Origin of the sequence: Fulvimarina endophytica (genome assembly GCF_003403015.1) — a bacterium.
Classification (GTDB): domain Bacteria; phylum Pseudomonadota; class Alphaproteobacteria; order Rhizobiales; family Rhizobiaceae; genus Fulvimarina; species Fulvimarina endophytica.
Genome location: NZ_QURL01000004.1, coordinates 227203 through 342545, shown reverse-complemented (window position 1 = coordinate 342545; position 115343 = coordinate 227203). Strand labels below are relative to the sequence as shown.

The window sequence follows — 115343 nt, the reverse complement described above, 5'->3', positions numbered from 1 at the left end:
ACGCCTCTGGGGTCTCCTCGGGCCTGCGGGCAACGCCGAGCGGCGCGAGCGCAGGCGGTTCTCCAGACGCGCGGTCCTCGGTGGAGCCGCAGGCCTCGTCGTCGTCGCGGGAGGACTCTACCGCATGGCTCCGGACGCACGGGCGACGATCGCCACCGCGATCGCCGAGCGCCGGGTGCTGGAGCTTTCCGACGGCAGCGCCGTCGAGATGAACGCTGCCACCCGCCTTCGCCCATCCTTCTCCCCGACCCTTCGCCTCGTCCGCCTCGACGCCGGGCAGGCGACCTTTCGTGTGGCGAAGGACGCCCGGCGCCCCTTCGTCGTGGAAACGCCGCGCGGCCGGATCCAGGCCATCGGCACGATCTTCGACGTGAACCTCGGAACCCTGGCCGATACGGTGAGTGTGGTGGAAGGACGGGTGCGGGTGGAAGGCGATCCGTCGGGGCCCTTCGAACTGGCGAGCGGGCAGGGGGCGCGGATCGGCATGCCCCTCGGCATCGCCGCGCTTCTCGATGTCGAGGCCGAAACAGCATGGCGCCGGGGCCGCTTGCGGTTCGAGGAGCGCCCGCTGGGGGAGGTCGTTGCCGAACTCGGCCGCTATCGATCGGAACCGATCCTCCTTCTCGATCCCACGCTGGAACGCCTGACCGTGACCGGGAGCTTTCGCCTCGACGATCCCGAAGGCGTCCTGTCCGCCATCGAGGCGACCCTGCCGGTTCGTGTCTATCGGCTGCCCTTCGTCACCCTCATCCGCTGAGCGGGAAAAAAATCGTCGGCCGCGCTGCAAGATCGCCGGCGCCCCGTCGTCTTTCCTTCAGCGGGCGCTCGAACGGGGATCGCGCTCGCGGGGACACGAGTGACGAGGGGTATCGAACGTGGTCGCACGCAAGGAAACAATCCGCAGAGCCTGGCATGCCATGCTTCTCCTGTCGGTCGCCGGCATCGGGGCCGGCGCGCTGCCGCTCGGGTCCGCTCGGGCGCAAGGGGCCGCCGTTTCCTTCGACCTGCCGGCCCAGCCGCTCGGTCGGGCGCTGACGCAGGTCGCCGAGCAGTCGGGCCGCCGCATTCTCTTTCCCTCGGAGCTGACGGCGGGCCGGCAGAGCCCGGCCCTCAGCGGTACCTATACGCCGGCTTCGGCCCTGGATCGGCTGCTCTCGGAAACCGATCTCGAGCCCGTCTTCGCGCCGGACGGCACGATTACGATCCGCCGCCGGGAGGCAGTCGGGACGCAAGCGGACGTCGAGGGCGCTGGCGCTGGCGCCGGCAACACGGTCGCACTCTCGAACGCGAACGCGAACGCGATCGCGCTCGACGCGGTCGTGGTGACGGCATCGCGTGCGCCGCAGCAGATCTCCGAGACGGCGCGCACGGTCTATGTCGTCGAGGGCGAGACGATCCAGGCGCAGGCGCGGGCCGGCCAGTCGCTCCAGACGATCCTCGGCCAGCGCATCCCGAGCTTCGACGCGGCGAGCCGGGGCGCGCGCACCGCCTTCGGCCAGAACCTGCGCGGCCGCACGGCCCTGATCCTGATCGACGGCATCTCGCTCAACTCGGCGCGCGGTCTGTCGCGCCAGTTCGATTCGATCGATCCGTTCAACATCGAGCGCGTCGAGGTCCTGTCGGGCGCGACCGCCATCTACGGCGGCAACGCGACCGGCGGCATCATCAACATCATCACCAAGTCCGGTCGCAATGCCGAGCCGGGGCTCCATGGCGAGGTGATGGGCGGGATCGAGACCGGTTTCCAGTCGAGCCGCGACCGCGACCTCAAGGGAGGCGCGGCGGTCACCTGGAAGGACGAGACCTGGGACGCGCGCCTGTCGCTCGCCGGGCGCGACATCGGCGCCTTCTACGACGGATCCGGCAATCTGCTGATCCCGGACATCACCCAGACATCCTACGCCTACAATTCCAGCTTCGATCTCATGGGCTCGCTCGGCTACCAGATCGATCCGGTTCGCCGCCTGGAGATCACGGGGCAGATCTACGACAGCGGACAGGACAGCCCGATCGGCCTCTATTTCGGCCCCAATCTCTCGGCCCTGCGCAACCCGTCCCTGTTCGGCGTGCGGGAGGGATACGATTCCGACGTCGATCCAAGAACGAAGCGCTCGCTTCTCAACGCCAGCTATTCCGACGAGGACGTCTTCGGCCAGCAGCTCCTCGTCCAGGCCTTCTTCCGAAGCGAGGAGCTCGGCTTCCATCCCTTCCCGGGCACGGCGGGACGCTCGCTCTATTTCGGCGCCAGCCAGCAGGACACGGACTATTACGGCTTCAAGGCCGCGCTGGTCGCCGAACCGCTCGACGGATTGTCGATCACCTATGGCGTCGACGGCGACATCGACGATTTTTCCGCGACGCAATCCGTCTTCGATTCCCGGATCGCGGCTCGGACCGGGGCCCTGCGCTTCCAGACCCTCGGCGTCACCGGTCTCTACCCCGACATCAAGGTCTCGACGCTGGCGGGCTTCGCGGACGCCAAGTTCGAAGCGACCGATCGACTGACCTTCTCCGGAGGGGTGCGCTACCAGTATGTCCATACGGACGTATCCGAATTCGTCGGCGCGGCACAGCAGACTCAGATCCTCCTGGGTCTTGGTCGCACGGCCGACGCCATCCCCGGCGGCTCGGTCGACTACGGCGCGACGCTGTTCAACGCGGGTGCCACCTATGCCCTGACCGATGCGAGCCAGGTCTATGCCAACGTCTCGCAAGGGTTCGAGCTCCCCGATCCGGCCAAGTACTACGGCATCGGCGCCTACGCGCTCCGCGCCGGCCGCTACGTCTTCCTGAACGGCGTCGACGTCGCCTCGTCGGCGCTCCAGGCGGTGAAGACCAACTCGTTCGAGGCAGGCTACCGCTTCGACGACGGCTCGTGGAACCTCCAGCTCGCCGGATACGCCTCGCTGTCCGACAAGGTCGTGGAGATCGACCGCCAGACGCTGGCGATCGAGGTGCGCGACCAGGACAAGCGCGTCTACGGCTTCGAGGCCGCAGGCGGCGTCCAGCTTCCCTTCGGCTTCGACACGGGCGCGAACCTCCACCTCGTGCGGACCGAGATCGACCGGAACGGCGACTGGCTGCGCGATACGGTGGGGACCAGCAGCGTCTCCAAGCTCGGCGGCCATCTCGGCTGGACCAACGATATCCTGGGCCTGCGCCTCGACGGACAGCACACGCTCGACCTCGCGGACGATTTCGGCGGTAAGATCGAAGGCTACACGCTCTTCGACCTCACGGGCTCCTACCGCTTCGCCGAACAGGACCTGACCGTGGACTTCGGCGTGCTCAACCTCTTCGACAAGGACTACACGACCGTGTGGGGCCAGCGCGCAGCCAACCTCTACGGCGCGCTCGCGAGCGAGGCGATCTTCGACTATCGCGGTCGCGGGCGGACCTTCTCGGTCTCGCTGTCGAAGGAGTTCTGATGGCGGCGGCGGTGGACGGGGCGGCGCGCGCCGTCCCGGCGGGGCGGCTCTACGCCGTTCTCGGCGGGCTCTATCTCGCGCAAGGCGTGCCCACATATCTCCTTCTGGTCGCCTTGCCGCCGCTGATGCGCGAAGGCGGCGCGTCGCGCACGGCGATCGGGCTCTTCTCGCTCCTGATGATCCCGCTGATCCTCAAATTCGCCTGGGCGCCGCTGGTGGACCGCTTCTCGCCTCTCGCAGCGCTCGGGCACCGGCGCGGCTGGGTCGTTCCGACGCAGATCCTGGTGAGCGCGGGGATCGCCGCGATGGCCTTCGTGCAGCCGACCGATGTCGGCGCGATCTTCGCGATCGCGACCGCGATCACGCTCCTGTCCTCCACCCAGGACATCGCGACGGACGGCTACGCGGCCCGCATGCTGACGGCTGCGACGCGCCCCTTGGGCAATGCGATCCAGGCCGGCGCGGTGGCGCTCGGCGTCATCCTCGGCGGAACGCTGGCTCTGGTGCTTTTCGGCTATCTGGGCTGGCGCACGACGCTCCTTACCGTTGCCGCGCTGTCGCTCCTGCCGCTGCTGGTCACGCCTTGGATGCAGGACGACGAAACGGATGCGCCGCCGGAGCGCCGGCGGCCCTCGCTTCTCGTCTTCTTCCGTCGCCCCGACGCGTTGGTGCTCCTCGGTTTCGCCCTGACCTACCGGGCGAGCGAGGGGCTCGTGCGCGGCATGGAAGGCGCCTATCTCGTGGATGCGGGTCTTCCGGTCGCCTGGATCGGCTATCTCTCGGGCGCCGCGGCCGCGACGTCGGGCCTCGTCGGCGCGCTTACGGCGGCGCTGGCGATCCGTCGTTTCGGCCTGACGCCCACCCTGATCGGGCTGGGAGCCCTGCGGACCCTCTGTTTCCTCGCCTTCTCGCTGAACGCCGTCTCGTTGTGGCCAGGCATGGAGGTCGCCATGGCGGCTTCGGCGTTTCAGACTTTCCTGCGCTACATGGAACTCGTCGCCCTTTATTCGCTCTTCATGGGGCTTGCCTCGCGCGACCAGCCGGGAACCGACTTCACGCTCCTGACCTGCGCCGAACTCGTCGTCTACATGGCTGGCTCGGCGCTGGCCGGTTTCGTCGCCGACCGTTTCGGCTATGCCAACCTCTTCGCGGCGGCGACCGTGCTGTCCGGCCTCGGCATTGCCGTCGCCTGGATGCTGCTCATGAAGCTGCACCGGCCGAACGCCTGAAGGCCGGCCTTGGGCGCGACCGTCAAGGTCTTGGCATGTCCGGGGGTCCGTTCGGGAATGGGCTCGGTGGCTGATCCGCCCTGAGCATGAAACTCCCCTTCACGTCTTTCGTGTCCGCGGAGACGGGGCGCGCAAGCGAGGGTCCGTGGCTCATGCGGGTCATCCCGCTTGTTTCAGATCGCCTTGCATCGACGACATCAGCATGGCGACGAAGGCGGACACCCTCGTCGGCCGAAGCCGCGATGCGGGGAAGACCGCGTGAATGCCGCCGGTCGGAAGACGCCAGTTCGGCAGCACCCGGACCAGCCGCTTCTCGGCGATGTCCGTCGTCACCATGAAGTCCGGCAGGATGCCGTGCCCAAGGCCCGCCAGCACCGCGGCATGGACACCGCGGGCGGTATCGACCGACAGGAGGCTTCGCGCGTCGACCACGACCTCTTCTCCATCAGGGCCGGTGAAGCGCCAAGCGGTCGCTTGCGGCAGGACGGTGTTCACGATCAGCGGCAGGGTTGCCAATTCCTCCGGCGCCCTCGGTTCCTTCACGCGGGCAGCGAGCGAGGGGGCCGCAACGAGCAACTGCTCGAACGTGCCGAGGCGCCTGGCGTGGAGGCTGGTATCGGCGAGCCAGCCGACCCGGATCGACAGGTCGATTTCGCCCTCGAGGAGATCGGTGATCCGATCGCCGAGGCGCAGATCGGCCCGGCATTCGGGGTATCGCCGGAGGAACTCGGCAAGGATGGGCACGATGCGGAGCGCTCCATAGTCGGCTGGAGCAAGGACGCGCAGCGTGCCGTGCGGGCGGTCGTTTCCCCTTGTCGCCTCCGCCACCGCATCGCCGGCCTCGCGCAGGATGGCGGCGGCACGCCCGTGCAGGAGGCGTCCTGCCTCCGTCGGCTCGACGCGGCGTGTGGTGCGCACGAGGAGCGCCGTTCCGAGATCTTCCTCGAGGCGGGCGACCTGCTGGCTGACGACGGCCTTCGTGATGCCGAGACGCTCGGCCGCCTTCGTGAACGACTGCGTCTCGACGACGGCGGCGAAATAGACAAAGCGGCTGAGGATACGGGGTTCGACCATGCCTTATTGTCTGCTTTTGGCATACGGCTTGTAAAGTTTGTCGGCCTTCTGTCTCCTCGCATCCGGTGTCATCTCTCGTTCGACCAACGACCGAACGCCAAGGCGACGGTCATCAACGGACGGGAGCAAAGGGCCCATGCCGGCCAATTTGACGATCCACCTCGACTATTTCTTCGACCCCCTCTGCGGCTGGTGCTACGCCAGCGCACCAGCACTTTCGGGCTTGGCAAAAGCCTATCCCGACGCCCTTGCGATGCGGCCGTCCGGCCTCTTTTCCAACGGCGGAACGCAGCCGATGTCGACCATGGCGGACCATGCCTGGCGCAATGACACTCGCATCGCCGAACTCACCGGGCAGCGGTTCACCGAGGACTACCGCGACCATGTGCTGCGCGACCCGGAGGCTCTGTTCGACTCGACCCATGCCACGCGGGCGATCGTCGCGCTCGGCGCGATCGACACGAGGCTGGAGCCCGTCCTGCTGCACGCGCTCCAGACGGCTCGTTATGTCGAGGCCAGGGACACGGCGAAGCCTGACATCGTGGCCGCCGTCGCCGCGCAGGTGGCCCGCTCGCACGGCCATGGGCTGGACGAGGCGAGCCTTGCCGACCGGCTCGTGCGGGACGGCGAACTGGCGAAGCGAACCGACGGGCGCGTCCGCGAGACGCTGATGCATATGCGGGCCCTGTCGTGCTCGGGTGTGCCGCAGCTTCTCGTCAGCGTCGGCGATCATCGCGAGATGGTCCAGGGCGCCGATCTCTATGGCGGTGCCGATGCCGCCACCAAAGCCGTCGAGCGGATCGCCGCCCGCGCGAAGGCCCGCTCGAACTGAACCCGACACCACGAAAGGACACTCTCATGAAGATCGCTCTCATCGGCGCCTCCGGCAATGCCGGATCGCGCATCGCCGCCGAACTCTCCGCGCGCGGACACGCCGTCACGGCCATTGCCCGCAACGCCGACAGGATCGCCAAGCTGCCGGGGGTGACGCCGCTGGCCGTCGACATCGCCGACACGGACGCTCTCGTCTCCGCCCTTGAGGGACACGACGCCATCGTCAGCGCGGTCCATTTCACCGCTTCCAACCCCGACCAGTTGATCTCGGCGGCCAAGGCGTCGGGCGTGAAGCGCTATCTCGTGGTCGGCGGGGCCGGGAGCCTCGAGGTCTCGCCGGGCGTGAAGCTCGTCGATACGCCGCAGTTCCCGCAAGAGTACAAGGAGGAGGCGACCAAGGGCGGCGTCTTCCTCGACAAGCTGCGCGCGGAAACGGACCTCGACTGGACGTTCCTGTCGCCCTCGGCGGCCTTCGTGCCGGGCGAGCGCACGGGCCGGTTCCGTCTCGGCGGCGACGCGCTTCTGACGAACGAGGCGGGCAGCAGCATCTCGTTCGAGGACTACGCCATCGCCCTCGTCGACGAGATCGAGACCCCGAGGCATTCCCGCCAGCGGTTCACCGTCGGCTACTGACGTCCTGCCGGCGATGGCGGCGCCCTGATCCGTCACGGGCGCCGCCAGTGCCCGGCTGCACGTCTTCGCACCCGACCACGGACGGACGGATCCCCGCGCTCTAGGACGGCGCACAAGCCTCCTCGATGCCGAAGGAGCGCAGGAAGCGCTGGATCATCCGATCGATCTCCGGTTGTGGATCGTCGGGTGTCGGCATCTGATAGATGTGCTGGCGGATGCCGATATAGACGATCCCGCCATGCAGGGACCACAGATCCTCGAGAGTCGCATCCACCTCGCCCGACGACGCAACGTGGATTTCGTCGAGCATGGGTTCGAGCAGCGTCAGGCGCAGGTGGTTGAGATAGCGCTTGTTCAACTGCGCGCCGGCGAGACCCGAGAACATGAAGATCCGCATCCAGTCGTGATCGAAGATTCGGCCTCCGTAGTCACGGTAGAACTCCGACATCCGCTTGCCGATCGAGCGCGAACGGTCGCGGATGAGTGCCGGCCAATGGGGCGAGATCCGCTCCAGATAAACGCGCTCGTAGACGGCTTCGACGAGATCCTGCTTCGAGACGAAATACTTGAAGATCAGGGATTGCGTGACCCCGAGACGGCCTGCGAGTTCGCGGGTTTTGCCGTCGAGCCCGACCTCCGCGAAGAAACTGACGGCGCCGTCGACGATCTGCTGCCTGCGTTCCTGCGGTGGAAGACGTCGTCGGTCGACCTCCGGAACGGCCTCCCGGTTTGATGCTGCATCCATGTCGAAAGTCTCTCGTCCCGATCGGAGGGCCTGCCTCTTGATTGCCTATCACGGTTCGGATATCGATACCTTATTGATCGTCTGATGAACAAGATCGAGCGATCAATTGTGGTCTGGGAGGACCGTGGGAGGAGAACGCCATGAAGGCTTCCATCGGGGGCTATGCACGCGCGCGGTCCATCGAGCACGCGTTATCCCTGTTTGCCGAGGCGGACGGGGCAGGGCGCTATCTGGCCGGCGGGCAGAGCCTCGTCGCCGCGCTCAATCTCGGGGCCAGTGCCGGCGACATGCTGGTGGATATCAGCGGCATCGAGGCCCTGCGCGGCGTCCGCATCGAGGGCGACCGCCTCGTCATCGGTGCGCTCACCCGCCACAGCGAGATCGAGCGGAACGATCTCGTCGCCCGGCATGTCCCGCTCCTTGCCAAGGCCGCGCCGCTGATCGCCCATGATGCGATCCGCAATCGCGGAACGATCGGGGGCTCTCTGTCCCATGCCGATCCGGCCGCGGAATATCCCGCCTGCGCCGTCGCGCTCGACGCGATCTTCAATCTCGAGGGTCCGAACGGCCGGCGGGACGTGGCGGCGAGTGAATTCTTCAAGGGTCTTTTCGAAACCGATCGCGCCGAGGACGAGATCCTCACCGCCGTCTCGGTACCGGTCGCGCAAGCCGGTGAGAGGCACGCTATTCTCGAACTGACCCGCCGTTCCGGAGATTACGCGCTCGCGGGCCTCGCGATCGTCGTGCGCGGCGACAGGCACCGGATCGGGGCCTTCGGGCTCGGCGATCGCCCGCTCCTGTGCGAGGGCGCGATGGCAGCTCTCGATCGAGGCGATGTGGACGCTGCGGCCACCGCCATCGCCGATGATGTCGATCCGATGAGCGACATCCAGGCGAGCGCCGACTACCGCCGCCATCTCGCCGGCGTCGTCCTGCGACGCCTTGCCGCCGAACTCGGAGTGGCCCGATGACCGACACCTTCCGCAATCGCATCGATCTCGAGATGACCGTCAACGGCGAGCCGATCGAGCTGACGGTGCCGGCGGCACGTCACCTGATCGACCTGCTGCGCACCGATCTGGGCCTGACCGGTTCCCACGCCGGCTGCGAGCACGGGGTATGCGGGGCCTGCACGGTCATCGTCGATGGCGAGACGGTGCGCGGCTGCCTCACGCTAGCCGCCCAGCTCCAGGGGGCCGAGATCTGGACCGTCGAGGGGCTGACCGAAAGCGGGGCGATCGCCGATCTGCAAAAGGCCTTCGTCGAGCGCAACGCCCTCCAGTGCGGCTTCTGCACGCCCGGCATGCTCGCCTCGGCCAAGGTCCTGATCGAGCGGGACGCCGTCCCCAGCCGCGAGGGCATTCGGGAGCATATGTCGGGAAATTATTGCCGTTGCACCGGCTACGAGGCGATCGTCGATGCGATCGAGACGACGCTGCGCGGCCGGGCCGGGGGTGATGCCCGATGACCATTCGCTTCGAGGACCCGAACCGTCCCAACAGCTATATCGGCCGCACCGTCCCGCGTCCCAATGCCGGCAGGCTCGTCAAGGGCCGCGGACGCTATGTCGACGATATCCTTCTGCCGCGCATGGTGCATGTCGCCTTCGTGCGCAGCCCCTATGCCCATGCGCGGATCGCGGCGATCGAGACCTCGCAGGCGAAGTCCCTGAGCGGCGTCCTCGCCGTCTTCACCGGCAGGGATCTGGCTGAGGTCTGCACGCCCTGGGAGGGCAGGCTCGCCCATCTCGAAGGCATGAAGACGCCGCCCCAGCACCCCCTTGCCGTCGAGCGTGCCTGCTGGGTGGGCGAGCCCGTCGTCGCCGTCGTCGGCCGCACGAGAGCCGATGCGGAGGAAGGGGCGGCGATGGTCGAGATCGAGTTCGAGGCCTTGCCCGCGGTCACCGATATCCGCACGGCGCTCGACCCCGAGACACCCGTTATCCATGAGGCGTTCGGCGACAATCTCTGCTTCCGCAAGACCAATGAGAAGGGCGAGGTCGACAGGATCTTCGCCGAGGCTCACACGGTCGTGGAGGAGAGCTTCAAGACGGCCCGTCACACGGGCGTCACCCTGGAGCCGCGCGTCATCCTCGCCGACTGGAGCGAAGCCGAAGGCGAGATGACGGTGCATGTCTCCAATCAGGCGCCGCACATGCTGCAGGTCCTTCTCGCCTCACATCTCGGCATTCCCGAGAGCGGGGTCCGGGTGATCTGCGGCGATGTCGGCGGGTCGTTCGGCGTGAAGGTCCATGTCTATCCGGACGAGGTGGCGACGGCCGCGATCGCGAAGATCCTCGGACGGCCGGTGAAGTTCTCGTCGGACCGGCTGGAAGCGTTCACGAGCGACATCCATGCCCGCGACCACGAGGCGACCGGGCGCATCGCGCTCGACGAGACCGGCCGGATCCTCGCCTTCGACGTCGACGACTGGACCGGCATCGGGCCCTATTCGATCTATCCGCGCACCTCGGCGGTCGAAGGGCTCCAGGTCACGAACCTCATCGGCGGGCCCTACGAGTTCGACCATTATCGCTGCCGCACCTCGGTCGTCTTCCAGAACAAGGGCATCTGCGCGCAGTATCGCGCCGTCGGTCATCCGGTCGCCGTCGCCATCACCGAGGGCCTCGTCGACAAGGCGGCGGCACAGATGGGGCTAGACCCCGTCGAGATCCGTCGGCGCAATCTCATCAGGGACGACGCCTATCCGAGGACGACCGCGGCGGGCCTCAAGCTCGAGGCCCTGTCCCACCACAAGAGCCTCGACGCCCTCATCGAGGCGATGGACTACGAGGCGCTGCGCAGCGAGCAGGCGTCCCTCAGGGAGAAGGGCGTCCATCGCGGCATCGGCATCGCGAGTTTCATCGAACTGACCAACCCGTCCCCCTTCATGTACGGGATCGGCGGCGCGCGGATCTCGGCGCAGGACGGCTGCACCGTCCGCATGGACCCGGACGGCTCCGTCGTCGCCCTCACGGGCGTGACGGAACAGGGCCAGGGCACCGAGGCGATCACGGCTCAGATCGTCGCGGAGGCCGTCGGCGTCTCGCCGGGCATGGTCCGCATCGTGACGGGCGATACGCGCGTGACGCCCTTCGGGGGCGGGACATGGGCCTCGCGCGGCGCCGGCATCGGCGGCGAAGCCGCGCTCCAGGCCGGACGCGCGGTGCGCGGTCAGGTTCTCGCCGTCGCAGCCGCGATGCTCCAGGCGAATGCGAAGGACCTCGATATCCGGGACGGGATCGTCGTCGACGCGGGAACGGGAGCCGAGCGCATGCCGCTCGCCGAGATCGGACGCATCGTCTATTTCCGCGGCGATACGCTGCCGAAGGGGCTGCCGCGCGAGTTGATGCAGACGCGGCACTTCCTCACCTCCGACTATCCCTATGCCTTCACCAACGGCGTCCAGGCCTCCTATGTCGAGGTCGATGCCGAAACCGGCTTCGTGAAACTCCTCAAGCACTGGTGCGTGGAGGATTGCGGCCGGATCATCAATCCGCTCCTCGTCGACGAGCAGATCCGCGGCGGCATCGTCCAGGGACTGGGCGCGGCTCTCTTCGAGGAGATCTGCTACGACGAGGCCGGCCAGCTCCTCAACGGCACGATGGCGGACTACCTCGTGCCGATGTCCGGCGAGATGCCGGACATGATCATTCGACATGTGGAAACGCCGACCGCGGAAAGCGAGCTGGGGGCGAAGGGCGCGGGGGAGGCCGGCACGGCCGGTGCGCCAGCCGCCGTCATGAATGCGATCAACGATGCGATCCGCCCGCTCGGCGGCAGTGTGACCCACATGCCGTTCACGCCCGAACGGGTTCTGCGAGCGATCGGCGCGATCGGAAAGTGAACTGAAGAAAGCCGCCTCCAGCGGCGTCATCCGGGAGGAATGATATGAACAGACTGCTTTCGGCCTCGACCGTCTCGATCGCCATTCTCGGATCCTGCGTGGCGGCGCTCGCGCAGGAATCGATCACCGTGAACATCGGCTCCTCGCACCCGGAACAGAACATCTGGGTCTACGCGATGAAGAACACGTTCCAGCCGACGGTCGACGAGATCCTCGCAAGAACGGGCGAGTACCAGATCGACTGGATGGAGTCCTACGGAGGGACGCTTTACAAATACACCGATACGCGAGCGGCCGTCGAGGACGGGATCGTCGACGTCGGCATGGTGGGAACCGTCTGGGAGGGCTCGACCATGCCGCTCCAGAACGTCACCTATTTCACGCCCTTCGCGACCGGCGACCACACCATGCTGATCGAGATCTTCGACGATCTCAACGTCAACCAGCCGGACCTCGCCGCAAGCTGGCAGGACAACAACATGGTCCCCCTGTCATCGCTCATCACCGACAGCTACGACGTCTATGCGACCTTTCCGGTGAACACGATGTCGGATCTTCAGAACCGCAAGCTGAACGCTCCCGGCACATCGGCGAACTGGCTGCAGGGCACGGGCGCAACGCCCGTCGATGGCGCACTGACGACCTACTACACCAACATCCAGACCGGCGTCACGGAGGGAACGCTCTCCTTTGCATCCGGGATCCTGCCGACCCGCGTCTACGAGGTCGCGCCGGAACTGACCCGCGTCGGCATCGGCTCGATGTATTTCGGCTCGATCGCCGCCAACAGGGACTTCTACGACGGCCTGCCGGAGCCCGTGCAGGACGCATTCCGCGAGGCCGGCAAGGCGACGTCGAAAGCCCATGGCGAATACGTATCGGAACTCTCCACCAAGGCGATGGAGGAGATGCAGGCGGCGGGCCTCAAGGTGCACGACCTCGACGATGCCGAAAAGCAGAAATGGGTCGAGGGTCTTCCGGACATCGTCCAGCCCTGGCTTGACCAGACCGGGGACGCCGGAAAGGCGGTGCTCGCCGCCTATTTCGAGGCCTTGCGCGAACGCGGCGCCACCCCACTGCGCAACTGGGACGAGGGGCGCTGATCCGTCCCTGACACGAGGCCGCCCGCGCCCTCGGCCGGGCGGCGATCCTCCGCGTGACCCCGAGAAGACGATCGATGGACGAAACAGCTCTTCAGAGACCGCAGCAGGCAGAAAGCGAGGGCATTCCCGCTTTCGCCGACGCCCCGGCCGGCTTCGTGCTCGGAACGGTGGCGGCGGTTCTTTCCGCGATCGGCACCGTCTGGATCGGCTTCCTCATGATCCTGATCGTCTCGGACGTGATCGGTCGCAATTTCTTCGACGCGCCGATCACCGGCGTCGCCGAGATCGCCGGTTACTCCGTGGTCGCGATCGTCTTTCTGCAGACCGCCGCCGCCGTGATGCAGGGGCGGCTTACGCGGGCCGACTTCCTCTACCGGCGGATCGCCGGTCTCAGCAGGCCGGTTGCCGCAGCGCTGGAGAGCGCGTTCTGCGTCACCGGCGCCATCGTCTTCGCGCTCATCGCCTGGTCTTCCTCAGACAAGTTGATCACCGCCTATATGCGAGCCGAGTTCTTCGGCGTTCAGGGCGTCTTCATCGTGCCCACCTGGCCGTTCCGCGCCATCATCGTCTTCGGTTCGATCACCGCATCGCTCGCGGCGCTCTATCGCGCCTTCAACCGAACGCCACTACCGGCAGGCCAACGGAAATGACGTCACTCGAAATCGGCATGATGCTGATCGGCCTTCTCGTCGGGCTCGTCCTGTTCGGCATGCATATCGCCTACGCGCTGCTCGGCGTCGCCTTTCTCGGCATCTGGCTGATCCGCGGAAACATCGATCTCTCCCTGCGAATGCTCGAACTGACCGCCTATAGCGGCATTTCGGACTATCTCTTCGCCACCATCCCGCTCTTCGTGCTGATGGGGCTGCTCGTCAGCGTCTCCAATGTCGGGCGAGACACCTTCGAGGTGGCGGAGGTGCTGCTGAGACGCGTTCTGTGCGGCCTCGGAGTTGCGACGGTTGCCGCCAACACGGTCTTTGCGGCGGTGACCGGCGTTTCGATCGCCTCGGCGGCCGTCTTCACGCGGGTTGCGGTCCCCGAGATGACGCGGCACGGATACAAGGCCTCGTTCAGCGCCGGAACCGTGGCGGGCTCCTCCGTCCTCGGCATGCTGATCCCGCCGAGCCTGCTCCTCATCGTCTACGGCATCCTGGCCGAGGTCTCGATCGGAAGCATGTTCATCGCGGGGATCGTCCCCGGCATCATGCTGGCGCTCGGTTTCGTCGCCTTGCTGATGACGCTCGCGGCCTTCGCGCCCGGCTTCGTCTATTCCGATCCGAAGTCCATGGGCGAGCGCCGGACCGCCGACATGGTGCAACTGTCCACGGCCGAGATCGGCCTGAAGCTGATCCCCATCGTGCTTCTCGTGATGCTCGTTCTCGGCGGCCTCTACACCGGCTACTTCACCCCCACCGAAGCCGGCGGCGTCGGCGCCTTCGGGGCCCTGGTGATCGCGGTCGCACGTCGCAGCCTCGATCGCCGGAAGCTGTGGCAGGTCATGAAGCAGACCGGGACGGTTTCGGTTTCGATCCTTCTTCTCCTCGTCGCTGCCAGCTTCTACTCCCGCATGCTGTCGATCGCGGGCCTGCCCAACGCGATCGAGACACTGGTCGTGGAAAGCGGCTTCGGGCATTGGGGCTTCATCCTCCTCTACGTCCTCATCGTCCTCCTGATGGGGATGATCCTCGACTCCACGTCGATCCTCCTGATCATCGTGCCGATCGCGGCTCCGATCGCCCAGAGCCTCGGCTTCGATCTCTTCCATTTCGGGATCATCACGGTCATCGCGGTCGAGATCGGCCTCCTGACGCCCCCGTTCGGGATTTCCGTCTTCACCGTCCACAACACGCTCAACGACCCCGCGACATCGGTGGAATCGATCTTTCTGGCGACCCTGCCCTTCATCCTCGTGATGCTCGTGGTTCTCGCCGTCGTCATCGCCGTGCCGTCGATCGCGACCGTCTTCCTCTAGGCTGTATCCGCGATATCGCTCTTCGCCGCGGAAAAAACGAAGCCGCTTCGCGTCAGGGCGCCTGTCTCGTCGCTCGAGGAGCATGGCGCGAAGACCGCATCCCGATCGAGCGTCGCCGGGCGCGAACGGCGCGCCGAGCGATGCCCTCGACCGCAAATCTCGACCGGCTTCCGTCGCGGGGCACAGATCGTGTTAAGGTGTTCTCTCGATTTCGGAGGAGGAGATCGGTGAATGTCGGATCGCAGCCATGTGAGCGAGATCGAAGGCGTTCTGAACGGGAGGCAAAGTTGCCGCGATCCGCTGGTCGCGGCATCCTGGTCGCGCTGCGTCAACCAGTACGGGATGGACCCGGCGCGCCGTGAGCCGGCCCATATCGTCACCGAGAGCGAGCTGAGGGTCCATCGCGACCGCATCGAGCGGCTGATCTCGACCGCCCGCTCCGGCCTCAGCACCCTCTACCGGCAGATCGCCGGTCAGAACTACGTCCTTCTTCTTTCCGATGCGGCGGGCGTATGCGTCGACTATTTCGGCGGCGAGGAGGCGCGCGAACCCTTGCGGGAGGCGGGCCTCTATCTCGGCTCCGACTGGTCGGAGGGGCTTGCCGGCACCTGCGCCGTCGGAACCTGCCTCTTCACCGGTCAGTCGGTCACCGTCCATCAGGACGATCATTTCGGCATGGAGCATACGGCGCTGTCCTGCACCGCCGCCCCGATCTACGATCATCAGGGCAAGATCGCCGCCGTTCTCGACATCTCGCTGCTCCGCTCACCGATCGCCAAGTCAAGTCAGCGCCTCGCGATGAACCTCGTCGAGGCCACCGCCCGCCGTATCGAGCTCGCCAATCTCATGGATATGAGCCGGCGCGACTGGGTGCTGCGTCTGTCGAGGTGTCCGGAATTCCTCGACGTCGATCCGGAGGCGGCGATCTCGCTCGACGGGTCGGGCCGCATCCTCGGCTATACCCATGGCGCGGAGGCGCTTCTCCGGTTCGGCGCCGATCCCGAAACCCTTGTCGGGCGCCACCTCGACACCCTGACCGATATCGGCATGGACGATCTGCCCGACCGCATGCGGGACCGTCCGCGCGAGGAGCGCATCGTCCGCCTTCCCGATGGCGGGGCGCTCTTCGTGCACGCGATCGCGCCTCAGAGCGTCGCCGCCCGCTCGCCACTCCCGAGCAGAGCGCCGGCACGGACGAGCCCGCTCGCAAGGTTCGCCGGTCCCGAACCGAAGATGGACGCGCTCATCAATCGGGCCGAGCGCGTCGCGCGCACCGATATTCCGATCCTTCTCCTCGGCGAGACCGGAACCGGCAAGAGCCGGCTTGCCCGCGCGATCCATTCGATCTCGGCCCCGAAGGGAACCTTCCGGACCCTCGAATGCGCCGGTGCCGATCGGGCGAGCCTCGACGCGGCGTTCGAACCGTGCGCCGAGCCGGTCAGCCTGTTCGTGCGTGGCCTCGAGGATCTCGTGGAGCCGATGCAACCCGTTCTCGTCACCAAGCTGCGCGCGAACCCCTCGGTTCGAACCATCACCTCCACGCGCGGCCCTCTCGAAGGCTGTATCCGTCCGGATCTCCTTCATCGTCTGCGCGGCGTGACGCTCGAGGTTCCGCCGCTTCGCGAACGCCACGATTTCGACTGGCTGGTCGAGCGGCTGCTTCGCTACCGCGCAGCCGGATCGCGGCAGCTGACCGTCGCCGCGCGCGCCGCGCTCGCCTCGCGTCCCTGGCCGGGCAATCTGCGTGAACTCGAACACGTCCTCGATACCGCGGTCGCCTTGAGCGACGGCCCGGTCATCGAAGAGATCGACCTCCCGCCGTCCGAGGACCGGTCGATGGGCCGAACGGCCGAGCCGGTCGAAGAGTTGAGCGCGCTTCTCGATGCCTGCGGCTGGAACATGGCGGAGGCCGCGCGCCGGCTCGGTGTCGATCGCTCGACCGTGAAACGCCGCGCCGAACGCATGGGGCTTCGAGCGCAAGGCAGGGAGGCATGACGATCCGGCCCTGAGCGTTGCATCCCGTTGCGCCTTGTTGCGCGCCGTTGCGCGATGCAACGCCTCTATGGCGAGATCGACGATTTTCGGTCCTTGCCCGCCGGAGATCGTTGCTGGATGGCCCTGGCCGTTCCTATCGTCCTCCCAGTCAGAACGGGAGGAATGACATGCTCGACCAGGCCGTACAGCCCGAAAGCGAAACCGCGCGCAAGGTCCGGAAGGTCCTCGGTAAATTCGAGGAGGCCCTTCGCGCCAGGGACGTCGACGCCGCGGCGTCGATGTTCCTTGCGGACAGTTACTGGCGCGACCTCGTCGCCTTTACCTGGAACATCAAGACCGTCGAGGGACCGGACGCCGTGCGCGGCATGCTCGCAGAGCAGCTTTCCGCGATCGAGCCGTCGGGCTTCGACCTCCAGGAGGGTGAGGAGCCTGCCGAAGAGGGCGGCGTCACCACCGCCTGGATCACCTTCGAAACGAAGGCGGGTCGCGGCTGGGGGCTTCTTCGCCTGAAGGACGGCAAGATCTGGACGCTTCTGACGGCGCTGCAGGAGTTGAAGGGGTTCGAGGAGGCCAAGGGCTTCGACCGACCCATGGGGGCGAGGCACGGCGCGGACAAGAACCGGTCGTCGTGGAAGGAGCAGCGCGAAGCGGAGGCCGCCGAACTCGGCCGCACGGTCCAGCCCTATGTCGTCGTCGTCGGTGGCGGACAGGGGGGCATCGCTCTCGGCGCGCGCCTTCGCCAGCTCGGCGTTCCGGCGCTCGTTCTCGACAGGCATGAGCGTCCGGGCGACCAGTGGCGCAACCGCTACAAGTCGCTCTGCCTGCACGATCCCGTCTGGTACGACCATCTCCCCTACATCAAGTTCCCGGAGAACTGGCCCGTCTTCGCTCCGAAGGACAAGATCGGCGACTGGCTCGAAATGTACACCAAGGTGATGGAGCTCAACTACTGGACGAAGACGACCGTCCGGTCCGCCAGCTATGACGAGGCGGCGGGAGAATGGACCGTCGAGGTCGACCGGGATGGCGAGACGCTGACGCTGAAGCCCAAGCAGCTCGTCCTCGCCACCGGCATGAGCGGCAAGCCGAACCGGCCCAAATTCCCCGGCATGGAGGACTTCAGGGGCACGATCCAGCATTCGAGCGAACATTCCGGTCCCGACGAGTGGACCGGGAAGAAGGTCGTCGTCGTCGGCTCCAACAACTCCGCCCACGACATCTGCGCGGCCCTTTGGGAGAACGACGTGGACGTGACGATGGTCCAGCGGTCCTCGACCCACATCGTCAAGTCCGACAGCCTCATGGAGATCGGCCTCGGCGCTCTCTATTCCGAACAGGCCGTGCGGAACGGGATGACGACCGAGAAGGCGGACATGATCTTCGCCTCGCTGCCCTACCGGATCATGCACGAGTTCCAGAAGCCGATCTACGATGAGATCCGCGAACGCGATGCGGACTTCTACAAGGCCCTGGAGAAGGCAGGATTCGATCTCGATTTCGGCGACGACGACTCCGGTCTCTTCATGAAGTATCTGCGCCGGGGGTCGGGTTACTACATCGATGTCGGCGCCTCCCAGCTCATCATCGACGGCAAGGTAAAACTCGCCAAAGGCGGGGTCGAGCGCTTCGTCGAGGACGGGATCGTTCTGGGCGACGGGACGAAGCTCGAGGCCGATCTCGTCGTTCTGGCGACCGGCTACGGCTCGATGAACGGCTGGGCCGCCGATCTCATCAGTCAGGAAGTCGCGGACAAGGTGGGCAAGGTCTGGGGCCTCGGCTCCGACACGACCAAGGATCCGGGACCCTGGGAGGGCGAGCAGCGCAACATGTGGAAGCCGACCCAGCAGGAGGCCCTGTGGTTCCACGGCGGCAATCTGCACCAGTCGCGCCACTACTCCCTCTATCTCGCTCTGCAGCTGAAAGCCCGGATGGAAGGGCTCGATACGCCGGTCTACGCCCTGCAACAGCCCCACCACCTCGGCTGAGGCGCCGTAACGGCCGTCGCCGGGTCATGCGTGAAACGACGGCCGGCGGACCTGACGGGACGGACGAGGCGACGGGTTAGGTCTGCCTCGTCCGCCGGATCGCGCGTCTTGCGAAACCCGTCTCTCCGCCTCGTGACAAGGGCCCCGGAGCCCCGCACCTCGCGGGAGTTTCGTGTCGCTCCCGGCCCGATTGGCCGGATCAAGTCTCATTCAAACAGGGAGGAAAGCCATGAGCGATCAACAGAAGCGGGTGGCACTCGTGACCGGCGCCGGACGCGGGATCGGATTTGCGATCGCCCGCCGCCTTTCGGAAGACGGGTTCGCCGTCGCTCTCGTGGACATCGACGAGAAGACCGCCCGCGATGCGAGCGCCGCCATCGGATCGGCGTCGATCGGCATTCAGGCCGACGTAACGAAGCGCGACGAGGTCGTCAGGGCCATCGACACGGCCGAAAAGGAATTCGGAGGCTTCGACGTCATCGTCAACAATGCCGGTATCGCCCAGGTGCAGCCGATCCTCGACATCACCGAGGAGGAGATGGACCGGGTCCATGCGGTGAACGTCAAGGGAGTCCTCTGGGGCATTCAGGCCGCGTCCGAGAAGTTCAAGGCCCGCGGACACGGGGGCAAGATCGTCTCGGCCTGCTCGATCGCGGGCCATGAAGGGTTCGCGATGCTCGGGGCCTATTGCTCGACGAAGTTCGCCGTCCGTGCGTTGACCCAGAGCGCCGCGCGTGAGCTGGCCAAGGACGGCATCACGGTCAACGCCTACTGTCCCGGCGTCGTCGGGACGGACATGTGGAAGGAGATCGACGCCCGCTTTGCCGAACTGACCGGGGCAAAGAGCGGCGAGACGTTCGACAAGTTCGTCGACACGATCGCCCTCGGCCGATCGCAGACACCCGAGGATGTCGCCCGTCTGGTCTCGTATCTCGCAGGCCCGGACAGCGACTACATGACCGGCCAGTCCATCCTGATCGATGGCGGCATGGTCTATCGCTGAAAATCAATCAAGGGAGGACGTCTAGGATGAAGGCAGCACGCTGGCACGCCGCCAAGGATATTCGCGTCGAAGAGGTCGAGGAGCCGAGCCCCGGTCCCGGTGAGATCAAGTTGAAGGTCGCCTGGACCGGCATCTGCGGCAGCGATCTCCATGAATATCTCGCCGGCCCGATCTTCGTGCCCGTCGGCGAGAACCACCCCTTGAGCGGCGACAAGGCGCCGATCGTCATGGGGCACGAATATTGCGGCGAGGTCACCGAACTCGGAGAGGGCGTCACGGGTCTCGCCGTCGGCGACCGGGTCGCGATCGAGCCGATCTTCGCCTGCGACGAATGTCCCCCCTGCCGGGAGGGCCTCTACAATCTCTGCGAACATCTGGGCTTCGTCGGATTGTCCGGCGGTCACGGCGGGTTCGCCGCCTATTCGGTGGTTCCGGCCCGCATGGCGCACAAGATGCCGGACGATCTCTCGATCGAGCAGGGAGCCCTCGTCGAGCCCGCGGCCGTCGCCCTCCATGCCGTGCGCAGCTCGAAGCTCAAGGCCGGCGACAAGGCTGCGGTGTTCGGCGCCGGGCCGATCGGCCTTCTCACCATCGAGGCCCTGAAGGTCGCCGGCGCGTCCGAGATCTACGTGGTCGAGATGTCCGAAAAGCGCCGCGAGAAGGCGATGGAACTCGGTGCGACGCTCGCCATCGATCCGGCGAGCGAGGACGCGGTCGAAAGGATCCGCGAGGCGAGCGGCGTCGGCGTGCACGTCGCCTTCGAGGTGACCGGCGTGCCGAAGGTTCTGCCCCAGGCGATCGAGGCGACGCGCTTCGACGGGCAGACCCTCGTCGTCTCGATCTGGGAGGAGGAGGCCTCCTTCCATCCGAATGCCGTCGTTCTTCGCGAAAAGGAGATCCGGGGCACGATCGGCTACCGCAACGTCTATCCGGCGGTCCTCGAACTCATGCGGCAGGGTTATTTCCGGGCGGACCGGCTGGTGACGAAGCGCATCGGCATCGACCGGATCGTCGAGGACGGCTTCGAGGCGCTCGTGGCCGAGAAGTCCCAGATCAAGATCCTCGTCGAAGCACCGGCCTGATCGGACGAACGGCTTCCATACAACGCCTTCGGCCCCGGAACCTCGAATATCAGGTCCGGGGCCGAAGGCTTTTCTGCTTGCGCATCGGCCGCCTGAAGATCGGGTCTTAATCTCGCTCCGATCTCCGGAACAATCGGTGCGTGCTCCACGGGAACGCGGTCCGGGCGTGATGTCCGCCGGCGGGCAGAGTCCGCGGCCGGCGGCGTTCGAGGTCGCGGCGATCGTCCTCCGTCGCCGGACGAGAGAACCGATCCCTCGGGTCAGAACTCGATCGCGGTCGAGACCGTGTAGGTTCGCGGCGCGCCGGTGGCGAGGAAGCCGCGAGCCGCGCTCGCATAGTAGTTCTCGTCGAACACGTTCTCCACATTGCCGCGCACGACCACCTCCTTCTCGAAGGGGCCGACGAAGGCGTATTCGAGGCCTGCGTCGATGCGCGTCCAGTCGTCCACCTTCTGGAGGTTCGCCTGATCGTAGAAGACGCTGCCGGTATAGATCGCGCGGGCGTTCACCGAGAAGCCATCGAGCAGCCAGTCCATGTCGTATTCGGCATAGATGTTGGCCTGGGTGTCGGCGATGCCCGGCACGTCGTTTCCGTCGAAGAGGCCGCCGGCCGTCTTGTCGAGTTCGGCATTAAGGAAGGTCACGCCGCCGAGGAGGCGAAGGCTGTCGAAGACCTCGCCGAAGGCCGTCAGCTCAATGCCGCGATTGACCTGGCGACCGGAGACCGAGAAGACGTTGGTGACCGGATCGGTGAACGGACTGGGCTGTTCGATCTCGAACAGGGAGGCGGTCACGGCGAAGGTGCCGAGATCGTATTTCGCGCCCACCTCGATCTGCTCGTTCACCGATGGCGGGAAGATCTGTCCGGCATTGACCGCCCGGAAGGATGCGACCGGACCCTCCGTCAGCGCCTCGATATAGTTGCCGTAGACGGAGAACGCCTCGGTCACCTGGAAGAGTGCGGCGAAGGCCGGCGTGATCTTGTTCTGATCGTCGAAGAAGGTGACGTCGCCCTGGGTGGGTCCGGGCGTCGGGTCGAGGCTGCGCGAGCGGATGTTCTGGTAGCGGCCGCCGAAGGTGAGTTGCAGGCGGTCGTCGAAGACGGAGAGCGTGTCCGAGATCGCAAGACTGCTGGAGAGAAGATCGCCGAACAGCGGCCGCTCGCTGGCGAAGGGGTAATTCCTAAGATCGATGGTGCCGGCGAAGGGGACCGGGTTGTAGATATTGGTCCGATAGCTCGGGAACGATCTGCGTGGGAAGCCGCCCCGGTAGAGCTCGTTCAGCGCCTGGGTCGCCTGGATCGTGACCTCGTGCCCGATGCCGAACGTCTCGAAGGTCGAGCGCGCGCCCACCTCGCCGGTCTTGCCTTCGATGCGCTGGGGCTGGATGGCGAAGAAGTTCGTCGCATCGCCCCGCGCGTTCTCGATCCTGTAGGAGGAGGACAGGAAGTCCTCCTTGTAGTCGCCGATCCCGCCGGCCGCGTAGATCGTCGTGTTGTCGAAGATGTCGTATTCGAATCGCGTCGCGACCCCGACATGCTCGCTGTTGTTGAATTCGAACGAATTGGCGGTGTTGGTGCGCCCGTTCGGCGCATCGGGAATGTCGAAGCCGGGGGCTGCCTCGTTGAACAGCGAGACCGGCGCGGTCAGGTCCTGGTTGGAATAGATCACGTCCAGCGTGGCCCGGGCGCGCTCGCCGCGATAGTCGAGGCCGAGCGTGCCGACGCCGACCTCGATCGCGTTCCGGTCGAGTTCGGTATCGCCCTTGCGATAGGAGCCGTTGATCCTGATGCCGAATTCCTCGTTCGGGCCGTAGCGGCGGCCGAAGTCGAGATGGGGCCAGACGACGCTTTCCGAGGTGTAGGTGGTGGTCAGGCGCGTCAGGGGCTCGTCGCCGGCGCGCTTGGGAACGAGATTGATGGTTCCGCCGACGCGCCCGACGCCGCCGCTCAGAAGCGCGGTCGGCCCCTTGAAGATCTCGACCTGCTCGATCCCTTCCAGATAGCTGCGGCGCGGATTGGAGACGTAGAACAGCCCGTCGAAGGCGGTGTCGAGATTGGTGACCGAGAAGCCGCGGATGAGGAAGGAGTCCCGTTCGGAGAAGGCGGAGGCATCGTTGCGCACCGAGGCGTCGTTGAGGACGACCTCGCCGAGGGTCTGAGCCTGCTGGTCGCGGATGAGCTCGTTGGTAAAGCTCGAAACGCTGAAGGGCGTATCGATGAAGGGCTTGTTTCCGAGCGCGCCGAGCCGGACGCCGGTCGCAACGAGGCCGCCGGCATAGGGTGCGGGAGCGGTTCCGATCGTGCCGGTCGGTGGCGCGGCGGCGCCCGTCTGGGACCCGGCATCAGATCCGGTATTCGCGTTCGCTGCCTCGTCTGCCTCGACGACGACGGTCTCGAGAAGGATCGCCCCCGGATCCCCGGTGGCGGTCTGCGCCGATGCGGGGGCGGCGAGGAGGCCGAACACGGGCGCGGCTGTCAGGAGTAGGATACGGCGCAACCTGATCGTCGCCTTCGTCTCGGTCATCGGATTCTCTCATGGATCTGGAAATGGCGTCTGCGACCGCTTCGATTCGAGCGACGCGACAGACCAGAAAACATGATTATAAATGTCACATTATAGCAAGCCGTCCTGACGCGACGGAATGTGGGTTGTGGCCGCGATGCACGAAAGTTCGAAAGCTTCCAGAATGACCGCAGGGCAGGGGTGGAGGAGATGGAGGGGGGGGAGGTCGCAGGGCCCGCGAACCCCGTCTCTCCATCTCTCCATGAAGCGCGATCGTCGCCTGCGAACCCGAGAACTCGTTAGCGAGCCCCGGAATGCACTGGGATGCGCCGCGCGCAGGACAGGCTCGCGGATGACCGTCGATCATCCGCGTCGCTCTCGGTCGAGGACGCAGCGAACGCCTTGTCGGCAAGGCCGGCTACCGGCTCCGGTGCCTGAAGCCCGCCGCGATCATTCCACGCTGATCGAAAGAGCCGCCGGCTCCAGCGCTTCGGTCTGATCGGTGACCTGAACCTCGTAGTCGCCCGCCCGCATCGGGTAGAAGCTGAACGAGACCTTGCCCTCGCCCTCGCATTGCAGGGCCCGGAAGGACAGTCCCTGGAGATAGACCTCGATCGTGTCCACCGTCAGGACGCGCAGGTGGAGATCGCGAACGAAATCCGCCAGATCGAAGGCGAGCGAGGGATCGCCGTCCTGATCCGGACGGCATGCAAGGTTCAGCCGATAGTATTCGCCGCGCGTCAGTTCGATCGTCGCCGGGGAGAGAACGATGCCCTCCGGTGTCGCGCTGGCTTGGATGTCGACATCGCTCGGCGGGCCGCCGGTCGGTTGGGCATGGCCGGCGGAAACGAGCGCGAGATGGGCGGTGAGAGCGAGTGCGATCGGACGGACGAACGCCATTCTGTGACCTTCCGTGAAACGAGAAGACCGGGTTTTCCCGAAGCATCCGGCCGAGACGCGGATACGGCTTTCGGTTCATCCGGTACGGCATCGAGAATTAGAGACCCGGACCCGATTGTGAAATCGGATCCGGGGCGCCCGCGCGGTTCAGTTGGACGGAACCCCTTCGACATAGGTCTTCAGCCCGTCGAGCCCCGCTCTGACATAGGCCGTCATCGCCTCGACGGCGGCCTCGTCCGTCTGGCCGTCCTTGGGAAAATTGCTCGTATCGGCCCGGTAGAAACGGCCGATCCAGCGGACCGTCGTCCTTGCGTCCCCATTCGCCTCGAGCATCAGCTTGTCGTTGTAGGAACTTACGGCGAGGGCTTCGGGGTTCGGCTCGCCGAGCCGCCAGGCGACGACGCCGCGCTCCTTGCTGGCGACGTCGAGCGTCTCGGTGATCGTGCCGCCGTCGAGCGTCAGCGTGCGGCTCTTGCCGTCCTTGCCCGTCTCGGCGGCGCGGACCTTCGGATGCCATTCGGCGATCGAGCCGAAATCCGACAGGACCGTCCAGACCCTGTCCAGCGGCGCGTCGATGACGACGCTCTCGTCGGTCTTCTGCGGCGTCGGCCCGTGGGCGAATACGGGCGATGCGATCGGTACCGAGGCGATGAGAACGGCAAGGCCGGCCTTGAGGGCGAAGCGGCGGTTGAAGCTCATGATGAAAGCCTCTCTCTGCTGGTGTTGAGGGGAAGTGGCGCCGCCGGACTGCGGCGCCATGGGACGAGGCCATTCCAGGCATAGGCCGAGAACAGGCTGAGAAGCGCGAGCGCGCCGAAGATCGGCGACAGGTCGACGGTGGACGCCAGGCGATGGGCGCTCGTATGGCCCTCGATCTGTTCCTCGATCTCTGCGATGTCGCCGAGCGGCGCATAGCCGAGGCCGGCTTCGCCCCCGATCTCGCGCAGATAGTCGGCCTTGACGCTGGTCAGGTGCTCGTTCGAGGTCGAGGCGAGGTTGCCGACCGGATTGTTGCGGGGATGTTCGGTTCCCGATCGTTCCGCATCGGGCGGCACGATGCTGACGAGGGCGCCGGAGGCGATGTCGCGCAGACTGTAGAACCCGTCCGGATTGCCGCGGTCGTCATATTTCGGGATCGGAACGAGGGCGCTTCCTCCGGCTCCCAGGATCAGCCCCGCCGTGGTGTCCGGGTTGCCGGCCGAGCGCCGTCCGGCCGTCGGGACGGGCGGCGCTTCCTGACCGTCGGTGATGAAGACGAGATCGCTGTCGAAATCCTCCGCGATCGTCTGGGCGGAGGCGAGGCCTCGCACGATACGGCTGTCGCCCTCCCAGGCCATGCGCCAGTCGAGCCGGGATACGGCTTCGGTGAACGGCGCGAAGTTGCGGCAGGTCTCCACCGGTTCGATCAGCGGGAAGCTCCGGCGCTCGGTGAAGACGCCGAGCCCGACCTTCGATCCGCAGGGCAGACGCCGCACAATCTCGGTGACCATGCGCTTGGCCTCGTCGAGGCGCGAGCGGGGGGCGTCGGTCGTGCCGTAGTCGCGCGCGGTCATGCTGCGCGTCAGATCGACGACGAAGAAGAGCGTGCGAACGTCGCGGTCGCGGGCGAGCCTCGGCCCGAAGGCGGCGAGGGCGGCGAAGACGAAGGCCGCCGCCACCAGCCAGAACACCATGCCCCGGTTGCGCAGCCACCTCATGGCAGGCCTCTCGGAACGCCGGGAAGGTCGGTCCAGACGTCCCGCGGCCGCTTGCCGTCCTCTTCCGGTTCGATGGCGGTGCGGGGGAAGACCCGCACGAGGCGGCTTGCGATGTCGAAATTGTACTTGATGTCGAAGTCGTCGGGGGTCAGCCGCATCGCCCGGCGATAATCGTCCTGCGCAAGGCGGATCGTGACCGTCGCCTCGTTGATGTCGTTGGCCTCGATCTGGTCGAAGGCCGTCTCCATGCGGGCATTGGCGAGCGCGAACCAGAACGCCGCCTCGATCTCCGGTTCCCGTGAGGTCTCGAAACCCGTTCCGAGCGCTTCGGCCTGCGCGAGGTCGCCGGCTGCGAGCCGGCGGTAGGCGGCCGCAAGAAGGAGCCTGGGGGGTGCGTCGGCGCCGATCTCGACCTCCTCGTCCGCTGCCATCGAGCGAATGGCGCGATTGGCCTCCCATGCGTTGAGGAGATGGACGGTCTCGTAGGCCGCGAACGCGAAGAGGAGGACGAAGGCCACGGATAGGCAAAGCGTCACGAGCCGGTCCTTCAGGCGAACCGGAATGGACGAAATGCCGAACCGCGACGAATGGCGGGGATCGGCGCCTCTGGTGGATCGTACCCGGCTCACGCGCCGCTCCTCCTTAAGGGCGGAAGCGTTCGGGCCCTCTCGACGAACGGCGTCTCGAAACTCTTGGCGAGCACCAGAAGGGCGAGCGCGATCGCCGCGCCGAGATAGGCGTAGCGCTCGAGGTCGAGGCGCGGCACCTCCTCCTCGTAGGCGAGGGGACGGGCTTCGAGCCGATCGATTTCCGCGATCGCCTCGCGCACGGCGTCCGGGCTGTCGGCCTCGAAGGCGCGATAGGGGACGCCCAGCGTCTGGAGAAAGAGGTGGAGATGGCGCTCGGGACGCGTCTGCGGGGTATCGTGCTCGCCCGAAGCCGGCACGTCGAAGATGCCCTTGGCGCCGTCCGTGCGCAGGAAGAGCCAGTAGAGATTGACCGGCCGGCGGCCGATCGTGTCGCGCAACTGCGCCTGAACCTCCCGGCTGATGACGCCGGCGCCGTCCGAGACGAGAAGGATGGCGCGCGAGGCGGCGGCGGTCTCCGAGCCGAACGCGCCGGCCGCAAGCGCCAGTCCCCGGCCGACATTGGTCTGGGCAAGGCCCGGAAAATCCATGGTGGCGATGGCGCTCTTGACGATCTCGTGCCGGTCGGTGAGCGGGACGGCCTGAAGGGGCGCGGTGGAGAACATGGCCACCCCGACCCTGTCATGGGCTCGCCGTTCGATGAAGTCCGTGAGGAGGCGCCGCGCCGCATTCGCCTTCGATTCCTCCGCCCCGTCCGGACGCCGGTTCGCGAAGGTGCTCTCCATCGACGACGAGCGATCGATGAGGATCATCAGATGCGCGCCGCGTCCTTCGCGAAAGACCACCTGATCGGTTCGGTGAAGGCCCGCGAGCGCCAGAATGAGGCAGGCGAGTGCCAGCAGTCCGAGGATCGGCAGAGCGATCGAGAGGAGCCGCGAGGGACGATCGGGCACCGCTGCCGCGATGTTCGGATGCGGCGAGCGCCTGAGGACCGATACGACCAGCGGCAGGAGCGCGAAGGGCAGCGCCAGGAGCAGAACGGGATGGTCGAAGGCGAGCGCCGGCATCGCTCAGGCGTTCCGCTCGACGAGCGCGAGATCGCGCCCGAGTTTGCGCAGATCGTCCGGCGCGAGGAGATGGCGTGCGCCCGCCTCGTCTTCGGCGAAGAAGAGACGCCGCGAGGCCCCGTAGAAGCGGTGGAGATCTTCGCCCAGCACGCGGAAATCGGGTCTCCTCACCAGTTCCCGGTCGAGATCCTCCGAAAGGAGACGGTGGCCGAAGCTCTCGTCGAGCCCGCGATGAAGGAGGACGAGCGCGGTCCGGTAGCCTTCGCCGGTTTCCAGATCGAGTTTTGCGATGCGGCGCTTCGCACCGGCGAGGGGCCTGGCCTTGCGGTGTGAGGCCGGACCCCATCCGCGATGCCAGCCGACGCCGAGCGCGAGCAGCGCGAGCCCGCCCCAGGCGGCCGCCGTCAGCAGCTGGTCGCGCCTGGTATCGATGACGGTCAGGGGCTTGTCGCGGCGCATGGCATCGGGGGAGGATTTCTCCAGGATCGGCCGCAAGGGGGCAAGCACGACCGAAAAGCCGCTGAACTCCGCATCGCGGCGCTCCTGGTCGCCCGAAGCCTCGGAGCGCAGCTGCACGGACAGCGACGGGATGGCGATCTCGCGCGGCTCGAGCGGCACGTAGAAGCTCTGATAGACGATCGTGATGTCGTAGTTTCGCGTTCCGCCTGCGTCCTCGCTCCGGGTCTCGATCGAGCGGATCTCGGTGAAATTGTCGATCGGTCCGGCTTGCGGCAGCGATCCGGGATCGATCTCGAGACGATCGGGCATCTCGATCCGGCCCTGCCAGGTGAAGGTATCGCCGAGGAACCAGCCGACACGGCGCGGGGTCTGCGAACTCGTTCCTATCTCCGCGTCCTGCGCGGCTGCGCCGTCCGGTACGCCGAGGGCCAGAAGGCCGGCAAGAACGAGGGGAAGGGGCCGGACCTCAGTCATGCCGCGACCGTTCCGGAGAGAAGATCCTCGCTCAGGCTCCGCAGATCGATCTGGCCCGTGACCTGGAGTGGCTGGCAGCCGGTCTGAACGAACAGACGGAAGAGAGCCTGCCGCCTCGCCGTTCGCTCGCGCCTCCACGTCGCAAGAAGCAATGGACGCAGAAAGATCAGTCCGCGCCCCGCACCTTCGAGGTCGTCGAGATGGACGAGCCCGAACCGGCGGTTCGGCATCTCGGCGTCCGGATCTGCGACGACCAGCGGGCGCACGTCATGAAGGGCCAGCGCGTCGAGGAGCGTTCCGATCTCGCCCAGGGGTGCTGCGAAATCGGAGACGACGAAGACGAGGGACGGGGAGGCGGGCAGAGAGGCCGCGCATTTCGCAAGGCCCTCGAGGCCCGCGCCGGACGGCTGCACGGCGGCGAGGGACGTCGCGACTTCGAGCGGTGCCGAAGCCCGCCTCGTCGGCTGAAGTTCGAAGACCGGGGCGGCGTCACCGCACGCCGCGACGATACCGACCTTGTCGCCTGCACGGCGAACCGCCTCGGCGAGCCCGGCCGCGAGTGCGACCGCCACGGCATGGCGCGAGACCGTTCCCTCGAACCCCATGGAACCGGAGAGGTCGACGAGGATCCAGACCGTTCCGTTCGAAGGTTGCGCGAAACGCCGGATGCGGATCTCCTCGAACGGATCGGTGATCGAGGCCTTGAGGTCGATCCGCCGGGCGTCGTTGTCGCCGGCGAGCAAGGACAATCCCTGGAACCGTCCGAACGGGCCGGGACTGCGGCTCGCGTGATTGCCGGGGCGCGGCGAGGAGACCCGGTGACGCATGGCATAGACGAGATGCGAAAAGGCTTCGAGATCGAGTTCCGTGGGGATTGCCGGACGGGCCGCATAGGTCATGGGCAAGCGTCCTTCAGACCGGAACCGGAACCGCGTCGAACAGCGCGGCGTGCAGTTTCGGCGCGATCTGGTCGCGGCGCATCTCGTAGATCGGCGAGAAGAAGATGCGATGGCCCATGACCGGAGCGAAGATCGCGCGGATATCGTCCGGAACGAGGCTGTCGCGCCCTTCGAGCCAGGCGCGTGCCCGGGCCGCGCGAACGAGAGCCGAGATCCCGCGCGGGCTCGCGCCGCCGACGATGAGGCGGGAGATGTCGACGTCCTCGATGGCGATGCCGGCCCGCGCCGGATCGCTGAGGGCGTCCCACAGGCCGAGGAGATAGGTCTCGATCGCCGGGCTCACCCGCACGCCCGTCTGGATCGCCGCCGCCACCCCGTTCAGCCGGTCATAGGGCAGCACGGCCTCGTCGATCCTATCGATGAGGCGGTCGGCGTCATGGAAGACGGGATCGAAGGCAAGCCTGCGCCGGACGTCCGGATCGGCGGGCGTCTCGATGCGGATCTCCATCATGAACCGGTCGCGGGCGGCGGCGGGGAGCTCGAAGGTCTCGTCGCGCTCCACCTTGTTGCGGTCGGCGAAGACCTGAAGATGGGGAAAGCGGAGCTCCTTGCGGAACGCGCTGACGCTGCGTTCGGCCATCATGCGCAGGAGCAGGGAATGGACCTGGGGCCGGGCCCGGTTGATCTCGTTGAAGAAGAAGACGGCGAGATCCTCGCCATGGGCGATCGCGGGACCCGGATCGATCCTCGGCCGACCGTCCTCGGCGATATAGGCCGAATAGAGCATGTCGTTGGGCATCAGGTCGATCGTGCCCTCGATCCGCTCATAGGGCCCGCCGAGCGCCCGTGCGACCGTGCGCAGAAGCGTCGTCTTGCCGACGCCGACATCGCCCTCGAGAAGAACGTGACCGCGGCAGAGCGCGGCGATGGTGAGGAGCCTGATCGCATCGGCCTGTCCGAGGACGACCTCGCCGATCCTTCGTTCGAAGGCCAGGGCGCGGCTGCGCCAGTCCTTGAGATCACTATCGAGACGATCGAGCACGACGCAAAACCTTCAGGGGATGCCTTGGTCGCGGTGCCGACGAACGGGCGTCGGGCGCCGGACCATCATCCTGCCGGACCACCGGCGAGCCCGCCCGTCCGCCTTTGGGAGGTCACCAAACGGGTGGACGAACCGGTCGCCCGACAGGAAGGGTGAGGCCGGCGGCAAAGCCTCGACGAGGTCTCGCCGCCGACCGATCTGGTAAGCGCGATGCTACTGGTTGCCGCTCGTCGCCTCGGAGCCGCCCGAGGAGGGGATCTCCGAAACGTCGAAGACGAATTCACCGGTCTCCTGGAAGTGCTTCACGCGCATGGCGTTGCGCTCTTCCATGCCCTTGATGGATTCCTGCTGCTTGTTCAGTTCCATGGGGTCGTGCTGGGGGTCGTATTCCGAACCCTCGACCTTCTCCGGATAGCCGGGCTTGGGCTCCCAGCAATTGCCCGGCGCCCGGCAATTGGTGCCGTCATAGGCGAGCGACGGGACGGTTGCGAACGGTGCGGCGACGAGTGCCAGACCGGCGATGATCAACGTCTTCTTCATGGATTGCCTCCTCCTCCTCAGGGTCTTCTGGTCTTCGCAAGGGGGACTGCGCCCCCATGCCGATGCGGCGCCGATGGGCCGGGTGAGGGATGGACCTCCACGCGACCGGTTCCGTCCCGGCGCCGGCGATGTCAGCGGATCAACCGGCGTGCGCCTTCGGATCGAATGGCTTGAAGGTCTCGCGCTGCTCCGGCGTCAGCCATTTCGCCTTCTTCGGATCGCCCTGGTAGAGATGGCGGATCCAGGCGACGACCTTCAGCATCTCGTCGAGATTGAGATTGCTGTATTGCGGTCCCATCATGCCGGATGCGCCGCCATAGATCGTCTCGAAGAGGCCCTTGTCGGTCTCGTTCTTCGTATAGGTCCAGTAGTCGTCGTTGAGCCCCGGTCCGAGCTTGCCCTCGGCATAATGGCCGTGACAGCCCGAGCAGGCCGTCAGGTAGAGGCTCTCGCCTTCGGGGAAGATCGCCTCGTCGCCGGTGTAGATGTTCTCGCCGGTGTCGAGGAAATGCTTGACCGCCTCGGTATCCTTGCCCTCATCGGGGGCGTAGGACAGATCGAGCGGTGTTCCCTCGACCGTATGGTAGAACTGGATCGCTCCGACCGCCGACACCGTCGGAACGATGACGGCCGATACGATCAACGCAACTTTCAAGAAACGCATCACCACAGTCTCCGGATTCAGTTCCTGGCCGATTCACCGGCGCCGTCGTCGCCGGTGGTCTCGGCGTTCGAGGCGTGGTCTTCGGCCTTCTTGTCGTTGTCAGAAGCGTCTGCGAGCGGCAGGGACGGAATACCTTCCTCCGCGATCACGGCCGCGATCTCCTCCCGCGACGCCGCCAGCGCCTCGTTGATCTCCTTCATCAGCTCGTCGTCGCCCCGCCGCGTGGCGATCGACTGGGAATATTGAAGGTCGACCGTCTGCCCGTTCTGGAGTTCGAGATCGTTCTCGATCAGGGACAGGCGCAGCTTGCCGTCGCTCTGCTTGACGTAGCGGGCGACCTCCGGGGCGAAGGCGATGGCGAGATCGGCATTGCCGGCGCGCACCTCCTGCACCAGACGGTCGGCCGGCACGTCGAGATACTGGTTGCGCCGCGACTTGAAGTCGATGAGCGAGTAGAGGTAAGCGAGGTTGTCCTCGTATTTGCCGCTGTATTTGAGCATGGTCCCGGCCGGCGAATAGAGCCGCGTCGCGAACCGGGAGAGGCCGTCGCCGCCCGCATCCTGCCAGCGGGTGCCCGAAAAATCGTCCGAGGCCTCGCTGACGAAGGCATAGGCCGACCGGTAATAGGGCTCGCTCGTCAGCAGCCGGTCGTCGCCGGAATCGACGCCCATCAGGACGTCGCAGGTCTTCTTGTCGAGACCGTCGCGCACGAGGTAGATCGCCGGGCGGTCCACCCATTGATAGTCCAGTTCGCGCCCCATGGCCTTGGCGAGGATGGCGGCGATCCTGTTCTCGAATCCGTCCTCGTCGGCCGTGGAGAAGGGGGCCTCCTTGGTCGAGGCGCAGACCTTGAGCGTGCCGCTTTCGGACGTCTCGCTGGGTCCCGTGGCGGTCGCGGGCATCGGGGCGGGTGCGACGATGTTCGGCTTGGGGGTCTCGGCCGAGCTCAGCCCGGTGGAGGCGAGAAGCGCCAGGACCGGAATGATGGAGAAACGCGTGTTCATGGCTTTGAAAACCGACAATTCGGGTTGATACGACGAGGGGCAGGCGGGAGCGCGGCCGCTTGAAGCCGCGCTCCTTTCGATCGCGGATCAGCCGCGGTTTGCCTCGCTGCCGGATGCCGGCTTGAGGTTCGCGTCGCGCTCGCCCTTCTGGGCGCTCGTCGGCTCGTACTCGCCGGTGTTGACGTCGTCGGTGTAGACGCTCTCGCCATCCAGCGAGAAGACCATCACGCCGCCGCCCATCTGGGTGTAGTTGGCAAGCTCGGAGAACGCGCCGACCGCGCCGAGACCGGCCGTCGGATCGTTGAGGTCGAAGACCAGGCCCACGCCCGGCCAGCCGCCGACACCGTAATAGATCGCCACATACTGGCGGCCGTCATGCTCGTAGGTCATCGGATGTCCGATGGCGCCGGAGGGAAGCTTGAACTTCCAGAGGAGTTCGCCGGTGTCGGAATCGCGCGCCTTGATGAAGCCGTCGAGCGTTCCGTAGAACATCACCCCGCCGGCCGTCGCGAGCGTTCCGCCCCAGGCCGCGAAGCGCTCCATGACTTCCCATTTGAAGTCGCCGGAGATGGCGTCGTAGGCCTTGACCTGACCGAGGCCAAGATTGGCCTGCCGGTCGCCCTTCGGGCCCGGATACATGTTCAGCGTCGCACCGACGAAGAACTGACCCGCCCGATAGGGGAGCATGAAGGGCTCCCAGTCCATGCAGATGTGGTTGATGCCCATGAAGAAGGACTGGCGCTCGGGATCGTAGGAGTCGTGACCCTGGTTGTGATAGCCCATCGCCGAGGGGCAGATGTCGCGGCCCACATGGTCCATGCGGGTGCCGAATTCCGGATCGCGGATCGGAATGCCCGTCTCCAGGTCGACCTGCGTCACCCAGTTGACCGTATCGTCGATCTTGTCGGCCGAGACGAGGTCGCCATTGGTGCGGTCGAGGGTGTAGACGATGCCGTTGCGGTCCGGATGGGTCAGAAGCTTGCGCATCTTGCCCTCCTTGTCCTCCTGCTCGGAGAGCATCATCACGTTGACGCCCGCATAGTCCCATTCGTCGTGCGGGGTCTTCTGATAGGCGAACTTCGCCATGCCGTCGTCCGGGTCGCGGCCCCAGATCGCCATGGTCCACTTGTTGTCGCCCGGCCGCATGGTCTCGTTCCAGGGCGCCGGATTGCCCGAGCCGTAATAGAAGAGATCCTCGCCCGGATCATAGGCATACCAGCCCCAGTTGGTGCCGCCGCCGATCTTCCAGGCATCGCCTTCCCAGGTCTCGATGCCGAGATTCTTCTGCCCGTAATGGGGGTTCGGTGCGTTGAAGTTCTCCGCGAGGCGAATGTCCTCGTCCGGCCCCGTCGCATAGGCGCGCCACTGCTGCTCGCCGGTCTTCACGTTGTAGGACGTGACATAGCCGCGAACGCCGAGTTCGGCGCCGGACGAGCCGACGAGCACGTTGTCCTTGATGACGTAGGGCGCGATGGTGAGCGTCGAGCCGACCTTGATGTCGGAATTCTCCATCTCCCAGCGCGTCTCGCCGGTCTTGGCGTCGATCGCCACGATCTTGCCGTCGAGCTGGGTGCGGAAGATCAGCGGCCCGACCTCGTCGTCGCCCGGCCAGTAGGCGAGGCCCCGATTGACGACGTCGCAGCAGGCAACGGCGCGTGCGGTCGGGTCCTGCTTGGGCTTGTTCTGCCAGACGATCTTGCCCGGATCGTCGAGGTTGAGCGCGAAGGTCGTGTTGGGGAAGGGCGAGTGGATGTACATCATCCCGTCGACGACGAGCGGCGTGCCCTCGTGGCCGTGCAGGACGCCGGTGGAGAAGGACCATGCCGGCTTCAGGTCGGCGACGGTGTCCTTGTTGATCTCGGTCGACTTCGAATAGTTGTTGGCATCGTAGTTGCGACCGGTCATGACCCAGTTCTGCGGGTCGTTGGCCAGTTCGACCAGCTTGTCGTTCGCAAGGGAAGCCGACGGTGCCGCCATGACGATCGCCGCCGCCAGCGATAGCGCAGACGCAGAGTAGAAGAATCGTTTCATATTTCCTCCCAGTCCAGCCGCAGATCCGCCACGCGAATGCGAGCGACGAGCGACGGTCGATTTCGATGAATTCGGCGCCGGTCTCCGGGCCGCGCCAGCGATCCTCCCAGATCGCAGAGGAAAGGTTTGCACCGTGCCGGGCCGCTGTCATTAGGAGTTGCTGGCCAAAAGTCCGGGAAGAAGTTCCCGTTATTTTCTCGACTTTTTCAATTGCTTAGTCCGACGGCCGGCGATATTTAACGAGACGTGGGCCCCAACTGAACAGGATCGTCGCGCCGCTGCGTGACACGGGTGTGAGCGATGGCTTCGGTGATCGGAGACAGGCCGCTTTAGCGCCCGATATCCGGCAGGATCATCGCGATTTGTTCCGTGGGAGGCGTGAGGATGACGAGGTCGTTGGGTTATCGGTCAACGACAACCGTTTGGGGCAGGGCAGCGCTCCTCGCCCTGCCGCTCGGCTTCATGCTGGCGGCCTGCGACGACCCGCCCGTCGTCGATCGTGCCGAGGCTCCCGCCCCGCGCGAGCCGAGCGAGGAGGGCCCTCGCTGGCAGACGGTCAAGGACACGACACCCACACCGCTCTTCCTCGCCCGCGCGGCCCGCCACGATGCAAGGCTCGGAGAGGATGACCCGGAGGTCGCCCGTTACGACAGGCTCCTGCGCGAAGCCGAGCGCCTTTACACCGATTCGCCGCGCATGATCTCCAATCGCCTGATCCAGGGCAGCGACTATCTGGCCGGGCAGGGCAGGCCGATCGGGCCGGACGAACTCCTGCTGGGACTCGAAGCCTTCGCCGGCGAGCGGCGCCGCTCCTTTGCCGACGACATGCACCATTACCTGAACCTGCGCGATCGCGGGGCCGGGCACGAGGACGCCATCGCGAGCCTCGAAAAGGCGAGCGGACCGCAATGACGCTGGCCACGACCACGCCCATGGCGAAGCTCTCCGATCGCAAGCGCGTCGGCACGCTGAAACACCGGATCGCCATCGGCCTCGCGCTGGTCAGCCTCGTCGCATGGGCAGCGCTCGCCATCGTCATGATCGTCAATGCGAGGATCGCGACCTCGCGGGAGGTCGAGGCGTCGTTCTTCATCGCCGAACGCTATGCCCGCGGACAGGCCTCGATCATCGAACGCTCCGACGACCCGCGCGCGGCCCTTGCGCGTCTCTATGGCCAGCTGAAGGAGATCCGGCACGTCTCGGCGTCGATGGCGTTCAGCGACGGCTCGCCGGTTCCGGTCGCCTCCGATCCCGGCGACGACGAGATGCGGCACGAGGAGGACGAGGCGGAAGCGCCCGCCTTCTTCGCCAACCTCATCCAGTCGTCCGAATTCCATACCCAGATCCCCGTCGTCGACGGGACCCGCACCCTGGCGGTCATCACCCTTCACTCCAATGCCGAGGACGAGATCGCGGAGGTCTGGGAAGACTTCCGCTTCATCCTTCCCATGGCGATGATCTACGGGCTTCTCCTGTCGGCCGTGGCGCTGGTGCTGGTCAATACGGTGTTCAGGCGGCTCGACGAGACGTCCCGGGCCCTGTCGCGGCTGAGGGCGGGCGAGACCGGAACCCGCCTGCCGGAGGCGGGCTTTGCCGAATTCGCCCCGGTCGCTGCCGGTTTCAACGAGCTCGCATCCTCCCTCGCGGCCGAGAAGCGGTCCAACCACGAACTGGCGAACCGGTTGCTGACGGCCCATGACGAAGAGCGCCGCAGGCTTGCTTCCGACCTTCACGACGAGGTCGGCCCGAACCTCTTCTCCGTCCGGGCCAATCTCTCCTACCTGAAGCGCAGGCTCGGCGAGCGCGACGCGAAGACCGTCGACGCCCTCCACGAACCGCTCGAGACGCTGGAGGGCAGCGTCACCGACGTGCAGCTCCTGATGCGCCAGATCCTGTCGCGGATGAAGCCGGTGATGATCGGCGACGTGCCTCTGGCGAGCGCCATCGAGACCCTCGCCTTCGACTATCGGCGCGTGACGCCCCATCCGCTGGTCGAAGTCGATTTCGCGACGGCGGACATGACCTTCGGCGAGACGGTCGATCTCACCGTCCACCGCTTCGTCAGCGAGGCGATCCTCAACGCGCTCCGCCACGGCGGCGCCAAATCCATCGACGTCCGCGCCTCGATGAGCCCGATGAACGAGTTCGGACGACGGCAGCTCGAAGTGACGATCCGCGACGACGGGCGCGGTCTGACGGCCCAGAGCCGCCAGGGGATCGGCCTCAGCAGCGTGCGCGAACGCGTCCACACGCTCGGCGGCACCTTGAGCGGGCCGCAAAGCATGGATGGACGGACCTGCGTCTCGATCGCCCTTCACGGGCTCGAGGCGAAGGTCGCGAAAATGGCGAGGCCCCCCGCGGGAGCGGTCCAAACACGGAAACTGGCATGACGACGGCCCTCATCATCGACGACCACCCCATCGTCCTGCAGGGGTTCATTCGCAGCGTCGAGGCGATCGGTGCCTGCAAGGCGGTCGGCTCGAGCAGTCTTGCCGACGGGTTTCGGCGCTATCGGCAGATCAAGCCCGACATCATCGTCCTCGACCTCTCCTTCCGCGACAACGCCTTTGCCGGTCTGTCGCTGCTTCGCCGGCTCCGCCGGATCGATGCGACGACGCCGATCCTCGTCTTCAGCATGCACGACGATCCAACGGTCGTGAAACAGGTGCTCGTCGCCGGCGCGAACGGCTATGTCCAGAAGGACATCGCGCCGGAAATGATCGGGGAGGCGTTCACGAAAGTGCTTTCCGGCGCCCCCTTCCTGACGCCGGAACTCGCGACCCGCGTCGCCCTCCTGAACCAGCGCCAGGAAAATCCGATCCTCGAAAGCCTCAGCTCGCGCGAGATGGAGATCCTGGCGCTGATCAGCCGCGGCTCGTCCTATACCGAGATCGCCGACCAGCTGGGCATCAGCTACAAGACGGTCGCCAACACCGCCTCGAACCTCAAGGCGAAGCTCTCGGCCCGCAGCCTGCCGGAACTCGTCATCAAGTCCATCCGCCTGCTGCAGTGATCGCACGGGCGAACGCCGGATCCGGGTGACAGGCCTTATCGACCGGGCGGGATGCCGACCCGCTCCTCCTCGGACGACAGCCCTCGATCCGGCACGGACACTCAGTCGAAGATGTCCGGGATGACGGCCTGTTCGGCATCCTTCCAGCGACGCACGATCTTGGCGACCTCGTCGATCTCGTCGTCATCCAGATGCCGGGCGCCATCCTTGCCGATGCGGCAGAGATTGAAGGGCTGGCCGACGCTCGAGGAGGTGAGGTCGAGCGCCTGAAGCACCCTCAGCACCGCCGCGCAGCCGAAGCGCAGCGAGCGCTCCCGAAGATGGAAATGGGACAGCAGCGCATTGGCCTGCTGCGCCATCGGCGCGCCGCTTCCGATCGCGTGAAAGCCGATATCATCGTAGTGGCCGATCATGCCGGAGGGCGTGATCTCGATGATCCAGGGCTTGTCGTCCCGCCATCCGGCGGCCATCACGTAGGCGGCCGGCGTTCCGCCGCCCTCCTCGCCCGGCACGTCCTTGATGAAGGTGTCGTAGTGGTGTCGCAGGATCGGCAGGACCTGTTCCTGCAGCGCGCGGCCGATATCGGAGGCCTCGAGAATGGCGGCACTGTTCTCGTCGAAGCTGCGCTGCACGTCGTGCAGAACCGAGCGCGCGCCGCTTCCGCCCCAGGCGGCCGAGGCGCCCAGCGGGTGAAGCTTGTCGGCCGGATAGGTCATGTCCCGCCCCTTGTCCGTGATCTGCGAGTCGGAGCCGAGAACGACCCCGTCGCGGCAGACGGTTGCGAGTACGACGGTCATGAAACGGTCCTTCTGATGCGCATTCTCGGGTCCTCCCAGTGGCCCTTCGTCTCCTGCGCATATGGAAGAGCGCTCCCCATTGCACAGTTCACGGGGCTTTTCGCCTGCGGACGGACCCTCGGATGGCGAGGAGCGGATGGCGAAGCCATGTGCGCGATCGGGGCCGAACATCCGGCAGGCGGCCGGAGCGATGATGCGATAGGCCACATGGCCCTTCTCGCGGCGTCCGGTCTACCCTGGGCTCGCCGGTCCTCGACCCGCCTCGCACGACACCTGCCCATGGATGGAAGCGCCCATGAGACCGAAGCCCGATCCCATCCGACCCGGCCAGGAGAGCGTCTGGTCGTTTCCCCGCCCCGCCATCGCCGAGCCGACCACGGCCCATATCGTCATCGAGCATGGCGGCCGGCGGATCGTCGATAGCCGCCGGACGGTTCGCACGCTGGAGACCAGCCATCCGCCGAGCTACTACATCCCGCCGGACGATATCGAACCGGGCGTCCTCCGGCGCGCGGAGGGAAGCTCCTTCTGCGAATGGAAGGGCGCGGCCGTCTACTGGGACGTGGTGATAGGCGAGACGGTGATCGAGAGGGTGGGCTGGAGCTATCCCTCGCCGACCCGGTCCTTCGCCTGCCTGAAGGACCATGTCGCCTTCTATGCGCGGCCCTTCGACGGCTGCTTCGTCGACGGGCAGAGGGTGACGCCCCAGGACGGTCCCTTCTATGGCGGCTGGATCACCGATGGTTTCGCAGGTCCGTTCAAGGGCGGGCCGGGGAGCCTCGGCTGGTAGGAAGACCTTCGCTGCGGCGGACCGTCGGAAGGGGCACTCGCCGCCCCGTCGAAGACCCTTTCGAGGGGTAAGAACTCGTCCGATCGGCAAGTCAGGCAGACGGCTTTCCTCCGAGCCATGGGGACAGGCTTCCGCGACTTGCCTCGCGCGTGTTGAATATGATTTATGCGGTTATATTAAAACGGCGCGCCAGCCGACCATCCTCCTCGTTCGTCGAACGGTCCATCGCCCGAGCGGTCCTGTCCTGCGGTCCATTCCCGTCCTCGAATGCGCCCGGTGCGGACCGCGTCCGCCCTGCGGCGGGGACCGTGCCCGGTCGTTGACGCTATGCCCGACGGGCTCGATGCGGACGCCTCGCCTCGCCTCGGGGCGGGAAGAGGGCAGGTCGGGCGGCTGCGCGCCCTCCCATCTCGGGGAAGAGAACGACCATGCTCCAGCGCTTCTTCGCCTATTACGGGCACTACAAGACGCTCTTCCTTCTCGATTTCGGCTGCGCCGTTCTCGCCGGCATCCTGGAACTCGGCTTCCCGATCGCGGTGAAGGTCTTCGTCGACGATCTCCTGCCGGGCGGCGACTGGCCGATGATCGGGCTCGCCACGATCGGGCTGATCCTGATCTATTGCCTGAACACGGGGCTGATGGCGGTGGTGACCTATTGGGGCCACATGCTCGGCATCAACATCGAGACCGAGATGCGCCGCAAGGCCTTCGACCATCTCCAGAAGCTCTCCTTCCGCTATTTCGACAACGTCAAGACCGGCCATCTGGTCGGCCGGCTCACCAAGGATCTGGAGGAGATCGGCGAGATCGCCCACCACGGGCCGGAGGACCTGTTCATCGCCGTGATGACCTTTGTCGGCGCCTTTGTGCTGATGCTGTTCATCCATGTGGAACTCGCGCTGATCACCGGCCTCGTCGTGCCCGTGGGTGCCTGGCTCACCAGCCGCTACGGCGCCCGCATGACGGCGACCTGGCGCGCGATCTACGCCTCGGTCGGCGATTTCAACGCCCGCATCGAGGAGAATGTGGGCGGCATCCGCGTGGTGCAGGCCTTCGGCAACGAGCACCACGAGAAGGCGCTGTTCTCCCACAGCAACGCCCAATACCGTCAGCGCAAGCTCGACGCCTATCGCATCATGTCCTGGTCCCAGTCGCTCAACTACTTCTCCATGCGCATGACCCAGGTCATCGTGATGGTGGCCGGCACCTATTACGTGATCTCGGGCGATCTCTCGAATGGCGGCTTCGTCGGCTTCCTGCTCCTCGTCGGCGTGTTCTTCCGCCCGGTCGAGAAGATCGCGGCGGTGATCGAGACCTATCCCAAGGGGATCGCGGGCTTCCGGCGCTATTGCGAATTTCTCGACACCGAGCCCGAGATCGAGGATCGACCGGGCGCGGTGGCTGTCTCTTCCGTCGATGGCGCGGTCGCCTTCGAGGATGTGAGCTTTGCCTATGGCGACGGCCGCCCGGTGCTCGACCGGGTGAGCTTTGCCGCAAGGCCCGGCGAGACGATCGCCTTCGTCGGCCCCTCGGGCGCCGGCAAGACGACGATCTGCGCCCTTCTCCCGCGCTTTTACGAGGCGAGCGGCGGCGCGATCCGGATCGATGGCCGGGATGTGCGCGACATGACGCTGTCGAGCCTGCGCAACCATGTGGGCGTGGTCCAGCAGGACGTGTTCCTGTTCGGCGGCACCGTGCGCGAGAACATCGCCTATGGCCGGCTGGGCGCGAGCGAGGAGGAGATCGTCTCGGCGGTGCGCAGGGCCTCCCTCGAGGCGACCGTCGAGGCCTTGCCCTTCGGTCTCGACACCATCGTCGGCGAACGCGGCGTGAAGCTCTCGGGCGGCCAGAAGCAGCGGCTCTCGATCGCCCGCATGTTCCTCAAGGACCCCGCGATCCTGATCCTCGACGAGGCGACGTCGGCGCTCGACACCGAGACGGAACGCGCGATCCAGGCTTCCCTCGCCGAACTGTCGAGGGGCCGCACGACGCTCGTCATCGCCCATCGCCTGTCGACGATCCGCCATGCCGACCGGATCTTCTTCGTCGCGGGCGGACGTATCGCCGAGGGCGGGACCCACGAGGCGCTGATGGCGAGCGGCGGTGCCTATGCCCGTCTCGTCGATGCCCAGTCGGGCAACGACCGGGGCCTTGCCGTCTCGCCGGCAAACCGGGTGAACCCGGCCGGCACACCCGTCAGCGGCGTTGCCGGCTGATCATCACGACGAGATAGGGCCCGCCCAGAAGCGCCGCGAAGAGGCCCGTCGGCAGCTGATAGGGAAAGGCGAGGCTGCGCGCGGCCGTATCGGTCACGATCATCAGGAGCGCTCCGATGAGGGGGGCTGCGAGCAGCTGATCGGCCGGCCGGCGAAAGCCCGCGACGCGGGCGAGATGCGGGGCCATCAGTCCGACGAAGGAGAGCGGGCCGACGGCAAGGGTCGCGGCGGCGGTGAGAACCGCGGCAAGGGTGATGAGCGCGCTGCCGGCCCTCTCCGGCGACAGGCCGAGCCCGCGCGCGGTGGGCGTGCCGAGGGCGAGCAGCGACAGCCAGCGATGGGCGAGCAGCGCGAGCGGCAGGAGCACCAAGAGGATCGCGGCCTCGGCGAGCGCGAGGCCCGGGCCGACGCGGGCGGTCGAGCCGCTCATCCAGTCGAGAAGCCGGGACGCCTCCGGCCCGCCGCGCGCCATCACGAGGGTGACCCCGGCGCCCGCGAGGGAGGCGACCGCGATGCCACCGAGGAGAAGGCGTTCGGGGCCGAGGCCTGCCGCCCGCGCGAAGACGAGGATCGCGGCGAGGGACAGGAGGCTTCCGGCAAAGGTCGCCGCGAAAGCCGGCCCGGTTCCGGCGAAGGGGGCAAAGAGGAGGAGGACGGCGAGCCCGAGCCCTGCGCCCGAGGAGATGCCGAGAACCTCCGGGCTTGCCACCGGATTGCCCGTCAGCCGCTGAAGAAGGGTTCCGGCCAGCGCCAGCATGGCCCCGGCGCTCGCGCCTGCCAGAAGGCGCGGCCAGCGAAGCGGCGAGAGCGCCTCGATCGCGGCCAGATCGAGGAGAATGCCGTCCATCGCCGGCTTCAGGACCAGAGACAGCACGAAGGCGGCGGGGATCGCCGCAAGGAGAAGGGCGAGAGCCAGTCGCCGGTGAGCGATGTCGCGCACGGGAACCGAGAGGGCCGGGCCTGCCCGGTGGGCGAGACGCGGCAGGAGCCATAGAAGCAGCGGCCCGCCGAGAAGAGCCGTTACCGCCCCGGTCGCAAGGCTCGTCGTGGTGAGCGTTTCGAACAGCAGCACGGCGGCATCGGTCGCAAACAGGAGAACCGCGCCCATCAGCGGGGCCGCGAGAAGCTGCGCGTTCACCGTGCGCGCCCCCGAAAGGCGTGCGAGATTGGCCGCCATCAGACCGATGAAACCGATGATGCCAACGGCGGCGGTGACGGTGGCCGCAAGGCCGGTCGCGATGGCGATCACCGAAAGACGGACGAGCCCGACGCCGGCCCCGAGGCCCCGCGCGCTCTCGTCGGAGAGGCCGAGCAGCGTCAGGGGCCGCGATAGGAGAAGTGCTGCGAGGATCGCGGCGATCAGCGCGCCGAAGAGAAGACTGCTGTCCCGCCAGCCCGATTGGGAAATCGTGCCGCCGCCCCAGAGATGCAGCGAGAGCATGTAGTCGCCGCCATAGAGGATCAGCGTCGCCGAGAGCGCGCCGCAGACGAGGCTGACGACGAGGCCGCAGAGGACCGTCGTGACCGGATCGTATTCGCGCAGGCGCGCCAGCGCGAGGACGACGAGGAGCGCGCCGGAGCCGCCCAGAAAGGCGACGAGAAAGCGGCCCTCGGCGAGAAGGGCGGGGAAGAAGAGCGTTGCCGCGCCGAGGGCGAGTTGGGCGCCCGAGCCGATGCCGAGGGTGGACGCGTCGGCAGCCGGATTGCGCAGCACCCGCTGGAGCAGCGCACCGGACAGGCCGAGGGCCGCGCCCGCCAGAAGCGCGAAGGCGCCGCGCGGCAGAAGGCCGTAGGCGAGGAAGCTCTCGGAAAATCGGGGTGAGAGATCGCCGAGGCGCAGGACCGAGGCCGTGGCGAAGACGGCGAGCGCGACGGCGAAGAGCCCGGCCCAGCAAAGAAGTGCCGGGTTCGCGCGTCGAAAGAGAGCGATGCGGCTGGTGGGTGCGACGGACCGGCTCACGAGCGGACGGACCTTCGGATGGTCGCGCCTTCGGGGTTTTGCCGTTCGCCGAGGAGCGCGGCGGTTACGAAGCGCGACAGGCGGCGGGCCGAGGCGAGCGCGCCGAAGGCGTTGACCGGCGGCAACACGGCCATGCGACCGGCCGCGACTTGGGGCAGGGCCTGCCAGAGCGCTCCGGTTTCGATCGCGCGGCCCGCATCGGGCGGAACAGGGCCGACGACGAGGAGGAAGGCCTCTGGAAACTCGGCGAGGACCTCCATCCCCACCGGCGCGGTCGCGCTATAGCGCGTGCCGCCCTCCCAGGTATTCGGAAGTCCGAGGCGCTGGAGCACGTCGCCGAACAGGGAATCGCTGCCATAGACCCGGACATGATGGGCATCGCCCAGATCGACCAGAAGCACGTCGCGGAAAGGCCCTGCCCGAAGCCGGTCCCGGCATGCGCCGAGCAGGGCGCCCGTCTCCTCGATCTGGCGGTCCGCGCGGGCGCGAACCGCGAACCGGTCGCCGAGATCGCGGGTCATCGCCTCGATATTGGACAGAGGCGGCTCGCCGGCGAGAAACAGGTCGTAGGTCACGAAGGGAGCGATCGCCTCGATCTGCGGTGCAGCCCAGGCGCTGAAATTGCTGCCGAAGACGATGGCCGGATCGGCGAGTGCGAGGCGTTCGAAGCTCAGGGAGCCGCGAAGGCCGAGATCGGCGACGGCGGACGGCACGGGAGGCTCGACCGCCAGGCGCCGGTAGAGGACGAGTTCCGGCGCGGCAAGCGGTTCGAGCCCGAGGATCAGCGCGGTTTCGAGAAGCGCCCAGTCGACCACGGCAAAACCGCGTCCGGCTTCGCCAGCGCCCCTTTTGCGCTGCAAGCCGATCGCGGCCGCAGCGAAGGCGCCTGGGCCTAGAAGGGCTGCGCCACCGAGACCCGCGAGACCCGCGAGGGCCGCGCGCCGCGTCGGGCCGAGGGGAGGGCCGCCGGTCAAGCGACGTAGCCGATCGGCGCGCCGGTTTCGGGCTGGCGCAGGATGCCCATGGGAATGCCGTAGATCGCCTGGAGGGTCTCGGATTGCATGATCGCATCGGCCGGCCCGTCGGCGACGATCCGGCCGCCGCGAAGCGCCACCAGCCGGTCGCAAATGCGGGCCGCCATGTTGATGTCGTGGAGGACGATGATCACCGACAGGCCAAGTTCGTGCGACAGCCGGCGCACGAGATGCAGCATTGCGGCCTGATGGGCGACGTCGAGCGCCGAGGTCGGCTCGTCGAGAACGAGGCAGCGCGCTTCCTGCGCGATCAGCATCGCGAGCCAGACGCGCTGGCGCTCGCCGCCGGACAGATGGTCGACGGGCCGGTTCGCAAAATCGCCCGTCTCGGTGAGCGCGATCGCCCGGTCGATGGCGGCCCTGTCCGCCGGGCCCGGCCTGCCGAGGGCTCCGTGCCAGGGATAGCGCCCGAGCCCGACGAGTTCGCGCGTGGTCATGCCGTCGGTCGTGGGCGGGGTCTGGGGCAGATAGGCGAGGCGGCGGGCGAGATCGCGGCCCTTGAACTCCGCGATCTTGCATCCGTCGAACAGGATGCGGCCCGTATCGGGCAGGGCCTGGCGGGCGATGAAGCGCACCATGGTCGACTTGCCCGAGCCGTTCGGTCCGATCAGGCCCGTCACGTCGCCGGTGCGCAGCCGCAGCTGCGGAACGTCGAGGACGACGCGGCCGTCCACCCGATGGTGCAGCGCCTCGATCGCGAAAAGATCAGCCGGCGGAGGGGACCCCGCCGGCTTCTTCCGAGGTGACATGGAGGTCCCTTAGAAGTTGAAATGAGCCTTCAGGAGACCGCGGCGGCCTTCGCCGTAGTAGCAGGCGGTGGTCTCCTGGCAGCTCGAGACATAGTCCTCGTCGAAGAGATTGTTGACGTTGAGGGAAACGCCCCAATCCTCCTTCTCGTAGGCGATGCGGGCATCGACGAGCGTGACGTCCGGCACCTCGAACTCATTGAGATTGTCGGCATAGCTCTTGCCGACATAACGCACGCCGCCGCCCAGCTCGACGCCTTCGAGCATGCCGCTCTCGACCCGGTAGTTGAGGAAGGCGGAGGCGAAGGTCTCGGGCACGACGAAGGGCCGGTTTCCGACGAAGAGCGGATTGGCGTCCTTCTCGATCTCGATGTCGTAGGTGGTGAAGTTGGCGACGAGATCGAGACCGTCGGCAAGGCCGACCCGGGCATCGAGTTCGATGCCTTGGGAGTTCACCTGCCCGCGCGCCTCGTTGATGAAGGCGCCGCCGACGAAGCGGCTCTGGAGCGTGTTGCGGCGGGTGAGATCGAAGACCGCCGCGGTGAAGACCGCATCCAGGCCCGTCGGCGCCCACTTGACGCCGGCTTCGTACTGTTCGCCGTCCTGCGCCCCGACCGGATTGCCGAGCGTGTTCGTGCCGATCTGCGGCTCGAAGAAGCTCGACGCGCTGATATAGGGAACGAGACCGTCGGCGATCTCGTAGCCGAGGGCCGCCCGTCCGCTGAACGCGTCCTCGTGATTGTCGTAGTCGTTGCCGAAGGAGGTGCGGTCGTCGCGATCGGTCCAGAGGGAATCGTAGCGTCCGTTCAACGTCAGGATGGCTCTGCCGAACCGGATCTGGTCCTGCGCATAGAGCCCGAGGCTGTTGAGGTCCACGGTCTCGTCGAGATAGGGCGCGAAGAGGGCCGGCAGCGGTTTGCCATAGACCGGATTGATCGGATCGAGATCGGGAATGGTCGCGAAGTTCGAGGCCTGTACCTGATCGACGCCGTAATAGCGGTATTCGGCGCCGACCAGGAGACGATGATCGAAAACGCCGGTGCCGAAGGTCAGGATCGCCTGATTGTCGAGGGTGACGAGATCGGCCTCGGTGTCGTGGCCGAAGGCGCCGCGGCTGAGGACGCGATCGGTCTGGTCCAGATCGAAGGGATAGATCTGGTATTCCTCGCGCTGGATATTGGCGTAGCGGCCGTTGGAGCGCAGGGTCAGGACGTCGTTGACGTCGTGTTCGATCTCGTAGCCGAGAAGGGTCTGGTTGGCCTTGAGGTCGTCGGGGCCGGGCTCGGAGACGAAGAGATCGTTGGGGACCCGGCCATAGGGCGCGTCGACCACGGTTCCGGCATAGGGCAGGAAGCCGTTGGTGTGCTTGGAATCGTCGCGCTGGTAGATGGCGTAGAGATCGGCCCGCGTATCCTCGCCCTCGTAATGCAGCTGCGGCATGATCACGCCGCGGAACTGGTCGGCGTAATCGACGTCGTCGTCACCGCCCAGGACACGGCCCGTCAGACGATAGCTCCAGGGCGAGGCGAGGGAGAACCGGTCGCCGAGGTCGAAGCCGACATAGCCCTTGGGCTCGTCGGTGATCCCGGTCTCCATATAGCGGATGCGCTCGCCATCGGCGCGCTTGGAGGACAGGTTGACGATGCCGCCGGCGCTGGCCGCGCCGTAGAGCGCCGATCCGGGCCCGTTCAGAACCTCGACCCTGTCGAGGATGAAGGGATCGATGATGATCGAGGCGAAGGCGTACTGGAAGAGCGGGAGACCGTCGAGGAAGAAGCCGGTCTGGGTGGTCTGGAAGCCGCGGATGAAGCCCCAGTCCGTGTCGGAGTCGGCGCCGAAGGGGGAGGCGAACACGCCCGGCGAATAGCGCAGGGCCTCGTCGACCTGAAGGACGCCGAGATCGTCGAGTTCCTCGCGGCCAGTGACCGTGACGACCTGCGGGATCTCCTTGATGGGCGTCGCGAGCTTGGAGCCGGCGGTCGCGTTCTCGGCGACATAGCCGTCCACGGGGCCGGGATTGGCGACGCCACGCGCGCTGGTTTCACCCGCCGGGGAGACCGGCCCGGAGGAGGCGGGGGCGGACTGCGCGTCGGCCTCGACCACCACCTGATCGAGCTGGATCGTCCCTTGCGCGAACGCCGCGCCTGCGGAGAACGCGGCGGAGAAGGCGGCGAGCGCCGCGGTGGTCAGATGAAGATGCCGACGCAGGCGGACAATGCCGGTGCTCGAAGGATCGCCCGGGAGGGAAGGCAGCATGAAGAACTCGTGAACTGGATGGAGAAGATCACGTTTTCATTAGGCGCTTTTTTCTGATACCGGGAGTCCGGTTATCCCCATGCCCTGCAGCGAGGCCTGCGCTGTTGCCGCTTTGTCGCAAGTCTCGACCGATTCCAAACTGGCGCGGCTTCCAGCCTCGGCGCGGGCGCCCGTCTTTGCCCGACAAGACGAAAGCGCCGCGCGTCCAGTTGGACGCACGGCGCTTCGGGGTCATCGGTCTTCCTGCCTGACCAGGGCTTTCACCTCATGCACCATCCTCAGGCGCAATGACCTGCAGCGTGGGCTTCTCCCTGCCCGATGCGAGGATCAGGCGCGAAAAATTGCGGACTGGAGCAATCCGAATATCCGAATGCGGATCAGAAGTCCTCCCAGTCGTCCGCGCCGCGTTCGGGGGCGAACGCCGCGCCGCCGGTGCCAACCGTGCGAAGCTGGGTCGTGGTCCTCTCGGAGCGAACGGGCTTGCGGGCGGCCTCCCTGGTGGCCGATCCGTTCTGCGCTTCGGTGCGGAATTGGGACATGGTCCTGGCGAGCTCGTCGGTTTCGGTCGAAAGCGTGAGGCTCGCGGCCGTCGCCTGTTCCACCATGGCGGCGTTCTGCTGGGTCACCTTGTCCATCTGGTCCGCTGCTTGGGAGACCTCGCGTAGGCTGATGGCCTGCTGGCCGGCGGAGGCGGCGATGGTCGAAATGAGCTCGGCCATGGTCGTGACCTCGGCGACGATGCCCTCCAGAGACTTGCCCGAGGCGGTGACGAGTTCCACGCCGGACCCGACCTGTTCGCGCGAGACGGAGAGCAGCATCTTGATCTCCTTGGCCGCGTCCGCCGAACGCTGGGCCAGCCCGCGCACCTCCTGCGCCACGACCGCGAAACCGCGCCCGGCTTCGCCCGCCCGCGCCGCTTCCACGCCGGCATTGAGGGCGAGGAGGTTGGTCTGGAAGGCGATCTCGTCGATCACGGAAATGATCAGGTTGATCTTCTGCGACGACTCCTCGATCTGGCCCATCGCGATGACCGCCCTGCCGACGACGTCGCCGCCCGTCACCGCCCGTTCGCGAGCCACCATCGCGACCTTCTGGGCCTTGCCGGCATCGTTGGCGGTGTTGTTGACGGCGGTGGTTACCTCGTTGAGGGCCGCGACGGTCTCCTCGATGCTGGCCGCCTGCTGTTCGGTGCGGCGCGAGAGATCGTCGGAGGCCGTGTTGATCTCGCTCAGTCCGTTGCGGATGGACGAAATCGACGTGACCACATGGCCGATCGCGTTTTCGAGGGCGGCGACACTGTCGTTGAACTTGGAGCGGATCGGCTCGAACTCCTCGGCCACCCGGTCCTGCATGCGCACCGTCAGGTCACCCTCGGACAAGCGGTCGAAGCCGACCTCGACCGTGGCGACGAAGGTGCGCAGATCCTCGGCCTTGGCGTTGTCGAGCGCTGCCTGGCGTTCCTTGGCGAGGCTCTCGCTGGCCCGCGCCTTCGCGTTTTCCTCGACGAGCCGGATCCGTTCCACGGACGCGGCCTTGAACACTTCGAGGGCCCTCGCCATGGAGCCGATCTCGTCCTTGCGATCGGTCTCCTCGATCGGGGTGTCGAGCTGCCCGCCGGCGAGCTTCGACATCGCGGTCTCGACGCGGCCGAGCGACTTGACGATCGACCGTCCGATCAGACTTGCGATCGCAGCGATCAGAACGAGCGCGAAGAGCGAGATGCCGAGCTGCAAATAGGTGGCGAATGTCGAGTTCCGGCTCGCCTCCTCCGCTCTCGTGTCGAGGCGTACGAACGCGGCCTCGACCAGATGATCGAGGTTCTCGCTGATCTCGCCCGCTTCGGAATCGATGACGTCGTCGATCGCCCCGAAAGCGCTCGCATCGGCCCGCGTGCGCACGAGCCGGGGCAGTGTTTCGAGAAGGGCGCTCTCCAGCTTCGCCAGCTTGGCTTCGAGGCCGTCGGCGAGCTCGGACCTGTCGAGGCGGGTGGCGAGCTGCTCGATGGACGGAACGAGCGAGACGGAGACCTGAATGCCGTGGCTCATGATCTCGGTGCGTTCCTGCGAAACCTGACCGTTCTCCCTGTCGACGATCTCGTCCATGGCCGCGAGCGTCGCCTCCAGGAGGCGGATCCGCATCTGGGTCGCCTGTTGAACGAGCTCCTGCATCTGGTTCGCCAGTTCGACGGCCCGGTTGATCTTGTTCCCCTGAACGAAGGATACGATGCCGACCGCGAGGAAGGCTGCGACCGTCAGTCCGATCAGGAGGCGCATCCGGCCCCGGATGGACAGTCGATTGATCGTCGGCATGAGTAACATCCTATCCTTTAATCAGTCAGACTTGCATTTTAGGGCTGACCGGTGCTGAATCGTCATCGGGAATATCTTGGTCTCATCTGCGGAATGCGGTGATGAGATCATGTCTTTGGTTGAATCAATATTGAACATTTCCATTGACGGAGGCTTAAGGAAGAGTTGCCCGCCGTCACGAAGCCGCGAATGAATCGTCCTCGATCACGGCGGCATCCCGTGCGGCCGGCCCGCACCCATCTTTCGGATACAATCCTCTGCCTGGAGATCGGGTGCTGAGACACGGAAACGGCCACGATCCCGCCTTGCCCGATCCTGTCGAGACGGATCGCGTCACATCCCGCTCCGGATGCCAGTCGGCGAACGCCGATCCGGGACATGAAAGAGCCCCGGATCCGGTTGCGAAACCGGGTCCGGGGCTTGGTCCGCCAGAGATTTCGGGTCATCCGAGAGCCGGGGTCATCCTCCGGTCTTCAAGGTGCGCCCGGGACTTCCCGGCGCGAGCCGGGTCGCCGTTCCTGAAGATCAGAACTCCGTCCACTCGTCGGTCAGGGTATTCAGGGCCGCGTTGCCCTGTGCGACCGGCTTCATCTGGAGGACCGGACGGGCGACGGCCGATGCGGGTGCGGAGGGCCGCCCGCCTTCGGCGCTGCGCTTCGCCGGGCGCGCCTCGCGATGGATCGAGCCCGCCTTCGTAGCCGTCTTGAACTCGGCGATGAGGCCGGAGAGGTCGTCCATCTCGTTGGCGAGGGTCTGCGCGGCCGCGGTCGACTGCTCCACCATCGCCGCGTTCTGCTGCGTCACCTTGTCCATCTGGTCGGCTGCCGTCGACACCTCGCGCAAGGACACGGCCTGGCTCTGGGTCCGGCTCGCGATCTCGGTGACGACGCGGCTCACATCGCCGATCTCCGAGATGATCTGCGTCAGGCTCTGCCCGGACGCCCCGACCAGTTCCACGCCCGCCTCGACCTGCTCGCTGGAGACTTGGATCAGCTCCTTGATCTCCTTGGCCGCCGTCGCCGAGCGCTGGGCGAGGCCCCGCACTTCCTGCGCGACCACCGCAAAGCCCCGGCCGGTCTCGCCGGCCCGCGCCGCCTCGACGCCGGCGTTCAGCGCAAGGAGGTTGGTCTGGAAGGCGATCTCGTCGATCACGGAGATGATGCTGCCGATCTTGCGCGAGGACTGCTCGATGATCTGCATCGCCTCGACCGCGCGCCGCACGATGTCGCCGCCCTTCTCCGCGTTGTGAAGGGCGCTGTGAGCGCTCGACTGGGCCTCGATGGAATTCTGCGCCGTCGCATCGATCGCCCGCGTCACTTCGCTGAGGGCCGCCACCGTCTCCTCGAGGCTGGCCGCCTGCTGCTCGGTGCGCTGGGCCAGATCGTTGGATGCGGTGTTGATCTCGAAGAGACCGTTGTGGATCGAGCCGATCGATCCGACGACGGAGCCGATCGTGCGCTCGAGTCTCGAGACGCTGGCGTTGAACAGATCGCACAGCTCGGCATAGTCCGCATTGGCCCGCGCATCGAGGCGGGCGGTCAGATCGCCGGCCGACAGGCGTTCGAAGCTCGGCTGGACGGCGGCGATGAAGGCCTGCCTCGCGGCGGTCGTCGCGGCATGCTCGGCCTCGCGCCGCGATGCCTCGGCATTCGTGCGCTCGCTGACGAGACGGCCTTCCAGCTTGACCTTTTCGAGGCCGGCCTTGCGGAAGTTCTCCAGCGCGCTCGCCATGTCGCCGAGTTCGTCGGCCTGTCCGACGGCCGGGACCGTGACCGCATGATTGCCGCCGCCGATCTCCTTCATGGCCGCCGTCATCTTGACGAGGGGCGAAGCGACGGAGCGCGACAGAAGCCAGCCCATCGCGGCCGCGACCGTGAAGGACAGGAACGCGCCGAGGCCGAGCGCCAGATAGGCCGTCGTGAACGAGGTCTCCGTGGCGGCCCGGCGGACTGCGAGCAGCGCCTCTTCCTCTGCGGAAATATCGCCGATGATGTCGTTGACGCCGGCGACATGCTTGGCGGCCGTGCCGTTGGCGGTGATCGCGGTCGCCCTGTCGCGCTGCGAGGGATCGGACGCGAACCGGTATTGCGGATCGGCGACCTCGGCGACATAGGTCGCGCCGGCGGCCTTCAGCCGGGCCACGCGTTCCTGCTGCTGGGGATTGTCCGAGGTCAGCGTCCCGATCCGTTCCACCGCCCTGTCGAAATTGGCAAGCCCGGCCTTGAAATCGTCGTAGTAGTCTTCGTTCGGGGAAAGGATGTATCCGCGCATGGCGGCCACTTCCTGCATCATCCCTTGCCGTGCGTTCTGCGCAGCGGCGAGAACTTCCGTGGTGTGCTGATCCCAGGATGCGGCATTCCGGATATCGGAGATGGCATAGAGAACCACGCCGGTCATGGCAGCCACCGCGACCAATATGGGCGCGAATGCGATTACGAGTTTGCGGTTTACGCGAATATTGCTGAACAACGCCATCTTCTTGCGCCCTAGGGTGATACCTGCGCCCGTCGCGCATGGTCGCCGAAATGGTATCCGACATCTTTCACCAAAGTATAAATTCCAACTGTCCTCGTCAGTTACGCGACAGCTTCCCGAAACAAGAGGGCGCTCGGCGCGCGCTACCAAGGCGTGTATGACCTCGCGTTTTCCGTTTCCTCGATGCCGATCCATGCAGTTTATGCTTCCGGGTTTGCCGGACGCTTCAGCGACTAGACGGTCTTCTATGGAGCGCAAACAGGTCCGAAGGGCGGCCTCAGGAGCGCTCCAGCCGGTGCATCAGCCTCTGGAGGGCGGGGCGTACACGCAGGAAGAGGAGGTAGCATCGTTCGAGCAAAGCCGATGCGAAGGGGCCCCGAAACGCAAGTCCCAGGGGGCGCAGGACGGGAATGGCGCGCCAGACGGCCGCGAAGGCCGCGCCGCCGTGGAGAAGCTTGCCATCCTCGCATGCGTGGAAGCGCGCCAGCAACTGCGAGCGGTCGAGCGGGCAGCCTTCCGCGCCGGCTTCGTCGGCATCGACGAACCGGATCGCGTCTCGCCGGTCGAGCCGGCGAAGCATCGCGATTTCCCTTCGACACAAGGGGCAGGATCCGTCGTACCAGACTGTGAGTTCGCTCATCGACCGAAGATGGGCAGCGGCGCGGGAAAATCGCGCCCTCTCACATGCGGCAGATCGCGACAGGCGGCGCACAACATCATGGTCATCCGGGCGTCGGTCCCGGCAGGGATCTGGTGCGGTCAGCCGGTTCGCAGGCGGTCAGGCCTCAGTAGCCGGCCGCGCGGTCGACGGGGCCGGGGATCTCGCCTCGATTGAAATAGGTTCGAAGATTGCGGGCGGCGATCGCGCTTGCACTTCTCATATCCGTCGGTGCGGCGACATGCGGCATGACGGTGACCGCGCGATGGGTCCAGAAGGGATGATCGGGCGGGAGCGGTTCCTCGTCGAAGACGTCGAGGACAGCATGTGCGACGCGCCCGCTGTCGAGCGCGGAAAGAAGAGCACCCGTCTCGATGATCGGCCCGCGCCCGACATTGATCAGCGACGTGCCTTCCGCAAGGGAGCCCAGCATTCGCGCGTCGAGGAGCCCGGATGTCTGCGAGGTCAGGGGCAGGACCACGACGACGATCCCGGCCGCCCCGATGACGGCTTCGAGCGAGGCGTCGCCCGCGAATGTTTCTACGCCGTCGATCCGCCTCGGCGTGCGCGACCATCCGACCACCCGGAACCCCGCAGCGGAAAGGGCAAGGGCGCTCAGGCGACCGAGTTCGCCGAGTCCGAGGACCGCGACGGTTCTCTCCCCGGCAGAGGGCTGATCGAGCGGGCGCCAGATCCCGGCCCGCTGCTGCTCGAGATAGTCCGGCATGCGCCTGTGCAGATAGAAGACGTGGCCGAGAACCGCCTCGGCCATGGCCTCGGCGAGAACCGGATCGACCAGTCGCACGATGCCGATCTCGGCCGGCAGCGCGGTCAGGAGACGCTCGACGCCGGCCCAGAGGCTCTGGACCCATTTGAGGGCCGGGAAGCGGGCGAGATCGGCCGGATCGGGATTGGCGACGATCGCGACTTCGACGCTCGCCGCCTCGGCCGCCGACAGCGAACGCGGATCGCAGATGCGGTGTTCGGGAAGGGCGGACTGCAACGCGGTGCGCCAGGCCTCGCTCTCGGCGCCGTCCATGGTCGCAACGAGAGGAACGATGCTCATGCGGCCCACACGGCGTCTTCGTTCGCAAATCCCTTCAGCTCGATGGGATTGCCGGCGGGGTCGCGGAAGAACATCGTCCACTGCTCGCCGGGCTGCCCTTCGAACCGGACGGTCGGCGCGATCACGAAGTCGAGCCCGTCCGCCGTCAGCCTGTCTGCCACCTCGCGCCACAGGTCGAGCGGAAGAACCGCCCCCAGATGCGGCATCGGAACCATATGGTCGCCGACCTTGCCGGTCTCGGCCGTCGAGAAAGGAGTGCCCAGATGAAGCGAGATCTGATGGCCGAAGAAGTCGAAATCGATCCAGGTCTCGGTGCTGCGCCCTCGCCGGCAACCGAGGAGGTCGCCATAAAAGCGCGCGGCGGCGTCGAGATCGTCCACGTGATAGGCAAGGTGAAAGAGGGGTTTGAACATCGGATCGGTCTTTCTTCTGCATGTATCGGGGATCGCGAGCCGCCATGGGGGGGGCGGCCGCCCGGAGATGGAGACGGGCAGCGATGCACCGGCTTCGAGCGTTCAGAGCCCGAGTTCGGTGAGGCCGGGATGATCGGCCGGGCGAGGGCCGGCGTCCCAATGGAACTTCCGCTCGGCTTCGGCGATCGGAACGTCGTTGATCGAGGCCTCGCGCCGGCGCATCAGCCCGATCTCGTCGAACTCCCACTGCTCGTTTCCGTGGGCGCGGAACCACTGGCCGCCCGCATCGTGATATTCGTACTGAAACCGCACGGCGATGCGGTTCTCGTGGAAGGCCCAGACCTCCTTGATCAGGCGGTAGTCGAGTTCGCGCTCCCATTTTCGGGTGAGGAACCCGACGATCGCCTCGCGGCCCGAGAAGAATTCCGATCGGTTGCGCCATCGGCTGTCGGTCGTATAGGCCATCGAAACCGCCTTCGGATCGCGCCGGTTCCAGGCGTCCTCCGCCTTGCGCGCCTTCTCGGCGGCAGTCTGTGCGGTGAAGGGCGGAAAGGGCGGGCGCTCTTCGCTCATGGATCGATCCTGCTGGCTTGCGACCGGTGCAGCCTACACGCCGCACCGGTCCTCGTCTCGCTTCTTCAGCGCGGATGGGCGCCGGAGGCCTGCGCGCCGTCGCGCGGCTCGTGATATTTATAGGGCAGGAACTTGCCGTTCATCGTGATGACGACCCGGTCGCCGGCGGGATCCTCCTTGCGGTCCATCGAGAGGACGAAATCGATCGCCGACATGATGCCGTCGCCGAACTCCTCGTGCAGCGTCTCCTTGAGCGCCGGTCCGAAGACGAGCATCGCCTCGTAGAAGCGGTAGAGCGTCGGGTCCTGCGGCGGCATCTGGGTCTCTTCGGCCCGCATCGGGATCTCCGAGAGCATCTTCGTTTCCGATGCCGAAAGACCGAACAGGGCGGCGGCCTTTTCCGCCTGCGGCTTGGGCAGGGGCATGTTGCCGAGAAGCGCCGTGGTGATGAAGATCTGGCTGTAGCCGCCGATCTCCTCCGCGATGGCCTTCCAGCTCAGATCCTTCTCGCGCTTCACGTCGAGGATCTTCTCGGTGAGTTCGGCTCGTTTCATGTCGTCTTCCTTCATTGGCCTGTGTGCCCCGCACTGCGCGCGGGATCGGGTTTTCGGGCGGGCGACCGGACGGCGCAGCCGAGCCGGCGGCCTGCCCGAGAGGCGTTTCGAGGATGCCGCATGGCGTCCTCCTCGGTTGGCCGCCCGAAGATCGTCAGGCAAGTGCCGTGCCAAGAGGCGAAGCCGGCCGCGGCACGGACTTGCCGGAGCCGTGCCGCCCGGCGCCGGGTTGCCGAGCCGATCGCGGAGCGCTGGCGGTCTGTCCTTGGAACCTGTCCTCGCCTATCTTCTCGCGGCGAGGACGAAAGCAGAGGCAGCGGACCCATGGGAATGACGAGGATCGCCGAGGCCACCGGCCCGGTCGGGGCGGTTTCCTGAGCATGCGGATCGTCGTCATGGGCGTTGCGGGCTGCGGCAAGAGCACCGTCGCGGAGGCGCTCGCAAGGCGGATCGGAGCCGATTACGTGGACGGCGACTCGCTCCATCCGAAGGCCAATATCGACAAGATGGCCGGCGGCCATCCCTTGAGCGACTCCGATCGCGGACCCTGGCTGGAAGCGGTCGGTGCGGTTCTTCGCAAGGACGGCACCGTCGTCGCCTGCTCGGCGCTCAAGCGCGCCTATCGCGACATCATCTGCCGGAGTGCCGGTCGCAGCGACCCGGTGACGTTCCTCTATCTGAGAGGGGATCGGGAGCTCCTCAAGGCGCGGATGGAGGCGCGGACGCGGCACTTCATGCCGGTCTCCCTGCTCGACAGCCAGCTCGAAACCCTCGAAGAGCCGGGCCCCGACGAAAACGCCGTCGCGATCGATATCCACCGCACGGTCCCGGACATCGTTAAGACCTTCCTCGAAGCGATCGGACCGCTGTCCGCCCGAGATCAGAGCGCTCGCATCCAGGCGCCTGGGGCAGCTTCGGCCTAGACCGGAACGCCGTAGAAGCCGATCGGGCCGGCGAGTTCGCCTTCCTCGTATCGGAAATGGGATCGCACGAGCCGTTCGAGCGCCGTCAGCGCATCGCGGCAGCGCGCGAAGGCCTGGGGGCCCGGTTCGTTCACGACGGAGCGTGCCGCCTCGGCGAGGGCGTCGATATGCTCGTGGATGATCACGTGTTCCGCCGCGAGGCGATCGAGCACCGCGATCAGCCCCTCCGGGGCCCGGCGTCTGAGGGCCGGAAACACATGCTGTTCCTCGGCGTCGTGATGAAAGGTGAGAAGGGCGCATTCGCGTCCGCACAAGGTTCCGAAGCTGCGATAGGCCTCGGCCATGGGCAGCGTCTCCACTGCTGCCGAAAGCGCCGGCAGGTCGCGCTCTCCCGCCTCGACCTCGGCCATGGTGCGGGTCACCTTGGTCAGTTCGCGAAGATGGGAGGCATGGATATGGGCAAGCACCTCGCCATGGCGCGCCTGGACCGCGTCGAGGCCTTCATAGGTCGGGCCCTTCGGCCGCGTCCGGTCGTCGAGAAGCGTCGTCTTGGCCATCGCAGTTCGTAGTCTTCCGAAGGTTCCGGTGAGGTTTCGAGGGGTGAACGGGATTCTCCGCCTCGATGCAAGGCCCGCGAAGCGGCGCAGGCCGGATGTCGAATAGCCTAGATTGCGTGCATCTTGGCAATTATGACTAAAATATAAACAGATGGCGCTTATCCGCGCGCCGCATCTTCTCTCTTCCCTGTGCGCCGTAAGACCGCGCATGGCCGCGAATTTCCCTGAAGACGAGCCCGCGGCGGCGGCGGCTCCGCCTGGGTGAGGTCTGGCACGGCCCTTGCATCGCCCTCCTCGGATCATGGGATGAGGAGCGAGTGCCAGGTGCCATCCGCCGCAGCAGATCTCGAACTTGCCGCCGTCACCAAGGCCTATGGCGATACGGTCGCGGTCGACCGCGTCTCCCTGAAGGTTCCGGCCGGAACCTATTGCTGCCTGCTCGGACCGTCCGGCTGCGGCAAGTCCTCGACCCTGCGCATGGTGGCGGGTCACGAATTCATCTCCGACGGCGATGTGATGATCGGCAATACGATCGTCAACGATCTGCCGCCGGCGCGGCGCGGCACCGCGATGATGTTCCAGAACTACGCCCTGTTTCCCCATCTCGACGTGCGCGAGAACGTCGCCTTCGCCCTGAAGATGGCGGGCACCGCGAAGGAGGAGCGCCTGAAGCGCGCCGATGCGATGCTGGCGATGGTCGACATGAGCGCCTACGCCTCCCGCCTTCCCGCGCAGCTTTCCGGCGGGCAGCAGCAGCGCGTCGCACTGGCGAGAGCCCTCATCACCAATCCGACGGTTCTCCTTCTCGACGAGCCGCTATCGGCGCTGGACCCGTTCCTGCGCATCCGCATGCGGGCCGAACTGAAACGCTATCAGCGCGAATTCGGAATCTCCTTCGTGCATGTGACGCACAGCCAGGAGGAGGCGATGGCGCTCGCCGACATGGTGGTCGTCATGAACGACGGGCGGATCGAGCAGGTCGGGACCCCGCGCGAGGTCTTCAACGCCCCGAGGACACGCTTCGTCGCCCAGTTCATGGGTGGCCACAACGTCGTGACCGAGGGCGCGTCCGCCTATGCGGTGCGGGCTGACAAGCTCCGGCTCTCGCCGCTCGGCGATGCGGAGGCGGGCAGCAGTCCGGCGACCGTCAGCGACGTCGAATATCAGGGCATGACCATCCACGTCGCCCTCAAGCGTCCCGATGGAACCGATCTCCTCGCGACCCTTCCCGAACACGAATTCGACCGCGCGCCGGTCGCGGTCGGCGACACCGTCGGTGTCGCCTGGCACCCCCACGACCGGCACGAACTTGCGGCGTGAGCCGATCTTGATCCCTTCCACACCAGGACGAACGGAACGACCGACATGACCAGGACGACACAGTTCAGTGTATCGCGCCGCAGCCTGCTGGCCGGCGGCGCGGCGATCGCCGGCCTTGCCGCGACCGCGAAGCTCTCCGCCTTCCCGACGCCCGCCATCGCCCAGGAAAAGGTGACGCTGCGCTATCTCTCGACCGCCGTGAACCAGTCGCCGGCGATCGCGGAAAAGGCCGGCGCCGATCTCGGCATCAATATCGACTACATCGCCGTCACCACCGACGATGTGGCCAAGCGCGTGATCACCCAGCCGAACTCGTTCGACCTCGTGGACACCGAATATTTCGCGCTTCCCAAGCTCCTGCCCTCCGGCAACATCATGGGTCTCGACGCCAAGCGGATCAAACTCGCCGATCAGATCGCCTCGGTCATCCGTGAGGGCACGGTCGACGGCAAGACGGTCGGCCTCGACGGCACGGCGCCCTCCAAGGTGCTCTACCTGCCCTCCGAGCAGGCGACCGAATTCGCCGGTGAGCCGACCGAATTTTTGACCCTCATCCCGACCACCTACAACGCCGATACGCTCGGCATCCGGCCCGATCTCATCGACGGGCCGGTGGACAGCTGGGCCGCGCTCCTCGACCCGAAGTTCAAGGGCCGCGCGGCGATGCTCAACATCCCGTCCATCGGCATCATGGATGCGGCGATGGCCCTCTCGGCGCGCGGCGACCTCACCTATGGCGACAAGGGAAACATGACGCGCGAGGAGATCGACAAGACGATCGGCGCGCTGATCGAGGCGAAACGCGCCGGCCAGTTCCGCGCCTTCTGGACCGATTTCAACGAAAGCGTGAACCTGATGGCCTCGGGCGAGGTCGTCATCCAGTCCATGTGGTCGCCGGCGGTCACGGCGGTGCGCACCCAGGGCATCGACTGCAAGTACCAGCCGCTGAAGGAAGGCTACCGCGCCTGGGCCTCGGGCTTCGGCCTGCCGGTCGCGATCAACGATCGCGAGAAGGACGCGGCCTACGAGTTCATCAACTGGTTCCTGTCGGGCTGGGCCGGCGCGCATCTGGCCAAGCAGGGCTATTACACCGCCGTCCTCGAGACCACCAAGGAGGCGATGGAGCCCTATGAATGGGCCTACTGGTTCGAGGGCAAGCCGGCGGAACAGGACATCCTCGCACCGGACGGCAAGCTCCTCGAAAAGGCAGGGGCGACCCGCGACGGCGGCTCCTACGACGAACGCATGGGCAGGGTCGCCTGCTGGAACGCGGTCATGGACGAGAACATCTACATGATCCGCAAGTGGAACGAGTTCATCGCGGCCTGATCCCCTTGAGCTCCACCCACGAGATCGAAACCAAGGCGATCCCGGCTTCGGCCGGGGTCCCCGTCGCGGCCCGCAGCGGCGCGAGGGTGCGGCGCGTGCGCACGAGCTGGACGCCCTGGTGGACCGCCTATCTCCAGGCGGCGCCGATGGCGCTCGTCTTTCTTCTGTTCTTCATCCTGCCGCTGGTCGCGACCGTCGTCGTCTCGTTCTGGAACTACACCGAATATTCCATCGAGCCGGCCTTCGTTGCGACCAACTACGCGGATGTCTTCTACGGCTGCTTCTCTGGCGGCTCGGCCCTCTGCACCACCTTCGCGACCTATCTCTCGACCCTGAAATTCGTCGCCATCGTCTGGGTCGCGACGCTCGCGATCGGCTTCACGGTCGCCTATTTCCTGTGCTTCCACGTGCGCACGCTGCCGATGCAGATCGCGCTCTTCATGGTCTGCACGATCCCGTTCTGGACCTCGAACGTGATCCGCATGATCTCCTGGATTCCGCTGCTCGGGCGCAACGGCCTCGTCAACGAGACCCTGCAGGGCATCGGTCTCATCGATGCGCCGCTCGAATGGCTGCTCTATTCGGACTTCGCGGTCGCCCTCGCCCTCGTCCACCTCTACACGCTCTTCATGGTGGTGCCGATCTTCAACTCGATGATGCGCATCGACAGGGCGCTGATCGAGGCGGCCTACGATGCCGGCGCGACCGGCTGGCAGACGCTGACCAACGTCGTCATACCCCTCGTGAAACCCGGCATCGTCATCGGCTCGATCTTCGTCGTCACCATCGTGACCGGCGACTATCTGACGATCGGCATCATGGGCGGCCAGCAGATCGCCTCGGTCGGCAAGGTGATCCAGTCGCAGATCAACTTCCTGCAATTCCCGATCGCGGCCGCCAATGCGATCGTCCTTCTCGCGGTCGTGCTCCTGACCATCTGGGGCATGCTGCGCCTCGTCGACATCCGCAAGGAGCTTTGAGGCGATGGCCGCAAACCCCGTCCCGCGACACGAGAGGCGCCCGCGCAGCTTCTATGCCCTCGCCCTGTTCTTCGCCCTCTTCGTCGTCTTTCTCTACGGGCCCGTCGTCACCATCCTGACGCTCTCCTTCCAGGGGCCCTCGGGCGGCCTGACCTTTCCGATGAACGGCCTCTCCCTCTACTGGTTCGAGCGGTTGTGGAGCGGCGGCGGCACGGTCGATATCGGCGCGGCCTTCCGCCGGTCTCTCGCCCTCGGCCTCACGGTCCTGGTGCTGACGGTCGTCATCTCGGTGCTGGCAGGCCTTGCCTTCCGCAAGCGCTTCAGGGGTTCGGCGGCCCTGTTCTACGTGGCCGTCGCCAGCCTCATCGTGCCCTCGATCGTCGTCTCCCTCGGAATCGCGCTCGAATTCCGCATCGTCGACGACGTCCTGAGGCCGGCGCTCGCATCGCTCGGCCTTGCCGATGCGCGCGGCAATTCCCTCGGCCTCTTCACCTCCGGCCTCGGCGCGCACCTGTCCTGGACGCTGCCCTTCGGCCTTCTCATCATGTTCGCCGTCTTCAACCGGCTGGACAAAAGCTACGAAGAGGCCGCGCGAGATCTCGGCGCCACAAGCTGGCAGAGCTTCCGCTTCGTTATCCTGCCGATGATCGCGCCCTTCCTCATCGGCATCGCGCTCTTCGGCTTCACCCTGTCCTGGGACGAGATCGCCCGGTCGAGCCAGACCATGGGCTCCACCAATACGCTGCCGCTCGAACTCGCCGCCCTGACGACGACGGTGACGACGCCCGAGATCTACGCCCTCGGCACCACAGTGACCGCGGTCTCCTTCACGGTGATCTTCGGCACGCTCGCAGCCTTCCTCGCTCTCCAGCGAAGGCGAAGGACGCGTCTCCCGAAGGCGGGCTGACGGAAGCTCGCGGTAGGATCGCCGGGCCGCACCCCTCGAGCCCGGCAGGTGGACGTCCCGGTCCACAGCATCGGGCCGAAAAGTGGGCCCGGTTTTCGGGCCATCCGAGACTCTGGGTGTCCGATCGTCAGCCGAGCGCGTTCCTGCGGCGCGTCTCGCTGGGGCTGAGGCGGAACTCGCGCTTGAAGCTGCGCGACAGGGCGGACATCGAGGAGAAACCCGTGCGCACGGCGACCTCCGACAGGGGGATGTCCGTATCGACGACCAGCCGGCGCGCGGCGTGCAGCCGGAGGCCGGCATAGAAGGCGCCGGGCCCGCGCCCGGTCAGCCGGCAGAAGGCCGTCTCGAGGCTGCGCCTCGAAAGCCCGATCCGATCCGCGATTTCCGCGATCGACAGGGGCTCGTCGATATGCGCCTCCATCAGGCGCACGGCGGCGGCAAGCGTCGGGTCGCGTCCCGCGATCCGGCCGAGCGCCACCGGCGACTGGTTGCGATCGCCGGCCTGCATGCCGTCATAGACGTAGAGCCCCGCGACCTCCAGCGACAGCGCATGGCCCTGGCGCGCGCGGATAAGGTCGAGCATGAAGTCGAGCGCCGGCGCCGCCGCCCCGGTCGTGAAGAAGCGGCCGTCGAGGACCCAGCGGTCGGATACGGTGCGCACCGCCGGAAAGGCCGCGGCGAAATCTTCCAGATCCTCCCAGTGGGTCGTCGCGGCCCGGCCGTCGAGAAGCCCGCACATGGCGAGCACCCATGGTCCCGCTTCGATGCCGCCGACTGCCGCGGCATTGCGCGCGGCGACGGTCAGGCGTCGACGAAGATCGGAACCCGCATGGGCGTGGACATTGAAGGCGGCGATCACGGCGAGGACATCGGTCTGCCTCTCCGGATCGAGCCGCCCGTCGACGGCGACCTTGAGGCCGCAGCTCGTCGCCGGATCGGCGCCGTCGGCCGAGACGACCCGCCAGACGTAATGCGGGTGCCCGGTGATGCGGTTGGCCGCCCGCATCGGATCGAGCGTTGCGGCGAGCGACATCAACGAGGCGTCCGGCAGGACGAGCAGCGTCACGTCGAGGGGGCTGTCGGAGCGCTCGAACACCGGAACCTTCGCAATACGTCAAATCATCTTCGCATGAAGTAAAGCGTGAGTTGCAGGGCTCGGTCAAACTCCCCCTCGCTGCCGGCCCGCAAACACCGTTCGGGTGCGTATCGCCAAGGCCGGGGCGCGCGAGAGGGAGGCCTTCGACGTCATGCCGCTTCGTCCCAGCCGAGACGTGTTCATCACCTGCGCCGTCACCGGCGCCGGCGATACCACCGGCCGTTCGCACAAGGTACCCGTCACCCCCGAAGCGATCGCGCGCGATGCGATCGAGGCGGCGAAGGCCGGTGCCGCGATCGCCCATATCCATGTCCGCGATCCCGAGACGGGCAAGCCCTCGCGCGATCTCGCCCTCTACCGCGAGGTGGTGGAGCGGATCGCCGCCTCCGGCACGGATGTCGTCCTGAACCTTACGGCGGGCGCCGGAGGCGACCTTGTTCTCGGCAGCCCCGATGCACCGCTCCCCGTAAGCGAGGCCGGCACGGACATGGCGAGCGCCGAGGAGCGGCTCGCCCACGTCGCCGAACTCAGCCCCGAGATCTGCACCCTCGACTGCGGCACGATGAATTTCGGCGAGGGCGACTATGTGATGACCAACACGCCGGCCATGCTGAAGGCCATGGCCGCGCGGATCAAGGCGCTGGGCGTGCGGCCGGAGATCGAGATCTTCGATACCGGTCATCTGGTTCTTGCCAAATGGCTGAAGGAGCAAGGCCTCATCGCCGATCCGGTGATGGTGCAGTTGTGCATGGGCGTTCCATGGGGCGCGCCGGACGATCTCGCCTCGCTTCTTGCGATGACCGCCAATCTTCCCGAGGACTGGACCTTCTCGGCCTTCTCGATCGGCCGCAACCAGTTGCCCTATGCAGCCCTCGCGCTTTCCGCCGGCGGCAATATCCGGGTCGGCCTCGAAGACAATCTCTGGCTCTCCAAAGGCGTTCTCGCCAGCAATCGCGATCTGGTGGAGCGGGCCGTGACGATTGCCGAAGGCATGGGCAGCCGGGTGATGACCCCGGCCGAAGTGCGCGAAAAGCTCGACCTCACACGCCGGTGGTGACCATGACCCGCGACGAGACGACGAAGATGACCCCCACCGACCGTCCCCCGATCGCCCGCGCCGCCTGTGTCGGCGGCGGCGTCATCGGCGGTGGATGGATCGCGCGCTTTCTCCTTGCCGGCATCGATGTCGACGTTCACGATCCGCACCCCGAGGCAAGGCGCATCGTCGGCGAGGTCCTGGACAATGCCCGCGCCGCCTATGGCAGGCTGACGGGCGCGCCGCTGCCGCCGGAAGGCCGGCTGACCTTCCACGACGATCTCGAAACGGCGGTGGCCGAAGCCGACTGGGTGCAGGAATCGGTGCCCGAACGCCTCGATCTGAAGCGCGCGGTTCTCGCCCGGATCGATGCGGCGGCACGCCCGCAGGCGCTGATCGGCTCCTCGACCTCCGGCCTTCTTCCGACCGATCTGCAGGAGGGGCTCGCTCATCCCGGCCGGCTCTTCGTCGCCCATCCCTATAATCCCGTCTATCTCCTGCCGCTGGTCGAGATCGTCGGCGGGCGGCAGACGGCGCCCGAGGTCGTGACGGACGCGATCGAGCGCCTCGCCGCCATCGGCATGAAGGGCGTTCACATCGCGAAGGAAATCGACGCCTTCGTGGGCGACCGGTTGCTGGAGGCCCTGTGGCGCGAGGCCCTGTGGCTGATCAAGGATGGGATCTGCGATGTCGAGACCCTCGACGACGTGATCCGCTATTCCTTCGGCCTCAGATGGGCGCAGATGGGGCTGTTCCAGACCTACCGGATCGCCGGCGGCGAGGCCGGCATGCGCCATTTCCTCGCCCAGTTCGGGCCCGCGCTGAAATGGCCCTGGACGAAGCTCACCGACGTCGTCGATCTCGACGAGGCGCTCGTCGAGACGATCGCCGCCCAGTCCGACGCCCAGAACGAGGGCCTCTCGATCCGGCGCCTCGAACAGATCCGGGACGGCAATCTCGTCGCGATCCTCCAGGCCCTGAAGACGGGCGACGAGGGGCGCGGCTGGGGGGCGGGCAAGCTGCTCTCCGAATTCGAGACGGAGCTCTGGCGCCGGGCGACCCCGAGCGGAAACGAGCCGGCGGCGCAGGCGGACGAGGGGCACGAACTCGTGGTCCCGCCGGCCTGGGCCGATTACAACGGCCACATGACCGAGCACCGCTATCTCCAGGTCTTCGGCGAGGCGAGCGACCGGCTTCTCGCACGGATCGGCGCCGGGACCGACTACGTGGCGGCGGGCGGAAGCTACTACACCGTCGAGACCCATCTCAGGCATCTCGGCGAGGCCCATGCGGGGGACACGCTCAGAGTGCGAACCCGCATCCTGTCCTCGGACGACAAGCGCCTACATCTCCTTCACGACCTCGGGCGGGCCGATGGCGAGACGATCGCCACCGGCGAGCACATGCTCCTGCATGTGGATCGCGAAAGCGGGCGCAGCGCGGGTGCGCCTGAACATATCCTGTCGAAGATCTCCGGGATCCTCGCCACGCAGGAGCCCGCACCGGAAACCGAGGCGATCGCCGGCCGCGCGATCCGTCCTGCCGGCAACGGGGCGGCCTGAACGAGGCCTACCGCGGCGACCGACACCGACACCAATACCGAAGTGACCAACCCCTAGATAAGGACAACGCATGACCAAGCTTCTCACCACGACGGCTGCGCTCTCGCTTCTCCTGGCTGGCGGCGCCTTCGCCCAGGACAAGGACTCCTGCAAGACGGTGCGCTATTCCGATCCGGGCTGGACCGACATCTCCTCCACCAACGCACTTCTGAAGACGGTGCTGGAGCCGCTCGGCTACACCTCCGATATCAAGAGCCTCTCCGTTCCCATCACCTTCCGCAGCCTCGCCTCGAACGATCTCGACATCTTCCTTGGCAACTGGATGCCGACCCAGACCGAGATCGTCGATCCGATGGTGGAAGCGGGCGAACTCGACGTTCTCAACGTCAATCTCTCGGGCAACCGCTTCACCCTCGCGGTTCCGAGCTATGTGGCCGAAGCGGGCGTCAAATCCTTCGACGACCTCGCGGCCAATGCCGACAAGTTCGACCACACGATCTACGGCATCGAGGCCGGCGCCTCGGTGAACGAGAACATGCTCCGCATGATCAAGGACGGCGCTTACGGACTGAAGGACTGGGAACTCAAGGAATCCTCGGAGCAGGGCATGCTCGCCCAGGTCGGCCGGGCCGAGAACCGCGAGGAGTGGATCGTCTTCCCGGCCTGGGAGCCGCATCCGATGAACACCGAATTCGATCTCACCTATCTGAGCGGCGGCGACGAGTATTTCGGCCCGAACTACGGCTCGGCCGAAGTGCGCACGGTCACGCGGCCGGGCTTTGCGGCCGATTGCCCGAACCTCACCAAGCTGCTCGAGAACATGGATTTCTCCGTCGATCTGGAGAACACCATGATGAACGAGATCCTGAACGAAGGGACCGCGGCCGACGATGCGGCCAGGCAGGCGATCGAGAAGCAGCCGGACCTTCTCGACGCCTGGCTCGACGGCGTGACGACGGCGAGCGGCGAGCCTGGCCTTCCGGCGGTCAAGTCCTCGCTGGGACTGTAGAGCCTTGCTGACGCATCGGGTGGCCCGAAAACCGGGCCCACTTTTCGGTCCGATGCTGGAGGCGCGAAACGCTCCGGCGGCTCGCAGCCGCGCCGAACCCGGGGCCGAAGGATCGGCCCCGGGTTTCTTACAGTCAACCGCGCGAACCGGTCTCAGGTGCCGGGGACACGTCGTGCCGCAGCCAGACGACGCCGCCCTCCAGCGTTTCGCAGGAGGAAAGGGTGAGGCAGAGGGTCTGCGCCGGACGCTCGTTTGCCTCTCCCGCATGATCGTAGATCGCATCGACGCCCTTGAGGCCGTCGATGGCGGGGGCGATCAGCGTGCTGACATGGTCGATGAGGCCCGATGCGAGAAAGGCGCCGTTGATCGTGCCGCCCCCTTCCAGAAGCAGATGGGAGACGGCGAACCGTTCGCCGATCGTCTCGAGAGCCGTTTTCAGATCATGGCCGTCGGGGCCCGCGAAGACATAGGCGACGGACTTCTCGCGGTGAGATTTCAGAACCGCGTCCGGAACGCGCGTCGACAGGACGACGACGACCTGCTCGCCGCCCAACTCGCCGCTTTCGAAGAGGAGCCGTCCCGACGGGTCGATCGCGATCGCGAGCTGGCCCCCGTTCCGTTCGACGATATGGGGCTCGCGGTCCTTCGGCTCGTCGAGAAGGTCGGGCCTCTCGCCCTCGTCCGCGATCTCCGCCATCGTCCGGCGACCGACGATCCAGCCATCGGCGTCGAAACGGCTGCCGATGGTCTCGTAAAGCCTGTCGGCGAGTTCCTTCATCGAGCCGTCCTTCGCAGCGCTCCAGCGGCTCGGATGGAGGCGGCCGTCGAGCGATGTCGACATGTGGCATGTGATCTTGGGGCGCATGGGTCCGTTCGTCTCCTGGGTCGGATGTCCTCGACTGAAGACGTCAACCTAAGGCGCGTCGCTCCGCCGATCAGTCGGCGGCGGATGAACGCAGTTTCTAGCGAGGCGCTCTCTGCGTTCTTTCGCGATGGCGAGGCGATAGACCGAGGGAATGCGGGACGCCCTGACGGAAGCGACCGGCCCGCTGGGAGCGGGCCGGCCGGGTCTCGAACCGTCTTCAGGCGGTCTTATCCGGCCTATTCGGCCGCTTCGCGTTCGATCCGCCCGTCGGGAAGGTCGGCAACCGGGCATTCCGGCGTCCCGATGGTCGTGCGGGTGATGGCTTCGACGCCCTCGCGCGCCTTCTCGGCATCGTTCACCCAGGTCCGATAGAATTCGAACGGGCATTCGGCGAGGCCCCTGTCGCCGTCGCCCGACTGGTGGACGCCGGTATAGCCCCGGTGAAGAAGCTTGAAGAGGTGGTTCTGGCTCTGGTCGTTGGCCCGCGCATCGCGGATCAGCGGGACCGAAAGCTGGGCGTACTGGATGCCCATGTCCTCCTCGCCGCATTCGCCGAGCGTGCGGCCGTCGAAGCCGATGATCGCCGAATGGCCGAAATAGCTGTAGACCCCGTCGAAGCCCGAGGCGTTGGCGACGGCCACATAGGAATTGTTCGCCCAGGCCATGGACTTGGCCATCATGATCTGCTGGTCCTTGGCCGGATACATATAGCCCTGGCAGCGCACGATGAGCTCGGCGCCCTTCATCGCGCAGTCGCGCCAGATCTCCGGATAGTTTCCGTCGTCGCAGATGATGAGGCTGATCTTCAGGCCCTTCGGTCCCTCCGAGACGAAGGTCTGGTCGCCCGGATACCAGCCCTCGATCGGGCACCAGGGGATGATCTTGCGATACTTCTGGACGATCTCGCCCCGATTGTTCATGAGGATCAGGGTGTTGTACGGGTTCTTGCGCGGATGGTCCTCATGGCGCTCGCCGGTGAGGGAGAAGACGCCCCAGGTATTGGCCTTGCGGCAGGCTGCGGCGAAGATCTCGGTCTCGGCGCCCGGAACCGTGCTCGCCGTCTCCATCATCTCCTTGGCGTCGTACATGATGCCGTGGGTCGAATATTCCGGGAAGATCACGAGATCCATGCCCGGCAGGCCCTGCTTCATGCCGACGATCATGTCGGCGATGTTCTGGGCGTTCTTCAGCACCTCCGCCTTGGTGTGGAGGCGGGGCATCTTGTAGTTGACGACCGCGACGCCGACCGCGTCCTTGCTGCTGGAAATATCGCCATGTCTCATGGGTCGATCCTTTCGAGAACGGTTGGGGAGGGCGGGCGAACACGCATCACCGTGGTCCCGCTTTCAGTTGGAGGGCGCGCGACTTCACGCGGGCGCCCGTATCAGTGACTGATCTGCCAGGGCCGCGCGGACGGGAAGCTCTTGGAGCCGTCCGGACGCTGCAGGGTCTTGCGGTTCGCCTTCCTGGGCGAGCCGCAGCACGAGCATCCCGGCCCATGGCCGAGCTGGCTAGATCGCTTGGGCTCGTGCCGGGCGGCCTCGTTGGTGGCGTTCGCCTTGCGCAGGCCCGCATCCATGCCGGCGATCGCCGGCATGGAGAGGAAGACCCGCGACGACGAGGAGCCGCATTCGGGGCAGCCGCAGGGTTCGGCTGCCACCGCCATGGAGCGGACCGTTGTGAACGGTCCGCAATTCTCGCATCTGTAGTCGTAGAAGGGCATCGCCTCGGCCTTCAGCGAAGATCGGGAGCGATCGGCATATCGACCGAGCCGTCGAGGAACTTCGTCGGTCCATCGCTGCCGGGCATGATGTCGAACTCGAAGATGTCGGTCGGCAGCCAGAGCGTCGCGCACGCATTCGGCACGTCGACGACGCCGGAAATATGGCCCTGGACCGGCGCCGTGCCGAGGATCGAATAGGCCTGGGCGCCGGAATAGCCGAACTTCTTGAGGTATTCGATGGCGTTGAGGCAGGCCTGGCGATAGGCCACATGCACGTCGAGGAAGTGCTGCTTGCCGCCCTCGTCGACCGAGATGCCTTCGAAGATCAGATAGTCGTCATATTTCGGCGCAATCGGGGAGGGGCGGAAGATCGGGTTCTTGATCCCGTATTTCTGCATGCCGCCCTTGATCAGCGAGACCTTGATGTGCAGCCATCCGGCCATCTCGATGGCACCGCAGAAGGTGATCTCGCCGTCGCCCTGGCTGAAGTGGAGATCACCCATGGAAAGGCCGGCGCCGTCCACATAGACCGGGAAATAGACCTTCGAGCCGCGTGACAGATCCTTGATGTCGCAATTGCCTCCATGTTCGCGCGGCGGCACGGTTCGCGCGCCCTCGGCGGCGGCCTTCGTCTTCTCCTCGCCCTTCAACTTGCCCATATGGGCCGACTGGGTGTTGGGGAGGGCGGCCAGCGTCGGAACGCGTGTCGGATCGGTGTCGAACAGCGCCTTTTCGCGGGTGTTCCAGGTGTCGAGCATCTTGCGGTCCGGCAGGCAGCCGATGAGGCCCGGATGGATGAGGCCGGCATAGCGCACGCCCGGCACGTGGCGGGACTTGGTGAACATGCCTTCGAAGTCCCAGATCGACTTCTGCGCGGAGGGGAAGTGCTGATCGAGGAAGCCGCCGCCGTTCTTGAGAGAAAAGAAGCCGTTGAAGCCCCACAGGCTGTCCTCGAACGCCCCGATGTCGAGAATGTCGACGACCAGCAGATCGCCGGGCTCGGCACCCTTCACGCCGATCGGGCCGGAGAGATAATGAACCTGTTCGAGTTCGACGTCCCGCACGTCCTCCGCCGAATCGTCGTTCTTGATCTGGCCGCCGGTCCAGTCATGGGTCTCGACCTTGAAGTCGTCGCCCGGATTGACCCAGCAGGCCATGGGGATGTCCGGGTGCCAGCGATTGTGCACCATCTCGTTTTCGTGGGGCGACTGGGACAGATCCACCTTGATCAGGGTGTCGGTCATGGGCGGTTTCCTCTTTTTTGCTGCTGGGGATGGATGGTTCGGCGCGGAGATCAGATCGAGAGGAATCGCGAGACCTTCGCCTCGTCGATGCCGTCGCGCGGGCTTTCGTGGACGACCTCACCCTTCTCGATGACGAGGATCCGGTCGGCCATGTCGAGGGCGAAGGAGAGGACCTGTTCGGAGACGACGATCGACAGGCCGCGCTCGTCGCGGATGCGTCGGAGCGTGCGCGCCATCTCCTTGATGATCGAGGGCTGGATGCCTTCGGTCGGCTCGTCGAGGAGAAGCACCTTCGGGTTCGATGCGAGGGCGCGGGCGATGGCGAGCTGCTGCTGCTGGCCGCCCGAAAGGTTTCCGCCCCGCCGTCCCTTCATGTCGAGGAGCACTGGGAAGAGCTCGTAGATGTCGCCGGGCACCTTGGTGCGGCCGGTGACGGTGAGCCCGGTCTCGATGTTCTCGCGCACCGTCATGGTGGAGAAGATCGCCCGGCCCTGGGGCACGTAGGCGAGGCCCTTCTCGACCCGCTGATAGGTCTCGAGCCGGCTCACATCGGTGCCGGCGACGCTGATGCTGCCGCGACTGGCGGGATGGATGCCGATGAGCGACTTCATCAGCGTCGTCTTGCCCATGCCGTTGCGGCCCATGATCGCGACGATCTCGCCGGGCGCGACCTCGAGGTTCATGTCCGGGATGATCTCGCTCTCGCCATAGGAGACGCGAAGGTTCTGAACTGACATCATGACCGCTCTTCCCTCAATGTCCGAGATAGACTTCGACGACCTTCGGGTCGTTCTTGACGTGCTCCATCGAGCCCTCCGACAGGACCTTGCCCTGGTGCAGCACGGTCACCCGGTGGGCGATGTCCTCGACGAACTTCATGTCGTGCTCGATGACGATGACCGAGCGGTCCTTGATGATGTTGTTGAGGAGTTCGGCCGTCTTGACCCGCTCGCCGACGCTCATGCCGGCCACCGGCTCGTCGAGCATCATCAGCGAGGGGTCCTGGATCAGCAGCATGCCGATCTCCAGCCACTGCTTCTGCCCGTGGCTGAGGATCGCGGAGGGCGTCTTCAGGTGATCCTTCAGGAACACGAATTCGGCGATCTCCTCGATGCGGTCGAGAACGGCCTGGTCGCGGCGGAAGCCGAGGGCGCCGAACACGGTGCGACCGCGCGGGATCGAGAGTTCGAGATTCTCGAACACCGTCAGCTCCTCGTAGATCGTCGGGTTCTGGAACTTGCGGCCGACGCCCGCATGGACGATCTCGTGTTCCTTCATCCGCGTCAGTTCCCGGTCGCGGAACCGGATCGAGCCGTGGCTCGCCTTGGTGCGTCCGCAGATCAGGTCGAGGACCGTCGTCTTGCCGGCGCCGTTCGGGCCGATGATGACCCGGATCTCGTTCTCGTCGACGTAGAAGGAGAGGTCGTCGACGGCCTTGAACCCGTCGAAGGAGACCGTGAGCGCCTCGACTTCGAGGACGAACTCCTTGGGTGCGTGTTCGGTGGCGGGGAGCGCGTTCATCGAAGGATCTCCTATTCGGCCGGCTGGGCGACGACGTCGCGGCCGCGACCGGACTGGCGGTCGAAGAGGCCCGGGATCTTCGCGAGATGCGGGCGGACATGGCGGTGGTAGAGACCGGCGAGACCGTCCGGGAAGGCCATCACGACGGCGATGAACAGGCCGCCCATGGCGAACAGCCAGAGTTCGGGGAAAGTCTCCGAGAAGGTCGACTTGGCGTAGTTGACGAGGAGCGTTCCGTAGATCGCGCCGAAGAAGGAGAGGCGCCCGCCGACGGCCGCGAAGATGACCATCTCGATCGAGGGCACGATGCCGACGAAGGTGGGCGACATGAACCCGACCTGGAGGGTGAAGAGCGCGCCGCCGATGGCCGCGATGCCGGCGGCGAAGCAGAAGACGAAGATCTTGAAGGCCGCGACGTCGTAGCCCGAGAAGCGCACCCGGTCCTCCTTGTCGCGGATCGCGATCACCAGCCGGCCGAGCTTGGAGACGTGGACCGCCCGGCACAGGAGGAGGGAGGCGAGCAGCAGGCCGGCGCAGACGAAGTAGAGGATGAACTGGGCCTCGCTCGTGCGGATGTTCCAGCCGAGAAGGGTCCTGAGATCGGTGATGCCGTTGACGCCGCCGGTATAGCCCTGCTGGCCGATGATGAGGATGGTGAGGATCGCGGCGATCGCCTGGGTGATGATGGCGAAGTAGACGCCGCCGACCCGTCTCGTGAACATCGCGAAGCCGATGACGAAGGCGAGGATCATGGGCACCGCGACGATGGCGATCAGCGTGAAGCCGAAGGAGTGGAAGGGCGCCCAGAACCAGGGAAGCTCGGTGATCTGGTTCCAGTCCATGAAGTCCGGAATGCCGGGCGTCGACTGGATCGCGGTGTTCTCGGGCGAGGAGGCCTCGAGCTTCAGGAACATCGCCATGCAGTATCCGCCGAGGCCGAAGAAGATGCCCTGGCCGAGGCTGAGGATCCCGCTATGGCCCCAGCACAGGACGAGGCCGAGGGCGACGAAGGCGTAGGTCAGATACTTGCCGACATTGTTGAGCCGGAAGGCGTCGAGCGTCAGCGGGAAGACGACGAGGATGAGGACGGCGAGGATGGCGAAGTAGAGCCAGCCCTCGCGGGTGAAGAAGGGATTTGCGAAACGAGACTTGTCGAGCGTTCCGGTGGAGGCGTGAGACGACGAACCCATGACCTTGGCTTTCCTCAGCGGCGGATTTTCAGGGTGAAGAGACCTTGCGGGCGCAGCATCAGGATGCCGACCACCGCAAGCAGCGTGAGGACCTTGGCCATCGAGCCGCTCATGAAGAATTCCATGGTCGACTGGGCCTGGGAGATGGTGAAGGCGCTTGCGATGGTGCCCAGAAGGCTGGCCGCGCCGCCGAAGACCACCACGAGGAAGGTGTCGACGATGTATTGCTGGCCGGAGGTCGGGCCGGTCGAGCCGATCATCGTGAAGGCCGATCCGGCGATGCCGGCGATGCCGCAGCCGAGGCCGAAGGTCATGCGGTCGGTCATGCGGGTGTTGATGCCGACCGCGCCCGCCATGGTGCGGTTCTGGACGACGGCGCGCACGCGCTTGCCCCAGTTGGACCGGTACATGAGCAGATAGACGACGGCGGTGATGACGAAGGTGAGGGCCATCACGAAGAGGCCGTTGATCGGCACCTCCACCACGTCGGTGACCGGCAGCGATCCGATCAGCCAGTCGGGCAGGGAGACGCCGACCTCGCGGGCGCCGAACACCGTGCGATAGGTCTGCTGGAGAACGAGCGACAGGCCCCAGGTGGCGAGCAGCGTATCGAGCGGCCGCTTGTAGAGGTGCCGGATCATCGCCCATTCGACGAGGACCCCGAGGGCGAAGGCCGCGCAGAAGGCGAGGATCATCGCCACGAAGAAGTAGTAGGGGAAGAAGGCGGGAATGGTCGCCGACACGAAGGTCGAGCACAGATAGGTGACGTAGGCCCCGAGGATCATGAACTCGCCATGGGCCATGTTGATGACGCCCATCTGGCCGAAGATGATCGCAAGACCAAGCGCCATCAGGACGAAGACGGAGAAGAGGATCAGTCCGGCGAAGCCCTGCATGGCAAGGATCGAGCCGAATTCCGAATAGGTGTAATCGCCGATCATGGCAGCCTCGCCCGGCCTTCTCGCCGGTCAATCTCGATTGAAGGGAATGGGGGATCGAACAGGTGAGCCCCGACCCATGTGTGGCGCTCGGGTCGGGGCTCGGGGAGGACGGCTTATTGATAGCCTTCCGGGAACGGATCGGGCTCCATCAGCTCGTCCGTCTCGAAGACGACCTTGTACTGGCCATCGGGCTGGGCCTGGGCGATCCGCGTCTTCGACCACAGGTGGTGGTTCTCGTGGATCCGGACATAGCCCTCCGGCGCCTCGTTCATCTCGATGCCGGCCGAGACGGAGACCACCTCGTCGATGTCGAAGGTTCCCGCCTTCTCGACGGCGGCCTTCCACAGCCAGGGGCCGAGATAGGCGGCCTGGGTCACGTCGCCGATGACGATGTCGTCGCCCCAGCGTTCCTTGAACGCCTTCACGAACTGTTCGTTGTTCTGGTTCGTGAGGCTCTGGAAATACTTCATCGAGGCATAGGCGCCCTCGATGTTCTCGCCGCCGATGCCGCGGATCTCGTCCTCGGTGACGGAGATGGTGAGGAGGAGCGGCTTCTCCTCGGTCATGTCGATGCCGGCCGCCTTCAGCTGCTTGTAGAAGGCGACGTTGGAGCCGCCGACGACGCTCGCATAGATGACGTCGGGCTTCCTCAGCTTGATCTTGTTGATGACCGAGTTGAACTGGGTATGGCCGAGCGGATAATAGTCCTCGCCCACCACTTCGCCGCCGAGCTTTTCGATGTGCTTGCGGGCGATCTTGTTGGAGGTGCGCGGCCAGATATAGTCGGAGCCGAGAAGGTAGAAGGTCTTGGCGTCCTTTTCCTTCGACACCCAGTCGATGCCGGCGAGGATCTGCTGCGTCGCCTCCTGGCCCGTATAGAAGACGTTCTTCGACTGCTCCAGGCCCTCGTAGAAGGTCGGATAGTAGAGGAGGCCGTTATACTGTTCGAAGACCGGCAGAACGGCCTTTCGGGAGGCCGAGGTCCAGCAGCCGAAGACGGCCGCGACCTTGTCCTGCACGAGCAGCTTCTTGGCCTTCTCCGCGAAGGTCGGCCAGTCGGACGCGCCGTCTTCCTGGATGACCTCGATCTGGCGTCCGAGAATGCCGCCCTGGGCGTTGATCTGCTCGATGGCGAGCTTTTCGGCCTGGACGGAGCCGGCCTCCGACAGGGCCATGGTGCCGGTGATGGAATGGAGGATGCCGACCGTCACGGTGTCGTCGGTCACGGCAAGATCGTTGCCCTTGACCTCGCTGGTCGGAAAATCCTGAGCCGGCACGGCCTGTCCGAGCGCCAGGAGGATCGGCACGGCGGCCAGTCCGGAGAGTAGCCTGCGGCGCGTCAACGCCAGAAATGTGTTCGCGGAGCGCGATTGCGTCATGGGGGACCCTCATGCCCAAGGAGTGGATCGGGTGCGGTCCGGCGTGGCTGCCGGTGAGGGAATGAGGCAAAATTCGCCGCACCGCAGCAATGGGGCGAATGACGTATGGTGAGCGGGACAAATGACCCATAGCGTTCGCGCGCAGGACGTCGGCGCGACCGGCATGGAGTCTTTTGCAAGTCAGGGTATGAGGGCGCCCGAGTTTGCGCCGTCCTGCCTGCGGAATGGGCTGTCGGACAATCCGAAGCGAGAGTAGAACGAGCGCAGTCCGCAAATCGTTCCAGGCCATGCCGTTCGGGAAGGGCCGATTCGGGGCGCGGCACGCAGAGGCCTGGAGACGAGAAGGGAGACCATGACGCAGCCCCTGCGCGTTCCACGCGTCAAGCGCACCTATTCGAGGTGGGCCGCCGACGAGACGATGGAAGACTATGCGCTGCGCTTCACGGCCTTCGGCGTGCGCCGCTTCTCGGCCGGGCGCATCGCCAATACGGCGATCGGGGCGGTGTCCTTCCTGGCCCTCGAGGCGATCGGCGGCACGATCACGCTCGCCTACGGCTTTCCCAATGCCGCGCTCGCCATCGTCACCGTCTGCACGCTAATCTTCCTCGCGGGCCTGCCGATCTGCTTCTACGCGGCACGAGCCGGCGTCGACATCGATCTTTTGTCGCGGGGCGCGGGGTTCGGCTATCTCGGCTCGACGATCACCTCGCTGATCTACGCGACCTTCACCTTCATCTTCTTCGCGATCGAGGCGGCGATCATCGCCGCCGCCCTCGAACTCGCGCTCGGCCTGCCGCTCACCCTCGGCTATATCGCGGCCTCCCTCGTGGTGATCCCGCTCGTCCTCTACGGGGTCACCTTCATCAGCCGCTTCCATGCCTGGACGCAGCCGATCTGGATCGTCCTCCAGCTCCTGCCCTTCGTCTATCTCGCCTTTCACGAGCGATCCTCGATCACGGCCTGGACGGACTATACGGGCCTTTTCGGCGCGCCGGACGGAACCCTGGGTCTCGCAGCCTTCGGCGCGGCCTCGGCCGTTCTCTTCGCCCTGATGGCGCAGATCGGCGAACAGGTCGATTTCCTGCGCTTCATGCCGGCCGCCTCGACGATCGGCCGAAAGCGCTGGTGGCTGGCCCTCGTCGGGGCCGGGCCGGGCTGGGTGTTCTTCGGCGCCGTGAAGTTTTTCGCCGGCTCCTATCTCGCCTATTACGCGTTCCGCGAGGGTGTCGACTTCTACAGCGCGGCCGACCCGGTGAAGATGTATCTCACCGTCTATGCCGACATGATCCCGAGCCCCGATCTGGCGCTGGCGCTCACCTGCATCTTCATCGTCGTCTGCCAGCTGAAGATCAACGTGACGAACGCCTATGCGGGATCGATCGCCTGGTCGAACTTCTTCAGCCGGCTCACCTACAACCATCCCGGCCGCGTCGTCTGGCTGGTCTTCAACGTGATGATCAGCCTGTTCCTCATGGAATTCGGCATGTACCGGGTCTTCGAGAGCATTCTCGGCCTCTATGCGATCCTCGCCGTCGCCTGGGTCTCGGCCCTTGTCGCCGATCTCTTGATCAACCGCCCGCTGGGTCTGGCTCCGGACCGAATCGAGTTCCGGCGCGCCCATCTCTACGACATCAATCCCGTCGGTTTCGGCGCGATGACGGCCGGAATCCTCGCCTCGGTCTCAGCCTATGCCGGCTTCTTCGGGACGGGCGCGGCGGCCCTCTATTCCTATGTCGCCGTCCTCGTCCCGCTGGTCGTCTCGCCGCTTCTCGCATGGGTGACCGGGGGCCGGTTCTACATCGCCCGCGAACCCGATGCGGCGGTGACCGGCACGGGCCAGAAGACCTGCTGCATCTGCGACTATCCCTTCGACGGCGAGGACATGGCCCATTGTCCGGTCTATGCCGGCCCGATCTGCTCGCTCTGCTGCACCCTCGACGCGCGGTGCGGGGATGCCTGCAAGCCGGGCTCCCATCTCGCCGACCAGCTGCGATCGGGGCTGCATGGCCTCGGGGGCTCGCGCCCCTTGATCGAGCGCGTGTTCCAGTCGACGCTGGTGCGCTTCTTCGCGATGATGGCCGTGGTCGGGATCGTTCTGGCCACCGTCTTCCTGTTCGTCTCGATCGACGGGCAGCTGAACGGCGGCCTGTCCGACCAGGCGGCATCCTCGCTCCTGACGAAGCTCTTCGTCATCGTCGTCATCGCCTCAGGCATCGTCGTCTGGCTCTTCGTCCTCAGCCAGGACAGCCACCGGCGCGCCGAGGAGGAAGTGCGGCGGCACACGCGGCTCCTGATGGACGAGATCGCGGCCCATCGCGAGACCGATCTCGCCCTCAAGCAGGCCCGGGAGGTGGCCGAGAAGGCCAATCTCGCCAAGAGCCGGTATGTGGTGGGCCTCAGCCACGAACTGCGCTCGCCGCTGAATTCCATCCTCGGCTATGCCCAGATCCTCGAGCGGCGCGCCGAGCCCGGAACGCCGGTCTTCACGGCCGCTTCCACCATCCGGCGCAGCGGCGATCATCTCTCCATGATGATCGAGGGCCTTCTCGACATCTCGCGGATCGAGGCCGGCAAGCTCGAGATCTTCCGCCACAAGGTCGCCCTGAAGCCCCTTCTCGACCAGATCGTCGACATGTTCGCCCTTCAGGCGCGAAGCAAGGGCCTGCAATTCCGCTTCGAAAGCCCGCCCCATCTGCCCGATTTCGTCTGGACCGACGGCAAGCGCCTTCGCCAGATCCTCATCAACCTTCTCTCCAATGCGGTGAAGTTCACGCGGGACGGCCGCGTCGCCTTCAGGCTGACCTATCGCAGCGGCATCGCGACCTTCGTCGTCGAGGACACCGGGATCGGCATCGCCGAGGCCGATCTCGAACGGGTCTTCGAGCCCTTCGAGCGGGCCGGGTCCGAAAGCGACGAGACGCGCCCGGCCGGAACCGGGCTCGGGCTTTCGATCACGCGCCTCCTCGTCGACATCATGGGCGGCGATCTCACCGTCAGAAGCGTCGAGGGCGAGGGGACGGTCTTTACCCTCAGGGTGCTTCTCTCCTCGGTTCACGAGGGCGAGGAGGTGCAGGTGTCCAAGCCCGTTCCGCGCGGCTATCGGGGCAATCGCCGATGCGTTCTCGTGGCCGACGACAACGCCTCCCATCGCCGCCTCGTGCGCGAGTTCCTGGAGCCGATCGGCTTCGAGGTGATCGAGGCGATCAATGGCCGGTCTGCGGTCTCGGCGGCGGCCATCGCCTCGATCGACATCGCCCTTCTCGACGTCTCCATGCCCGATTTCAGCGGCTGGGACGTGGCGCGGCGCATCCGCTCTGGCCCGACCGACATTCCGATCGTCATGATCTCGGCCGAGGCCGGCGCCGAGCGCAACCGGCCCGACTATCGAACGCTCTACGACGACTATCTGACGAAGCCCTTCCTCCTCACCGATCTCATCGAGCGCATCGGCAGCCATCTCAATCTGGAATGGGAGGAGGAGAGCCTTCAGGACACCTGGTTCCGCCGGGCCGCGGACTGGGACTGGCCGCCGCCGGAGCGCCTGTCCGAACTGCGCACGCTCGCCCGCGCCGACCTTCTGCGCTCCCTTGCCGGCGCCTTGCGCCAGATCCAGCACGACCTGCCGAATACCAGCGACTTCTGCGCCGCGATGCGCGATCTTGCCGAACGGGGCCGTCGCCAGACGATCATCGACATCCTGTCGTCCCGCCAGATGGAAGAGGACCATGAACGTTCGGACTGAAACCTCGATCCTCGTCGTCGACGATGCGCTGGATACGGCGAGGATGCTGGTCGACGCCATTTCCCTGACGGGCCAGTCGGCGACCACCGCGCTCTCCGGCTTCGAGGCGATCCGCTCGATCGACGAGACCGTTCCCGACCTCATCCTCCTCGACGCCATGATGCCGGGCATCGACGGCTTCGAGACCTGCGCCCGCCTGAAGGCCGATCCGCGCACCAGCGAGGTCCCCGTGATCTTCATGACCGGGTTCAACGAAACCGAACACGTCGTTCGGGCCTTTGCGGCGGGCGGCGCGGACTTCATCGCCAAGCCGATCAATCTCGACGAGCTCTTCGCCCGCATGAACGTCCATCTTAGCCAGATGCGGCGCCAGCGATCGGCCCGCATCGCGCTCGAGACGACCGGGCGGCGGATCGTCTCGATCGGCTCGAGCGGCGTCCTCAACTGGTCGACCCGCCAGGCGGCCGACCTTCTGGAGGCGGCGGGCATCGCCAGCCGCCAGGGCGAGCGGATGCCGATCTCGGTGGTCGAATGGCTGAGCCTTCGCACCGAACTTCCCCATCTCTACGACGCCGCCGGAATTCCCGTCGAATTCAGGGTCTTGGAGCGGACCGAGGATCATATCCTCGTCAGGTTGATCGACCGAACGGCAGGCACCGACGAGGAGCGGCTCGCATCGGCCTTCGGCCTCTCCTTGAGGGAAGCCGAGGTCCTGTTGTGGATCGCCCACGGCAAGTCGAACAAGGAGATCGGCGACATTCTCGACATGAGCCATCGCACGGCCAACAAGCATCTGGAGCAGATCTTCATGAAGCTCGGCGTGGAAAACCGCACCGCCGCGGCGACCACCGCGGTGCGCGTCCTTCTCGCTGAGACCTGAAGACTTGAAGCCGAGGACGCCGGGTTCAGGCGCCTTGCGACGAGCGCCTTCCGCTCAGGATCGCAAAGAGCGCGCCGCCGATCGATCCGGTGAGGGTCAGTGCCAGAAGCCCGACCGGCCCGCGCGCGGCGGCAACGAGGGTCGGCATCGGCGTAAAGAGATCCATCAACATGAACGCCGCGAAGAGACCCGCCACTCCGGCAAGGGCGTAGAGCGGGATTCGGGGCACCGGGCTCATGCGCGAGACGAGAAAGGCGACGAGAAAGGCCGGCAGAAACGCCGCGGCGACGATCGCCGCCATCACCGGGCCGAAATGGAGAATATCGGCCAATGTCGTCTCCAGGCGGATGCCGGGCGTGATCGGCGCGCCGAGGCGCACGAGTTCCGCCAGATTGAACTGGGTCTGGACGATGCTGGCCACAATGGCGCTCGCAAGAACCGCGAGCGCGAACACGATCGCGTGGGAGGCGGCGTTTCCAATCGTCATTCGTCCATGCCGTCTTAACTGATTGCCCGAACCGTCGCACCAGGCGCGACGAGGCAGATATGGAGCCGGGTTTCGAAATGTGTCGTGACGCGCACGCAAATCTGATGAGGGCGCTCGTCCTCGCATTCGCCGTGTCGTGGAGCCTCGTGACGTCCGCCTCGGCCGAGCCGTCCCGGGTGGACCCGTCGAGCTACAGGGTCGTGACCGAGGTCGAGGGCCTCGACCGGCCCTGGTCGCTCGCCTTCCTGCCCGATGGCCGGCGCCTCGTCACCGAGGCGATCGGGCGTCTGCGCATCGTGGAGGCGGACGGAACGCTTGTCGCAGAGCCGGTCGCCGGCCTGCCCCCGATCTATTCGGCGGGGCAGGGCGGGCTGATGGATGTCGCGGTGGATCCGGATTTTGCCGAGACCGGCCGCATCTTCCTCACCTTTCTCACCGGCGACGAGGACGCCAACAGCGTTCGCCTGGTGAGCGCCGTCCTTGCCGGCGGCGAATTGTCGGATCTGAAGATCCTCTTCACCGCCACGGCCAAGGCCGGCAATTCCAATCACGGAAGCCGGATCGCCTTCCTTCCGGACGAGACGCTGGTCGTCTCGATCGGCGACGGCTTCGACCGGCGCGAGGACGCGCAGGACCCTTCCAATACCCTCGGGACCGTGGTGCGCCTTGCCCGGGACGGATCGGTGCCGGCGGACAATCCCTTTGTCGGCGAACCGGGTGCCGCGCCCGAGATCTGGTCTTTCGGCCATCGCAACATGCAGGGCATCGCGTTCGATCGGGAAGGCGGCGTGCTGCTTGCGACCGAACACGGTCCGCGCGGCGGGGACGAGTTGAACCGGATCGTGGCCGGCGAGAACTACGGCTGGCCGATCGTCTCGGGCGGGCTCGACTACACCTTCGCCCGCGTCACGCCCTTCGAGACGCTGCCCGGCTTTCAGGAGCCGATCATCGAGTGGACGCCGTCGATCGCGCCCTCGGGCCTTGCGGTCTATGACGGGGCCTCGTTTCCCGAGTGGCGCGGCGCGCTGCTCGTTCCCGCCCTCGTAGAGCGGGCGGTTCGCCTCATCGAGCGGGAGGATGGACGGGTGACCGCCCAGCACCTCCTCCTCGCCGAACTCGGTGAGCGCATCCGAGACGTGCGCTCGGCGCCAGACGGCTCGATCCAGGTGCTCACCGATGGCGAGAACGGACGCCTCCTGCGCCTCCTTCCGAACTGAGCGGCGAGAGGACCGGCGAGCGGCGAACGCCTCAGCGGGCTTCGATCGAAAGTCCCGAGGCGGGATCGAAGACGGCACGCAGGCCCGAATAGTCGCGCGCGTTCGGATGGCCGAACCCGTCGGGCACGCCCTGATAGCCGGTGATGACGAAGACGCTCGCCCCCGCATTTTCGCCGGCCTTCACGCCGGCATGGGAATCTTCGAAGACGAGGCATTCGCGCGGCGGAAAGCCCAGCCGGCGCGCGGCGAGTTCGAACCCGTCCGGTGCGGGTTTGCCGGCGGTGACCTGTTCGGCCGAGACGAGGACGTCCGGGATATTCAGCCCTGCGGCCGCCATGCGGCGTTCCGCGAGCGCCTGCTGCGCCGATGTCACCACGGCCCAGCGACCGGCCGGAACGCCGGCGAGGAACTCGGCGATACCGGGCGCCGGCTCGATCCCTGCCGTATCGGCCATTTCGGCCTCGAGCACCCAGGCGATTTCGGCCTCCACATCGATGCCGTCGAGATCCTGGGCCGCGATCGTATCGGCGGCGCGCCGGCCGTGAATGGTCGGCAGGAAGCTTGCGACATCGAGCCCGTGACGCTCGGCCCAGCGGGTCCAGACCCGCTCCGTCGCCGAGATCGAGGTGAGGAGCGTGCCGTCCATGTCGAAGAGGAAGGCGGCCGATCGCGGGATGTCGAGCATACGGGTATCCATGAGGGGATGGGAGATGTCCGGGCCTTCCCGGATTCGGTGTCGCGGCCGAAGGCCGTGGCGGCAGGCAGGAACCACCGACGTCGTGGAGCCCGGAACCGTCCGGGGCCGAGCCCCGGGTGGCAGACGGCTGATCGCTTATAGGCACCCCGTCGGGACATGGATAGTGTTCGATCGATCGGGCGCCGGGCGCCGGGGCACGTCCACCGCGCCGTGCGGAACCCGGAGGGAGGCGCGGGCGCAGTCGTGCGGCAGGATGCGAAAGGGCACGATTTTCCGGACGAAATCATGGGGCCGGGTCTCGTGACCGGGCCCGGCCTCTGATATCGTCCCCGTTGCGAACGCGGCTGCAAGATCTAAGCTCAAGGCCGAAGCCCAAGGGCGACCTGTCGTCGTTGCGCGCTCATGGATCGGCGTCCGCCGAAATCCTTCGCCCGCAGGCCCCATTCCCTCCCTATCCGAACCAGACCGAAACCGAGATCATCCATGTCCCAGCCCTTCTCTCTCGCGGCCTGTGCCGAGATGCTCTGGCGCGACAAGCCGATGGCCTGGCGCGCGAGCCGTCTGAACGAGATGGGTTTCGGCGTGGGCCTCTGGAACTGGCCCGATCACGATCTGGACGCGCTGGAGAAGACCGGCGCCCGCTTCACCATCATGAACGGCTATCTCGAAGGACGCCTTGCCGACGAGGAGGGCGCCGAGATCCTTCTCGCCTCGGCCCGCAAGACCGCAAAGGTCGGAAAGCGCCTCGGCGTCGAACGCCTCAACTTGCACGGGACGGGACTTGGCGAAGGCGGCATTCCGGTCCGCCCCAGCGAGACCGTCACCGGCGAAATGTGGCTGAAGGCGAGGGAGACGCTGGACCGCATCTGCGATCTCGGCGAGGAGGAGGGCGTCGTCTTCACGCTCGAAAACCTCAACCTTCTCGACCATCCGGGCTGCCCGTTCGGCCGCACCGCGGATGTCCTCGCGCTGGTATCGGCGGTGGATCGCCCGCAATTGCGGATCAATCTCGATCTCTATCACACCCAGATCGGAGAGGGGGACCTCCTGCGCTGGTGCCGGGCCTGCCTGCCTTTCGTCGGGGAGATCCAGGTCGCGGACAATCCCGGCCGCTGCGAGCCGGGAACGGGCGAGATCAACTACAGGCGTATCGCCCTCTTACTCGCCGAGATGGGCTATCGCGGCCCGGTCGGCCTGGAGGCCTTCGCCTCGGGCGATGCGGAGGACGCGCTCGAAGCCTTCCGGACGGCCTTCACGCTCTGACGGACGACCGGCCGTGCACGATAGTTTCGATCCGGACGTCTCGATATTCGAGAGTGCCGGCGGTCAGACCGTGCCGCCGAGACTGCCTTCCAGCTCCACCATCTCCTGGCCGCCCGCCATCAGGTCCTGAAGCTCGCTCGCGGTGATCTTGTCGGCGGTCGAGGTGCCGTAGGTCTTGCCGCGGTTGAGAACGGTGAAGCGGTCGCCCACGGCCATGGCATGGCGGACATTGTGGGTGATGAAGACGACGGCGATGCCGTCCTTGCGCACCCGGTCGATGGTCGCGAGCACGCTCGCCGTCTGGCGCACGCCGAGGGCGGAGGTCGGCTCGTCGAGGATCAGCACCTTGGCGCCGAAATAGACCGCCCGCGAGATCGCCACCGTCTGGCGCTCGCCGCCCGACAGGGTTCCCACCGCCTGATCGGCCTCGCGCAGATTGATCCCCATGCGCTTCATCTCGCTCATGGTGACCTGTTCGGCCTTTTTCATGTCGAGCTGCTTGAACGGGCCCCAGCCCTTGGTCGGCTCGCGGCCCATCCAGAAATTGCGCGTCACGCTCATCAGGGGGATCATCGCGAGATCCTGATAGACCGTCGCGATGCCCGCATCCATCGCCTCTCGCGGGCTGTCGAAGACGACCTCCTTGCCCGAGACGATCATCCGGCCCTTGGTCGGCTTGTGGACGCCGGACATGGTCTTGATGAAGGTGGACTTGCCGGCGCCGTTGTCGCCGAGCAGGCAGTGGCATTCGCCGGGACGCACATCGAAGGAGACGCCCGACAGGGCGACGATGTTACCGAAGTGCTTCTCGATGTTTTCCATTCTCACGATCGCATCGGACATCTCAACGCTCCCCCGTCACGCGCTTGCGGATGATGTTGTTGAAGAGCACCGCGATCAGCAGCATTCCGCCGAGGAAGACCTGGTACCAGTCCTGATCGATCTGGGTGTAGGTGAGCCCGATCAGCACCATGCCGAAGATGATGGAGCCGAAGAAGGCGCCGATGGCCGAGCCGTAGCCGCCGGTCAGGAGACAGCCGCCGATCACGGCCGCGATGATCGCCTCGAACTCCTTCTGGAAACCGCGCCGCGCATCGGTCGAGCCGGCATCGAGAACGGTGAGGATCGCGACCAGCGCCGCGCAGCATGCGGTCAGCACGAACAGCGCCATCTTCACCCGGCGCACGGGAACGCCGGAATTCTTCGCCGAATTCGCATCGCCCCCGGCCGCGAAGATCCAGTTTCCGGCCGGCGTGCGCAGGAGCACCCAGGTCAGGATGAGGGTCAGGCCGACGAACCAGAGAATTTCGACGGGAATGCCGTCCACCTTCGGCTTGCCGTTGGAGAAGGCCTCGATCCAGCCGTTCCCGGCCATCCATTCGAAGAGGCCGGTAAAGGCCCGTCCCGAGAAGACGGGGGCGAGCCAGTCGTTCTCGACGCTCTCACGGATGCCGCGCAGCTGGGTCGATCCGTTCGTCGCCCATTTGAGGCCGACGAGGCTGAGCCCGCGCAGGATGAACAGGAAGGCGAGGGTGACGATGAAGGAGGGAAGCCCCGTTCGCAGCACGATCTCGGCATTGACGAGGCCGAAGAGGCCCGCCACCGCGAAGGTCATGGCGATGGCGAGGAGAAGTGGAAGCTGGAACACCGTCAGCGCGACGCCGAAGACGAGGCCGGTGAAGGCGACCATCGAGCCGACCGAGAGGTCGAACTCGCCGCCCACCATCAGGAGCGCCGCGCCGAGGGCGAGAATGCCCAGCTGGGCCGCCGGCGTCAGGAAGTTCAGCACGCCCGAAAGCGAGAACATCACCGGATTGGCGGTGAAGAGGAAGAACACCGTGACGGCGACGACGCCCGCGATGGCTCCGAGTTCCGGCCGTTTGAGAAGCTGCGAGACGAAGGAGCTCTCCTTGAGCCGCTCGTCCTTGTCGGCGGTTTCGACTGTCATGGGTTCCTCCCCGTTTCGGTAGCGGCGGCAGGTGGCAGATCAGGCCTTCAAGGCCCGCAGCCGGGCGCGCGGGCCCGGCGCGTGCCAGGACCGCTTCTTGCCGTGGTGTCGGCGCCGCCCGGAACGCCCCGGGCGGATCTTGCGATCGAAGGGCCGCAGCCCGTCGCGATGGCCTCAGCGAATGCCCTGCGAGGACAGTTCGATCACCTGCTGGGCGTTGTCCTGAGTCACGAAGTTCGGGCCCGAGGGCACGTCGCCGGCCGGCATCAGGCCGTAGCGGGCGTCGAGATTGAGGAAGCTGACCGGCAGATAGCCCTGGAGGAACTGCTGCTGGTCGATCGCGAAATCGGCCTTGCCGTCGGCGACCGCCTGCAGGAAGTTCGCCGAAAGGTCGAAGCTCGCGATGTTCACGTCATCGAGGCGATTGAGGGATTCCACCGCCGCAACGCTCGGCTCGCCGGCCGTCGCCGCGCCGAGCGCGAGGATCGTGTCGATCTCGCCATTGGACTGGAGCGCGGCGCGCACCTTGGCTTCCACATCGGCCGGATCGTTCGTCGTCGGCAGCACTTCGGTCGTGTTGCCGAAGCCTTCGGCAAAGCCTTCGCAGCGCTGGTCGAGCGAGACGTTGCCGACCTCCTGGTTGACGCAGATCCCGTTGGTGCCGCCGAGTTCGGCAAGGCGTTCGCCCGCCCGGCGACCCGCCTCGTACTCGCTCTGGCCCACATGCAGGAGTGCGCCGAGATCCTTCGAGACGTCCGCGCCGGCATTGAGGGTGATGACCGGGATACCGGCCGCGACCGCCCGTTCGATCGACTGGCGCAGGGCGTCCGCATCGGGCACCGATACGGCGAGGCCGTCGGGCTCCTGGTTGACGGCGGCGTCGATGAGCTGGCTCATCGCGACCATGTCGAAGGTCTCCGGCGCGCGGTAGGAGACGTTGGCGCCGGTGTTCTTGGCGGCCTGCTCCACGCCGTTCTTGACGACCGACCAGAACGGGTCGTTGGCCTGGCCGTGGGTGACGACGACGATGGTCGGCGCCTCGCCGTCCTGGGCGAGGGCGAGGCCCGTGCCGGAAGCGGCGACGGCGAAGAGGCTCGCGCCGAAGAGTGCGGACTTGACGATGGTGTTCATGAATTCCTCCCAGTTTTCGATGAAGGCGCCGCCCTTCAGCGGTGCCGGTGTTCGCGCATACTGCGCGGATGGTGCCCGCGCATTTCGCGCGGATTGTGCTCGCGCATGTCGCGCGGATGACGATGGTCCGGACCCGGCCCGAGGGCTCGAAGCGTCTGTCGCCTCTCGCGATCGCGCCGCCGGATCGGCTGCTGTCCTCCCGCCTCCTCCTTCCCTTCGCTTGCCGCGCCTCTCCGGCCGAAGGGCCTCTAGCCGCCTCAGATCTCCCGAAGCTCCACGCTGCGCCGCTCCTTCAGCGACCGGTTCGCGGCCTCGGCCAGCGCCAGAGCGTTGACGCCGTCCTCGACGCTCGCCGGAACCGGCTTGCCGTCCACCACCGCATCGACGAAGGCCGACCATTCGGTGCCGTAGGCGCGCATGTATCGCTCGAGGAAGAAGTGTAGCGGCTTGGCCGACACGGTGCCGGCGGTCGTCGACTTCGTGACGCTGTTTTCCAGGATGTTCTCGGCCTGGAGCAGGCCTTCCGAGCCCAGAAGCTCGATGCGCTGGTCGTAGCCGTAGACCGCCCGGCGCGAATTGCGGATCGTCGCGAGCTTGCCGTCGCCATAGTCGAGGATCACGACGGCCGTATCGATGTCGCCGGCCTCCCCGATCTCGGGATCGACGAGGCAGGAGCCCGAGGCCGTCACCCGCTCGGGCATGCCGAAGAGCCAGGCGCAGATGTCGAAGTCGTGGATCATCATGTCCCGGAAGAGACCACCCGAGACCTTCACATAGGCGGCCGGCGGCGGCGCCGGATCGTAGGAGGTGACGGCCAACATCTCGCCCTTGCCGATCTCGCCGGCCGAATAGGCGGCCTCGAGTGCGGCGAAGTTCGGATCGAAGCGCCGGTTGAAGCCCATCATCACCGGCTTCTTCGATCCGGACGCGACTTTCCGGACCGCGCGCGCCCGCTCGAGGTCGAGATCGATCGGCTTCTCGCAGAAGATCGCCTTGCCGGCCGCAACGCCGCGCTCGATGAGATCGGCATGGGTGTTGGTGGAGGAGGCGATCAGGATCGCCTCGATCGAGGCGTCGTCGAGGATCTCGTCCGCGCCGCGCACCGGAACGCCGTATTCGCGGCCGAGCGCCTCAGCCGCCTCGCCGACGACGTCGGTGACGGCGACGAGTTCGCTGCGCGGATCCATGCAGATCGAGGCGGCATGGACCTTGCCGATGCGTCCGGCACCGAAAATCGCGGTCTTCATGAGGGATTCCGTTTCAGTTGGTCGAGGACGACCCGCCGGCCCGAGCGCGCGGACTCGTCGATGGCGTGGATGACGGCCTCGAAGGCGAGGGCGTCGGCGAAGTTCGGATGGGCGGTGTCTTTTCCTGAGATCGCCTCCAGCATGCGGGCCGCCTCGATCGTCTTCAGGTCGTTGAAGCCGAGCTGGTGGCCGGGCGCGGGGCAGAAGGCGGCATAGGGCTGGTGGTCGGGGCCGGTGAGGATGGTGCGGAAGCCCTGCCGGCCCCTGTCGCCCTCGTTGACGTAGAGCTGAAGCTCGTTGAGCCGTTCCTGGGAAAAGGCGATCATGCCCTTCGTGCCGTGCACCTCCCAGTCGAGCTTGTTCTTGCGGCCCCAGGCGGAACGCGAGGTGCAGAGCGAGCCCTGCGCGCCGTTGGAAAAGCGCAGGATGGCCGAGGCCGTGTCCTCGTTCTCGACGGCCGCGCGGCCGTCTCCCTCGCCAAGGCGCCTCGTCTCGTGAATGATCTGCGTATCGGCGATGAGGCTTTCGATGGGACCCATCAGGGCCGTCGCCATGGAGACGAGATGGCAGCCGAGATCGCCGAGCGCCCCGAGGCCCGCATCGGCCTTTCGCGCCCGCCAGGTCCAGGCGAGATCGGGATCGGCCTGGTAGTCCTCGTCCACCCAGCCGCGAAAATGCACGGGCTTGCCGATGACGCCGGTTTCGATCAGACGGCAGGCATGCTGGAAAGCCGGATTGTGAACGTAGTTGTAGCCGACGAGAGTGACGACGCCGGCCCGTTCGGCGGCCTCGGCCATGCGCCTCGCATCCTCGAGGGTCAGCGCCAGGGGCTTTTCGCAATGGACATGCTTGCCTGCCTCGATGGCCGCGAGCGCCATCTCGCAGTGGAGCGCGTTGGGCGTGGTGATCGAGACGATATCGACGTCCGGCGATGCGACGAGATCGCGCCAGTCGTCCGTCGCGCGCTCGAAACCGAACTGGTCGGCGAAGGCGTCGGCCCGTTCGCGCGGCGTGTCGCACAGGCAGGCGAGCCTGACGGACGGCAGATTGCCGAAGACGGGCCGGGCATGGGAGTAGGCGAGCGCGTGCGCCTTCCCCATGAAGCCGGTTCCGATCAGGCCGAGCCCGACTGCCATCGACACCTCCCGTTGTTTAGAATATTTATTCCAATATGACATGCTTGATGAAGGGCCGTGATGTCAAGAGAGCAATTTTCCTCCTCGCATGACGCCGACGGCGCCGTCGCGCCCGAAAGCGTCGCCGAACTGCTCGGCCGGCTCGACCGGATCGACGAGGATCTTCCCCGGCGGCTGCGGCAATGCGCCGACTTCCTGCGCCACAACCTGCATCTGGTGGCGGTCTCGACCGTCGCCGATCTCGCTTCGGCGGCGGATGTGCCGCCATCCGCCTTCATGCGCTTCTGCCAGTCCCTGGGCTTTACCGGCTATTCGCAGATGCAGGCGCTGTTCCGGCACGAATTCTCCCAGTGGCGCCCGGAATACGGCGAGCGGCTGTCCCATTTGAGGGCCGGCGGCGATACGAGCGCCGGGGCGCTTCTCGCCGAGTTCACTGAAGCCGGTCTCAAATCCCTGATCGGTCTTCCGAACGATGTCGGGGCGGAGGGTCTGGAGGCCGCCGCACGCCGTCTCGCCGGGGCCCGCACGATCCATCTCATCGGCCTGCGCCGCTCCTACGCGGTCGTCGTCTATCTCGCCTATCTCCTCGGCAAGATGGGAATTCCCGTCATCGTCCATCATGCGGCCGGGCAGATCGAGAGCGTGCAGGCGGTCGCGCCCGATGATGCCCTCTTCGCCGTTACCTTCGCGCCCTTCACCGAGGAGACGCTGTCCTTCGCGCGTCAGGCGAGCGCGCGGGGCGTGCCTCTCGTCGCCCTCAGCGATACGACGACCTGCCCGCTCGCTCCCATGGCCGAAACCATGCTGATCGCCCGCGAAGTGGAGGTCGCGGGCTTCCGCGCGCCGACCGCCGCGATGGCGCTCGTCACCTCCCTCGGCGTCGCCATCGGCGAACAGCGCAGCAAGGCCGGTTGACAGGATCGCGGTCAGTCGCGATTATGGAATAAATATTCTAAAATGGCCGTGCGGCCGCTCGAACGAGCGCGACCCGGACAAGGCCGGCGCGTTGGGGAGGCTGCCATGGCGAAGGATCTCGATCTCATCACGATCGGTCGATCATCGGTCGACCTCTATGGCGCGCAGGTGGGCGGACGGCTGGAGGACATGCGCTCCTTCGAGAAATATGTGGGCGGCTCGCCGACCAATATGGCGACCGGCACCGCGCGGCTCGGCCTGAAATCGGCGCTGATCACCCGGGTCGGCGACGAGCATATGGGAAGGTTTCTGCGCGAGGAGCTTAAGCGCGAAGGCGTCGACACCACCGGCGTCGTCACCGATCCCGAACGCCTCACCGCCCTCGTCCTCCTCGGTATTCGCGACGAGGACCGCTTTCCCCTGATCTTCTACCGTGAGGACTGCGCCGACATGGCGCTCTGCGAGGCCGATATCGACGAAAGCTTCGTCGCCCGCGCCCGCGCGGTGGTCGCGACCGGCACCCATCTCAGCCATCCGCGCACGGAGGCTGCCGTGCTGAAGGCGCTCGAACTTGCCCGCAGGCATGGGGGCCGCACGGCGCTCGATATTGACTACCGGCCCAATCTGTGGGGCCTTGCCGGCCACGGGGCGGGCGAAGAGAGGTTCATCGCCTCGGCGGCGGTCACCGGGAAGCTGCAGTCCACCCTGCATCTCTTCGATCTGATCGTCGGCACCGAGGAGGAATTCCACATCGCCGGCGGATCGACCGACACGATCGAAGCCCTGAAGGCGGTGCGCAGGGTCTCGGGCGCGGTGCTGGTCTGCAAGCGCGGCGCGGCTGGTGCCGCGGCCTTCGAAGGGGCAATCCCGGACAGTCTCGACGAGGGCCGGACCGGCCCCGGTTTCCCGATTGAGGTGTTCAACGTTCTTGGAGCCGGCGACGGCTTCATGTCGGGGCTTCTTAAGGGCTGGCTCGACGACGAGGACTGGCCGACCGCGCTGAAATACGCCAATGCCTGCGGCGCCTTCGCCGTCTCGCGCCATGGCTGCACGCCGGCCTATCCCTCGCTCACCGAACTTGAATTCTTTCTCGAACGCGGCGTGAAGGAGACGGCGCTTCGCAAGGATCCGGCGCTCGAACAGATCCACTGGTCGACGAACCGTCGGGGCGAATGGCCGGTGATGCGGGTCTTCGCCTTCGACCACCGCATCCAGATGGAGGATCTGGAAGGCGCCGATGCCGAAAAGATCGGCCGCTTCAAGGAGCTCTGCATCGAGGCGGTCCTGAGCGTCCAGAAGGGGCGGGCGGGCTATGGTCTCCTCTGCGACGGCCGGCTGGGGCGCCGGGCGCTCCACCGCGCGGCGGGCGAGGGGCTTTGGATCGGCCGGCCCGTCGAATGGCCGGGCTCGCGGCCCCTGACGCTGGAACCGGAGATCGGGCCGGATTTCGGGGGGCTTGCCGAATGGCCCGCCGAGCACGTGGTCAAATGCCTGTGCTTCTGCCATCCGGACGACGGAGCCGAGATCTGGGCGCGTCAGGAAGAGACCGTGAAGCGCCTGTTTTCCGCCGCCCGGCGCAACCGGCTGGAATTCCTTCTGGAGGTCATTCCCTCAAAGGTCGGACCGGTGGACGACGGCACCTCGGCACGGATCATCCGCCGCTTCTACGATCTCGGCATCTATCCCGACTGGTGGAAGCTGGAGCCGATGGTGAGCGAGGCGGGATGGCGCGAGGCCTGCGCCGCGATCGAGGAAAAGGACCCGCATGTGCGCGGCATCGTGGTCCTCGGTCTCGATGCCAGCGAGGCGGCGCTGAAGGCGAGCTTCGCGAGCGCCGCGCGCTTCCCGCTCGTCAAGGGCTTTGCCGTCGGGCGCACCATCTTCGGCGATGCCGCGCGGGCCTACATGAAGGGCGAGATGACGCCGGAAGCCGCCGTCACGCAGATGACAGACCGCTTCACACGCCTCTGCGACCTTTGGGATGCGGCGCGGGCCAGCGCATCGGCCGAAAAGTCGGAATCGATTTTCGGGCAGCACGATGCGCCGAATCAATGAGTTAGAGCGTCCTTTACGCGTCCGATCGGACGCGCGGCGCTCTAAGGGAGAGACTTCGCGATGAACACGATCAGACTGACCGCCGCCCAGGCGATGGTGAAGTATTGCGCCGCCCAGCTGAACGAGGACGGCGTTCCCTATCTCGCCGGCGTCTGGGCGATCTTCGGCCACGGCAATGTCGCCGGCATCGGCGAGGCGCTCTATGCCGAGCGTGACGCGATCCGGACCTATCGCGGCCATAACGAACAGACCATGTGCCATACGGCGATCGCCTATGCCAAACAGCTGCGCCGCCGGCGCGCGATGGCGGTGACCTCCTCGATCGGCCCCGGCGCGACGAACATGGTGACGGCCGCAGCGCTCGCCCATGTGAACCGGCTGCCGCTGCTTCTCATTCCCGGCGACGTCTTCGCGGGCCGCGGTCCCGATCCGGTGCTTCAGCAGGTGGAGGATATCGGCGACGGCACGGTCTCGGTGAACGACTGCTTCCGGCCCGTCACCCGCTATTTCGACCGCATCACGCGGCCCGAACAGTTGCTGACGGCGCTTCCCCGCGCCTTCCGCACCATGACCGATCCGGCCGAATGCGGACCGGTCTGTCTCGCCTTCTGCCAGGACGTGCAGGCCGAGGCCCATGACTGGCCGGCCTCCTTCTTCGAGCCGAAGATCTGGCGCACCCGCAGGCCCCATCCCGATCCGGTCGAACTCGAACGGATCGTGGACCTCCTCAAGGGCGCGAAACAGCCGGTCATCGTCGCCGGCGGCGGCGTGCATTATGCCGGCGCGACGGACGCGCTCAAGGCCTTCGCAACGAAACACCGCATTCCCGTGGTCGAGAGCCAGGCCGGCAAGTCGGCGCTCGCCTGGGACCATGAGATGAATTTCGGGCCGGTCGGCGTCACGGGGTCCTCCTCGGCCAATGTGGTGAGCGCGGATGCCGATCTCGTCCTCGGCGTCGGCACGCGCTTCCAGGATTTCACCACCGGGTCCTGGAACCTCTTCCGCAACCCCGAACGCAGGCTCGTCAGTCTCAATGTCGCGGCCTACGACGCCATGAAGCACGGCGCCGAGCCGCTCTGCTGCGATGCGCTCGTTGGTCTAGAGGCTCTCGGGGACGCCCTCGGCGATCACCGGTTCGGCGAGCCCGATCAGGGCCTCAAGCGCGAATGGTTCGCGGCGGTCGATCCGCTGACGGCCGCGCCCGATGAGACCAACGGCAAGCCCAGCGACCAGCAGGTGATCGGGGCGGTCCAGCGATCGAGCGGGGAGGATACGGTCGTCATGTGCGCGGCCGGCACCATGCCCGGCGAACTCCACACGCTCTGGAAGGCCCCGCGCCCGGGCGCCTATCACATGGAATACGGCTTTTCCTGCATGGGTTACGAGATCGCCGGCGCGATCGGCATCAAGATGGCCGAACCCGATCGCGACGTCGTCTGCATGCTCGGCGACGGCTCCTACATGATGGCCAATTCCGAACTCGCCACCGCCGCGATGCTGGGGCTCGACCTGACGATCGTGCTGACCGACAATCGCGGCTATGGCTGCATCAACCGGCTGCAGATGAGCTGCGGCGGGGCCGAGTTCAACAATCTCCTCGAACACGCCCACCACGTGAACGCCTCGGCGATCGACTTTGCGGCCCATGCCGCCTCCATGGGGGCGAGCGCCGTCCATGTGGGCTCGATCGCGGAACTCGAAAGCGAACTTGCGAAGGCTCGAGAGACCAAGGGTCCCTCGGTCGTCGTCATCGATACCGATCCCTATCCGAGCACCGGACCCGGCGGCCACTGGTGGGATGTCGCGGTGCCGGCGGTCTCCTCGCGCAGCGAGGTCGAGGCGGCCCGCAAGGCCTACGAAGACCAGCTCAAGATCCGCGCCCTCGGCTGATCCCGTTCCCCTTTTCTCGCGGCCCGTTTCCCTTCTTTACGGAAAGACCCATCATGATCCGCTTCGGAACCAATCCCATCGCCTGGTCGAACGACGACGACTGGTCGATCGGCGACCATCTCTCCCTCGAGGACTGCCTCGAGGATTGCCGCAAGATCGGCTTCGACGGCATCGAGAAGGGCCACAAGATGCCGAACGAGGGGGCGGAGCTGAAGGCGAAGCTCGGGGAGTACGGCCTCGCTTTCGTGGGCGGCTGGCACTCTACCAACATCCTTGCGGCCGGCTCCACCATCGAGGCCGAGATCGCGGCGATGGACGTTCATCTGGACATGACGAAGGCGGCCGGCTCCGACGTCATCATCGTGTGCGAATGCTCCAACACCGTGCATGGCAACGATTCCGCGGCGGCGAACGACCGGCCGCGCATGAGCGAGGAGGAATGGCCGCGCTTCATGGATGCGATCAACGCGCTCGCGACCCACGCGGCCGGAAGGGGCGTGCGCTTCTGCTATCACCACCACACCGGAACGGTGGTGGAATCGGCCGAGGAGATCGACCGGTTCATGGCGCTTGCCGGCCCCGATACGAAGCTGCTCCTCGATACGGGCCATTGCACGGTCGGGGGCGCGGACCCGGCGGCGGTCGCGGAGAAGTACATGGACCGGGTCGGCCATATCCACTGCAAGAACGTGCGCCCCGATTTCCTGAAGCGGCTGCGGGAGGAGAACTGGTCCTTCCTCGAAGGCGTGCGGCGCGGTCTCTTCACGGTTCCGGGCGACGAGGACGGGGTGGTCGACTTCGCGCCGGTCTTGAAGACGGCGGCGAAGGCCGGCTATTCCGGCTGGATCGTCATCGAGGCCGAGCAGGATTCGTCCGTGCGCGAACCCTTCCGCTATCAGAGCCTGGGCCTCGAAACCCTGAAAGCGATCTCGAAGGAGGCGGGTCTCATCCCGTAACCCATGTTCGAAACCTCCCATCCCTCGCTGAATCCGCTCTGGCGCCGGATCCTCGTCGTCGTGGTCGCGCTCGGCTGGGCCGGTTTCGAACAGTATAACGGCAATACGGGCTGGGCGATGCTCTTTCTCGCCTTCGGGGCATGGATGGGGTGGTCGCTGCTGATCGCCTACGTCCCTGCGCCCGAGGCGGATGCGTCGAAGACCCGCGAACGCGACGGGAAGGACGAGCGATGAGCCATCTTCAGAAGAAGCCCTTCGGCACCCATGGCGAGGTGCACCGGATCACGCCGGAGAGCGCCGGCTGGCGCTATGTCGGCTTTTCCCTCCACCGCTTGCGCGCCGGCGAAACCGTGAAGGATGCGACCGGCACCAACGAGGTCATCCTCGTGATGGTGGAGGGCAAGGCCGAGATTTCCGGTGCCGGCGAGGATTTCGGCGTTCTCGGCGAGCGGATGAACGTCTTCGAGAAGACGCCGCCCCACTGCCTCTACCTGCCGCGCGCCAGCCAATGGAGCGCACGGGCCGAGACCGACTGCACCATCGCGGTCTGCTCGGCGCCGGCCTCCGAAAGCGCCGGATATCAGGCCTGCCGGATCGATCCCGCCGGCATCGAGCTCACCCAGCGCGGCAAGGGCTCGAACACCCGCTTCATCAACAACATCGCCATGGAGGGATCGCCGGTCGCCGAGCGGCTGCTGGTGACGGAGGTCTTCACGCCGGCCGGAAACTGGTCGTCCTATCCGTCCCATCGCCATGACGAGGACGATTTCCCGCGCGTCACCTATCTGGAAGAGACCTATTACCACCGGCTGAACCCGCCGACGGGCTTCGCCTTCCAGCGCGTCTATACCGATGACGGCTCCCTCGACGAGGTGATGGCGGTGAAGGACGGGGACGTCGTCTGCGTGCCGCGCGGGCACCATCCCTGCGGCGCGCCCTACGGGTTCGAGCTCTATTATCTCAACGTGATGGCCGGCCCCTTGCGCAAGTGGAAGTTCGTGGCGGCACCGGAGGTCGAATGGATCATGGAGCGGGACGCGACTTAGCTCCGATGTCATGATCAGCCGGCGGCGATCATCATCGCCGCCCGGCCGAGGAGCAGGATCGACAGGACGAGCAGCAGGCCTTCGATCACCCGCACATAGGTCTCATCCGGCAGACGCGCGGTGATCCAGCGCCCGAGGATCGTGCCGAGAATTCCGGCGAGCGCCAGAAGCAGCGTCGGTATGAGCTCGAGATCCTGAAGGACGCCGAGGCTCCAATAGCCCGGCAGCTTCGCCAGATTGCCGATCGAGAACGCGATCGCGATGGTGCCGGCGAATTCGAGCTTCGGCAGCCTCTGGGGCAGGAGATAGGCCTGCGCCGGCGGCGAGCCGGAATGGGTGATGAAGCTCGTGATGCCGGTGAGGATGCCCCAGAAGAGCCCCGGCACGATCCCCGCTTCGCTCGCGGCCTCCACATGCCGGGCAAGCCAGCGCCGGGCGCAGAACCAGGGGCCGATGAAGCCGGTGATGCAGAGAAGAACCGGCTCGGACATCAGCGGCGTCAGACCGGTCGCGATCGCCGTTCCGAGGAACATCGCAGGGATCAGGATCGCGAGATTGCGCCGCGAATAGGACCTCCGATAGAGCCAGACCGCGACCCAGTCCGTGACGAGAAACACCGGCAGGAGGATCGCCGCGGCCTCGATCGGGTCCATGAACAGGGCCGCGAACGGCACCGCGAGGGCCGCCGCCGAGGCGAGACCGCCCTTGGACAGGCCGACGACGACCGCCATGGCCAGAAGAATGCCGAGATGCTCCATGGCCGGCCCGCCCGCGCTCCCTCTTCGTTCCGATCCGCCATAGGTTCGTCCTGCCGCAGCTCGATGCGGAAACGTCGAATGACCTCTCCGAACACGTCATGGGGCAGGACGAAGGTTAACGGCGAAACGGCGGTCCCCACCTATCGCCTTTCGCCCGAAGCCCATGCCGTACGGATGGCGGGATCTGTCCCCGTCCGGCTCGGCTGTTTCACATGAAACCGGCCCCGAAGGCGGTGTTTCGCCTTCGGGGCCGGGTCCTGGTTGGCATCGTCGCTCCGCCCGGCGCCTCAGCGCATGACGGGCATGGAGAACTCCGCGCCGTCCTTGATGCCCGAGGGCCAACGGCTGGTGATCGTCTTGGTGCGCGTCCAGAACTTGATCGAGTCCGGGCCGTGCTGGTTGAGATCGCCGAACACCGAACGCTTCCAGCCGCCGAAGGAATGATAGGCCATGGGCGTCGGGATCGGCACGTTGACGCCGATCATGCCGACGGGAACCTTGGAGGCGAAGTCGCGGGCAGCGTCGCCGTCGCGGGTATAGATCGCGACGCCGTTTCCGTATTCGTGATCGGCCGGAAGCGAGAAGGCTTCCTCGTAGGACTTTGCGCGCACGACCGAGAGCACCGGGCCGAAAATCTCTTGCTTGTAGATCTCCATGTCCCGCGTGACGTTGTCGAACAGGCAGGCGCCGACGAAGAAGCCGTCCTCATAGCCCTGCATGTTGAAGCCGCGCCCGTCGACCACGAGCTTCGCGCCCTCTTCGACGCCCTTTTCCACGAGGCCGAGGATCTTGTCCTTGGCCGCCTTGGTGACCACCGGGCCGAAATCGGATTCGCTGTCGGTATAGGGTCCGATCTTCAGCGCTTCGACGCGCGGGATCAGCTTTTCGATCAGGGCGTTGGCGGTCTCCTCGCCCACGGGAACCGCGACCGAGATCGCCATGCAGCGCTCGCCGGCCGAGCCGTAGCCCGCGCCGATGAGTGCGTCGGCGGCCTGGTCGAGATCGGCATCCGGCATCACGATCATATGGTTCTTGGCGCCGCCGAAGGTCTGGGCGCGCTTGCCGTGCCGGGCGGCCTCGGCATAGACATGGGCCGCGATCGGCGTCGATCCGACGAAGGAGATGCCGGCGATGTCGGGATGCTCGAGGATGGCGTCGACGGCACCCTTGTCGCCGTTGACGACCTGCAGGATGCCCTTCGGCAGCCCGGCTTCCATCATCAGCTCCGCGAGGCGCATCGGCACCGAGGGATCGCGCTCGGACGGCTTCAGGATGAAGGCGTTGCCGCAGGCGATTGCCGGGGCGAACATCCACATCGGGATCATGGCCGGGAAGTTGAACGGCGTGATTCCGGCGCCGATGCCGAGCGGCTGGCGGATGGAATACATGTCGATGCCGGGACCGGCGCCCTCGGTGAACTCGCTCTTCTGGAGATGCGGGATGCCGATGACGAATTCGGCGACCTCGAGGCCGCGCTGGATGTCGCCCTTGGAATCCTCGACCGTCTTGCCGTGCTCGGACGACAGAAGCTCGGCGAGCTCCTGCATGTTGTCGTTGAGAAGCTGGACATATTTCATGAAGACGCGCGCCCGGCGCTGCGGGTTCGTCGCCGCCCATTCGGGCTGCGCGGCCTTGGCGGCGTCCACCGCGGCCTGGATCTCGGCCTTGCTCGCAAGGGCAAGCCGCTTGGTCGGCTGACCGGTCGAGGGGTCGAAGACCTCCGTCTCGCGTCCGCTCGTGCCGGCGACGCGCTTGCCGTCGATGAAATGGCCGATCGTGTCCATTGGGCTCTCCCTTTTGCCTGTTTCAGGTCTCGCGATCCGTTCTGGCGTACATTTCCCGACAAACCAATCCCTTGAAACGCCAAACCGTTGTGCGAAAAGTAATGTCCTTATGGGGTGCAGGGAGGCTTTCGGCGTGAACTGGGACGATGCACGGATCTTTCTCGCGGTCGCGCGCGCCGGGCAGATCCTCGGCGCGGCACGGCGGCTCGAACTCAATCACGCAACGGTCGGGCGACGGATGACGGCGCTCGAGGCCGATCTCGGGGTCAAGCTTCTGCACCGCCGGCCGAACGGCTGCGAACTGACGGCGCGGGGCCGCGTCTTCCTCGCCCATGCCGAGCGGATGGAGGCGGCCTCCCTCGATGTCGGCGCCAAGATCGGGGACGCCGATCTGGGCCTTTCGGGTACCGTCCGCATCGGGGCGCCGGACGGATTCGGGACGACTTTTCTCGCGCCGCGCCTCTGGCGGCTCACCGAGCGCCACCCGCATCTGACGATCCAGCTCGTCCCGGTCCCGCGCGCCTTCTCCATCTCCCGGCGCGAGGCCGATATCGCGATCACCGTGGAGCGGCCCGAACAGGGCCGGCTGGTCGCCGGAAAGCTCACGGACTACGCCCTCGGCTTCTATGCCGCGCGCGGTTATCTCGAGCGCAACGGCATGCCGGCAGGGCTGGACGATCTTTCGCGCCATCGTCTGGTCGGCGCGGTGGAGGATCTCCTCTATTCGCCGCGCCTGTCCTATTTCGCCGATCTTCTGGAGGAATGGCCCTCGCGCTTCGAGGTCTCCTCGGCCATCGGCCAGCTCGAGGCCGTGGCGGCGGGGGCCGGGATCGGCATTCTTCACCATTTCGCCGCGCGCGCCCGGCCCGAACTCGTGCCGGTTCTGCCGGGCGAGAGCATGCACCGCGCCTATTGGCTGGTCTTCCATGAGAGCGTGCGCGACGTATCGCGGATCGCCGCCACAGCCGAGTTCATCCGCGAGACCGTGGAGGCGGAACGCGCGCTGTTCGGGCCCGAGCGGCCCCAACGCCCGGCCGGCTCGTGATCCGGCCAGCGAGGCGTCCTCACGCCGCCTGGAACTCCTTGCGCCGAAGCGCCGCCTCCAGATACGCGTCGGCTTCCCCGGCCTCGAGCGGGGCGCAGAAGCGATCGCCCTGGGCTCTGACGCAGCCGGCTTCGATCAGCGTCTGGAGCTGGCTTTCCTCCAGAACGCCGCCGGCCGCGGTCGCGATGCCGAGTTCCCGGTTCATGGCGAGGAACGCCCGGACGATCGGATCGGCATCGCCGTCGCCCTGGCCGCAGGCGAAGAAACCGGGATCGATCTTCACCCCGTCCAGTCCGAGCCTGCGCAGATATGCGGGCGAGAAGGCGCCGACGCCGAACCCGTCGAGCATCACGCGAATGCCGAAGGCGCGCAGACTGGCGAGTGTCTCGGTCATCTCCGGATCGGCCTCGATCAACGCGGACTGGGCGATCTCGATCCCGATCCGGGATGGCCGGATGCGATACCGGGCGATCGCCCGCGTCAGATGGGCCGTCAGGGTGCCGGATCTCAGATGGGCGGGAGAGACGTCGATCCACAGGGCGATCTCGTCAGGCCAGGCGGCGGCCTGCCGGCAGACCGCATCGATGGCAAAGCCCCCGATCGCCGGCCAGAGGCCGCAGCTTTCGGCCGCGAAGGCGAAGTCGTCCGGGGACATGAGGCCATGCTGGGGATGACGCCAGCGCAGGAGCGCCTCGAATCCGCCGAGCGTTCGGCCCGGCAGATTCAGGATCGGCTGATAGTGGAGTTCGAACTGGCCGCAGGCGACAGCCTGCGCCAGTTCGTGTTCGAGAAGCTGCTTCTCGGCCTTCGCCTCCTGCATGCTCTCGCGATAGGTCTCGAACCGGTTCCGACCGCCGTTCTTGGCGGCGTAGAGCGCAAGGTCGGCCTTTCCCTCCAGACGCGGCGCATCGTCCTGCGGTGCGGCCTCGGCGATGCCGATGCTGCACGCGATATCGACGAGGTTCGCCTCGATCTGGAACCGGCGCGAGACGGCCGCGACGATATCGGCGGCAAGCGCCCCGGCCCGCTCGCCGGGCTCGGGCAGGAGGACCGCGAACTCGTCGCCCCCGAACCGGAACGCCTCCTCGCCCGATTGGAGGAGTGATCTGATGCGCGCGGAGACCTCCTTGAGAAGCGTGTCCCCGGCGCCGTGGCCGAGACTGTCGTTGACGCTCTTGAACCGGTCGAGATCGATCATCAGCATCACCGCCTGCCCCCGTGCGAGGGCGTCCTCGATCGAGCGCACGAACATCCGCCGGTTGCCGAGACCGGTCAGGGCATCGCGAAATGCGAGGCGTGCCTGCGTCACGTCCTCATAGGTGAGGATCGCGCCGCCGCGCGCCATGGGCTGGCAGAGGAGGGAGAGCACCGTCCCGCCGCCCACATCCAGCTCGGTCTCGGCCTTCGACCCGAAGGCGATCCACGTCTCGTGCTCGTGTCGCAGCCGGTCGATCCGCTCGCGGCTCCAGCCGGCTCGCCGTCCGATGACCTCGAGATAGCGCGTCAGGGACATGCCGGCCGCGATCTCGCCTTCGCCGAGGTCGAACAGCTTGTGGACCCGCTGGTTCACCAGCGTCACGGTGCCGTCGGCCGAGACCATCGCAAGGCCGTTCGACATGTTGGCGAGGGCGTCGGCGGCGGTGGCGCGGGCCTGGTCGTCGATGAAGCTCGTGGCAAAGCCCGACCCGACGATGAACAGCCCGACGATCGCGACCGAAAAGGCAAGCGCGGTGAGTGCGTCCGGGTCGGCGAAGGGACCGTCGATCGCCATCGGCGAGACTTGAAACGCGGTCATTCCCGTGAAGTGGAGCCCGGTTATGGCGATGACGAAGAGCGTGGTCGCCAGATAGGAACGCGAACCCACCGGTCTGCCGCCGAGCGCCACATGGGAGGCGGCTGCGGCGAAGACCGTCGCGATGAGAATGGATGCGAGGAGATAGGACCCGTCCCAGGTCACGGTTCCCTGAACGCGGTAGGCGAACATTCCGATATAGTGCATGACCGTGATCGACAGCCCGATCACCGCGCCCCCGACCATCGGGGCCGCACGCGCCTTGATCGCCGCGATCGCGAAGCCGATGCCCGATCCGAACATCGCGACGAGCAGCGAGACGATGGTCAGGACGGGATCGAAGCCGACGGGCAGTCCCGGTTCGTATCCGATCATGGCCACGAAGTGGGTGCACCAGATCAGGGCGCCCGAGACGAAGGCGGAGAGAACGAGCCAGGCGGCCCTTTCGCGGCGGTCGGCGGCGGCTGCGCGGCCGAAGAGCCGGACCATGGTCCAGGAGCCGAAGGTGCAGATCACCGCAGCCACGGCGACGAGCCGCAGATCGTGCTGTCCAGTGATGCAACCCAGGACCGTCATCATGTCGTCAGCCGGCAACCCGCTCCCTCTGAAGAAATCGAAGGCGATCTTGCGACTGCGATTCCCGTTCCAAATAAACGTATGTCCGTATTACTTTATGCGGTCCTAACGACGCTGGTGAATTTCTCACCTTCGGGTTGCGTCCCGGACGGGGCATGGATGCGCGGGGACGCCATCGCGCGCCTGTTTCGTGGCCATCGAGGCTCGAATGATGGCGTCCGCAGGAGCGAGGCGTTACGGAAGGCGGAGTGACCCAGAGGAAGACCAGTTTTCCGACTCCAGACGGGTCCGGAAGGGGGAGGAATACGCATGGGACATTTCGCGCTTTCGGCCAATCTCGGCTTTCTCTGGCGCGACCGGCCGCTGCCCGAAGCGATCCGGGCGGCGAGGGCTGCGGGCTTCGACGCGGTCGAATGCCACTGGCCCTATGGGGAGGAGGCCGCCGTCGTCAGATCCGCTCTTGAGGAGACGGGGCTTTCGATGCTCGGCCTCAACACCGCGAAGGGTCCGCGCGAGGGCGATTTCGGCCTTGCGGCCCAGCCGGGCCGGGAGGCGGAGGCCCGCGCGGCGATCGACGAGGCCTTCGACTACGGCGAGGCGATCGGGGCGAAGGCGGTCCATGTGATGGCCGGCTCTCTGAAGGGCCAGCCGCGGGCCGCATGCGAAGAGAGCTTCGCGCGCAATCTCGGCCATGCCTGCGACCGCGCGAAGGCGGCGGGCATGATCGCGCTGATCGAGCCGCTGAACCTTTACGACAATCCGGACTACGCCCTCGTCGGCCTCGACCGGGCGACCGCGATGATCGAGCAGGTGGGGCGGCCGGAGCTGAAGATCATGTTCGACTGCTACCATCTCCAGATCACCGGCGGGAATCTCCTGCGCCGCTTCGGGGACGTGCGCGAGATGATCGGCCACGTGCAGTTCGCGGGCGTGCCCGATCGGGGAGAGCCGGACCGGGGCGAAGTCGCCTATGACCGGCTTCTGCCAGCGATCCGCGATGCCGGCTGGACGGGGCCGTTCGGCGCCGAATACAGGCCGGCGGGACAGACGGATGCGACGCTCGGCTGGATGGCCGCGTTTCGCTGAGAGGCGGCCCGTCGGAGGCGATCAGATCACAGGACGAGCGTGAGGACGAAGATCGTCGCCATGCTGACGGTGCCCACGACGATCGTCGCCGTCGAATACAGCCTGTAGCCCTGCGCCGGCGTCATGCCGGAGAACTGGGTGACCACCCAGAAATAGCTGTCATTGGCATGGGAGATCATCGCGGAGCCGGCACCGATGGCGAGCGTCGTGAGCGCGAGTTCCGTCGGGGTTTCCAGACCCAGCGAGCCGGTGAGCGGCGCGATGATCGCGGCCGTGGTGACGATGGCGACCGTCGAGGACCCCTGGGCCGTCTTGATGGCGAAGGCGAGAAGGAAGGGGAGGAAGATCCCGAGATTGGTGAGAGCGAGGTTCTGGCCGAGATAATCGGTGACCGGCGTCTCGCGCAGGACCGCGCCGAGCGCTCCGCCCGCGCCGGTGATGAGGATGATCGGGCCGGCGACGCTCAGGGCGCGCTGGACGGCATCCTGGGTCACGGCCTGCCCGCGCGTCTGCGCCGTCACGTAGAAGGCGATGAAGACGCCGGCCAGAAGCGCGATGTTGGGATTGCCGAGAAAGGTCAGCGTCGTGGTGACGATCCCGTCTCCGAAGGGGGCCGCCTCCGTCGCCGCGATCGAATTCAGGGCGATGAGCACGATCGGCAGGGCGATCGGGAGGAAGGCCGCGAATGTGGAGGGACGGTTCGAGGACCGTGCGGCGGTCGGCTCATCCTCGGTGACGGGCTCGGATCCGGCCTCGGACCCCCCGATCGAGACCCGTTCGGGATCGATGTAATGGCGATTGCCCTGGAAGACGGCGTAGAGATAGGTCGCGACCAGCACCGGAAGCGTGACGACGATGCCGAGGACGATGACGAGGCCGATATCAGCGCCCAGTTCCTGGGCTCCCGCGATCGGGCCGGGCGTCGGCGGAACGAAGACATGGGTCGCCAGAAGTCCCATCGCGAGGGCGAGGGCATAGGTCACCATCGAGCCCTTGGCCTTTGCCGCGAGCGAACGGGCGAGGGGCGAGAGGATCACGAAACCCGAATCGCAGAAGACCGGAATGGAGACGACCGCGCCGGTGATGCTCATCGCCATGGCCGATCGCGCCTTGCCGATCAGCCTGATGATCGCCTCGGCCATCACCTGCGCACCGCCCGAGCGCTCGAGGATCATGCCGATGATGGTGCCGGCTGCGATGATGATGCCGATCCCGCCGAGGGTTCCGCCGAAGCCGGAGACGATGGCCGCGATCGTCGCATCGGCTCCGAGGCCTGCGAAGAGGCCGAAGCCGATCGCCGCGACGAGCAGAACGAGAAAGGGATGGATCTTCAGCTTCGCCGTTCCGAAGACGATGAACGCGATCGCCGCGACGAGCAGAGCGATCAAGATGATTCCGGACACGTGGGGCCTCCCGAGTATGCATGGGTCTGACGACGCCTCCCGACGCGGCCCATCCGCTCCAGCTAGGGCGGGATCAGAAAAAGTGGCCCTCGAATGTCCGCTCGCACCCTGCGCTCGCGAGAAATTCGCGCGGAATGACGTGGCAAGAATGCCAGATCGGATCCGATTCAGTCGCGAGAACCGGGCTCGTGGCGATCTCCCGTCCGTCGCTGCCCCCTCGCGGATGCTCAGGTGGTCTGGAACAGCGCGGCCCGCGCGGCGGCCCGGATCGCACGGGTGAGATCTTCGAGCAGGAAGGCAGTCGACCGGCTCACCTGCCAGTAGAGATCGGTGTCGACCGGGGTGCCGGGAACGAGCTCGACGAGCGCGCCGGAGGCGAGATGGCCGGCGACCAGCGGCTCCGGATTCAGGCCCCAGCCGATCCCGCTCAAGGAGGCCTCGACGAAGCCCGTGGTGGAGGGAAGCCGGTGGGACGGCGGCTGGAGCCTTGCGGCGAAGCGATCGTCCATCCAGCGATCCTGAAGGGCGTCTTTCCGGTTGAAGACGAGGCAGGGCGCCTTGGCGAGCGCTTCCCGGGTCACCCCGCCGGGAAAATGCGCGGCGACGAAATCCGGGCTCGCGGTCGCCCGGTAACGAAGCGCGCCGAGGGGGTGGACGTCGCATGCGGCGGCCGGTTTCGGGCTCGCCGTCACCGCCGCATCGGTCTCGCCCCGCTCCAGCCAGTCGCGCGCGTGATCCTGATCCTCGATGGCGATGTCGAGGAGCCGGTCGGGCCTGCCCGCGATCGTTGCGAGCGCGGGCATCAGCCAGGTCGCGAGGCTGTCGGAATTGACGACGATCCGCACGGTGGCGCGGCGCGGGCCGCCGCCTCCGACCGCCGCCGGATCTGTGGCGGCGAGATCGGCCTCGATGAGCCGCAGGCGCTCCATGTGCCGGCAGATGCGCCGGCCCGCCTCGGTCGCGCGACAGGGCGAGCCGCGCACGAGAACGATCGCGCCGATCCGCTCCTCCAGCGAGCGGACCCGGTGGGAGATCGCCGAAGGCGTGACGCCGAGGCGGCGTGCTGCACGCTCGAAGGAGCCTTCCTGATCGATGGCGAACACGGCCTCGAATGCGGGATAGTCGATCATTCCGCGTCTCCGCTTGTCGCCGGCCTTGGCTTCACCCCGCATGAATTCAGCTCATGCAGGGTGAAGTCTATTCGTTTTTCTTCATCTCGCATCTGGCCTAATCCGGCGCCTATCCACAAGGGCGGGCCGGAAGAGGGACCCATGATGATCGCATTCGCCTCCGGCTTCGGTGTCGGGCTCACCCTCATTCTCGCGATCGGCGCCCAGAACGCCTTCGTGCTGCGCCAGGGCATCCGGGGCGAGCATGTGGCGGCGATCTGCCTGACCTGCGCCCTTTCCGATGCGATCCTCATCACCTTCGGGGTGGCGGGCTTCCGCGTCCTCACCGATATGGCCGCATGGCTGGAGCCGGTCCTCCTCGTCGGCGGCGCGGCGTTTCTCCTCGCCTACGGCGCCCGCAGCTTCTACAGCGCGGCGACATCGTCCAGCGCCCTTTCGCCGAGCGGCGAGATCCGAACCAGCCTGCCGGCCGCCCTCGGCGTCTGCCTCGCGCTGACATGGCTGAACCCGCATGTCTATCTCGATACGGTCGTCTTCCTCGGAGCCGTCTCGACGGGCTTTCCGGGACGGGAGGCGGCCTTCGCCCTCGGCGCGATCACCGCGTCCTTCACCTTTTTCTTCGCGCTCGGCTACGGGGCGATCCTGTTGCGGCCGGTCTTTGCCCGGCCGTCGGCCTGGCGCGTGCTCGACGTCGCGATCGGACTTCTGATGTGGGCGATCGCGGCCAAGCTTCTCGCCGGCGCGATCTGAGGGCCGGGGCCGGCCGGATCGCGCGGAACCGGAGCGCTCCGATCAGCCCGGAACGTCGAAGCTCTCGCCGGCGAGGAGAGGCCGGAACCGCGCACGATCGATGCCGCGCTGGTGGAGCGCGGTGTAGAGGGCATCGCGCGGCTCGGTGATCGGCTCGTTCGTCAGCTGGAACGTCGCCCAGTGGTGGCCGATGCCATAGGCCGCGTCCAGAAGCTGGAAGCCCATGACGGCCTCCTCGGGGTCCTGGTGGTGAGGGCTCATGAACCATCGCGGATCGTAGGCGCCGATCGGCAGGATGGCGAGGCGGACGGGACCGTGGCGCGCGCGGGCGTCGCGATAGTTGCGGCCGCCGTGATAGCCCGTATCGCCCACGTGGTAGATGCGGCCCGCCGGGCCCTCGATCAGGAAGGACGACCACAGCGCCATGCGCCGATCGGTGACGCCCCGCGCCGACCAGTGATGGGCCGGCTCGCTGTGAATGCGCAAGGGGCCGGCTTCGTGGACGTCGCCCCAGTCCTGCGCGACGATCCGCATGCCCGGCGCCCGCTCGCGGATGATCGTGTCGTTGCCGAGGGGCGTGACGACCAGCGGATTGTCGCGATGGGCGAGCCGCGCCAGCGTGTCGAGATCGAGATGATCGTAATGATTGTGGCTGACGAGGACCAGATCGATCAGCGGAAGGTCCTCGAAGGCGATCCCCGGCGGGCTCACCCGGCGCGGACCCGCGAAGCTGACCGGCGAGGCGCGCTCGGAGAACACCGGATCGGTGAGGATGTTCACGCCGGAGACCTGGATCAGCATCGTCGCATGGCCGACCATCGTCACGCGCAGCGCCTCGCCGGTTACGCGCGCCGGCGCGTCGGGCGCCGTCAGGGGCGGCTGCGGCCAGCGTTCGGGCCATTCGGCGCTGTCCTCGCCAAGCTTCCATCGCAGAAGGTCGAGAAAGCCGGAAGGCTCCTCGCCGCCCGGATTGAAGAAGGTGTGGCCGTCGAAATGGTCGCTGACCGGACCCTCGTAATAGGGATTGCCGCCGAAGGCCCGGCTCGCCGTCAGACTGGCGCCGAGCGCGACGCCCGACAGACCGAGGATCTTCAAAGCACTTCGCCGGTTCATCGCCCGCATCCGTTTCGCCATCGACCCGACCCGCTTATGACAAGCCCATCGCCAAGTCGATGCGAAGCGGGGCCGCAGGACCCCTGTGGACCCCCGCAAATGCCGGGTTTGCGGCAGGCCGCGTCTTCACGTTTGCGTTTGCGTCTGTCGTGATTTGGGCTTTGGCTCAGGCTCGGGCTGACGGCGTCAGGCCGCGAGCGTTCGCTTGATCGCGTTCTCCCAGAGTGTCAGCCGGGCGCCGCGCTCGACCGCCGACATCTGGGGCTCGAACCGGCGCTCCAGCTTCCAGCGCGCGCCGAAGCCCTCCTGGCCCGGCCAGACGCCGGCCGCGTGACCTGCAAGCCAGGCCGCGCCGAGCGCCGTCGTCTCCAGGACGACCGGCCGGTCGACGGGTGCGTCGAGAAGATCGGCGAGGCGCTGCATCGTCCAGTCGGAGGCGACCATGCCGCCATCGACGCGCAGGATCGTATCGGAGGCTTCCGCGAAATCTGTTCTCATGGCGCGCAGGAGATCCGCCGTCTGGAAGCAGGTCGCCTCGAGCGCGGCGCGGGCGATCTCCTTCGGCCCCGACTTTCGCGTGAGCCCGTAGATCGCGCCGCGGGCATCGGCGTTCCACCAAGGCGCGCCGAGGCCGGTAAAGGCCGGGACCATGACCACGTCCTCATCGTCGTCGGCGCTCGCGGCCATCGGTCCGGTCTCTTCCGCGCGGTCGACGAGGCCCAGCCCGTCGCGCAGCCACTGGACGGCGGCCCCGGCGACGAAGATCGAGCCTTCGAGGGCATAGCTGGTCTTGCCCGAAAGGCGATAGGCGATCGTCGTCAGAAGCCGGCTCGTCGAGCGGACCTTCGTCTCGCCCGTGTTGAGGACGGCGAAGCAGCCGGTGCCATAGGTGGATTTGAGCATTCCGGGCGAGAAGCAGGCCTGGCCGAGGGTGGCGGCATGCTGGTCGCCCGCGATGCCCCGGATCGGGATCGCAGCCCCGAAGAGCGAGCCGTCGGTCGTGCCGAAATCGGCGTCGCAATCCTTCACCTCGGGGAGAAGGGCGGCCGGAACGTTCAGAAGCTTCAGAAGCTCCTCGTCCCATTCGTGCCGGCTGATGTCGAAGAGCTGGGTCCGGCAGGCATTGGTGGTATCGGTCGCATGGACCTTGCCGCCCGTCAGACGCCAGAGAAGAAAGGAATCGATCGTGCCGAAGGCGAGGTCGCCGTTCTCGGCCCGGGCCCGCGCGCCCTCCACATGATCGAGGATCCAGGCGATCTTGGTGCCCGAGAAATAGGGGTCGACGAGAAGGCCGGTCTTCTCGATGAGAAGCTCTTCCGCCCCGTCCTCGCGCAGGCGCCGGCAGATGTCCGAGGTCCGGCGATCCTGCCAGACGACCGCGTTGTGGATCGGCTTGCCGCTCGCCCGGTCCCAGACGACGACGGTCTCGCGCTGGTTGGTGATGCCGATCGCGGCGATGTCGGAGGCCGAGAGGGACGCGTCGGCGAGGGCGGAGCGGATCGTCTCGACGACCGAGTTCCAGATGTCCTCGGGGTCGTGCTCGACCCAGCCGGAGCGGGGGAAATGCTGGGGAAACTCCTTCTGACCGATCCCGACGATGCGAAAATGGTCGTCGAAGACGATCGCCCGGCTCGATGTCGTGCCCTGGTCGATTGCGAGAACGTAGCCCGACATGACGGTTCCTCTCGTACAGAATGAACAGACGAAGAGCCGGGCGAACCCGGCTCTTCCGATCGTTTCGAGCGATGCTCGCGGGGGTTCTGCCGCCTTACTGGGCGCTCGAACCGGAAGCCGAGGCGGGCTGGGCCTCGGTGGAGGAGCCGGCGGAGGCCGAATCCTGGCCGCTGACGGCATCGCCGCCGGTCGGCGGGGTCTGGCCGCCGTCCTGGGGCGCGGCCGCCTCCGAATCCGCCCAGCTCTTCACCAGCTCGTCATAGGACACCGTCTGGGGCTGTTCCTTCTCGTTTTCCTTCTTGGGCTGGGGTGCGAGATTGCCGTTCTCCTTGGCCTGCTCGACCCAGTACTCCATGTCGTGCTCTTCGTTCAGCACCGGGCCGTACTCGCCCTGGATGCCGGCCCGCTCGAGCCGCGCCATGATGGCTTCCTGATCGGCGCAGAGCGTGTCCATCGCCTCCTGCGGGGTCTTGGCACCGGAAGCCGCATCACCGATCGCCTGCCACCAGAGCTGGGCGAGCTTGGGATAATCCGGCACGTTGGTGCCCGTCGGGGACCACTGGACGCGCGCCGGCGACCGGTAGAACTCGATGAGACCGCCGAGCTTGGGCGCACGCTCGGTGAAGGACTTGTCGCGGATCGTGGATTCGCGGGTGAAGGTCAGGCCCTCGTGGCTCTTCTTCACGTCGACGGTCTTGGAGCCGACGAACTGGGCGTAGAGCCAGGCGGCCTTCGCCCGGTCGACCGGGGTGGAGTCCATGAGGAGCCAGGAGCCCACGTCCTGATAGCCGAGCTTCATGCCGTCGACCCAGTAGACGCCGTGGGGCGAGGGGGCCATGCGCCATTTCGGCGTGCCGTCCTCGTTCACGACCGGCAGGCCGTCCTTGACCATGTCGGCGGTGAAGGCGGTGTACCAGAAGATCTGCTGGGCGATCTCGCCCTGGGCCGGGACCGGGCCGCTCTCGGAGAAGGTCATGCCCTGGGCCGAAGCCGGCGCATGGGCCTTCATCCAGTCGAGATATTTCTGGATGGCGTAGACGGCGGCCGGGCCGTTGGTGTCGCCGCCGCGCGCGACGCAGGAGCCGGTCGGCTGGGACTTGTCGTTGACGCGGATGCCCCATTCGTCGACGGGCAGGCCGTTCGGCAGGCCCTTGTCGCCATTGCCGGCCATGGAGAGCCAGGCATCGGTGAAGCGCCAGCCGAGCGAGGGGTCCTTCTTGCCATAATCCATATGGCCGTAGACCTTCTTGCCGTCGATCTCGCGGCCGGTGAAGAACTCGGCGATATCCTCATAGGCCGACCAGTTGACCGGCACACCGAGCTCGTAGCCGTACTTCTCGCGGAAGTCGGCCTTGTTCTTCTCGTCGTTGAACCAGTCGTAGCGGAACCAGTAGAGGTTGGCGAACTGCTGGTCGGGCAGCATGTAGAGCTTGCCGTCCGGCGCGGTCGTGAATTCGGTGCCGATATAGTCGTCGATGTCGAGCATCGGATTGGTGACGTCGGCGCCTTCGCCTTCCATCCAGTCGGTCAGGTTGCGCGTCTGCTGATAGCGCCAGTGGGTGCCGATGAGATCGGAATCGTTGACATAGGCGTCGTAGATGTTCTCGCCCGACTGCATCTGCGTCTGCAGCTTCTCGACGACGTCGCCTTCGCCGATGAGGTCGTGGGTGACCTTGATGCCGGTGATCTTCTCGAAGGCCGGGGCAAGGACCTTGGATTCGTATTCATGCGTCGTGATCGTTTCGGAGACGACGCGGATATCCATGCCCTGGAAGGGCTTGGCCGCATCGATGAACCACTGCATTTCCTTTTCCTGATCGGCGCGCGACAGCGTCGACAGATCGCCGATCTCGTTGTCGAGGAACGATTTGGCCGCCTCCATGTCCGCGAAGGCGGGCGATGCGGTGATGGCGAGCGCCGCCACCGTTCCGAGTAGGATGTGCTTTTTCACGATTTCCTCCCTTGAGGCCGAGTCGTTTTGTTTGGGGTGCCGTCCCTCCGCGCCCTTCGGCCGACGCGGACACCCTTCGGTCTGGCTGGTCTAAACGGTTTTGAAGACCAGGATGAAAAAGGCCGCGCAGACGATGAGCGCGTACCAGAGCGACAGGTCGGTGAAATACAGCCAACCGAGGCAGATGAAGGCGGAGCCGAGCAGCGAGACGAACAGGCGATCGCCGCGCGTCGTCTCGAAGCGGAAGATGCCGACCCTCGGCGCGCCGCCGGGCGAGACGTATTCCCACACGCCCATCAGGGCGATCATGGAGAAGATGACGACGAAGAAGATCGCCGTCGGCCAGGTCCAGGCCATCCAGGACAGATCGATCATCGAACGCTCCGATCGGTTGGATTACGAAGGCGGTACATTCCTCACACCCTCCCCAGGGCGAAGCCCTTGGCGATGTAGTTGCGCACGAACCAGATCACGATCGCGCCGGGAATGATCGTCAGCGCGCCGGCCGCGGCAAGGACGCCCCAATCGAGACCGGAGGCCGAGACCGTGCGGGTCATGATCGCCGAGATCGGCTTGGCGTCGGTCACCGTCAGGGTGCGGGCGAGAAGCAGTTCGACCCAGGAGAACATGAAGCAGAAGAAGGCGGCGACACCGATGCCGGAGGCGATCAGCGGCGTGAAGATCTTGAAGAAGAACTTCGGGAAGGAATAGCCGTCGATATAGGCGGTCTCGTCGATCTCCTTCGGCACGCCCGACATGAAGCCTTCAAGAATCCAGACCGCCAGCGGCACGTTGAACAGGCAGTGGGCGAGGGCGACGGCGATGTGGGTGTCGATGAGGCCGAAGGCCGAATAGAGCTGGAAGAAGGGCAGGGCGAAGACCGCGGGCGGGGCCATGCGGTTGGTCAGGAGCCAGAAGAACAGGTGCTTGTCGCCGAGGAACTTGTAGCGCGAGAAGGCATAGGCGGCCGGCAGGGCGACGGCGACCGAGATCACCATGTTCATCAGCACGTAGATCAGCGAATCCACATAGCCCATGTACCAGGAGGGATCGTTGAAGATCACCTGATAGTTGCGCAGGGTCGGATCGTTCGGGATCAGCGTCGCGCCGGACAAAATCTCCTGGTTCGTCTTGAAGCTCATATTGACGAGCCAGTAGATCGGCAGGAGCAGGAAGATGATGTAGAGGATCGGGATCAGCGCCTTCGGCTTGAACCCGCCCGCCTTCTGGCGCGCCCGCGCCTTCAGGGCGTCTTCCGAACGCACGAGATCGGTGTTGGCGGAGCCTTCGTCGGCCAGGCGCACATCGGTCGCGGTCATGCGTCACCGCCTTTCTGGGGCTTCTCCACACCCACATTGGTCATGACGGTGTAGAACACGTAGGAGAGGGTGAGGATGATCAGGAAGTAGATCAGGCTCATCGCCGCCGCTTCCCCGAGATTGAACTGCCCGATCGCGAGCTTCACGAGGTCGATCGACAGGAAGGTCGTCGAATTGCCGGGGCCGCCGCCGGTGACGACGAAGGGCTCGGTGTAGATCATGAAACTGTCCATGAAGCGCAAAAGCACGGCGATGAGCAGGACGCGGCCCATCTTCGGCAGCTGGATGTAGCGGAACACCGCCCAGCGCGAGGCGCCGTCGATCTTGGCGGCCTGGTAATAGGCGTCCGGGATCGAGACGAGGCCGGCATAGCAGAGCAGCACGACGAGGCTCGTCCAGTGCCAGACATCCATCACGACGACGGTGATCCAGGCGTCGAGCGGGTTCTGCACGTAGTTGTAGTCGATGCCGAGGCCGGAGACGGTGGCGCCGAGAAGGCCGATATCGGTGCGCGCGAAGACCTGCCAGATCGTGCCGACGACGTTCCACGGAATGAGGAGCGGCAGCGCCATCAAGACGAGGCAGACCGGGACCCAGAAGCCCTTGCGGGGCATAGCCAGCGCGACGAGGATGCCGAGCGGCACCTCGATCGCGAGGATGATGCCCGAGAAGATCAGGTTGCGCACGAGCGCGCTGTGGAACCGTTCGGAGGTCAGCACCTCCTCGAACCAGGACGTGCCGGCCCAGAAGAAGGCGTTGTTTCCGAAGGTGTCCTGAAAGGCGTAGTTCACCACGGTCATCAGCGGGATGACGGCCGAGATCGCGACGAGAACGAGGACCGGGGTGACGAAGAACCAGGCCTTGTTGTTCCAGGTCTTTTCCATCAGGCAGCGCCCCCCGAGCGCGCGACGAGGCGCGAGTTTTCGTAAAGGTTGAGCGCGTTCGGATCGAAGGTGACGGCCGCGTCCCCCGGCACGGACGCGCCCTCGCGCACGATCGCCGTCACCCGTTCGCCGCCGAGCCGCGCCCGAACGATCCGCTCGGAGCCGATATCCTCGACCTTCTCGATCGTCACCGGCATCGCGCCCGGCTGGCCGCGCTCGACGACGCCGACGAATTCGGGCCGGATGCCGAGTTCGGTCTTCTCGGAGCGCCGCTCGCCCGAATGGCCGGGAAGCGCCACCCGCTCGCCCGCCACGATCGCCTCGCCGCCCTCGATGCGGCAGGGCAGGACGTTCATGCCCGGCGAGCCGATGAAGTAGCCGACGAAGGTATGCTGGGGCCGCTCAAAGAGCTCTTCGGGCGTGCCGATCTGGACCACCTCGCCGTCATACATGACGACCACCTTGTCGGCGAAGGTGAGGGCCTCGGTCTGGTCGTGGGTGACGTAGACCATGGTCATCTCGAATTCGCGGTGCAGCTGCTTCAGCTCCGAGCGCAGCTGCCATTTCATGTGCGGATCGATCACCGTCAGCGGCTCGTCGAAAAGGATCGCGTTGACGTCCGAGCGCACGAGGCCCCGGCCGAGCGAGATCTTCTGCTTCTCGTCCGCCGTCAGGCCGCGCGCCTTGCGCCCCGCCTTGTCCGCAAGGCCGATGCGCTTCAGCATGTCGGCGACGCGCCGCTCGATCTCGCGCGCCTCGACCTTCCGGTTCTTCAGGGGAAAGGCGAGGTTTTCGGCGACCGTCATCGTGTCGTAGATCACAGGGAACTGGAACACCTGGGCGATGTTCCTCGCCTCCGGCGTCAGCAGCGTCACATCCGTCCGGTCGAAATAGACATGTCCTTCCGAGGGCGTCAGGAGGCCGGAAATGATGTTGAGAAGGGTGGTCTTGCCGCAGCCCGAGGGGCCGAGCAGCGCATAGGCGCCACCATCCTCGAAGGCGGTATCGATATTGTTGAGGGCGAAATTGCCGGCACGCGCGAGTTCGGGCGTATAGGCGTGGCGGATATGATCGAGGCGGATGCGGGCCATGTCGTTCTCCTCAGGCCGCGAGCGGGCGCGTTGCGGCCGCGGCCGTCTGGCCGTCCTCGCCGAAGACGAGGCAGTTCGCCGGGTCGAAGCTCAGCTGGATCCGGTCGCCCGGCTCCACGCGGCGCACGCCGTGGACGAGCGCGACGATGCGGTTCTCGCCGCGATCGGCATGGATGAAGCTCTGCGACCCGGTGACTTCGGAAATGGCGATCACCGCGTCGAGATGGGCAAGGCCGTCCGAGGCCTCGGACGTGCCGAAGCTCAGGTGATGGGGCCTGATGCCGATCTTGTAGCTCCCGTCGGGAAGGCTGCGCTGCCCGTCCGAGGCGCGGAAGCGCAGGCCCTCCCGGCCGTGGAACTCCTCGTCGCGCTTTTCGACGGGGAGTATGTTGAGGGGCGGATCGGAGAAGGTGCGCGCGGTGACGATGTCGCGCGGCTCGCGGTAGACCTCGGCCGTCTCGCCGAACTGAGTGATCCGGCCTTCCGAAAGCGTCGCCGTGCGCCCGCCCAGAAGCAGCGCTTCGTGGGGCTCCGTCGTCGCATAGACGAAGATCGCGCCGGTCTCGGCGAAGAGCTTGGGCAATTCCTCGCGCAACTCCTCGCGCAGCTTGTAGTCGAGATTGGCGAGCGGCTCGTCGAGGAGGACGAGTTCGGCATCCTTGACGAGCGCGCGGGCGAGCGCCGTGCGCTGCTGCTGGCCGCCCGACAGGTTCAGCGGGGTGCGGTCGAGAAAGTCCGTCAGCTTCATCAGCGCCGCGGCCTTGCGCACCTTCTCGTCGATCTCGGCCTTCGGGCGCTTCTGGATGCGCAGCGGCGAGGCGATGTTCTCGTAGACGGTGAGGGCGGGGTAGTTGATGAACTGCTGGTAGACCATCGCGACATTGCGCTGGCGCACGGGAACGCCCGTCACGTCCTTGCCGTCCATGACGATGGTGCCGCTGGTCGGCGCGTCGAGGCCCGCCATCAGGCGCATCAGGCTCGTCTTGCCCGAGAGCGTCGGCCCGAGCAGCACGTTGAGACTGCCGCGCGTCAGCTCCAGCGATACGTCGCGTATATGCGTCTCCCCGCCGACGCTCTTGCCGACGCTCTTCAGTTCAAGCACTGAATTCTCCTCCCGAAGGCCGCTATTCGGCGGCTT

100 protein-coding genes (2 of these 100 only partly in view) are annotated in these 115343 nt (G+C 66.3%); 41 read left to right on the top strand and 59 right to left on the bottom strand.

Features of this window, described 5'->3' with window-relative positions:
• From DYI37_RS11015 to DYI37_RS11005, 3 genes are all read left to right on the top strand, one after another.
• Positions 1-757: the 3' portion of a FecR family protein gene (locus DYI37_RS11015; protein ID WP_158555150.1), read on the top strand. 179 nt of this gene lie to the left of the window's left edge; only the last 757 of its 936 coding nucleotides appear in the window; its start codon lies off the left edge, out of view; it ends in the stop codon at positions 755-757.
• Positions 758-875: 118 nt separating this feature from the next.
• Positions 876-3428, top strand: coding sequence for a TonB-dependent siderophore receptor RhtA (rhtA, locus tag DYI37_RS11010; protein WP_158555149.1), 2553 nt, complete (start codon positions 876-878; stop codon positions 3426-3428).
• Positions 3428-4657, top strand: a complete 1230-nt coding sequence (locus DYI37_RS11005) for a RhtX/FptX family siderophore transporter (protein ID WP_116683272.1) — start codon at positions 3428-3430, stop codon at positions 4655-4657. The genes rhtA and DYI37_RS11005 overlap by 1 nt, the downstream gene beginning before the upstream one ends.
• 159 nt (positions 4658-4816) lie before the next feature.
• On the opposite strand, the gene DYI37_RS11000 is transcribed toward DYI37_RS11005, so the two are convergent.
• Positions 4817-5731, bottom strand: coding sequence for a LysR family transcriptional regulator (locus DYI37_RS11000; protein WP_116683271.1), 915 nt, complete (start codon positions 5729-5731; stop codon positions 4817-4819).
• 136 nt (positions 5732-5867) lie between these two features.
• On the opposite strand from DYI37_RS11000, the gene DYI37_RS10995 reads away from it, so the two are divergent.
• Entirely contained in the window at positions 5868-6563 is a 696-nt protein-coding gene (locus tag DYI37_RS10995; protein ID WP_116683270.1) for a DsbA family protein, read from the top strand.
• 26 nt (positions 6564-6589) lie between these two features.
• Positions 6590-7198, top strand: a complete 609-nt coding sequence (locus DYI37_RS10990) for an NAD(P)-dependent oxidoreductase (RefSeq protein WP_116683269.1) — start codon at positions 6590-6592, stop codon at positions 7196-7198.
• Between the two features lie 100 nt (positions 7199-7298).
• Here DYI37_RS10990 and DYI37_RS10985 read toward each other — a convergent pair whose 3' ends face one another.
• Positions 7299-7943 carry a TetR/AcrR family transcriptional regulator gene (locus tag DYI37_RS10985; RefSeq protein ID WP_116683268.1) on the bottom strand — a complete coding sequence of 215 codons (645 nt, stop codon included), beginning with the start codon at positions 7941-7943 and terminating at the stop codon, positions 7299-7301.
• A 140-nt stretch (positions 7944-8083) separates the two neighbouring features.
• On the opposite strand from DYI37_RS10985, the gene DYI37_RS10980 reads away from it, so the two are divergent.
• The 10 genes from DYI37_RS10980 to DYI37_RS10935 all read left to right on the top strand — a co-directional run bounded on the left by DYI37_RS10980 (position 8084) and on the right by DYI37_RS10935 (position 20929).
• Positions 8084-8914: an FAD binding domain-containing protein gene (locus DYI37_RS10980; protein ID WP_116683267.1), complete on the top strand. Its 831-nt coding sequence runs from the start codon at positions 8084-8086 to the stop codon at positions 8912-8914.
• Positions 8911-9411: a (2Fe-2S)-binding protein gene (locus tag DYI37_RS10975; protein ID WP_116683266.1), complete on the top strand. Its 501-nt coding sequence runs from the start codon at positions 8911-8913 to the stop codon at positions 9409-9411. Before DYI37_RS10980 ends, DYI37_RS10975 begins: the two co-directional genes overlap by 4 nt.
• The gene (locus tag DYI37_RS10970) at positions 9408-11789 is read left to right on the top strand and encodes a xanthine dehydrogenase family protein molybdopterin-binding subunit (protein WP_116683265.1); all 2382 of its coding nucleotides are present in this window, start codon (positions 9408-9410) and stop codon (positions 11787-11789) included. Before DYI37_RS10975 ends, DYI37_RS10970 begins: the two co-directional genes overlap by 4 nt.
• Before the next feature lie 44 nt (positions 11790-11833).
• Positions 11834-12892, top strand: a complete 1059-nt coding sequence (locus DYI37_RS10965; RefSeq protein WP_116683264.1) for a C4-dicarboxylate TRAP transporter substrate-binding protein — start codon at positions 11834-11836, stop codon at positions 12890-12892.
• A 74-nt stretch (positions 12893-12966) separates the two neighbouring features.
• Positions 12967-13542: a TRAP transporter small permease subunit gene (locus DYI37_RS10960; protein WP_116683263.1), complete on the top strand. Its 576-nt coding sequence runs from the start codon at positions 12967-12969 to the stop codon at positions 13540-13542.
• The gene (locus DYI37_RS10955; RefSeq protein ID WP_116683262.1) at positions 13539-14864 is read left to right on the top strand and encodes a TRAP transporter large permease; all 1326 of its coding nucleotides are present in this window, start codon (positions 13539-13541) and stop codon (positions 14862-14864) included. Before DYI37_RS10960 ends, DYI37_RS10955 begins: the two co-directional genes overlap by 4 nt.
• 231 nt (positions 14865-15095) lie before the next feature.
• On the top strand, positions 15096-16859 hold the full coding sequence (locus DYI37_RS10950; RefSeq protein WP_116683261.1) for a sigma-54-dependent Fis family transcriptional regulator: 1764 nt from the start codon (positions 15096-15098) through the stop codon (positions 16857-16859).
• A 167-nt stretch (positions 16860-17026) separates the two neighbouring features.
• Positions 17027-18844: an NAD(P)/FAD-dependent oxidoreductase gene (locus DYI37_RS10945; protein ID WP_116683260.1), complete on the top strand. Its 1818-nt coding sequence runs from the start codon at positions 17027-17029 to the stop codon at positions 18842-18844.
• A 229-nt stretch (positions 18845-19073) separates the two neighbouring features.
• On the top strand, positions 19074-19847 hold the full coding sequence (locus DYI37_RS10940; RefSeq protein ID WP_116683259.1) for an acetoin reductase: 774 nt from the start codon (positions 19074-19076) through the stop codon (positions 19845-19847).
• A gap of 26 nt (positions 19848-19873) precedes the next feature.
• Entirely contained in the window at positions 19874-20929 is a 1056-nt protein-coding gene (locus tag DYI37_RS10935; protein WP_116683258.1) for a 2,3-butanediol dehydrogenase, read from the top strand.
• A 260-nt stretch (positions 20930-21189) separates the two neighbouring features.
• On the opposite strand, the gene DYI37_RS10930 is transcribed toward DYI37_RS10935, so the two are convergent.
• The 13 genes from DYI37_RS10930 to DYI37_RS10875 all read right to left on the bottom strand — a co-directional run bounded on the left by DYI37_RS10930 (position 21190) and on the right by DYI37_RS10875 (position 34797).
• On the bottom strand, positions 21190-23454 hold the full coding sequence (locus tag DYI37_RS10930; protein WP_116683257.1) for a TonB-dependent receptor: 2265 nt from the start codon (positions 23452-23454) through the stop codon (positions 21190-21192).
• Positions 23455-23883: 429 nt separating this feature from the next.
• Entirely contained in the window at positions 23884-24333 is a 450-nt protein-coding gene (locus DYI37_RS10925) for a hypothetical protein (RefSeq protein ID WP_116683256.1), read from the bottom strand.
• Between the two features lie 147 nt (positions 24334-24480).
• Positions 24481-25032, bottom strand: a complete 552-nt coding sequence (locus DYI37_RS10920; RefSeq protein ID WP_158555148.1) for an SRPBCC family protein — start codon at positions 25030-25032, stop codon at positions 24481-24483.
• On the bottom strand, positions 25029-26030 hold the full coding sequence (locus tag DYI37_RS10915) for a vWA domain-containing protein (RefSeq protein ID WP_158555147.1): 1002 nt from the start codon (positions 26028-26030) through the stop codon (positions 25029-25031). The genes DYI37_RS10920 and DYI37_RS10915 overlap by 4 nt, the downstream gene beginning before the upstream one ends.
• Entirely contained in the window at positions 26027-26659 is a 633-nt protein-coding gene (locus tag DYI37_RS19995; protein ID WP_158555146.1) for a hypothetical protein, read from the bottom strand. Before DYI37_RS19995 ends, DYI37_RS10915 begins: the two co-directional genes overlap by 4 nt.
• Positions 26656-27684 carry a VWA domain-containing protein gene (locus tag DYI37_RS10910; protein WP_116683253.1) on the bottom strand — a complete coding sequence of 343 codons (1029 nt, stop codon included), beginning with the start codon at positions 27682-27684 and terminating at the stop codon, positions 26656-26658. Before DYI37_RS10910 ends, DYI37_RS19995 begins: the two co-directional genes overlap by 4 nt.
• A 3-nt stretch (positions 27685-27687) precedes the next feature.
• Complete coding sequence (locus DYI37_RS10905; protein WP_116683252.1) at positions 27688-28617, bottom strand: hypothetical protein; 930 nt, start codon at positions 28615-28617, stop codon at positions 27688-27690.
• A complete protein-coding gene (locus DYI37_RS10900) occupies positions 28614-29516 on the bottom strand; it encodes a DUF58 domain-containing protein (protein WP_116683251.1) in 903 nt (300 codons plus the stop codon). Before DYI37_RS10900 ends, DYI37_RS10905 begins: the two co-directional genes overlap by 4 nt.
• Before the next feature lie 13 nt (positions 29517-29529).
• Positions 29530-30558: an AAA family ATPase gene (locus DYI37_RS10895; RefSeq protein WP_116683250.1), complete on the bottom strand. Its 1029-nt coding sequence runs from the start codon at positions 30556-30558 to the stop codon at positions 29530-29532.
• Between the two features lie 213 nt (positions 30559-30771).
• Entirely contained in the window at positions 30772-31098 is a 327-nt protein-coding gene (locus tag DYI37_RS10890) for a methanol dehydrogenase [cytochrome c] subunit (protein ID WP_116683249.1), read from the bottom strand.
• 139 nt (positions 31099-31237) lie between these two features.
• Positions 31238-31762: a cytochrome c(L), periplasmic gene (gene moxG, locus DYI37_RS10885; RefSeq protein WP_116683248.1), complete on the bottom strand. Its 525-nt coding sequence runs from the start codon at positions 31760-31762 to the stop codon at positions 31238-31240.
• A gap of 17 nt (positions 31763-31779) precedes the next feature.
• Positions 31780-32766, bottom strand: a complete 987-nt coding sequence (moxJ, locus tag DYI37_RS10880; RefSeq protein WP_116683247.1) for a methanol oxidation system protein MoxJ — start codon at positions 32764-32766, stop codon at positions 31780-31782.
• Positions 32767-32853: 87 nt separating this feature from the next.
• On the bottom strand, positions 32854-34797 hold the full coding sequence (locus DYI37_RS10875) for a methanol/ethanol family PQQ-dependent dehydrogenase (protein WP_116683246.1): 1944 nt from the start codon (positions 34795-34797) through the stop codon (positions 32854-32856).
• A 396-nt stretch (positions 34798-35193) separates the two neighbouring features.
• On the opposite strand from DYI37_RS10875, the gene DYI37_RS10870 reads away from it, so the two are divergent.
• From DYI37_RS10870 to DYI37_RS10860, 3 genes are read left to right on the top strand one after another with little or no spacing between them, the layout of a single operon-like run.
• Positions 35194-35709: a hypothetical protein gene (locus tag DYI37_RS10870; RefSeq protein WP_116683245.1), complete on the top strand. Its 516-nt coding sequence runs from the start codon at positions 35194-35196 to the stop codon at positions 35707-35709.
• Complete coding sequence (locus tag DYI37_RS10865; protein ID WP_116683244.1) at positions 35706-37187, top strand: histidine kinase; 1482 nt, start codon at positions 35706-35708, stop codon at positions 37185-37187. Before DYI37_RS10870 ends, DYI37_RS10865 begins: the two co-directional genes overlap by 4 nt.
• The gene (locus DYI37_RS10860; RefSeq protein ID WP_116683243.1) at positions 37184-37810 is read left to right on the top strand and encodes a response regulator; all 627 of its coding nucleotides are present in this window, start codon (positions 37184-37186) and stop codon (positions 37808-37810) included. The genes DYI37_RS10865 and DYI37_RS10860 overlap by 4 nt, the downstream gene beginning before the upstream one ends.
• Before the next feature lie 101 nt (positions 37811-37911).
• On the opposite strand, the gene DYI37_RS10855 is transcribed toward DYI37_RS10860, so the two are convergent.
• Positions 37912-38607 carry an Ntn hydrolase family protein gene (locus tag DYI37_RS10855; protein WP_116683507.1) on the bottom strand — a complete coding sequence of 232 codons (696 nt, stop codon included), beginning with the start codon at positions 38605-38607 and terminating at the stop codon, positions 37912-37914.
• Between the two features lie 295 nt (positions 38608-38902).
• On the opposite strand from DYI37_RS10855, the gene DYI37_RS10850 reads away from it, so the two are divergent.
• Positions 38903-39397 carry a DUF427 domain-containing protein gene (locus DYI37_RS10850; RefSeq protein ID WP_116683506.1) on the top strand — a complete coding sequence of 165 codons (495 nt, stop codon included), beginning with the start codon at positions 38903-38905 and terminating at the stop codon, positions 39395-39397.
• Positions 39398-39825: 428 nt separating this feature from the next.
• Positions 39826-41613 (top strand): ABC transporter ATP-binding protein, encoded by a 1788-nt coding sequence (locus tag DYI37_RS10845; protein WP_116683242.1) that lies wholly within the window; start codon positions 39826-39828, stop codon positions 41611-41613.
• Here DYI37_RS10845 and fhuB read toward each other — a convergent pair.
• The 11 genes from fhuB to cynS form a co-directional block, all read right to left on the bottom strand.
• Positions 41594-43573: a Fe(3+)-hydroxamate ABC transporter permease FhuB gene (gene fhuB / locus DYI37_RS10840; protein WP_158555145.1), complete on the bottom strand. Its 1980-nt coding sequence runs from the start codon at positions 43571-43573 to the stop codon at positions 41594-41596. The genes DYI37_RS10845 and fhuB overlap by 20 nt on opposite strands.
• Positions 43570-44547, bottom strand: coding sequence for an ABC transporter substrate-binding protein (locus DYI37_RS10835; protein WP_210209331.1), 978 nt, complete (start codon positions 44545-44547; stop codon positions 43570-43572). The genes fhuB and DYI37_RS10835 overlap by 4 nt, the downstream gene beginning before the upstream one ends.
• Positions 44544-45356, bottom strand: a complete 813-nt coding sequence (locus DYI37_RS10830) for an ABC transporter ATP-binding protein (RefSeq protein ID WP_116683239.1) — start codon at positions 45354-45356, stop codon at positions 44544-44546. Before DYI37_RS10830 ends, DYI37_RS10835 begins: the two co-directional genes overlap by 4 nt.
• 9 nt (positions 45357-45365) lie before the next feature.
• A complete protein-coding gene (locus DYI37_RS10825) occupies positions 45366-47609 on the bottom strand; it encodes a TonB-dependent siderophore receptor (protein WP_116683238.1) in 2244 nt (747 codons plus the stop codon).
• A gap of 377 nt (positions 47610-47986) precedes the next feature.
• Entirely contained in the window at positions 47987-49918 is a 1932-nt protein-coding gene (locus DYI37_RS10820; protein ID WP_158555143.1) for a methyl-accepting chemotaxis protein, read from the bottom strand.
• Between the two features lie 525 nt (positions 49919-50443).
• Positions 50444-52315, bottom strand: coding sequence for a methyl-accepting chemotaxis protein (locus tag DYI37_RS10815; protein WP_158555142.1), 1872 nt, complete (start codon positions 52313-52315; stop codon positions 50444-50446).
• A gap of 355 nt (positions 52316-52670) precedes the next feature.
• The gene (locus tag DYI37_RS10810) at positions 52671-53033 is read right to left on the bottom strand and encodes a thiol-disulfide oxidoreductase DCC family protein (RefSeq protein WP_116683236.1); all 363 of its coding nucleotides are present in this window, start codon (positions 53031-53033) and stop codon (positions 52671-52673) included.
• Positions 53034-53178: 145 nt separating this feature from the next.
• Positions 53179-54117, bottom strand: coding sequence for a 2-hydroxyacid dehydrogenase (locus DYI37_RS10805; protein ID WP_116683504.1), 939 nt, complete (start codon positions 54115-54117; stop codon positions 53179-53181).
• The gene (locus tag DYI37_RS10800; RefSeq protein WP_116683235.1) at positions 54114-54530 is read right to left on the bottom strand and encodes a VOC family protein; all 417 of its coding nucleotides are present in this window, start codon (positions 54528-54530) and stop codon (positions 54114-54116) included. The genes DYI37_RS10805 and DYI37_RS10800 overlap by 4 nt, the downstream gene beginning before the upstream one ends.
• A 102-nt stretch (positions 54531-54632) precedes the next feature.
• Positions 54633-55103 carry a nuclear transport factor 2 family protein gene (locus tag DYI37_RS10795; protein WP_116683234.1) on the bottom strand — a complete coding sequence of 157 codons (471 nt, stop codon included), beginning with the start codon at positions 55101-55103 and terminating at the stop codon, positions 54633-54635.
• A gap of 65 nt (positions 55104-55168) precedes the next feature.
• Positions 55169-55657, bottom strand: a complete 489-nt coding sequence (cynS, locus tag DYI37_RS10790; protein WP_116683503.1) for a cyanase — start codon at positions 55655-55657, stop codon at positions 55169-55171.
• 380 nt (positions 55658-56037) lie between these two features.
• Between cynS and DYI37_RS10785 the strand changes: the two genes are divergently transcribed.
• Complete coding sequence (locus tag DYI37_RS10785; protein WP_245413872.1) at positions 56038-56580, top strand: gluconokinase; 543 nt, start codon at positions 56038-56040, stop codon at positions 56578-56580.
• Here DYI37_RS10785 and DYI37_RS19990 read toward each other — a convergent pair.
• A complete protein-coding gene (locus DYI37_RS19990) occupies positions 56577-57137 on the bottom strand; it encodes a hemerythrin domain-containing protein (protein WP_158555141.1) in 561 nt (186 codons plus the stop codon). The two genes, DYI37_RS10785 and DYI37_RS19990, sit on opposite strands and share 4 nt — an antisense overlap.
• A gap of 306 nt (positions 57138-57443) precedes the next feature.
• On the opposite strand from DYI37_RS19990, the gene DYI37_RS10775 reads away from it, so the two are divergent.
• Genes DYI37_RS10775 through DYI37_RS10760 form a run of 4 tightly spaced genes read left to right on the top strand, consistent with a single transcriptional unit; the run spans position 57444 to position 61673 of the window.
• Positions 57444-58457, top strand: coding sequence for an ABC transporter ATP-binding protein (locus tag DYI37_RS10775; RefSeq protein ID WP_116683232.1), 1014 nt, complete (start codon positions 57444-57446; stop codon positions 58455-58457).
• 45 nt (positions 58458-58502) lie between these two features.
• The gene (locus tag DYI37_RS10770) at positions 58503-59786 is read left to right on the top strand and encodes an ABC transporter substrate-binding protein (protein WP_116683231.1); all 1284 of its coding nucleotides are present in this window, start codon (positions 58503-58505) and stop codon (positions 59784-59786) included.
• 23 nt (positions 59787-59809) lie between these two features.
• Entirely contained in the window at positions 59810-60766 is a 957-nt protein-coding gene (locus tag DYI37_RS10765) for an ABC transporter permease (protein WP_116683501.1), read from the top strand.
• Positions 60767-60770: 4 nt separating this feature from the next.
• Complete coding sequence (locus tag DYI37_RS10760; protein WP_116683230.1) at positions 60771-61673, top strand: ABC transporter permease; 903 nt, start codon at positions 60771-60773, stop codon at positions 61671-61673.
• Positions 61674-61800: 127 nt separating this feature from the next.
• On the opposite strand, the gene DYI37_RS10755 is transcribed toward DYI37_RS10760, so the two are convergent.
• Positions 61801-62769 (bottom strand): GlxA family transcriptional regulator, encoded by a 969-nt coding sequence (locus DYI37_RS10755; RefSeq protein WP_245413870.1) that lies wholly within the window; start codon positions 62767-62769, stop codon positions 61801-61803.
• Positions 62770-62920: 151 nt separating this feature from the next.
• Between DYI37_RS10755 and DYI37_RS10750 the strand changes: the two genes are divergently transcribed.
• From DYI37_RS10750 to choX, 3 genes are all read left to right on the top strand, one after another.
• On the top strand, positions 62921-63826 hold the full coding sequence (locus tag DYI37_RS10750) for a beta-keto acid cleavage family enzyme (RefSeq protein WP_116683499.1): 906 nt from the start codon (positions 62921-62923) through the stop codon (positions 63824-63826).
• 26 nt (positions 63827-63852) lie between these two features.
• Entirely contained in the window at positions 63853-65367 is a 1515-nt protein-coding gene (locus DYI37_RS10745) for a carnitine 3-dehydrogenase (RefSeq protein ID WP_116683498.1), read from the top strand.
• A 70-nt stretch (positions 65368-65437) separates the two neighbouring features.
• Positions 65438-66376, top strand: coding sequence for a choline ABC transporter substrate-binding protein (gene choX, locus DYI37_RS10740; protein WP_116683229.1), 939 nt, complete (start codon positions 65438-65440; stop codon positions 66374-66376).
• Between the two features lie 133 nt (positions 66377-66509).
• Here the strand turns inward: choX and DYI37_RS10735 are convergent, their stop codons facing one another.
• The 9 genes from DYI37_RS10735 to urtA all read right to left on the bottom strand — a co-directional run bounded on the left by DYI37_RS10735 (position 66510) and on the right by urtA (position 75239).
• Complete coding sequence (locus DYI37_RS10735) at positions 66510-67241, bottom strand: RibD family protein (protein ID WP_116683228.1); 732 nt, start codon at positions 67239-67241, stop codon at positions 66510-66512.
• A 236-nt stretch (positions 67242-67477) separates the two neighbouring features.
• Positions 67478-68524: an aliphatic amidase gene (locus tag DYI37_RS10730; RefSeq protein ID WP_116683227.1), complete on the bottom strand. Its 1047-nt coding sequence runs from the start codon at positions 68522-68524 to the stop codon at positions 67478-67480.
• 101 nt (positions 68525-68625) lie between these two features.
• Positions 68626-68964 (bottom strand): FmdB family zinc ribbon protein, encoded by a 339-nt coding sequence (locus DYI37_RS10725; protein WP_116683226.1) that lies wholly within the window; start codon positions 68962-68964, stop codon positions 68626-68628.
• An 11-nt stretch (positions 68965-68975) separates the two neighbouring features.
• Positions 68976-70208, bottom strand: a complete 1233-nt coding sequence (fmdA, locus tag DYI37_RS10720; protein ID WP_116683225.1) for a formamidase — start codon at positions 70206-70208, stop codon at positions 68976-68978.
• A 50-nt stretch (positions 70209-70258) separates the two neighbouring features.
• Positions 70259-70948 carry an urea ABC transporter ATP-binding subunit UrtE gene (gene urtE, locus DYI37_RS10715; protein ID WP_116683224.1) on the bottom strand — a complete coding sequence of 230 codons (690 nt, stop codon included), beginning with the start codon at positions 70946-70948 and terminating at the stop codon, positions 70259-70261.
• 13 nt (positions 70949-70961) lie between these two features.
• Positions 70962-71729, bottom strand: a complete 768-nt coding sequence (urtD, locus tag DYI37_RS10710) for an urea ABC transporter ATP-binding protein UrtD (protein WP_116683223.1) — start codon at positions 71727-71729, stop codon at positions 70962-70964.
• Positions 71730-71740: 11 nt separating this feature from the next.
• Entirely contained in the window at positions 71741-72919 is a 1179-nt protein-coding gene (urtC, locus tag DYI37_RS10705; protein WP_116683222.1) for an urea ABC transporter permease subunit UrtC, read from the bottom strand.
• Positions 72920-72933: 14 nt separating this feature from the next.
• Positions 72934-73860, bottom strand: coding sequence for an urea ABC transporter permease subunit UrtB (gene urtB, locus DYI37_RS10700; protein ID WP_116683221.1), 927 nt, complete (start codon positions 73858-73860; stop codon positions 72934-72936).
• A 113-nt stretch (positions 73861-73973) separates the two neighbouring features.
• On the bottom strand, positions 73974-75239 hold the full coding sequence (gene urtA, locus DYI37_RS10695; protein WP_116683220.1) for an urea ABC transporter substrate-binding protein: 1266 nt from the start codon (positions 75237-75239) through the stop codon (positions 73974-73976).
• Between the two features lie 352 nt (positions 75240-75591).
• Here urtA and DYI37_RS10690 point away from each other — a divergent pair, with 352 nt between their 5' ends.
• Both DYI37_RS10690 and DYI37_RS10685 read left to right on the top strand, forming a co-directional pair.
• Complete coding sequence (locus DYI37_RS10690) at positions 75592-78981, top strand: ATP-binding protein (RefSeq protein WP_116683219.1); 3390 nt, start codon at positions 75592-75594, stop codon at positions 78979-78981.
• Entirely contained in the window at positions 78965-79861 is an 897-nt protein-coding gene (locus DYI37_RS10685) for a response regulator transcription factor (RefSeq protein WP_116683218.1), read from the top strand. Before DYI37_RS10690 ends, DYI37_RS10685 begins: the two co-directional genes overlap by 17 nt.
• A 25-nt stretch (positions 79862-79886) precedes the next feature.
• On the opposite strand, the gene DYI37_RS10680 is transcribed toward DYI37_RS10685, so the two are convergent.
• Positions 79887-80348: a hypothetical protein gene (locus tag DYI37_RS10680; protein ID WP_116683217.1), complete on the bottom strand. Its 462-nt coding sequence runs from the start codon at positions 80346-80348 to the stop codon at positions 79887-79889.
• A 104-nt stretch (positions 80349-80452) separates the two neighbouring features.
• On the opposite strand from DYI37_RS10680, the gene DYI37_RS10675 reads away from it, so the two are divergent.
• Positions 80453-81565 (top strand): PQQ-dependent sugar dehydrogenase, encoded by a 1113-nt coding sequence (locus tag DYI37_RS10675; protein WP_199520138.1) that lies wholly within the window; start codon positions 80453-80455, stop codon positions 81563-81565.
• A 31-nt stretch (positions 81566-81596) separates the two neighbouring features.
• Here DYI37_RS10675 and DYI37_RS10670 read toward each other — a convergent pair whose 3' ends face one another.
• Positions 81597-82250 carry an HAD-IA family hydrolase gene (locus DYI37_RS10670; protein WP_116683215.1) on the bottom strand — a complete coding sequence of 218 codons (654 nt, stop codon included), beginning with the start codon at positions 82248-82250 and terminating at the stop codon, positions 81597-81599.
• Positions 82251-82745: 495 nt separating this feature from the next.
• On the opposite strand from DYI37_RS10670, the gene DYI37_RS10665 reads away from it, so the two are divergent.
• Entirely contained in the window at positions 82746-83525 is a 780-nt protein-coding gene (locus tag DYI37_RS10665; RefSeq protein WP_116683214.1) for a TIM barrel protein, read from the top strand.
• Between the two features lie 63 nt (positions 83526-83588).
• Here the strand turns inward: DYI37_RS10665 and DYI37_RS10660 are convergent, their stop codons facing one another.
• The 5 genes from DYI37_RS10660 to DYI37_RS10640 form a co-directional block, all read right to left on the bottom strand.
• Positions 83589-84368, bottom strand: coding sequence for an ATP-binding cassette domain-containing protein (locus DYI37_RS10660; protein WP_116683213.1), 780 nt, complete (start codon positions 84366-84368; stop codon positions 83589-83591).
• 1 nt (position 84369) lies between these two features.
• Positions 84370-85473, bottom strand: a complete 1104-nt coding sequence (locus DYI37_RS10655) for an ABC transporter permease (protein WP_116683212.1) — start codon at positions 85471-85473, stop codon at positions 84370-84372.
• A 174-nt stretch (positions 85474-85647) separates the two neighbouring features.
• Entirely contained in the window at positions 85648-86604 is a 957-nt protein-coding gene (locus tag DYI37_RS10650) for a sugar ABC transporter substrate-binding protein (RefSeq protein WP_116683211.1), read from the bottom strand.
• Between the two features lie 257 nt (positions 86605-86861).
• Positions 86862-87851: an inositol 2-dehydrogenase gene (gene iolG / locus DYI37_RS10645; RefSeq protein ID WP_116683210.1), complete on the bottom strand. Its 990-nt coding sequence runs from the start codon at positions 87849-87851 to the stop codon at positions 86862-86864.
• The gene (locus DYI37_RS10640; RefSeq protein ID WP_116683209.1) at positions 87848-88987 is read right to left on the bottom strand and encodes a Gfo/Idh/MocA family protein; all 1140 of its coding nucleotides are present in this window, start codon (positions 88985-88987) and stop codon (positions 87848-87850) included. The genes iolG and DYI37_RS10640 overlap by 4 nt, the downstream gene beginning before the upstream one ends.
• A 60-nt stretch (positions 88988-89047) precedes the next feature.
• On the opposite strand from DYI37_RS10640, the gene DYI37_RS10635 reads away from it, so the two are divergent.
• From DYI37_RS10635 to iolB, 6 genes are all read left to right on the top strand, one after another.
• Entirely contained in the window at positions 89048-89902 is an 855-nt protein-coding gene (locus DYI37_RS10635; RefSeq protein ID WP_116683208.1) for a MurR/RpiR family transcriptional regulator, read from the top strand.
• 105 nt (positions 89903-90007) lie between these two features.
• Entirely contained in the window at positions 90008-91957 is a 1950-nt protein-coding gene (locus DYI37_RS10630; protein ID WP_116683207.1) for a bifunctional 5-dehydro-2-deoxygluconokinase/5-dehydro-2-deoxyphosphogluconate aldolase, read from the top strand.
• A gap of 60 nt (positions 91958-92017) precedes the next feature.
• Complete coding sequence (gene iolD, locus DYI37_RS10625) at positions 92018-93847, top strand: 3D-(3,5/4)-trihydroxycyclohexane-1,2-dione acylhydrolase (decyclizing) (protein WP_116683206.1); 1830 nt, start codon at positions 92018-92020, stop codon at positions 93845-93847.
• A gap of 53 nt (positions 93848-93900) precedes the next feature.
• Positions 93901-94803 carry a myo-inosose-2 dehydratase gene (gene iolE / locus DYI37_RS10620; RefSeq protein ID WP_116683205.1) on the top strand — a complete coding sequence of 301 codons (903 nt, stop codon included), beginning with the start codon at positions 93901-93903 and terminating at the stop codon, positions 94801-94803.
• 3 nt (positions 94804-94806) lie between these two features.
• The gene (locus DYI37_RS10615) at positions 94807-95037 is read left to right on the top strand and encodes a hypothetical protein (protein ID WP_116683204.1); all 231 of its coding nucleotides are present in this window, start codon (positions 94807-94809) and stop codon (positions 95035-95037) included.
• Entirely contained in the window at positions 95034-95849 is an 816-nt protein-coding gene (gene iolB, locus DYI37_RS10610; protein WP_116683203.1) for a 5-deoxy-glucuronate isomerase, read from the top strand. The genes DYI37_RS10615 and iolB overlap by 4 nt, the downstream gene beginning before the upstream one ends.
• A gap of 14 nt (positions 95850-95863) precedes the next feature.
• On the opposite strand, the gene DYI37_RS10605 is transcribed toward iolB, so the two are convergent.
• Entirely contained in the window at positions 95864-96607 is a 744-nt protein-coding gene (locus DYI37_RS10605; RefSeq protein ID WP_116683202.1) for a sulfite exporter TauE/SafE family protein, read from the bottom strand.
• Positions 96608-96894: 287 nt separating this feature from the next.
• Positions 96895-98391, bottom strand: coding sequence for a CoA-acylating methylmalonate-semialdehyde dehydrogenase (locus DYI37_RS10600; protein ID WP_116683201.1), 1497 nt, complete (start codon positions 98389-98391; stop codon positions 96895-96897).
• A 133-nt stretch (positions 98392-98524) separates the two neighbouring features.
• Here DYI37_RS10600 and DYI37_RS10595 point away from each other — a divergent pair, with 133 nt between their 5' ends.
• Positions 98525-99436, top strand: a complete 912-nt coding sequence (locus DYI37_RS10595) for a LysR family transcriptional regulator (protein ID WP_116683497.1) — start codon at positions 98525-98527, stop codon at positions 99434-99436.
• A 19-nt stretch (positions 99437-99455) separates the two neighbouring features.
• Here DYI37_RS10595 and DYI37_RS10590 read toward each other — a convergent pair whose 3' ends face one another.
• Positions 99456-101807 carry an EAL domain-containing protein gene (locus DYI37_RS10590; protein WP_116683200.1) on the bottom strand — a complete coding sequence of 784 codons (2352 nt, stop codon included), beginning with the start codon at positions 101805-101807 and terminating at the stop codon, positions 99456-99458.
• Positions 101808-102113: 306 nt separating this feature from the next.
• Here DYI37_RS10590 and DYI37_RS10585 point away from each other — a divergent pair, with 306 nt between their 5' ends.
• Entirely contained in the window at positions 102114-102890 is a 777-nt protein-coding gene (locus tag DYI37_RS10585) for a hydroxypyruvate isomerase family protein (protein ID WP_116683199.1), read from the top strand.
• Between the two features lie 26 nt (positions 102891-102916).
• On the opposite strand, the gene DYI37_RS10580 is transcribed toward DYI37_RS10585, so the two are convergent.
• Together DYI37_RS10580 and DYI37_RS10575 are read right to left on the bottom strand one after the other, a co-directional pair.
• Positions 102917-104293, bottom strand: coding sequence for a GntP family permease (locus DYI37_RS10580; protein ID WP_116683198.1), 1377 nt, complete (start codon positions 104291-104293; stop codon positions 102917-102919).
• A gap of 227 nt (positions 104294-104520) precedes the next feature.
• A complete protein-coding gene (locus tag DYI37_RS10575; protein ID WP_116683496.1) occupies positions 104521-105423 on the bottom strand; it encodes a LysR family transcriptional regulator ArgP in 903 nt (300 codons plus the stop codon).
• 141 nt (positions 105424-105564) lie between these two features.
• On the opposite strand from DYI37_RS10575, the gene DYI37_RS10570 reads away from it, so the two are divergent.
• A complete protein-coding gene (locus DYI37_RS10570) occupies positions 105565-106173 on the top strand; it encodes a LysE/ArgO family amino acid transporter (RefSeq protein WP_199520137.1) in 609 nt (202 codons plus the stop codon).
• A gap of 42 nt (positions 106174-106215) precedes the next feature.
• Here the strand turns inward: DYI37_RS10570 and DYI37_RS10565 are convergent, their stop codons facing one another.
• The 9 genes from DYI37_RS10565 to glpD form a co-directional block, all read right to left on the bottom strand.
• Positions 106216-107286 (bottom strand): MBL fold metallo-hydrolase, encoded by a 1071-nt coding sequence (locus tag DYI37_RS10565; protein ID WP_116683494.1) that lies wholly within the window; start codon positions 107284-107286, stop codon positions 106216-106218.
• Between the two features lie 186 nt (positions 107287-107472).
• Positions 107473-108960, bottom strand: coding sequence for a glycerol kinase GlpK (gene glpK / locus DYI37_RS10560; RefSeq protein ID WP_116683197.1), 1488 nt, complete (start codon positions 108958-108960; stop codon positions 107473-107475).
• A gap of 94 nt (positions 108961-109054) precedes the next feature.
• Complete coding sequence (locus DYI37_RS10555) at positions 109055-110842, bottom strand: ABC transporter substrate-binding protein (RefSeq protein ID WP_116683493.1); 1788 nt, start codon at positions 110840-110842, stop codon at positions 109055-109057.
• A 159-nt stretch (positions 110843-111001) separates the two neighbouring features.
• Positions 111002-111286, bottom strand: coding sequence for a DUF2160 domain-containing protein (locus DYI37_RS10550; RefSeq protein WP_116683196.1), 285 nt, complete (start codon positions 111284-111286; stop codon positions 111002-111004).
• A 41-nt stretch (positions 111287-111327) separates the two neighbouring features.
• Positions 111328-112230 (bottom strand): carbohydrate ABC transporter permease, encoded by a 903-nt coding sequence (locus DYI37_RS10545; protein WP_116683195.1) that lies wholly within the window; start codon positions 112228-112230, stop codon positions 111328-111330.
• Positions 112227-113114, bottom strand: coding sequence for a carbohydrate ABC transporter permease (locus DYI37_RS10540; protein WP_116683194.1), 888 nt, complete (start codon positions 113112-113114; stop codon positions 112227-112229). The genes DYI37_RS10545 and DYI37_RS10540 overlap by 4 nt, the downstream gene beginning before the upstream one ends.
• Positions 113114-114205 (bottom strand): ABC transporter ATP-binding protein, encoded by a 1092-nt coding sequence (locus tag DYI37_RS10535; RefSeq protein ID WP_116683193.1) that lies wholly within the window; start codon positions 114203-114205, stop codon positions 113114-113116. Before DYI37_RS10535 ends, DYI37_RS10540 begins: the two co-directional genes overlap by 1 nt.
• Before the next feature lie 10 nt (positions 114206-114215).
• Positions 114216-115307, bottom strand: coding sequence for an ABC transporter ATP-binding protein (locus tag DYI37_RS10530; RefSeq protein WP_116683192.1), 1092 nt, complete (start codon positions 115305-115307; stop codon positions 114216-114218).
• A gap of 22 nt (positions 115308-115329) precedes the next feature.
• Positions 115330-115343 carry the 3' portion of a glycerol-3-phosphate dehydrogenase gene (glpD, locus tag DYI37_RS10525; RefSeq protein ID WP_116683191.1) on the bottom strand. 1492 nt of this gene lie beyond the right edge of the window, so 14 of the gene's 1506 nt are visible here — the last part of the coding sequence; its start codon lies off the right edge, out of view; its stop codon occupies positions 115330-115332.

Excerpts from the sequence above, each read along its gene's own strand:
- DYI37_RS11005 (WP_116683272.1), top strand. The coding sequence starts at position 3,428 with ATGGCGGCGGCGGTGGACGGGGCGGCGCGCGCCGTCCCGGCGGGGCGG.
- DYI37_RS11000 (WP_116683271.1), bottom strand. The coding sequence starts at position 5,731 with ATGGTCGAACCCCGTATCCTCAGCCGCTTTGTCTATTTCGCCGCCGTC.
- DYI37_RS10995 (WP_116683270.1), top strand. The coding sequence starts at position 5,868 with ATGCCGGCCAATTTGACGATCCACCTCGACTATTTCTTCGACCCCCTC.
- DYI37_RS10990 (WP_116683269.1), top strand. The coding sequence starts at position 6,590 with ATGAAGATCGCTCTCATCGGCGCCTCCGGCAATGCCGGATCGCGCATC.
- DYI37_RS10985 (WP_116683268.1), bottom strand. The coding sequence starts at position 7,943 with ATGGATGCAGCATCAAACCGGGAGGCCGTTCCGGAGGTCGACCGACGA.
- DYI37_RS10980 (WP_116683267.1), top strand. The coding sequence starts at position 8,084 with ATGAAGGCTTCCATCGGGGGCTATGCACGCGCGCGGTCCATCGAGCAC.
- DYI37_RS10975 (WP_116683266.1), top strand. The coding sequence starts at position 8,911 with ATGACCGACACCTTCCGCAATCGCATCGATCTCGAGATGACCGTCAAC.
- DYI37_RS10970 (WP_116683265.1), top strand. The coding sequence starts at position 9,408 with ATGACCATTCGCTTCGAGGACCCGAACCGTCCCAACAGCTATATCGGC.
- DYI37_RS10965 (WP_116683264.1), top strand. The coding sequence starts at position 11,834 with ATGAACAGACTGCTTTCGGCCTCGACCGTCTCGATCGCCATTCTCGGA.
- DYI37_RS10960 (WP_116683263.1), top strand. The coding sequence starts at position 12,967 with ATGGACGAAACAGCTCTTCAGAGACCGCAGCAGGCAGAAAGCGAGGGC.
- DYI37_RS10955 (WP_116683262.1), top strand. The coding sequence starts at position 13,539 with ATGACGTCACTCGAAATCGGCATGATGCTGATCGGCCTTCTCGTCGGG.
- DYI37_RS10950 (WP_116683261.1), top strand. The coding sequence starts at position 15,096 with ATGTCGGATCGCAGCCATGTGAGCGAGATCGAAGGCGTTCTGAACGGG.
- DYI37_RS10945 (WP_116683260.1), top strand. The coding sequence starts at position 17,027 with ATGCTCGACCAGGCCGTACAGCCCGAAAGCGAAACCGCGCGCAAGGTC.
- DYI37_RS10940 (WP_116683259.1), top strand. The coding sequence starts at position 19,074 with ATGAGCGATCAACAGAAGCGGGTGGCACTCGTGACCGGCGCCGGACGC.
- DYI37_RS10935 (WP_116683258.1), top strand. The coding sequence starts at position 19,874 with ATGAAGGCAGCACGCTGGCACGCCGCCAAGGATATTCGCGTCGAAGAG.
- DYI37_RS10930 (WP_116683257.1), bottom strand. The coding sequence starts at position 23,454 with ATGACCGAGACGAAGGCGACGATCAGGTTGCGCCGTATCCTACTCCTG.
- DYI37_RS10925 (WP_116683256.1), bottom strand. The coding sequence starts at position 24,333 with ATGGCGTTCGTCCGTCCGATCGCACTCGCTCTCACCGCCCATCTCGCG.
- DYI37_RS10920 (WP_158555148.1), bottom strand. The coding sequence starts at position 25,032 with ATGAGCTTCAACCGCCGCTTCGCCCTCAAGGCCGGCCTTGCCGTTCTC.
- DYI37_RS10915 (WP_158555147.1), bottom strand. The coding sequence starts at position 26,030 with ATGAGGTGGCTGCGCAACCGGGGCATGGTGTTCTGGCTGGTGGCGGCG.
- DYI37_RS10910 (WP_116683253.1), bottom strand. The coding sequence starts at position 27,684 with ATGCCGGCGCTCGCCTTCGACCATCCCGTTCTGCTCCTGGCGCTGCCC.
- DYI37_RS10905 (WP_116683252.1), bottom strand. The coding sequence starts at position 28,617 with ATGACTGAGGTCCGGCCCCTTCCCCTCGTTCTTGCCGGCCTTCTGGCC.
- DYI37_RS10900 (WP_116683251.1), bottom strand. The coding sequence starts at position 29,516 with ATGACCTATGCGGCCCGTCCGGCAATCCCCACGGAACTCGATCTCGAA.
- DYI37_RS10890 (WP_116683249.1), bottom strand. The coding sequence starts at position 31,098 with ATGAAGAAGACGTTGATCATCGCCGGTCTGGCACTCGTCGCCGCACCG.
- moxG (WP_116683248.1), bottom strand. The coding sequence starts at position 31,762 with ATGCGTTTCTTGAAAGTTGCGTTGATCGTATCGGCCGTCATCGTTCCG.
- moxJ (WP_116683247.1), bottom strand. The coding sequence starts at position 32,766 with ATGAACACGCGTTTCTCCATCATTCCGGTCCTGGCGCTTCTCGCCTCC.
- DYI37_RS10875 (WP_116683246.1), bottom strand. The coding sequence starts at position 34,797 with ATGAAACGATTCTTCTACTCTGCGTCTGCGCTATCGCTGGCGGCGGCG.
- DYI37_RS10865 (WP_116683244.1), top strand. The coding sequence starts at position 35,706 with ATGACGCTGGCCACGACCACGCCCATGGCGAAGCTCTCCGATCGCAAG.
- DYI37_RS10860 (WP_116683243.1), top strand. The coding sequence starts at position 37,184 with ATGACGACGGCCCTCATCATCGACGACCACCCCATCGTCCTGCAGGGG.
- DYI37_RS10855 (WP_116683507.1), bottom strand. The coding sequence starts at position 38,607 with ATGACCGTCGTACTCGCAACCGTCTGCCGCGACGGGGTCGTTCTCGGC.
- DYI37_RS10850 (WP_116683506.1), top strand. The coding sequence starts at position 38,903 with ATGAGACCGAAGCCCGATCCCATCCGACCCGGCCAGGAGAGCGTCTGG.
- DYI37_RS10845 (WP_116683242.1), top strand. The coding sequence starts at position 39,826 with ATGCTCCAGCGCTTCTTCGCCTATTACGGGCACTACAAGACGCTCTTC.
- DYI37_RS10830 (WP_116683239.1), bottom strand. The coding sequence starts at position 45,356 with ATGTCACCTCGGAAGAAGCCGGCGGGGTCCCCTCCGCCGGCTGATCTT.
- DYI37_RS10825 (WP_116683238.1), bottom strand. The coding sequence starts at position 47,609 with ATGCTGCCTTCCCTCCCGGGCGATCCTTCGAGCACCGGCATTGTCCGC.
- DYI37_RS10820 (WP_158555143.1), bottom strand. The coding sequence starts at position 49,918 with ATGCCGACGATCAATCGACTGTCCATCCGGGGCCGGATGCGCCTCCTG.
- DYI37_RS10815 (WP_158555142.1), bottom strand. The coding sequence starts at position 52,315 with ATGACCGGCGTGGTTCTCTATGCCATCTCCGATATCCGGAATGCCGCA.
- DYI37_RS10810 (WP_116683236.1), bottom strand. The coding sequence starts at position 53,033 with ATGAGCGAACTCACAGTCTGGTACGACGGATCCTGCCCCTTGTGTCGA.
- DYI37_RS10805 (WP_116683504.1), bottom strand. The coding sequence starts at position 54,117 with ATGAGCATCGTTCCTCTCGTTGCGACCATGGACGGCGCCGAGAGCGAG.
- DYI37_RS10800 (WP_116683235.1), bottom strand. The coding sequence starts at position 54,530 with ATGTTCAAACCCCTCTTTCACCTTGCCTATCACGTGGACGATCTCGAC.
- DYI37_RS10795 (WP_116683234.1), bottom strand. The coding sequence starts at position 55,103 with ATGAGCGAAGAGCGCCCGCCCTTTCCGCCCTTCACCGCACAGACTGCC.
- cynS (WP_116683503.1), bottom strand. The coding sequence starts at position 55,657 with ATGAAACGAGCCGAACTCACCGAGAAGATCCTCGACGTGAAGCGCGAG.
- DYI37_RS10785 (WP_245413872.1), top strand. The coding sequence starts at position 56,038 with ATGCGGATCGTCGTCATGGGCGTTGCGGGCTGCGGCAAGAGCACCGTC.
- DYI37_RS19990 (WP_158555141.1), bottom strand. The coding sequence starts at position 57,137 with ATGGCCAAGACGACGCTTCTCGACGACCGGACGCGGCCGAAGGGCCCG.
- DYI37_RS10775 (WP_116683232.1), top strand. The coding sequence starts at position 57,444 with ATGAGGAGCGAGTGCCAGGTGCCATCCGCCGCAGCAGATCTCGAACTT.
- DYI37_RS10770 (WP_116683231.1), top strand. The coding sequence starts at position 58,503 with ATGACCAGGACGACACAGTTCAGTGTATCGCGCCGCAGCCTGCTGGCC.
- DYI37_RS10760 (WP_116683230.1), top strand. The coding sequence starts at position 60,771 with ATGGCCGCAAACCCCGTCCCGCGACACGAGAGGCGCCCGCGCAGCTTC.
- DYI37_RS10750 (WP_116683499.1), top strand. The coding sequence starts at position 62,921 with ATGCCGCTTCGTCCCAGCCGAGACGTGTTCATCACCTGCGCCGTCACC.
- DYI37_RS10745 (WP_116683498.1), top strand. The coding sequence starts at position 63,853 with ATGACCCCCACCGACCGTCCCCCGATCGCCCGCGCCGCCTGTGTCGGC.
- choX (WP_116683229.1), top strand. The coding sequence starts at position 65,438 with ATGACCAAGCTTCTCACCACGACGGCTGCGCTCTCGCTTCTCCTGGCT.
- DYI37_RS10735 (WP_116683228.1), bottom strand. The coding sequence starts at position 67,241 with ATGCGCCCCAAGATCACATGCCACATGTCGACATCGCTCGACGGCCGC.
- DYI37_RS10730 (WP_116683227.1), bottom strand. The coding sequence starts at position 68,524 with ATGAGACATGGCGATATTTCCAGCAGCAAGGACGCGGTCGGCGTCGCG.
- DYI37_RS10725 (WP_116683226.1), bottom strand. The coding sequence starts at position 68,964 with ATGCCCTTCTACGACTACAGATGCGAGAATTGCGGACCGTTCACAACG.
- fmdA (WP_116683225.1), bottom strand. The coding sequence starts at position 70,208 with ATGACCGACACCCTGATCAAGGTGGATCTGTCCCAGTCGCCCCACGAA.
- urtE (WP_116683224.1), bottom strand. The coding sequence starts at position 70,948 with ATGATGTCAGTTCAGAACCTTCGCGTCTCCTATGGCGAGAGCGAGATC.
- urtD (WP_116683223.1), bottom strand. The coding sequence starts at position 71,729 with ATGAACGCGCTCCCCGCCACCGAACACGCACCCAAGGAGTTCGTCCTC.
- urtC (WP_116683222.1), bottom strand. The coding sequence starts at position 72,919 with ATGGGTTCGTCGTCTCACGCCTCCACCGGAACGCTCGACAAGTCTCGT.
- urtB (WP_116683221.1), bottom strand. The coding sequence starts at position 73,860 with ATGATCGGCGATTACACCTATTCGGAATTCGGCTCGATCCTTGCCATG.
- urtA (WP_116683220.1), bottom strand. The coding sequence starts at position 75,239 with ATGACGCAATCGCGCTCCGCGAACACATTTCTGGCGTTGACGCGCCGC.
- DYI37_RS10690 (WP_116683219.1), top strand. The coding sequence starts at position 75,592 with ATGACGCAGCCCCTGCGCGTTCCACGCGTCAAGCGCACCTATTCGAGG.
- DYI37_RS10685 (WP_116683218.1), top strand. The coding sequence starts at position 78,965 with ATGAACGTTCGGACTGAAACCTCGATCCTCGTCGTCGACGATGCGCTG.
- DYI37_RS10680 (WP_116683217.1), bottom strand. The coding sequence starts at position 80,348 with ATGACGATTGGAAACGCCGCCTCCCACGCGATCGTGTTCGCGCTCGCG.
- DYI37_RS10675 (WP_199520138.1), top strand. The coding sequence starts at position 80,453 with ATGAGGGCGCTCGTCCTCGCATTCGCCGTGTCGTGGAGCCTCGTGACG.
- DYI37_RS10670 (WP_116683215.1), bottom strand. The coding sequence starts at position 82,250 with ATGCTCGACATCCCGCGATCGGCCGCCTTCCTCTTCGACATGGACGGC.
- DYI37_RS10665 (WP_116683214.1), top strand. The coding sequence starts at position 82,746 with ATGTCCCAGCCCTTCTCTCTCGCGGCCTGTGCCGAGATGCTCTGGCGC.
- DYI37_RS10660 (WP_116683213.1), bottom strand. The coding sequence starts at position 84,368 with ATGTCCGATGCGATCGTGAGAATGGAAAACATCGAGAAGCACTTCGGT.
- DYI37_RS10655 (WP_116683212.1), bottom strand. The coding sequence starts at position 85,473 with ATGACAGTCGAAACCGCCGACAAGGACGAGCGGCTCAAGGAGAGCTCC.
- DYI37_RS10650 (WP_116683211.1), bottom strand. The coding sequence starts at position 86,604 with ATGAACACCATCGTCAAGTCCGCACTCTTCGGCGCGAGCCTCTTCGCC.
- iolG (WP_116683210.1), bottom strand. The coding sequence starts at position 87,851 with ATGAAGACCGCGATTTTCGGTGCCGGACGCATCGGCAAGGTCCATGCC.
- DYI37_RS10640 (WP_116683209.1), bottom strand. The coding sequence starts at position 88,987 with ATGGCAGTCGGGCTCGGCCTGATCGGAACCGGCTTCATGGGGAAGGCG.
- DYI37_RS10635 (WP_116683208.1), top strand. The coding sequence starts at position 89,048 with ATGTCAAGAGAGCAATTTTCCTCCTCGCATGACGCCGACGGCGCCGTC.
- DYI37_RS10630 (WP_116683207.1), top strand. The coding sequence starts at position 90,008 with ATGGCGAAGGATCTCGATCTCATCACGATCGGTCGATCATCGGTCGAC.
- iolD (WP_116683206.1), top strand. The coding sequence starts at position 92,018 with ATGAACACGATCAGACTGACCGCCGCCCAGGCGATGGTGAAGTATTGC.
- iolE (WP_116683205.1), top strand. The coding sequence starts at position 93,901 with ATGATCCGCTTCGGAACCAATCCCATCGCCTGGTCGAACGACGACGAC.
- DYI37_RS10615 (WP_116683204.1), top strand. The coding sequence starts at position 94,807 with ATGTTCGAAACCTCCCATCCCTCGCTGAATCCGCTCTGGCGCCGGATC.
- iolB (WP_116683203.1), top strand. The coding sequence starts at position 95,034 with ATGAGCCATCTTCAGAAGAAGCCCTTCGGCACCCATGGCGAGGTGCAC.
- DYI37_RS10605 (WP_116683202.1), bottom strand. The coding sequence starts at position 96,607 with ATGGAGCATCTCGGCATTCTTCTGGCCATGGCGGTCGTCGTCGGCCTG.
- DYI37_RS10600 (WP_116683201.1), bottom strand. The coding sequence starts at position 98,391 with ATGGACACGATCGGCCATTTCATCGACGGCAAGCGCGTCGCCGGCACG.
- DYI37_RS10590 (WP_116683200.1), bottom strand. The coding sequence starts at position 101,807 with ATGATGACGGTCCTGGGTTGCATCACTGGACAGCACGATCTGCGGCTC.
- DYI37_RS10585 (WP_116683199.1), top strand. The coding sequence starts at position 102,114 with ATGGGACATTTCGCGCTTTCGGCCAATCTCGGCTTTCTCTGGCGCGAC.
- DYI37_RS10575 (WP_116683496.1), bottom strand. The coding sequence starts at position 105,423 with ATGATCGACTATCCCGCATTCGAGGCCGTGTTCGCCATCGATCAGGAA.
- DYI37_RS10570 (WP_199520137.1), top strand. The coding sequence starts at position 105,565 with ATGATGATCGCATTCGCCTCCGGCTTCGGTGTCGGGCTCACCCTCATT.
- DYI37_RS10565 (WP_116683494.1), bottom strand. The coding sequence starts at position 107,286 with ATGAACCGGCGAAGTGCTTTGAAGATCCTCGGTCTGTCGGGCGTCGCG.
- glpK (WP_116683197.1), bottom strand. The coding sequence starts at position 108,960 with ATGTCGGGCTACGTTCTCGCAATCGACCAGGGCACGACATCGAGCCGG.
- DYI37_RS10555 (WP_116683493.1), bottom strand. The coding sequence starts at position 110,842 with ATGGAGGCGGCCAAATCGTTCCTCGACAACGAGATCGGCGATCTGTCG.
- DYI37_RS10550 (WP_116683196.1), bottom strand. The coding sequence starts at position 111,286 with ATGATCGATCTGTCCTGGATGGCCTGGACCTGGCCGACGGCGATCTTC.
- DYI37_RS10545 (WP_116683195.1), bottom strand. The coding sequence starts at position 112,230 with ATGACCGCGACCGATGTGCGCCTGGCCGACGAAGGCTCCGCCAACACC.
- DYI37_RS10540 (WP_116683194.1), bottom strand. The coding sequence starts at position 113,114 with ATGGAAAAGACCTGGAACAACAAGGCCTGGTTCTTCGTCACCCCGGTC.
- DYI37_RS10535 (WP_116683193.1), bottom strand. The coding sequence starts at position 114,205 with ATGGCCCGCATCCGCCTCGATCATATCCGCCACGCCTATACGCCCGAA.